Source organism: Arthrobacter sp. MYb214, from assembly GCF_002979865.1.
Lineage (GTDB): Bacteria > Actinomycetota > Actinomycetes > Actinomycetales > Micrococcaceae > Glutamicibacter.
Genome location: NZ_PCPZ01000004.1, coordinates 1 through 114,708 on the forward strand (window position 1 = coordinate 1; position 114,708 = coordinate 114,708).

Consider the following 114,708-nt stretch of genomic DNA (forward strand, 5'->3'; position numbering starts at 1 on the left):
TGAGTTCTCAAACAACAAACACTCTCGACACCACAACCACCAATCCTTCGATGACTGCTTCGCTCCGGAGCAACTTTTCCAACTTACCAGACTTCCTGATCCGATCAAAATCGGCGGAAAACCTTCAGTGAAAAGTGATTGGCTGCCGGGTGAACAATCGGTAGATTCCGTGTTGTTTCCGTTCCGGCAACAGATAAAAACTATACACAGGTTCTTGGGCACTTACAAATCGAGGGGCCGCGTTCTAGGTCACATTCATTTCGCTGTTCTAGTCTGGGCTCATGAGCGACCTGCAAAGACTCCTTGGATACCGTGAACCCATCTTCAATGCATCTATGGCTGGCGCGGCTGGCGGCGCCTTGGCTGCAGCTGTTTCCCACGCGGGAGGTGTAGGGATGATCGGTTCGCCTGCAACTCCCACAGCTGACTGGATTGAACAGCAAACGCAATTCGTTGAATCCCTGAGTACTCCATGGGGCGTCGGCTTCATGGCCTGGGCGTTGGAAACGGATCTCTCCCCGCTAGAGGCCTTCTTGGAGTTCGGGCCCTCGTTGGTGACCTTGAGCTTCGGCGATGTCACCCGGGCCGCGGCGGTAGCCCATGAGGCTGGAGTTCTGACCGCCATGCAGGTAGGCAATGCGGCAGATCTGGAACGCGCGATGGCTGATGACATCGACATCATCATTGCCCGTGGCGCAGAAGGTGGCGGACATGGCCGCAATGAAGCCGGAACTCTGCCGCTGCTGCAGCTGGCAACCGCCCAGCACCAGAAGCCTGTGGTGGCGGCCGGAGGCATCGGCACTGCGCGAGGTATCGCCGCGGTGCTGTCAGCTGGCGCGGAAGCTGCCTGGATCGGGACCCGTTTCCTCTCGGCAGCAGAGTCCAGCGGGCACGGGAACATGAAGAGCGCAGCACGCAATGCGGGCCTGGATGACACTATCTATACCCGCGCCTTCGATCTCGCCCAGCAATTGCCATGGGCGCCCGAGTTCGGCGGACGGGCGCTGCGCAATGAGTTCAGCGACAAGCACGCGGATCTTTCCAGCTGGGAGCCGAACGATGCGCTGCGCGAGCAGATGGATCAGGCCCGCTCCGAAGCGCTGACGGACATAGCCCCGGTCTATGCCGGTGAGGCAGTGCAGTTCGTTGGCGCCGAGCAGCCCGCCGCCGAAATCATGCAGGAGCTGTGCGGCTTCCGCCAGGTCCTCGGGCAGGCTGCTCGACGATTTGCCTAGATCGGCTGGTTGTCGATCAGACGGACGTTGCCCACCTTCGCCGCGACAAGGATCAAGCCCTCGCCGGTGAAGGGGGTGTCCTGGCAGTTGAATGCCAGTTCCTGCAGGGTATCCGGGTCAACGACGGCGAAGTAGTCCAGCTCCACCAGCGGGGCCATCTGGTACATGGCGATGGCATCCTCGATGTACAGCGGTTCATTGCGTGCCGCACGGTCGGCAACCAGCTGGATCGAACGGTGCAGCACCAAGGCTGCTTCCTTCTCTTCCTCGCTGAGCAATGCATTGCGGCTGGAAAGCGCCAGGCCTTTCGGGCTGCGCACGATCGGCACCGCACGCAGTTCTACCGGATAATCCAGGTCGGCAACCATGCGGCGGATCAGCATCAGCTGCTGGGCATCCTTCTGGCCGAAGTAGGCGCGGTATTCGCCCCGACGCGGGTCGGCCAAGTGCAGCAGCTTGGCAACTACGGCCAGCATGCCATCGAAGTGGCCTGGACGCGAGGCGCCTTCATACATTTCGCCCAGCGCGCCGGAACTCAACTTCACCAGCGGAAGGCCGGCATGGTAGATCTCGGAAGCGTCCGGGGCAAAGACAAGATCGACGCCGGCGGCCGCGGCCAGCTGCACATCAGCGTCGAGCTGGCGCGGATAGTTGGCGTAGTCGCTGGCATCGTTGAACTGCAGCTCATTGACGAATACGGAGATGACTACAAGTTCGTTTTCTTCGCGGGCGGCCTTGAACAGCGAAGCATGTCCGCGGTGCAGGGCTCCCATAGTGGGCACGAAGCCCAGCGATCCCGGGTTAGCTGCGGCAATAGCAGCCTTCAGCTCGGCACGGGTCTTTACAATCTTCGGGGTTTTCACCCTTCTATTCTAGAACTCGCAGAAGCTCTTCCAGCGTGCCTTGGGAGATCAGTCCGCGTTCTGCGGCGCGCAGCGCGGTAGCGCGCGAGAGGCTCCGATAGGAATTGTTGGTTTCCGCCGGGGCGTCGGCCAGCGCCTGCAGGTGCGCGGTGACCGTTCCGCTATCGCCTCGTGCTACCGGGCCGGTCAGTGCGCCCGCGCCGGAACGCAGGGCGTTATCCAGGCTCGCGTACATCAGGGCGCGCAGGGTATTGGATGGTTCTTCCACGCCGATCCGGCGCAGGATGTCCGCCGATTGCGCCGTGATGGTGTTCAGGTGGTTTGCCGCATGGGCCAGGGCCGCGTGGTAGCTGGCACGATCCTGCTCGGCGATCACCACCGGCTCCCCGCGCATTTCCACCACCAGCGCCTGGGCTACCGGGAGGATGGCCTCGTCCGCGGTGACCGCGAAGACGCAGTCGGTCAGGCGCTGGAGGTCCATGCTCATGCCGGTGAAGGTCATGGCCGGGTGGATTGCCAGTCCAAAGGCGCCAGCATCCAAGGCCGGTTGCAGGATCGAGGTGCCGTACCGCCCGGCGGTGTGCGCGATCAACTGCCCGGCGGCGATATGGCCGCCCGCTGCCAGTCCGGACACCAGTTCGCCGAGCACGTCGTCGGGTACCGCAAGGAGCACCAGTTCGCTGCGGCGCAGGATTTCTGCTGGGTCCAGCAGTTCCACGCCGGGCAGCAAGGCGTCGGCGCGATCGCGCGAATCCTCCGAGACGGCGTGGATTCCGGTGATCCGGTGTCCGCTGGCTGCCAGCGCCGCACCAAGCACGGTGCCTACCTTGCCGGCGGAGATGATGCCGATTCCCAAGCGTGGTGCGTCCACTTCTACCTTTCAACCAGGCGCCGGGTTTGCGCCCGAATAAATTCTGCTGCGGTGTCCGCATCAATTTGATGCAGGTACCCGATGATATTTCCGCCGGCACAGTGCAAGCGGACACCGGCCAGTTTACGTCCTTGCTCCCATGGTCCCTGGCCCCAGCTCATGCCCTGCACCCGGTTATGCGGCACGAAGCTGGCCTGCCGGGCCAGCCAGCCATACCGGGAAATCACCGTGGTGCCGGTGGCCAGGAACGCCTGGTGCTTCCATGCCCCGGGCGATAGCGGCTTGGCGCGTTCCGGGGAGCCGGTGAAACCGTGTTCGCATCCGGTGCTCACCGCGGTGGCCAGCACCTCGCGCTGGTTGGCGACGCCAAGATCCGGCAGCAGGATCCCCATGATCCGGGCGACCGACTCGAAGTCGCCCACCGGGAGCACCTGCAGGTTATCCGCGTCATCGCTCTTGGTGCCCAGCACGTTGACTTCCACCTTGTACCAGCCCAGCATCCGCCAGAAGAAGGGTGCCGTCACCGAAATGGCCTGGACGCGGCCGGCAGGAATGGAGTGCTGGCGGGTGTCAGCCAGTCCGTAGCTGATGCGCATGCCGGTGTCCGAGGCGCTGGCGGTGAAGTTCCAGCCCTGGTTCAGCTGCTTGTAGTAGAAGCTGCCGAAGGCCAAGGCCGCGGGGACCAGGGCCGCGATGATTCCGTCGACCCCGGCAAGCCAAAGCACCAGCATCGCCAGGCATGCGAGCACCCCGAACATCACCGGCAATTGCAGGAACATGGAGCCAATCAGGCGCCCAATGGGCACGTTGGCCATCAGCGGCAATGCGTCCGCGGCGGCCTGCGGCTGGGCTGCCGCGCGATCCGCCGCGTCGTGGGAGCCGCTTTCTTGGGCAGCGGCAGGTTCTTCGCCGCGGGCCCGCTCCAGGATGACCACGCGCAGCGCGTGGGCATCGGCCTTGCGCAGGAAGGAAAGGCGCAGCACCGACTCGGAGGAATCGGCCACGTCAAAGCGCAGTTCGGCGAGACCCAGCAGCCGGGCTACCAGTGGCTGGGCAATGTCTATGCCTTGCACCTTGTCGATGCGCGCCTGCTTCTGGCTGCGGAATAGCATCCCGGAATTCACGTACACGTGGGTGCTGGTGAGCTTATAGCGGGTGAAGTACCAGGAAAGGAAGTAGAAGATGAGCACCACGGCCAGTGCGATGCCGGCGCCCGCGACGGTCCACATCAACCTGGTGCCGGAGAAGCGCTCCGCCCAGGACAGGTCGTCGGTGTTCTGCCAGTAGATGTAGCCCAGGCCGATGATGGCCAGCCAGCCGTGGACGAACGGGCTGGCTGGATGCACCCGCTGCCATGGCTCGGCACTGTCTCCGGTGGCCAGTTCTTCGGCCTGGCTCATAGCATTTTCTCTTCGCCGGCGGCCACAAGCCGTTCGCGCAGGGCCTGCCCTTCGCGCTCGGGCAACCCGTAGACGTGCGCGGTGGCAGCGCTGCCGGCGGTGTTCAGCGTTAGCTGGCATAGCCCATAGCGGCGCTCCAGCGGCCCGCTGTTGACCTCGACGTATTGCATGCGGCCGTAGGGAATGACCACCTGCTTGCGCCACATCACCCCGGAGCGGACGATGAAGTCTTCTTCGCGTTCGAGATAGCCCAGTGCGGCGACCTGGCGGCGGATGATGCGCAATGCCGGCAACGCGATCGCCAGCACCAGCAGGACCGGGGAAAGCACCAGCCACAGCGGGATGCCGACGCCGGTGACTGCCAGCACGGCAGGGACCAGTGCCGCCAGCAGGAACAGGCCCCAGGTGATTGCCCAGGTGGTGAACTTGACCTTGGCGTAGTCCCGGTGGGCTGGGGTGAAGTTATTCGGTGACCACGGAGTCGCTGTTGCCATCGGTATCCTCTGGAGGTAGTTTGCACAGTTGCTGAACAATATACCCAATAATCACCATGAGGACACCAGCACCAGTCAGCACCAGGCCGCGGGTCAGGGTGGGGGTGATCCCAGTGGCCGCCCAGAGGGTGATGATGGCCGGAACATGCCAACCGGCAATCACCGCACCAGCATACGCCGAGGCCTGGGCCAGAACCAGGGTACGAGCTGCGGCGATCGGCTCGAAGTCCGATTTGCCCAGGGTGGAGCGCTTCACGCGGATCCCCAGGAACAGGATCACCGCGCAGACCGCGCCCAGCGAGTACAGGGCGGAGTAGTCCAGCACCGGCGCGTACCTGCCTGCCGCGGTGAGCAGGCGCAACGCGATCCAGCCGGCCACGGCCCCGAGCCCGGCGCACCAGAGCAGCCAGCGCAGCTTCAGCTTGGCCATAGCCGGATGATGTCCTTCGTATCGGCAGCTTCGGCGGCCAAACGGGAAACCAGTTGCCCGTTCAGCACCGCGTCCGGATCCATCCAGCTCCACGGGGCCAGCACGAAGCCGCGGATCGCGGCGCGCGGATGAGGCAGGGTCAGCCGCTCATCATCCAGGTTCAGCTGGTCGTAGGCGATCAGGTCCAGATCCAGCGTGCGCGCTTCCCAGCGCACTTCGCGGGTGCGGTGGTGCTTGGCTTCTATCCACTGGCACAGATCCAGCAGCTCATGCGGGGCCAGCCGGGTACGCACTTGGACGACCTGGTTGGTGTAATCGGGCTGTTCCGGCGGACCGCCTACCGGCTTGGTGATGGCCAGCGGGGAAACCTTGAGCAGCTCGACTTCTGCGCCGAGGTCCTGCACCGCGGCGGCCAGGGTAGCCTGCGGATCACCCAGGTTGGCGCCCAACGCGATGATCGCGGTGTGCTGCTTCTGGTGCCGCGTCAGCGAGATGGTGACATCGGTGAACGGTACCGGGATTGGAGCCTGCGGCTTGTGCACCACCACGTCGATGGTGAACACGCCCGGGTAGGCGGCGAGGATCGCCTCGGCGATTTCGCTGCCCAGCTTCTCGATCAGGTCCCACGGGCCGGCCTGGATCTGCTGGACTACCAGCTCGCTGACTTCGCCGTAGTGCACCGTGTCAAGAACATTGTCGCTGGCTGCCGCACGTGAGATATCCACGTGCAGCACCACGTCAATGATGAATTCCTGGCCGTCGCGCTTCTCATGGTCGAAAACGCCATGGTAGCCGGTGGCCGAAATTCCGTAGATGCTAATGCGATCCATAGGCCTGCACGACTTCAATGGCGTCGCGGTTGCCGGTGACATCGTGCACGCGCACTGCCCAGACCTTGTCGCGGGCGCCCAGCACGGTGGTCGCGGCGGTCGCGGAATCGCGTTCCATCGGCGCGCGGCTCTTGGAGCCTTCGGCCAGCAGTTCGCCCAGGAAGCGCTTGCGGCTGGTGCCGATCAGCACACGGTGGCCCAGCTCCTCGATGGCAGGGACGTTGGCCAGCAGCGCCCAGTTGTGCTGCGCATCCTTGGCGAAGCCCAGTCCCGGATCGATGATGATCTGCTCCGGGGCCACGCCCTTGGCGACGAATTCATCGCGCAGCATGCGCAATTCTGCGATGACCTCGGTGACCACGTCCTGGTAGTTCGCCTCGGAAACCATGTCCTGCGCGGTGCCGCGGCGGTGCATCAATACGTAGGGGACGCCGGTTTCCGCGATCAGCTCCGGCATGCCCGGCTCATAGGTCAGGCCGGAAACGTCGTTGATGAGGTGCGCGCCGGCGGCGATGGCCGCGCGGGCGGTGGAGACATGCATGGTGTCCACGGAGATCACCGCGCCGGCCTTCACCAGGGCTTCGATGACCGGGATGATGCGCTCGCGCTCCAGGGCAGGATCCACGTTCGTGGCGCCCGGGCGGGTGGATTCGCCGCCCACGTCGATGATGTCGGCACCCGAGTACAGCAGCTTCAGGCCCTGGTCGATCGCGGCATCGCCGGACAGGTACTTCCCGCCATCCGAGAAGGAGTCCTCGGTGACGTTCAGGATGCCCATGACCAGGGTGCGGCCGGTTGGCAGGTCGGCCATGGTCTTCTTGCTGGACTTGCGGATCACCGGCAATGGGCTGGTGTTCGGGCCGGTGCCCGGGATCGCTCCAAGCGACATGGGGGTTCCTACTTTCCGAGGATCAGGCTCATGGCTTCGGCACGGGTGGCGGTTTCCCGCAGCTGCCCGCGCACCGCACTGGTCACGGTCTTCGCGCCGGGCTTCTGCACCCCGCGCATGGACATGCACATGTGCTCGCATTCAACGACGACGATCGCACCGGAGGGGTTCAGGTGCTCCACGAGGGCATCGACGATCTGGGTGGTCAGGCGCTCCTGGACCTGCGGGCGGCGGGCGTACACCTCGACCAGCCGGGCCAGCTTGGACAGGCCGGTGACCTTGCCGCCCTTGCCCGGGATGTAGCCGATATGCGCCGAACCGTAGAAGGGCACCAGGTGGTGCTCGCAGGTCGAGTAGAACGGGATGTCCTTGACCAGCACCATCTCATCGTGCTCGATGTCGAAGGTGGTGGACAAGTGGTCTGCCGCTTTCTGGTGCAAGCCGGCGAAGAACTCCGCATAGGCCTTGGCCACCCGCTTCGGGGTGTCTACCAGGCCGTCGCGGTCGGGATCCTCGCCAATGGCTTCCAGGATCTCGCGCACGGCTGCCGCGATCCGCGGCTGATCAATCTCTTGTAGTTCACTCACGCTTCGATCCTAGTCGGTCGAGGAAGCTGCGCGCTCCTTGGGGCTTAATATCGGGCCCTCTTGGTGCACCGGACGGGCCTCGTTGCTCAGCCAGACTTCGCGCTTGTCGCGCTTTACCAGGTCGGAGAAGATCTCGGCGATCTCCTTCTGGTTCAGCGTCTCGCGCTCCAGCAGCGCCAGGGCCAGGCGGTCGAGCACATGGCGGTTGGCCATCAGCGCCTGGTAGGCGTCGTTGTGCGCCTGCTCGATCAGCTCGCGCACTTCCTGGTCCACCAGGTGGGCCATTTCGTCGGAGAAGTCGCGGGAGGCGGTGCCCATGCCCTGCTCGGCAGCCGAGCCGGCCAGGCGCACGGCGCCCACCTTCTCGCTCATGCCGTATTCGGTGACCATCTTGCGCGCGGTGGCGGTGGCCTTCTCGATGTCGTTGCTGGCACCGGTGGACGGATCGTGGAAGACGATCTCCTCGGCGACGCGCCCGCCCATGGCGTAGGCCATCTGGTCCAGCAGCTCGTTGCGGGTGACCGAGTACTTGTCGGATTCGGGAACCACCATGGTGTAGCCCAGCGCGCGGCCGCGCGGCAGGATGGTGATCTTGGTGACGGGTGCGGTCTGGTTCATGGCCGCTGCCACCAGCGCGTGGCCGCCCTCGTGGTAGGCGGTGACCTTGCGCTCGTGCTCGTCCATCAGGCGGGTGCGCTTCTGCGGGCCGGCCATGACGCGGTCGATGGCCTCGTCCAGGGCGCGGTCGTCGATCAGGTTCGCGTTGGAGCGGGCGGTGAGCAGCGCGGCCTCGTTGAGCACGTTGGCCAAGTCGGCGCCGGTGTAGCCCGGGGTCTTCTTCGCGACGGCGTTCAGGTCCACGGTGGCATCCATCGGCTTGCCCTTCACGTGCACGGCCAGGATCTGCTCGCGGCCCTTCAGATCCGGTGCCTCCACCGGGATCTGGCGGTCGAAGCGGCCCGGGCGCAGCAGCGCCGGGTCCAGCACGTCGGGGCGGTTGGTCGCGGCAATCAGGATGACGTTGGTGGTGGCGTCGAAGCCGTCCATCTCCACCAGCAGCTGGTTCAGGGTCTGCTCGCGCTCATCGTTGCCGCCGCCGATGCCGGCGCCGCGATGGCGGCCGACGGCGTCGATTTCGTCAACGAAGATGATCGCCGGGGAGTTGGTCTTTGCCTGCTCGAACAAGTCGCGAACGCGCGAGGCGCCCACGCCGACGAACATCTCCACGAAGTCCGAACCGGAGATCGAGTAGAACGGTACCGCCGCCTCGCCGGCTACGGCCTTGGCCAGCAGGGTCTTGCCGGTGCCCGGAGGGCCGTAGAGCAGCACGCCCTTGGGGATCTTCGCGCCCAGGGCCTGGAATTTGGCTGGTTCCTGAAGGAATTCCTTGATTTCGTGGAGTTCCTCCACGGCCTCGTCGGCGCCGGCGACATCCTTGAAGGTCACCTGCGGCATGTCCTTGGTGATCAGCTTCGCCTTGGACTTGCCGAACTGCATGACCTTGGAGCCGCCGCCTTGGGAGCGGGCGAGGATGAACCAGAAGATGCCGGCGATCAGCAGGAACGGGATGATGATCCCGAGCATCGACAGCAGCCAGTTGCTTTCCACCGGCTGGTCGGTGAACTTGCCCAGGTTGGCCTTGTTGATCTCATCGACCACCAGTTCGGCACGGGCGGTGGAGTAGTAGAAGCTCACCGAGGTGCCCTTGTCCACGCCATCGACCTTCAGCGAGTCGCGCAGCTTCAGATCCACGCGCTGGTCGCCGTCGAACATCTTCGCTTCGGTGACATTGCCGCTGGTGAGCTGGTGCAGGCCTACGGAAGTGTCCACCTTGGCCGAGTTATTGCCGAAGACCATCGGCAGGAACAACACCACGGCGACTACGCCGACCAGGACCCAAATGATCCAGCTGTTAAAAAGCTTCTTCGTTTTCATTGATCCGACAGGCCCCGCGCCTGGCGCATCCCCCTCACGCACTGCTCTGGCGTCCGGGTCACGCCACCTTCGATATTTCTCAACGCCCCATTGGCGAGAAAAGTTCCCTACTGGTAAATATGCGGGGCCAAGGTGCCCACGCAATCAAGGTTGCGGTACTTTTCCGCGAAGTCCAGGCCGTAGCCCACCACGAATTCGTTCGGGATGTCCATGCCGACGTACTTGACGTCGATTTCCACCTTGGCTGCTTCCGGCTTGCGCAGCAGGGTGCAGATTTCCACCGAGGCCGGGCCGCGGGATTCCAGGTTGGACTTCAGCCAGGACAAGGTCAGGCCGGAATCGATGATGTCCTCGACGATCAGCACGTGCTTGCCCATGAGGTCGGAATCCAGGTCCTTGAGGATGCGCACCACACCGGAGGACTGGGTACCCGAACCGTAGGAGGACACTGCCATCCAGTCCATGGTCAGGTGGGAGTTCAGTGCGCGAACCAGGTCAGCCATGATCATCACGGCGCCCTTGAGCACACCTACCACGAGGATGTCGCGGCCTTCGTAATCCTTGTCGATCTGCGCGGCAAGTTCTTCCACGCGGGCCTGGATTTCTTCCTTGGTGTACAGAACGTGCGCAAGATCGGCTTTGACTGCATTGGAATCCACGAGAATTCTCCTGATTCTAGAGGTGTGGTACTTACCTAGAGTGCCACATTTAGCGGAAGGTTGTTTAGCCGGTTGTGGTGAAAACGATCACCGATTGCCGCCGGAAGGCGCTGATCCTGCCATCCAGCTGCACAGGACCAGCTGATTTGGACTTGGGGACGCCGAGCCCGGCCAGCGCGCACAGCGCCGCCGTTCGCTCATGGCCCACATTCCTGGCCCCGGCTTCCATGGCGGCCAGGCGTAATACTCGCGAGCTGATGGCCACCGGCAGCTTGGCCAGGTCCGGGATCGCCAACCCGTGCTCGTCCTTGGCCGCTTGGGCCCATTCGTCGAGGGCTTGGGCGTCGGCGGCGGCCAGGCTGGCGGTGCGCGCCAGTGCTTCGGGAACATGCTCGCCAAGTTCCTCGCGCAAGAAGGGCAGGATCCTATGGCGGATGAGGTTGCGCTTGTACCCGGTGTCCGCGTTGCTCGGATCTTCCCAGTAGCCAAGCCCCGCCTGCCGGCAGATTTCCTCGGTTTGCGCCCGGGACAGTTCCAGCAGGGGGCGCCGGTAGGCTCCGCGCCGGGCAGGGATGCCGGCCAGCGAGCGGGTTCCCGATCCGCGCAGCAGCCCCAGCAGCACCTGCTCGGCCTGGTCGTCGCGGGTGTGGGCGAGCATCAATGCCTGCGCGTTGAACTGCTGCAAGGCTGCTTCAAAGGCCTGGTACCTGGCCGTGCGGGCCGAAGCCTCGTCATCCGAGGTCTCGACCTGGAGCACCGCCACCGGGTCCAATCCCAGCTCGCGGCATTGCCCGGCGGCTCGTTCGGCCGCCTGGGCGCTGCCGGGCTGCAGGCCGTGATCGATAACCACGGCGCCGAAGGAAGCGGGCAGCGTCGCCGCGGCAATGGCCAGGGCTAGCGAGTCGGCACCGCCGGAAACCCCGATCAGGTTCAGCCCGGGCGCGCTGCTGGCACTGATGGCGGCGCGGGCAAGGTGAAGGGCGCGGCTCATCGGGTGCGGGCCAGCCAGCGTTCCGGGTCATCGAGTTCCCCGGCGCTCGGGAACATCTCGCGGGCGGTGAAGATTTCGTTGAAGCCCTCGTAGCCGATCGCGTCGACGATATGCCGCACGAATTTTGCCCCGCGTTTGTACTGCAGCGCCTTGGCATCCAATCCCAGCAGCTTGCCCAGCAGGATCGCCAGGGCCGAACGGTTCTCGCCACGGGCTTCGAAGCGGCGGCGGATGGTCTTGATGCTGCGGATCGAGGTGACATCGTTCATCACGACCATGGCGTGGCCTTCGAGCACCGACATGATGCTGGTCAGTTCGCTGACCTCGGACTTCATGGATTTCAGGCGTTCACCCAGTTCGCCCATGGAGTGGGTGGTGCCGGCCAGCGGCTCGAAGGCCTCGGCCAGGGTCTGCTTCATGACCCCGGGGATCCAGGCAGCGTGCTCGAATTGCAGGCGGTGGGTCTGCTCGTGGGTGGCGATCCACAGGTAGAAGTCGCGGGCGTTCACATTCAGCTCGCCGCGGATCTGGGTGATGGTCGGGGCGTTGAGCAGCAGGCGCGGGCCGACGAATGGGTCGAACTGGCCCAGCACCCGGGTGCCCAGCACCGAGAGCACCGCGCCAAGTTCTGCGCCGGCAATCAAGGGGACCACACCGGGGACGTCCTGGCGCGCTGCCGGGAGCAGGGCCGCGAAATTCTGGCTGACGGCCTTGGCCCAGCCGGACCGGTCCACCACCAGGGTCTGCGAGGGCGCGGAAGCAGCCAGCTTGGAAACCTTCTCGGCCTCCACCAGGCCTTCGCCGGCGGCGATGCGCAGTTCCTCGATGATCCGTGCGGCATCCTGGGCCTGGATCCCCGGCCCGGCGGGCATCAGGGTTTTCGCGGCCTTGGCCGCCAGCTTCCAATCGACGAACTGGTTCATTTGCTGCTCCTGCGGCGTTCAGCTCCGGCAGCCACAGCCACGGATGGCGGTGACAGCAGAGTCAATGGTTGGCTTGTGGGGTGCGAGTGTTCCGTTGGGCTGATCGGCATAGATCGAGAAGGCGAGCAGGCGCCCGTCTTCGGTCATGGCCATGCCCGTCAGCGTGGCCACGCCGGTGAGCGAGCCGGTCTTGGCGCGGACCAGGCCAAGTGTTCCGGCACCGCCCAGGCGGTTCATCAAGGTGCCGTTGTAGCCGGCGACCGGCAGCGAGTAGACGACCTCGCGCAATTCCGGCTTCTTGCTGGTGGCGGCCGAGCGCAGTACCGCGGTCAGCGCCGCGGGCGAAATCCGGTTCCTGGCAGCCAGGCCGCTGGTGTCCACGAGCGTGTGTCCAGCAGCCCCATGGGCCTGGGCCACAGCAGCGACGGCGGCCCCTGCCTGTTCCCCGGGCATCTGGCGGTCCAGCGCCACCAGGCGGCCCATGGATTCGGCAATGTAGTTATCCGAAACCAGCAGCATGTGCTTGATGACATCGCGCAGCGGTGCGGACTTCACTTCGGTGATCTGCTCGCCCCCCGCATAGGGGCCGCGGCCACCCTCATCCACCTTGACCCGCTCGCCCAGGGCTTGGGCGAAGACCTTGCGGACCTGCCCGGCCGGGTCGGACTGGTAGGCGGTGCTGGTGCTTTCCCCGGCACGCCCGGCGTAGTGCGCAATCGGGTAGACCTGGCCAATGTTATTGGAGGTGAACAGCGACTTGTCCCAGGCGGGGTTGCTGTGCGCATCGCCGAACAGCGAGTCGTCCAGCCACAGCTTGACCTCGCTGATGCCGCGCTTTTCAAGTTCTTCGGCGGTCTGCTTGGCCAGGGTTGCCAGTCCTGCATAGCCCTTGGGGTGCGCCGGGTCCGATTCCCCGTCGCCCAGCAGCACATCTCCCCCGCCGCGCAGGATCAATGTGCCGCCATCGAGCAGCACGCTGGTGGACAGCTGGGTGTCGCCGCCGAGGGCATCGAGGGCCGCGATGGCGGTGACTACCTTCAGGCTGGAGGCCGGGGTGCCATTTATTTCGGAGTTCCTGTCATACAGGACTGTGCCCGTGGCCACGTCGACCACCTGGGCGTTGAAGGACGTCCGGTCGGGCTTGTCCGCCAGGATGCCATCCAGCTTCGCGGCGAGGATCCCGGGGTCCGGTTGCGCGGCGTTGGGGTCCAGGTCCCGCACGGCGACTGGGGATTTATCGGCCAGCTGCGCGCTGGCCGGGGTGTAGAAAGCCTCGGGCTCTCCGGTGAAGAATCGCGGGGCCAGCAGCATCGCGGCAATCACTGCAACCATGGCAACAATCGCCACCCCCAGCGTAATAGCGCGTCGGGCGGCAGTGTTCATATGGTTACATTCCTCTCGCAGTTTTATCCATCAGGCGCAATGGGGCGATACCCTTATTAGCGGATATCCCTAAGACTAGTTTAGGAGTGTGCTTTTCATGAGCCACGACGTGACCATCGAGATCCCCACCGGATCGCGCGTCAAGTACGAGATCGACCACGAGACCCACCGCCTGCGCCTGGATCGCGTGCTGTTCACCTCGATGCAGTACCCAACCCACTACGGCTACTTCGACGATACTCTGGGCGAAGATGGCGATCCATTGGACGCCATGGTCTTCATCCCGGGTGTTGACCTGATCCCAGGTGTTGTTGTCGAAGCACGCCCAATTGGCGTATTCAACATGACCGACGATGGCGGTGGCGATGCCAAGCTGCTGTGCGTTCCTGCCGACAAGCGCTTTGACCACATCAAGGAACTTGAAGACATCGACGAATGGCTGATCAAGGAGATCGAGCACTTCTTCACCCGCTACAAGGACCTGGAACCAGGCAAGTGGGTCAAGGCCGAGGGTTGGGAAGGCCGCGAGGCTGCCGAAGCCGAGCTGGCTCGCTCCATCGAGCGTTTCAAGGCCTAGCCACTAGGCTCAAGCCGAACATGGCGGCGACCCCCGAATCGGGGTCGCCGCCATTGCTTTTGCTGCCGGTTCACTGCCGGAGACCCGGACTTGCCCGGCGCTAGGCTTCAGGCAGCATTCCGCTGAGCACATCTTCCTGCGCGGAAACTTCCAGGGTCTGCACGTCCTTGAGTTTCCGCTCCACCGCACGGGTCCGGGTACCGGCATCGCGCACCGTGTTCTGCGCCGTGGCCAGCTGCTTGCCCAGCTTGTCCCAGACATCTCCGTACTTGCGGAACTCTTCCTTGGCCGCCGAGAGCACCTGCCACACCTCACTGCTGCGCTTCTCAATGGCCAGTGTCCGGAAACCCATTTGCAAGGAGTTCAGCAGGCTCATCAGGGTGGTCGGCCCCGTGACCAGCACCCGGTGCTCGGCCTGCAGCTTGCTGGCCAGCCCCGGGCTGCGCACAACCTCGGCGAACAGCCCCTCGGTGGGCAAGTACATGATGGCGAAGTCGGTGCTGTACGGCGGGGCGATGTACTTGCTGGAGATCAGCTTGGCCTGCTCAAGGATCGCCCGGTCCAGCGCCTTGCCCGCAGCGGCGATGACGGCCTTGTCGCCGTGCTCCTGGGCATCGAGCAGGCGCTCGTAGTCCTCTTGCGGCAGCTTGGAGTCGATTGGCAGATAGATCGTTCCGGCATCCCGCCCGGGCAGGATCACCGCGAACTCCACGACCTCGCGGCTGCCGGGCACGACCGCCACGTTCTGCTCGTACTGCTCTGCGGTGAGGATGTCTTCCAGCTGGCGCGAAAGCTGCACTTCGCCCCATGAACCACGGCTCTTCACGTTGGTGAGCACGCGTTTCAGCCCGCCGACATCCTGGGCCAGGCTCTGCATTTCCCCCAGCCCCTTCTGCACCATTTCCAGCCGCTTGCTGACCAGTTCAAAGGATTCGCCCAGCCGCTTCTCCAAGGTCCCCTGGAGCTTCTCGTCCACCGTCTCGCGCATCTTCTCGAGTTTGGCTTCATTGCCCGAGCGCAGTTTCTCCATTTCCTGCTGGAGCAGCCCCTGGACCTGCAGATGGCGGTTCGCATTGGCTTCTGCCATCGCGGTCAGCTTGGCGTCGATCTCGGTACGCACTTCGCCCATCCCCTGGCGCAGTTCGGTGCGCTGGGTCCCCAGTTCCTGCCGGAGCTCCGCATTAGCAGCACGCACCGAGTCCTGGATCTGGGTGCCATCAGAGCCGGATGTCCTGCGCACCAGCAGCAAGGCAATACATGCCGTTGCCAGAATATTCAGGATGACGAGTACAAAAACCGCGATTACCATGAGCACCTAACCAAGAACTGTCGAGCGGACCATTGCCTCAGTCCTATCAGCGGACACCGACAGTTTGGGCCCATAATGGGTCCATGCATATTTTGGTCACCGGTTTCGAGCCGTTCGGCAACGACGAATTCAATGCCAGCCAGGAAGCCGTTTCCAGCCTTCCCAGGCAGCTGGGCGAGCATCAGGTCCTCACCGCCATGCTTCCGGTGTCCTTCGCGGCCTCCGGCAAAGCACTCGAATCGCTCTTGGCGAAGCACCAGCCCGATGCGCTGATTTGCGTCGGCGAAGCCGGCGGCCGGAATGCAATCACGCCGGAGCGATGGGCTTTTAACGAAGATGATGCCCGCATCCCCGACAATGATGGCGCCCAGCCACGGTCAGCGGCCATCAAGGCGAATGCGCCGGGACGCTTGGATGCCACACTTGATCCAGCAGCGGCCGTCCGCGCCCTGCTCGCCGCAGGCTATGAGGCAAGGGTCTCCGAGGATGCCGGGCGTTTCGTGTGCAACCACACTGCGTATTTGGCGTATTCCCAACCGGTCCCGGCATTGTTCATCCATGTTCCCGCACTGCGCCCGCCAGGGGTTCAAGCCACGGTTGGTGCTGAAACCGACGCATCGGCCAGCCAACCTCGGCCCGGGGACCTGAGCCAGCTATCGTCGGCCCTGGGCATTGCGATACTGGGAAGCCTCGCCCCCGGTGGATAGACTGCTTTCATGGAAGCGGTAATGGCACTGGACGGCCTGGAAGTTGGCATTCTGGTGCTGTGGGCGCTGGGCACGCTCTTTGTGCTGGTGCAGTTCCTCCGCGAACGCTGTGTGCGCACCGCCATACCGCTGGCCCTAGCCATGCCTATTCCCCTGTTTGGCGCCGTCTACTCGGTGGCCCGCTTGACCGGGATCATGATGAAACGAAAGCCTGGATCCGATAATGAATAGCAGTCCCACCCGCTGGATGGTTCTTTTTTCGCTTGCCATCGGCTTTCTTTTCATCGGAGCTTTCGCCCTGGTTGTCTCGGGGCTCGCTGCACCATGGCTGGACTGGGACTAGGAATGTGACCATCTGATACTTGCGGGATTACTGCCGGGGTTCAGCGCAGGGCTAGCCTTGAAGCATCATGACCCTGCATAATCTCACTCCGCTCGATCAGCTGCGTGCCGGAAAGCTCCCCCTGCGTCTTGCAAATCTGTTCATCGGCCTCATGCTTTTTGCGCTGGCCATGGCACTGCTGATCCGCGCCCAGCTCGGCGTGGATCCGTGGGATGTGCTTCACCTGGGCCTGGCCAACTACATTCCGCTGTCGCTGGGAACGATAGTGATCATCGTCGGCGTCGTGGTGCTGCTGGCCTGGATTCCGCTCAAGCAGTGGCCAGGATTGGGCACCGTCGCCAATGTGCTGCTCATCGGGCTTGGCCTGGACTTCTTTCTCTGGCTCATCCCTGATGTCCACGGGTTGGGCTGGCAGATCCTGACCCTGGTTGGCGCCATCGCCGTCAATGGCCTTGGCGGCGCCCTGTACATCGGCTGCCATTTCGGCCCCGGCCCGCGCGACGGCCTGATGACCGGGCTGCATTTGCGCACCGGCAAATCGATCCGCCTGCTGCGCACCATTATCGAGGTGTGCGTGCTGGGGATCGGCTGGTTGCTCGGCGGTCCGGTGGGCGTGGGCACGGTGGCTTATGCGCTGCTGATTGGCCCCGCTACGCAGTTCTTCTTCAAGTACACGACCGTTGCGCTGCCCGCCCAGCAGGGCGCGCCCAGCAGCACCCTGTCCTAGTTCCTCCTGATCCCGCCAGCCGGCGGACCAGCATCAGGCTGGAGCAGCACCGTTAGCCGCCAAGTGCCGCACAGTGCGCGACAAACCCGGTTGCACACGCAATACTTGAATCATGTTTGTCGTTGCGCTCAGCCCCCGGCCCCGCTCGGTCACCGATGTTGCCGCCGCCAGCGAGCAGCTCTGGCACCAGCTGGAACAAGTCGACACCCACGCGCCGTTCACCGCGCTCAGCGGGCAGCTGCTGCTCGGAGTGCCCAGTGACCCCGATGCCGCCGTCGACGCGCTGCTGCGCGTGGCACGGCTGAACTTCTGCAATATCGGGCTGGGCATCGGCAGCCTGTACGAGCCGGTGCCCGTAGAGGCCGACCTGGTCGAGGGCAGGGCGGCGCGGCGCGCGCTCGGCGCGCTGGAGGCGGCCAGCCACCGCGGCGAAAGGGTCCCGATCTGCGTTTCCTCGGGCAATGACGAGATGGACGGCGAGCTCGAGGGCCTGCTGCGCATGCTCGGACAGTGGATCCGCACCCGCACCGAGGCCGAATGGTCCGTCGTTGACCTGTTGACTCCCGGTGTGCGCGGGCAGCAAAAAGCGGTCGCCGGGATCCTGGGAATCACTCCCCAGGCAGTATCTGCGGCGATCGTGCGTTCGGGCTACAACGACGAGCTGGGCGCGCGGGCAGCGATCGCCCGGCTGCTGGAATACACCGACCAGCTCTAGACTCTGGTGCTAGCTGCCCAGCAGCCCTTCCAGGACGATGGCCAGGCCATCCTGGTCAACGCCTTCAGTCACGGCGTCGGCCGCTGCCTTGACCTCATCCGGCGCTTGGCCCATGGCCACGCCATGTCCGGCCCACTGCAGCATTTCGACGTCATTGCGGCCATCGCCTACTGCCAGCGAGTCCTTCGAATCGAACTTCAGGATCGCCCGCAGCCGCTCCAGGCCGCTGGCCTTGGTGGTACCCTCGGCGGCAATATCCAGCCAAGCGGTCCAGCCCACCGAGTAGGTCACCCCGGAGAGCCCCAGGCTCTGCACGGCATGCCCGAATTCCTCGGCGGTGTTGTCGGTGGAGAAAACCACCACGCGCACGGCCTTGCTGTTGACCAGCTCGCCGAAATCAACGACCTTGCTCTCGGCGCCAAAGCTCATGTCGCCGAAGGTTTCGCTGGAAAGGAATTCGCCGCGCTCGTTTTCCAAGGCGTACTTGGCTTTGGGAAGCTGGTCGCGCAGCGCCTTGAGCGCTGTCGACGGGTCGAAGATCTCGCGGTGCAGGATCTCGACTTCATCCTGGCACACCTTTGCGAGCACGCCGCCGTTGCTGACCACGACATAGCCATGGTCGATGCCCAGTTCCGCCATGATGGGCAGGGCCGCACCCAAGGAGCGGCCGGTGGAGATGATTACCTCATGGCCCTGGGCCACTACAGCCCGCGCGGCATCGCGCACGCGCTGGCTCATTTCCCCCTGGTGGTTGACGATGGTGCCATCCACGTCAAGGCAAATCATCAATTTTTGCTTGGTCAGCCGGTCATCGTTGCCGAGCTTAGTCATAACAGTCATGGCTCAAGTTAACCACCACCGCGGGTTTTTGGCGATGACCCAAGGCACAGCGCCAAGTGAACAACCGGTTAAAAGCATTTGCCGGCTGCCCGCGAGGGGCAGCCGGCAAATGGCCGGTCATTGGCTACTTGAGTACTTCGAGTCCGCCAAGGTAAGGCTGCAGCGCCTTGGGCACGTTGACCGAACCGTCCGGGTTCTGGTGGTTTTCCAGAATCGCCACGAGCCAGCGGGTGGTCGCCAGGGTGCCGTTCAGCGTCGCCACCGAACGGGTCTTGCCGGCCTTGCCGTCGATGATCTCGCGTTCGCGGATATTCAGGCGGCGGGCCTGGAAGGTGGTGCAGTTCGAGGTCGAGGTCAGTTCGCGGAAGGTGCCCTGGGTAGGAACCCAGGCTTCGCAGTCGAACTTGCGCGCGGCGCTCATGCCCAAATCCCCGGCGGCGGTGTCGATCACGCGGTAGGGAAGTTCCATGCGCCCGAGCATGTCCTCTTCCATGGCCAGCAGCTTCTGGTGCTCTGCTTCGGCGTCCTCGACGCTGGCGTAGACGAACATCTCCAGCTTGTTGAACTGGTGCACGCGGATGATGCCGCGGGTGTCCTTGCCGGCCGAACCAGCCTCGCGGCGGTAGCAGGAGGACCAGCCGGCGTAGCGGATCGGGCCGTCGGCCAGATCCATGATCTCGTCCGCGTGGTAGCCGGCCAGGGCCACCTCCGAGGTGCCGACCAGGTACATGTTGTCGCGCTCGAGCTTGTAGATCTCGTCGTCGTGCTCGACATCGAAGCCGGTGCCCTGCATGGTTTCGGGGCGGACCAGGGTCGGGGTGATCATCGGGATGAAGTCGTGCGCCATGGCCACATCCAAGGCCATGTTCATCATCGCGATTTCCAGCCGGGCGCCGATGCCCTTGAGGAAGTAGAAGCGCGAGCCGGAAACCTTGGCGCCGCGTTCCATGTCGATGGCGTCCAGCTTCTCGGCGATCTGCAGGTGGTCCAGCGGCTCGAAGCCCTCGGCCTTGAAGTCGCGGGCGGTGCCCACGTGCTTGACGACGGTGAAGTCATCCTCGCCGCCGGCCGGGATGCCGTCGATGATCAGGTTGGGGATGGAACGCTGCAGTGCGGTGCACTTGGCGGAGGCCGCGTCGGACTCGGCCTGGGCGGACTTCACCGCGGCAGCGAGCTCCTTGACCTCGGCAAGCAGGGCGGCGCGCTCGTCGCCCTTGGCCTTGCCGACCTTCTTGGAGAACGCATTCTGCTCGGCACGCAGGCGCTCGTAGGTGGCGATGGTTTCACGACGTGCCGTGTCAGCTGCCAGCAGCTGGTCAATTAACGACTCGTCGGCACCGCGCGCGCGTTGCGAGGCACGGTACAAATCCGGATTTTCGGTGAGCATTTTCAGGTCGATCACATGTTAAGGGTAGCAATCATGAGTACGATGAGAGCATTATGCAGACAAATCGTGTGATCGTTTTCTCTGCCGTGGCTGCTGCAGCTGCCGCCGCGGCGACCAGTTGGTATTCGGTGCGCAAGCTTTCGAACTACAGCAAACCGCTGATCAAGCAGCCCGAAGCGGCTGAACAGGCAGCGGCTACCAAGGTGGCCCTGGTCATCAATCCTTCCAAGTCAGGTGCTGACGAAGCAAGGGAAGCCGTGGTCCGCGTCTGCGCTGAAGCGGGCCTGGAAGCACCGCTGGTCCTTGAAACGACCAAGGACAACGCCGGCCAGGATGCAGCCCGTGAAGCACTCGATGCGCAATGCGACACAATTATTGCCGCAGGTGGCGACGGAACCATCCGCGCCGTCGCGGAAGTGCTCGAAGGCACCGGCGCATCCCTGGGAATCCTGCCGCTGGGCACTGGCAACCTGCTGGCCCGCAACGTGGATATTCCGCTCGATGACCTGCACACCGCGGCGCTGGTGGCAGTGCGCGGGATGGTTCGCCGGATCGACGTCGGGCACATGAAGCTGCAGCTGCTGGACGGCAAGGAGGCGGATCATGCTTTCCTGGTCATCGCCGGCGTGGGCACCGACGCCGACCTGTTTGACGACACCAACGAAGAGCTGAAATCCAAGGTCGGCTGGCTGGCCTACTCGGAAGCCGGCCTGCGCCAGTTGCTGGGCCAGCGCAAGAAGGTCAGCTTCAAGCTCTCGGGCGACGAGAGCTGGCAGACCCGCAAGGTCCGTTCGGTGCTCTTCGCCAACTGCGGAAAGCTGCAGGGCCTGGATTTCGTGCCCGACGCCAAGATCGACGACGGCGTGCTCGACGCAGTGATCCTTTCTCCCCGCTCGGCCGCCGGCTGGACCTGGATCCTGCTCAAGACCGCATTCCGCGCCAAGAACAAGATTCCGGTGATGAGCTTCTACCAGACCTCTGGCGTGTCGCTGCGTTGCGATGAGCCGATGAATACCCAGATCGACGGGGACCCCACCGGCCAGGTCAACGAACTGCAGGTGTCCGTGAACCCGAGCGCCCTGCGCCTGCGCACCCCGTAGCGCATGCCGAAGGCCCGGCCGATTTCCCCTTGCGGGGAGCTAGGCCGGGCCTTCGAGCTGCCTGCTTAAAGCCGGTCGCGCAGCGACTGCACCCAGGCACGGGCTTCACTGAAGGCCGCATCTGAATTATGCGTATCCACGGCCGGCTCCAGGCCTTGGGCGGCTGGGTAGGAACCGAGGAAGCGCAGCTGCGGGGACAGCCGGTGCAGCCCCGACAAGGCGGCGGCAACGCGTTCCTCGGCCACGTGGCCTTCGATATCGACGGAGAAGAAGTACTCGCCCAGGCTCTTGCCGGTAGGACGCGATTCGATGCGCGAGAGGTTCACGCCGCGCGCGGTGAATTGCTCGAGGATTTCCATCAGCGCACCGGGACGGTCCTCGGGCAGCGGCAGGATCAGCGTTGACTTGTCCACGCCGGTAGGCTGCGGAATCCTTCCCGGACGAGTCACGAGGATGAAGCGGGTCACCGCGCCGATATTGTCCTCGACCCCGCTGGCCAGCACCTTCAGGCCGCGCTCTTGGGCTACCAGCGGAGAGCAGATCGCCGCATCATGCGGCGGTTCGTCCTCTTCGAGAGCCAGGGCGCCGGCTGCCGTGGAAGAAGCCGGGGTGAATGCGGCCCCGGGAATATTCGCTTCGGCCCATAAGCGGCACTGCGCCCAGGCATGCCCGTGGGTGGAGATCTGCCTGATCTGCTCCAGCGAGTCGATGCCGGGGCGTACCGCCAGCACGAAAGTGATCGGAATCAGGATTTCGGAAACAATCTGCAGGGCTTCGCCCTGCGCAATGGCGTCCAAGGTGGCCGAAACGCCGCCTTCTACCGAGTTCTCGATCGGGACCATCGCCGCGTCCGCGGTCCCCTCGCGCACCATGGTCAGCGCCACGTTGACGTTGGAGGCCGCGATCCGCTGCGCCTCGGTAGCCCCGGGAACCTGCAGCAGGGCCGACTCGGTGAAAGTGCCAGCAGGTCCCAGATAGGCATAGTTCATCGTACGGTTGGCTCCTGGCCGTTATCCGCTTCCATTGGCAAGCCCGCTTCGATCCACGCATCGGAACCGCCGGCGACGTTGAAGGCGGTGTAGCCCATCACGGTGAGCCATGATGCGGCCTGGGCCGAACGGCCACCGGTACGGCAGATGACGTAGGTGTCTACATCCGGGTCAAGCTCGGAAATCTTCTCTGGCAAGGAGCCAAGGGGAATATGGGTTGCTCCGGCAGCACGGCCTGCTTCCCATTCGAAGTCTTCGCGCACGTCAAGGATGAAGGCATCCTTCGGGACATCATTGACCGAAACAGTCTCAAAATCGCTCACGGCTAGCATTCCTCTCACATAGGGTGTTTGCTTATAAGACTAGTCATTTCCTGCGTCGAAAGCCGACATGTTTCCCTCAAGCGCCCTGAAATTGCGAGACGAGCTGGCCCGCGGCGAGCGTTCAAGCCGCGAGGTCACCGAGCACTACCTCAAGCGCATCGAAGAGCAAGCGGACCTTGGCGCTTTCGTCCACGTGGCAGAAAATGCGATGGAGGCCGCGGCAGCGGCGGACCAGGCGCATGCCCGTGGCGACATTGGCCGCTTGCATGGGCTCCCCACCGCGTTCAAGGACCTCAATGACGTGGCCGGGATGCCTACCACCTATGGCACTGCGGCGATGCCTGCGATGGTCGCTGAACGTGATCACTCCTTGGTGGCCAGGCTGCGCGCCGAGGGCGTGGTGGTCCTGGGCAAGACGCAGGTTCCGGAATTCGGGCTGAGCAGCTATTCAGAGAACCTCGTGGCGCCCCCATCACGCAATCCCTTTGATCCCACGCGCTCGTCGGGCGGTTCCTCTGGCGGGCAGGCCGCGGCGATTGCCGCCGGCATGATTCCGCTGGGTCCGGGCTCTGATGGCGGCGGTTCGGTTCGCATCCCCGCGGCCGCCTGCGGGCTGGTAGGCCTGAAGCCTTCTTTGGGCCGCGTTCCCAGCGACATCCTTGATGGCTACACCGATCCCATGGGCGCACCGAAGCTAGCGGTTAGCGGACCGTTGGCCCATGATGCCTTGGATGCGGCTTTGCTGCTTGACGCCATGCGCGGCAAGGACCACTATCTGCCGTTGCTGCAGGGAAGCTACCCCCAGCGCCTGGACGGGCTGAAGATTGGGTACAGCATCCATTCCCCGTTTGAACCGGTCTATGAAATTACCCTGGCGCAAGAAGCCCGGGCTTCATTTGCCCAGGGCCTTGAACGCCTTGGAGAACGGCATCGCGTCCAGCCGGCCAACCTGCACTACGCCACGGACTATCCGGAAACCTTCGCGGCGGTGTGGACCAATGGGCTGAAGGACGTTCCGGTCGCGGATGATTCGCTGCTCGGCGATTTGGCAAGGGATTTCCGCCGACGCGCCGCCGACCGCTCGCTGGAACAGAGCCTGCAGGCAGGTTCGAGGTTGAAGCAGATTGCGGCCGACTTCGTGCGCCAATGGTCCGCCTACGATGTCGTGGCCACCCCTGCCATGGCCTCGATCCCGCCGAAGATCGGGCACTATACACAATCCACAGCCGATGTGGATTATATGTTGCAGTGCCAGTACACCCCCTACACTTCCATGGTGAACGTCGCCTCAGTAGCGGCCATCACCGTTCCGGTAGGCCACTCCAACGAGGGGTTACCAATGAGTATTCAGCTGATTTCCCCGCGCTCGGACGAAGGACTGCTGCTCGCGCTGGCAGCCCAGATGCAGGTGTGACCTTTCCCATATAAGTAGGTACTCGGGTGGGCAAGGGCGAAAAATATTACGTATGTCTACTGCAACAACGAGCACCAAAGCTTCCGGAAAGACCTTCTTCGGTCACCCCGGTGCGCTCGCAAGCCTCTTCAGCGTGGAAATGTGGGAACGATTCTCCTTCTACGGCATGCAGGGCTTGCTGGCTTACTACATGTACTACTCGGTCACCGACGGCGGCCTGGGCATGGACCAGGGTCTGGCTCTGTCGCTGGTCGGCGCCTACGGCGGCGCTGTCTACCTGTCCACCATCCTGGGCGCGTGGCTCTCCGACCGCCTGTTCGGCTCGGAACGCGTCCTGTTCTTCTCGGCCATCGCGATCATGATCGGCCATATTGGCCTGGCGCTCCTGCCCGGCTATGCCGGACTGGTTATCGGCCTGATCTTCGTTGCCGTCGGTTCCGGCGGCCTGAAGGCCAACGCTGTAGCCCTGGTGGGCTCCCTGTACTCCAAGGAAGATCCGCGCATCGATGCCGGCTTCTCCCTGTTCTACATGGGCGTGAACATCGGCGGGCTGCTCGGCCCACTGCTCACCGGTTGGCTGCAGGTCCAGTACGGCTTCCACATCGGCTTTGCCGCTGCCGCGGTCGGCATGGCTATCGGCCTGGGGATCTATGCCCTTGGACGCAAGAAGCTGCCGGACTCCGGCCGCATCCCAAGCAACCCACTGCCTGCCTCTGAGCGCAACCGCTATGTGGTCATCTTCGCTGCCGTGATCGTTTTGATCATTGCCGCTTTCGCATCCAAGATCGTGACTCCGGAGAATCTGGCAAGCACCATCGCCTACGTGGTGATCGCCGCTTCGATCATCTACTTCGCGTTGATCCTGCGCAGCAAGAAGGTTGACGCCACCGAGCGCAAGCAAGTCTGGGCATTCATTCCGTTCTACATCGGTTCGGCTGCCTTCTGGGCCCTGTTCCAGCAGCAGTTCACCTTCATTGCCGCTTACTCGGATCAGCGCCTGGACCGCCACCTGGGCAGCTGGGAAATGCCACCGAGCTGGGTTACCTCGATCAACCCGGTCTTCATCATCATCTTCGCCGGTATCTTCGCCGCATTGTGGACCAAACTGGGCAAGCGCCAGCCACGCACATCAATGAAGTTCGGCCTGGCACTGGTGGTTGTGGGTGCGGCCTTCTTGCTGTTCATCCCGCTGGAATCCTTCGTGAAGACCCCGCTGCTGGCGCTGGTCGGCATCCTGCTGCTGTGCACCTTTGCCGAGCTGCTGCTCTCGCCAGTGGGCCAGGCAATTGCCACCAAGCTGGCTCCGGCCGCCTTCGGCACCCAGATGATCGCCTTGTTCTTCCTGTCGGTTTCGCTGGGCACCACCCTGTCGGGTGTGCTGGCCGGCTACTACACCGAGGGCAACGAGATCCCGTACTTCATCGCCATGGGCGGCACCGCTGTTGTCCTGGGTATTGCCATGATGGCAGCTACCCCGGCCTTGAAGAAGCTGATGGGCCCGATCCTCTAAGCGTTCGAGCATGCGAAAAGCGGTTGGTTCATTTGAACCAACCGCTTTTTTCATGCCCGGGGATTATCGAAGAAGCCCTTGTGAGAAGGTCACGTTGTCGTAATACGAGTCGTAGCCGAACCCGGTTGACAATGCCCAGAAGAACCAGATGGCTACCGCATAAATGACTATGGCTAGTGCCAATCCAATCCATGAGGTAATTAGCCCGGCCAGGCTCAGGCCCCGGGAGCTGGGTTCACGCCGGTAGGCCAGGTGCCCGGTAATGACTCCGGCCAGCGGAACAAGGATAATGACAGTGAAGCCTAGCAACGACAAGATGCCAAGCACCAGGGAAGCCACCGAGAGGCCGGCGGATTCAGGCGGTCGTTGGTAGGGGTTCTGCGGATACTGGTAGTAGCTCATTTGCCTACCATTCTTCTACGAAACTGCGATAAGCGCATCAATCTGAAAGGCAATCTGTGGCACACCTCCGAGCTGGCCAGCCAGCCCAAGAATCAGACCTGATCAATTTGCAGGAGGTACTCGATGCCTACAGCACCCTGGTTCCTTCCAGCGGCAACCCCGACCAGGCCGTCATTTTCGGCACCTCGGGACATCGCGGAAGCTCCCTGAACACCACCTTCAATGAAATGCATATCGCTGCGATCACCCAGGCCGTGGTCGACTACCGCAACGGTGCGGGGATCACCGGCCCGATGTACGTGGGCAAGGACAGCCACGCACTCTCCGCGCCCGCATACCGCACCGCCCTTGAAGTTTTGGCAGGCAACGGCGTCACCGTGCTCGCCGATGACGGACTGACTCCCACTCCAGCGGTCAGCCACGCAATCCTGGTACATAACGCTAGCGGCGGCGAACAGGCCGATGGCCTGATCATCACCCCATCGCACAACCCGCCAACCGACGGCGGCATCAAGTACAACCCGCCGCATGGCGGACCGGCAGAATCCGGAATCACCGGACCCATCGCTGCACGGGCCAACGAATTGCTGGCCAGCGGAGCGGTCAAGCGCGGCGAGCCGAATGCCCGGCCCTTCGACTTCCGCGAACTGTACATCGCCAATTTGGCTGAAGTCATCGACTTCAAGGCCATCGCCGAGTCCGGCATTTCCATTGGCGCAGATCCGCTGGGCGGGGCTTCGGTGCACTACTGGGGCGAACTCGGCCGGCGATACGGCCTGAACCTCGAAGTGGTCAACGAGTCCGTGGATCCGCGCTTCGGCTTCATGACCTTGGACAAGGACGGGAAGATCCGCATGGATTGCTCCTCCGCCCATGCAATGGCCTCCCTCGTGGCCAATCGCGAGAAGTACGACATCGCGACCGGCAACGATGCCGATGCTGACCGCCACGGCATTGTCACCCCGGATGCCGGCCTGATGAATCCGAACCATTTCCTGGCCGTGGCCATCGACTACCTGCTCACCCACCGTCCGCAGTGGCCGGCTGATGCCCAGATCGGCAAGACCCTGGTCTCCTCGGTGCTCATCGACAAGGTGGTGGCTTCCCACGGCCGGACCCTGCGCGAGGTACCGGTGGGCTTCAAGTACTTCGTTGAACCGCTGGCTTCCGGCAGGGTCGCTTTTTGCGGCGAGGAATCGGCCGGCGCGAGCTTCTTGGACTTCTCCGGCAAGGCGTTCAGCACCGACAAGGACGGCCTGATGCTGGCCCTGCTGGCCAGCGAGATCCGCGCAGTAACCGGCAAGAGCCCCAGCCAGCTGCATACCGAACTGGTAGAGCGCCACGGCCCCAGCTTCTACGACCGCTTTGACGCGCCCGCAAATCGCGAGCAGAAGGCCGTACTGGGCAAGCTGGACCCATCGATGGTCACCGCTACCGAACTGGCATCGGATCCGATTACCGCCAAGGCCACGCAAGCGGCCGGCTTCCCCATTGGCGGCTTGAAGGTTTCCAGCGAGCACGCATGGTTTGCCGCGCGCCCATCGGGCACAGAAGACATCTACAAGATCTATGCAGAATCAACAAAATCACCCGAGCATCTGCAGCAGGTGCTGGCTGAAGCTCGGGTGATTGTTGATGCTGCGCTAGCTGGCTAGTTCAGCTTCGCGGTCCATGGATCGATGGCCACGGCTGGCTGCTTGCGGGTAGCCAGCCAGTGGCCCAGCCAGAGCAGCAGGAAGATCGGCAGGCCGATGTAGCTCGAAGCCATCTGCAGCAAGTTTCCATCCACGATCGCCTGGTAGTTCTGGCCGACGATCACCACGATCAGGATCACGAAAGCCAGGATCGGTCCCAGCGGGAACAGTGGCGCCTTGTACGGCAGGTTCGCGAGATCCTGCCCGCTGGCAATATATGCCTTGCGGAACTTGTAGTGGCACACCGCGATACCCACCCAGGCAATGAAGCCGGAGAGACCTGAAACGTTCAGCAACCAGGTATATGCCGAACCCTGGCCGACAATCGCGGTAAGGAAGCCGAAAAGGCCTACCGAGGCGGTTAGCAGCATTGCCGGCATGGGCACGCCGCGCTTGTTCAAGCGGGCGAAGATCTTTGGAGCCTTGCCGTCCAACGCCATCGAATAAAGCATGCGCGCAGAGGCATATAGACCGGAGTTGCCTGCGGAGAGGATGGCTGACAGGATCACCGCATTCATCAGGGCCGCGGCGAATGCTACGCCCGCACGCTCGAAGACCAGGGTGAATGGCGAGGTGGTGATATCCGATGCCTCCGAAGACAGCAGCGATGGATCCATATACGGGATCAGCATGCCAATGACGAAGATCGCGCCGATGTAGAAGAGCATGATGCGCCAGAAGATCGCCTTGATGGCGCGTGGGATATCGCGCTGGGGGTTCTCGGCTTCGCCGGCGGCCACACCGATCAGTTCGGTTCCCTGGAAGGAGAAGCCGGCAATCATGAAGACCGAGACGATGGACAACCAGCCGCCAACAAATGGCGCTTCGCCATCGGTCCAATTACTGAAGCCCGGGGTGGAATCACCCAGGATGCCGAAGATCATCGCGACACCGCAGATCAAGAAGACCACCACGGTGATGACCTTGATCGCGGCCAACCAGTATTCGCCCTCGCCAAAGGCCTTGGCGGACAGCGCGTTCAAGCCGGTGAGCAGCACCAGGAAGATGGCCGCCCAGATCCACCCCGGGGCATCAGGGAACCAGTAGGACATGATGATGCCGGCGGCTACCAGCTCGGCAGCCACGGTGATGGCCCAGTTGAACCAGTAGTTCCAGCCGATTGCGAAGCCGAAGTGGCGGTTCACGAAGACCGTTGCGTAGGTCTGGAAGGAACCAGCGACCGGAAGGCGGGCGCTCATTTCTCCCAACGACTGCATCAGGAGCAGCACCATCATGCCGATCAGCGCGTAGGCCACCAGCGAACCGCCTGGGCCAGCTTGGGCAATGGTGCCGCCGGACGCGACGAATAGTCCGGTACCAATCGAGCCGCCAATGGCAATCATCTGCATATGGCGAGCTTTGAGGCCACGCTTCAGACCGTCCTGGGACGGTGCGGGCTCAGTCATGCGTTACATCTCCTGATGCTTGAAAATTTCCAACCTATCCATCCAAGCACCCTGACAAGCCATAACGCTATGAACCGCGCTACAGTAAGCGATCAATAATCTTTCGCTTAGCCCATGAATACGGAGGATATATTGCGCTCAAGGTGTCAACTACGGTCGTTTTGTTGAGTTCCGAGCGCATCTGCGAAAGCCGTTCGAATCCATGCTTGCCGTGGTAGGCCCCCATTCCACTCGGTCCGACGCCACCAAAAGGCAGGGTTGGAACGATCATCTGGGCCAACGGAGCATTGTGCACTATGGAGCCGGCTCGCACCCGATCAGAGAAAATCGACTGCAGGCGCGGACTTTCGCTCATCAGGTAAGCGGCCAGCGGTGATGGCCGCCGGGCAATGAATTCGAGGGCTTCCTCGAAGGTTTCCACCTCGATCACCGGCAGGATAGGACCGAAAATCTCTTCGGTCATCAAACTTCCCTCGAGGTCCACATTGCGCATGATGCTCGGAGCGATGCGCAAGGTATCCTCGTCGTATTCGCCGCCGAAAACCACCTCGCCCTGCTCGAACATCGACAACAGCCGGTCAAAGTGCTTGCGGCTGACGATGCGGCCAAAGTCCGGATGGGTCAGCGGCTCCTTGCCGTAGAAGCTGGTGATGGCCTGGCCCAGGCGCCTGATGAGCTCAGACGAGTCGCCAACACTCAATACGTAATCCGGGGCCACACAGGTCTGGCCGGCATTCATGAATTTGGCGTAGGCCAAGCGCTTTGCGGAAGCCAACGAATCGTTTTCCACCACGGCCGGCGACTTTCCGCCCAGTTCCAAGGTGGTTGGTGTCAGATGCTTCGCAGCCGCTGCAGCCACGATCTTGGCCACGCGTTCACCGCCGGTGTAGAAAATATGATCCCAGCGGGCGCCGAGCAACTCCGTGGAGGTATCCACCCCGCCTTCAACTACCGCGTAGACACGTTCGTCGAGGTAGACCGGGAGGAACTTGGCCAAGGCGCCTGAGGTCGCAGGAGCCAGTTCCGATGGCTTGATCACCGCCGCGTTGCCGGCAGCAATGGCCGCGACCAGCGGTGCGAGCACCAGCTGAACCGGATAGTTCCAGGCGCCGATAATCAGCACGACCCCCAGCGGGCGCGGCTCAACCTTGGCAATGGCTGGTTGCAAAGCCAGCGGTACCTTGACGCTGGTGGAATCCATCCATTCAACGAGGTGGCGCTGGGCGAAATCTATTTCTGCCCGCACCACGTCGATTTCGGAGAATTTGGCTTCGGTGGCACTCTTGCCCAAGTCCTCGGCCAAGGCCTGGACGAAGTCTTCCAGATGCTCTTCGAGCATCTTCTCCAGGGCCTTGAGCTGCTGCAGGCGGAAGCGTCGCGGATGCGTGATCCGCGTGTCCGCAGAACGCCGCAAATGGCTCAGAACTGTTGCTATGCGCGATGGATGCTCGTCCACCGGAGGTGCGGAATCACCGACCGGTTCGGGCAACGGAGTGGAAGTAAACAGACCCATGATTTGAGCGTACGTCACTGGGACTATTTTTCATCGTTTAATTCGCCGGAGGATTCAATATGTATCAAATAGTTGATACATTGATTTCCATGAACCAGTTCTCGGCGAGCGCCATATCCATCGCTTTCGTTGCCGCAATCATCTGCGTTTGGTTGCGTTCGGTGGCGCACAGGCGTGGAACACCAGCTATCGACCGGGCCCGATCCCACTCGTTCTGGTGCGCATTGATCGCATTCTTTGCTTCAACCTCATGGGATTTGTCCGAGACCTGGCGCGTTTCAATGACCGAGCCCAATTCAGGTTCGGCTCTCGCTGAAGCACTCACTCCGGGGATCTGGGTTCTTCTGGTTTACCTCATCGGCTTGTTCACTTGGCCCAAGGAACTCCAGCCAGTGCGCACCGCTTCATTAGAGGCCCGCAGCCTGACAACTCCATTTCCCAAGGCCCTAGGGGCTTTCGTTGGGCTTTTGCTGCTGATCGCGGTCGGCTCCCTGTGGCCGGCGTCCAAAGTCGAAGGGCTCGTTGGCGTTCCGGCCTCGGAATTCACGACCTTTGATTTTGACGGCATCTATTCATACACGTCGGAGGGTCCGTATGATGGGCGGTTGCCGGGCACACAGATGCTCCCGGTATTCATCGTGGCCCTGGCAGGGATCATCGTGGCCGCGGCTGTGATTACCGTAGTTATCCTGAAAAGACCTGCCTTGGCCGGCATCTCGGTCGAAGACAACCAAGCGTTGCGCACGGTCTGGCTCAACCGCTTGATGCGCAATATCGGCATCGTCTTGCTGGCCTTCACTTTGTCGGTGGTCAATTACTCGCAGGCTAATTCGCCGGATGGACAGTACGAGTTCGTTAGCTATGGCGCCCTTGCGGTGGCCCTCACGTTGCTCTTCTGGGGACCGCGCTCTACATTCTCAGCTCAATCCACCACCAGGGAACGGACCGCCTTCTCGCGTTTGCGTGATCAACTATTCACCTTGCAATACGTAACTGCAGCACTCACCTTGCTCAGCGTTGCAATCGGCTGGTCATTCTTGCCGCTGGATGACGAGCTCCAGATGCCTACCAATGAGCGAACTACGTGGATCTTAATGATCTTTGCCGGTGCGGCTTTGAGCTATGCCGTTCTCAATGCGCTTTATCTCAGCTACGTCAGCACGGTGGCCCGGCAGGCGTCTGCAGCACCCAAGTACCACGCGCCCCTGCCCTTGTGGTCCTACATCGCCGCTGGCTTGCTGTTTGCCACCAGCACCTATTTTCTGCTCGATCCGCCGCTGGACTATTTGTGGGGCTTCGTGCCTCCAGGCAAGACAATGGTTGCAGGCTTGATCCTGCTGTTGCTGGCAACCCATCTTGGATTCGTCTGGTTCTCCCGCCGGGCAATTATTCCCTGGGCTGTCTCGTCGGCCGAAGAAATCTGGTACCGCAAGGTCCTGGAACTGCGTTCAATGCGTGTTAACACCAGTGCAGTGGTAGCCATGCTGCTCATTGGCTACGGATTCCCGGCCGGGCTGGGACTCTTTGCATTGCTCATCTTCGTTGTCCCAGCAGTCATTTTCCTAGAGCGCCCCGGTAGCGCCTTCGTGCGGGAACATCAGCCGGCAGCTACTTCATGAGCACGCAGATCAGTGTTGACCTCCAAGCAGCTACCCCGCCCTATGAGCAGATCCGCTCGCAGATTGCTTCACTGATCTCCTTGGGAGATCTGCCCTCGGGGAGCAAGCTGCCTACTGTGCGTGCGCTGGCCACGGACCTCGGCGTCGCTGCCGGTACAGTGGCGCGCGCCTACAAGGAGCTGGAAGCCGAAGAGCTGATCACCTCCCGGCGCCGTGCCGGCACAGTAGTCAACGAGCGGCCGCAGCCGGTGGATACCAGTGAAGATCTCCTGGCCGCCGTGGATCACCTCTGGGCGCTGGCGGCCGCGCAGAAGGTGGATGCGGCCACGCTCAAGGCCTTGGTGGCGCGGCGCGAGCGTAAGTAACTTGTCCTCGGAACCGGTTGTGCGTACGCTCTATGGCAGTGACACGGGGTGTCGGATCAACCGACTGAGATAAGACCCGTAGAACCTGATCTAGTTCACGCTAGCGGAGGGATGTCGCATGGCTTTGCATGCAGTTGCCCAAAAATACCGGCAACAATCACCTTTGGTTTTTTGCCTGACCAATACCGTCGTATCCAATTTCACCGCCAATGTCTTGCTGGCATCCGGGGCTTCCCCGGCCATGACGGATCTGCCCGGAGAGGCCGGCCCATTCGCGCAGGCAGCTTCAGCCGTATTGGTGAATTTGGGAACTCCAAGCACTGAACAGCTGACCGCCATGGAAGAAGCTGTGCAGTCGGCGAGCGCTGCAGGCACCCCCTGGGTCCTGGATCCAGTGGCAGTGGGAGCGCTTCTGGTGCGCACGGAGTTTGCCCGGCGCATTGTCCGGCAACGCCCGACCCTGATTCGCGGCAACGCCTCGGAAATCCTGGCCCTGGCCGGCCGGCAATCTGCTTCGCGCGGTGTCGATGCCTTGGATGAGGTTTCTGCCGCCTTGGCGGCGGGACGCGAACTGGCCACGGAACACGACTGCGTAGTGGCCATTTCCGGCCAGGCTGACGCCATCATCGACGCCACGCGTACCGTCTTGGTGCATACCAACGGAATTGGCTTGACCCGGATGACAGGTGGCGGCTGCGCCTTGGGCGCGGTCTGCGCCGGGATGGTTGCGGTCCACGATGACCCGTTCGAGGCCACCATCGCAGCCCACGGTTTCTATGGCCTGGCCGCGGAAAAGGCCCTGGCTGGCAGCTCCGGTCCGGGCAGCTTCGCAGTTGCCTTCCTTGATGCGCTGTCGGCTGCCGATCCCGGGGAACTGAAGACTTTGAAGTACGAGGAATTGAACCATGCATAATTACGGCGCTTATCTAGTAGCCAACACTGCCAGCTGCACCCCACGCAGCACCCTGGAAGTTATCGAGGGCGCCGTCGCCGGAGGGATCGGGTGGATCCAGCTGCGCGCCAAGGATGAAAGCGCCCGGGAATTCTTCGAGCTGGCCTGCGCGGCTGCCAAGCTCACCGAGGGCAAAGCCCAGTTGCTGATCAATGACCGCATTGACGTCTACCTCGCGTCACGGGCTGCTGGCGCAGCAGTGAACGGCATCCATATCGGGCAAAAAGATGTGCCGGTACAGCTGGCTCGCCAGATCATCGGCGAGGGCATCATCGGCTTGAGTGCTTCCAGCGATGAGCAATTGGCCCAGGCGAACAAGGACGCCTCGGTGATCGACTACCTCGGTGTAGGAGCCATCCGCGCCACTCCGACGAAAAAAGACCATCCTGCTCCCCTGGGGCTGGACGGCTTTGCGCGAGCCGCTGCCTTGGCCAAGCTGCCCTGCGTAGCGATCGGCGCAATTACCCAAGACGATGCCGCCGCGATCCGCACCGGCGGCGGCGCAGGCCTGGCCGTGGTCCGCGCCATCTGCAACGCCGAAGATCCGCAACTTGCCAGCGCGCAGCTGGTCGCAGCCTGGGAGGCCTCGAAATGAACATCCTATCCATCGCAGGCTCCGATCCTTCCGGCGGCGCCGGAATCCAAGCGGATCTGAAGGCCATTGCCGCCAACGGCGGCTACGGAATGTGCGTGATCACCGCTTTGACTGCGCAAAACACCCATGGGGTATCCGGAGTTCAGGCGATCAGCGGCGATTTCGTCCTCGCGCAGCTCGAAGCCGTGAGTACAGATATCCGCATCGATGCGATCAAGATCGGGATGCTGGCCAACGCCGAGGTGATCCGCGCAGTCACCAGCTGGCTGGAAACTGTTGACGCCCCCGTCGTGCTGGACCCGGTCATGGTGGCGACCAGCGGGGATCGCCTGCTCGACGACGAATCGGCCCTTGATTCACTGCTGGATCGCGCCACGGTGATTACCCCGAACCTGCTGGAGCTGGCCAGCTTGCTGCGCGAGCCTGTGGCCCCTTCCTGGGACGAAGCCCTGCGCCAGGCCCAGCGGCTGGCTGCCAAGCACGGCACGCTGGTGCTGGCCAAGGGCGGGCACCTGGCCGGGGCGGATTGCCCCGATGCCCTGGTGTCGGCGGGCGGGGTGCAGCTGGAGCTGCACGGACCGCGCCATGCCACCAGGAACACCCACGGCACCGGCTGCACCCTTTCCAGCACTCTGGCTACCCGCTTCGCTGCCACTGGAGATTGGATCGCCGCGTTGGAGCAGTCCAAGTCCTACCTCTCCAAGGCCATCGCAGCGGCCGACCAATTGCAGGTGGGCAGCGGCCACGGCCCGGTCAACCACTTCATCGACTTCTTCGGCACGGCAGATCCCATGGGCGACTGGTGGCAGAAGATCCAGCCGATCCGCGAGGAAATCGACCAGCTGGATTTCATCACCCGGCTATCCGAGGGCACCTTGGACCGGGATGACTTCCACTACTACATCGCCCAGGATGCGCTGTATCTGCTGCGTTACGCCAAGGTGCTTTCGCTGGCCAGCTCGATGGCGCCGGATCTCGGTGCCCAGCGTTTCTGGTCGCGTGGCGCCAACGGCATCCTCGATGGCGAGCTGCAGCTGCACGGCAGCTACCTGGATGAGTTCGCTGATACGCCCAGCGCCACCACGCTGAACTACACCAACCACCTGGCCGCCAGCCAGGAGAGCTACGGGGAGCTGATTGCCGCGATCCTGCCTTGCTACTGGCTGTACCAGGACATCGGCAAGCGGCTGGCGGCAGCCAACCATGCCGAGCATCCTTATCGGCAATGGCTGGAAACCTATGCATCCGAGGAATTCGACTCCGCCACCGAGCAGGCCATCGAAATGGTCCGCCAGGCGTTCGAGCAGGCAGATCCGCAGCTGCGGGCCCGCATGGAGGCCGCTTTCATCCGCTCCGCGGAACATGAGCGCTCTTTCTTCGCGCAGGCGCACGAGAACCGAGTAGACTTCTCTACGGCCTAAAACCCGCAGGGCCCGGGAAGAGGAATCATGAGTTGGAGCATTCACGGCAACGGCAGGACCATCACCCCAGGTGAGGTAGTTGCCCCGGATGAGCGGCTGCATTGGCCGCAGACCGTTTCCATCGGAGCCCAGCACATCCTGGCGATGTTCGGCGCCAGCATCCTGGTGCCAACCATCACCGGCTTCCCGGTCACCACGACCTTGCTGTTCACCGGCCTGGCCACCGTCATCTTCTTGCTGATGACCAGGAACAAGGTGCCCAGCTACCTCGGCTCGTCCTTTGCGATGATTGCCCCGGTCCTCTCGACCACCCAGTCGCACAGCATGTCCGGCGCGCTGGGCGGCATCGTGATGACCGGGGCCTTGCTGTTCGTTGTCGGGCTGATCGTGCAGAAGACCGGCACCGGCTGGATCCACGCCCTGATGCCGCCGGTGGTCATGGGCACCATCGTGGCGCTCATCGGCCTGAATTTGGCCAGCGCAACGCTGGTTCCCATGACCGAGTTCCCGCTGACCACTTTCCTCACGGTGATCTTTACCGTGGTCGCGACCGTTGCGTTCAAGGGCCTGCTGGGCCGGTTGTCGATCCTCATGGGACTTCTTTGCGGCTACCTTGTTGCGCTGGCCCAGGGGCAGGTGAGCTTCAAGGCGGTTGCTGCCGCAGAGTGGATCGGACTGCCAGAATTCCACACCCCGACCTTCCACTTCGACACTGCGCTGATGTTCCTGCCTGCGGTGTTCGTGCTGATCGCCGAGAACATCGGCCATGTGCGCACCGTGGGCGTGATGACCAATCGCGACCTGTCGAAGTTCAACGGCCGTGCGCTGATGGCCGATGGCGCTGCCAGCGTGCTCGCCGGTTTCGGCGGCGGTTCGGCCACGACCACCTATGCCGAGAACATCGGCGTGATGGCCGCTTCGCGCGTGTACTCGACCGCGGCCTATTGGATCGCTGCGATTGTGGCCGTGGCCCTGGCCTTCCTGCCAAAGTTCGGCGCATTGATCGGCACCATTCCAGAAGGCGTGATCGGCGGCTTGGGCATCGTGCTCTACGGCATGATCGGCATCGTCGGCGCGCGCCTGTGGATCGAGGCGAAGGTGGATTTCGGCAACCCGATCAACTTGATGACCGCCGGCACCGGCCTGATTATCGCCATTGCGGTGACCAAGGAAATCGCTTTCGGCCAGCTCCAGCTGGGCGGCATCGCCCTGGGCTCGATCGCCACCTTGGTGGTCTTCCACCTGATGAGTATCGTCGCCAAGATGCGCGGCAACGATTTGGCGGACTCGCAGAAGCCTGCGGATAGCTAGCAAATAAATTCCCCGCAGGCCGGCATCGCGATAACTCGCAATGCCGGCCTGCTTTTTTGCCAAGAATTCGGGAGCTGGCCAGTCATGAACCGGCGACGCGCACTGGGCCTCCCCCGGTCTTGAAGTAAGGACTCCTTCCAATTTGTGATCGATCTCCCATAAAAAATCGGGAAATCGGGATTCTGCGGCTCTCGAATCCGATAGCATGGCTCATTGTGACTGCGACTACATCAGACGGAAAACTCTCCGCGCGACTCATCTTCATCGCCCTCGGGGCGGCATTGGGTGGGTTCGTTTTCGGATATGACTCATCAATCGTTAACGGCACCGTGGACGCTGTCGAGCACGAATTCGGGCTCAACGCGGTAACCATCGGATTCACCGTTTCCTGCGCCCTGCTCGGCGCAGCACTGGGAGCTTGGATAGCGGGTGTGGTCTCCGAACGCGTGGGACGCGTGCGCACCATGCTCTTCGCCTCCATCCTCCTGGCAGCATCAGCCATCGGCTGCGGCCTGTGCTTCGGCGTAACCGACCTGATCATCTGGCGCATTGTCGGCGGCATCGGCGTGGGCTTCGCCTCGGTGATCGCCCCTGCCTACATTGCCGAGGTCTCCCCGGCCGCGCATCGCGGACGCCTGGGCACCATGCAGCAGATGGCCATCGTGCTGGGCATCTTCGTGGCCTTCCTGGTCAGCGCGCTGCTGGTCTTCGTCATGGGCTCGGCGGATGCCGTCGGCTTGTTCGGCCTGACGGCCTGGCGCTGGATGTACCTGTCGCTGCTGGTTCCAGCAGTGCTCTACGGCCTGCTCTCGCTGCGCCTGCCCGAATCTCCCCGCTACCTGGTCGAGCGCGGCCGCTTCGTTGAAGCAGCTACCGTGCTGACCCGCGATATGGGCATGAACGCCGGCACGGATACCGAAAAGAAGATCGAAGAGATCCGCTCCACCGTGCACATCGAGCGCCGCCAGGTCTTCAAGGACCTGCTGGGCCGCTTCGGCTTCCACCCGCTGGTGTGGGTCGGCATCCTGCTCTCGGTCTTCCAGCAGTTCGTCGGCATCAACGTGATCTTCTACTACTCCACGACGCTGTGGAAGTCCGTCGGCTTTGCCGAATCGGATTCCTTCACGATTTCGCTGATCACCTCGGCGACCAACGTGCTGGCAACGATCGTGGCGGTGCTTCTGATCGACGTGCTGGGACGCAAGCTGCTGCTCACCATCGGCTCAGCCATCATGACCGTGTCGCTGGGCATGATGGCGGTAGCGTTCGCGCAGTCGGTCACCATCGACGGCGCCGTGTCGCTGCCGGGCAGCTGGGGCATCGTCGCCCTGGTCTCGGCCAACCTGTTCGTGGTCGGCTTCGGCGCCACCTGGGGTCCGGCCGTATGGGTATTGCTCGGCGAGATCTTCCCGAACTCGATCCGCGCCATGGCACTCGGAGTGGCAGCCTCGGCGCAGTGGATCGCCAACTTCGCCGTTTCCACCACCTTCCCGGCCCTCGCCGAGGCAGGCTTGGCATTGGCCTACGGCATCTACGCATTCTTCGCGCTGCTTTCCCTGATCTTCGTGATCTTCCTGGTCAAGGAAACCAAGGGGCGCCAACTCGAGGAGATGACCCTCTAGGCACCACCCGCAGGGCATTGCGGATTGCGCAAAGGAGGCAGGAACCAAGATGGTTCCTGCCTCCTTTTGCGTGCCCGGATGCTTACCAGGCCTTGTTGGGCACATCCACTCCTACGTCGCTTTGCAGCGAGAGCACATGCTCCAAGCTTGGCCGCCCTTCCAGCGTCGGGCCCTGGCCGGCGAGCGCCACGCTGACTGTCTGCCCCGGCTGCAGATCGACCTGCTGGCCGCGCACCCAGATCGGACGGGAGAAGGCTCCGTGCAGGGTGAAATCAATGGCTTCAGCCCGCAAGCCCACGGAAATCCTCATACCCCGCCACCCGAGGTTGAAGCGCAGGGCCCGCCATTTCTCCGGGAGCCGCGGATCAAAGCGCAGCTGGTCGTCATCGTCGCGCAGCCCCGCGAAGCCGTAGATCAGCGCCGACCAGACGCCACCGGTCGATGCCACATGCACGCCGTCAGCGGTATTGCCATGCAGGTTTTCCAGATCCACGTTCAGCGCGTGCTCGAAATACTCCCAGGCAAGATCGCGGTAGCCCACCTCGGCTGCGAGAATCGACTGCACTGTCGCCGACAGTGTCGAGTCGCCCGTAGTCAGCGGGTCATAGTAGTTGAAATCCGCAAGTTTCTGCTCGGCGGTGAAATCGCTGGAACGCAGCCACAAAGCCAGCACCGCGTCGGCTTGCTTGATGACCTGGAAGCGGTAGATCACCAGCGGATGGTAGTGCAGCAGCAACGGCCGCTTATCCGCACCGGTATTGGCCAGGTCCCAGACTTCGCGGTTCAAGAAATGCTCGTCCTGGGGGTGGATTCCGACCGTTTCGGAATACGGGATGTGCATGCAATCAGCGGCCTTGAGCCACAGGGCGATCTCCTCGTTTTCCAATGAGTGCCTGCTGGCCAGTTGCGCGAACTCGCGCGGATGCTCTTGGGCCATTTCGGCCAGCAGCTGGGCGCTGCGGCGCAAATTGAAGCGCGCCATGACATTGGTGTAGAGGTTGTCGTTGACTACCGCGGTGTACTCATCGGGCCCGGTGACCCCATGGATATGGAAGCGCTCATTGCCCTGCTCGCCACGCCAGAACCCCAGCGAGGCCCACATGCGCGCAGTTCCCACGAGGATTTCGGCGCCGCCGGCCAGCAGGAACTCGTCATCCTCCATGACCCCGAGGTACCGGTTGAGCGAATACACCACGTCGGCATTGATATGGTACTGCGCAGTGCCAGCCGGATAATAGGCGCTGGCTTCCTCGCCGTTAATCGTGCGCCACGGGAAGAGCAGGCCTTCCTCATTCATGATCAGCGCCCGCCGGGTCGCTGCAGGAATCATCGAGACCCGGGCGCGGAGCGTGTTGCGCGCCCACTGCTGGTTCGTATAGGTCAAGAACGGCATCACATAGATTTCGGTATCCCAGAAATAGTGCCCGGAATAGCCGTTGCCGCTCACGCCCTTGGCGCTGATGCCCAGGCCGTCGGCACGTCCGGCAGCTTGGGCGAGCTGGAACAGGTTCCAGCGGATCTTGCGCTGCAGCTCGGGCTCATCGCTCTCCACCACCACATCGCTGCGGTCCCAGTAGTCGGCCATGAAACGGCGCTGGGTGCGGAAGTGCTCGTCAATCCCCAACGGCACCAGGTGCTCCAAGGCCCGCGCAGAACGCAAGAGCATCTCCTGGGCAGGATGGCGCCGCGAGGAGTGGTAGACCGCGTACTTGGAGACGCGCACGCCTTGCCCGGCTTCCAGCCTGGCGCTGATCACTTCATCGGCGCGGTCATCGTCCACCTGGCGGACCACGGACAGCTCCGCCTGCGCTCCGCCAGTGGTGGCCACCTCGTGCTCCACCATTGCTGCTACCGACATCCCGGATCCGAAGACCTGGTACGAGATGCCCAGCCGCGCGCCATCGCGGTGGGTGCCCGCCGGATGCAGCGGGTTGGCCCTGGCTTCCTCGCTCTTGCGCGGATCGGCAGGAACCCCGGCATCGGTTTCCTCCGGGGAAGCCACCTTCCGGCTGGAACGGTACCCGATGACCGAAGACTGGATCAGCACCTGCGCCGGAGCATCGAGCAGGCGCACGTGCACGTCCTGCAGCGCCACGTGGCGATCCGTGAAGGAAATCATTGAGCGGGCAGTGACGGCTACCCGGTGCCCCTCGGCAGTTCGCCACAGGGTGTGCGCGGTCAGCGTCCCGTCAAGGAAATCCAGGCGCAGCTCATCACGCAGCATCTCCGTGCGGCCGACTTCCAGGGCTTCGTCATTGATGAACACGCGCATGGTCCGGAAATCCGGGGCGCTGATCATGGTCTGTCCGGTTTCGGCCAGCCCGAAGGCGCTCTCGGCATGGCGGATTTCCCAGGTCTCATGCAGCCCGTTGATGAATGTGCCGCCTCCTTGGTCCCCCAGACCCAGTTGCGCAGCCCGTGCACCCAGAAAACCGTTGCCCAGAGAGAAAACGGTGTCTTCGGCGCCATCGCTGTCTCGCTGGTTCCCGCGCCACAGCGACCAGGAGTCCTCTTCCCAGGCCTTGGCTGCTTGCTCGGAGACCAGTTCGGAAAGGTCATGAACCACAAAATGGGCCCCTGCATCCAGCAAGGCGGCCTCATTGCCTTCGCGGGCCACGCCGATGACGCCGAAGCCCCCGGCACGCGCTGCCCTCACCCCGCTGGTGGCATCCTCGATGACGGCGCATTCTTCCGGACGCCAACCCAGATCGGCGGCGGCAGCCAGGAACGTGTCCGGGGCTGGTTTGCCCGCCAGCCGGCGCGCAGCAGCTTCCTGGCCGCTCATCACCAATGGGAAGTGCTCGGCCAGTCCTGCGGCAGCCAGTACCACGCGGGCATTGCGCGAGGAGGACACCACCGCGACGTCCAGCCCGGCATCCAGCACCTGTTGCAGGTAGGCCACGGAGCCAGCATAGGGGTCGATCCCGTCGCGCTGCAGCACTTGGGTGAACTTTTCGTTCTTCATATTGCCCAGCGCGCAGATGCTGCCCTCCCCCGGCAGATCGCTTTCATCCCCGCGGGGCAAGCTGATGCCGCGGGATTCGAGGGTGGCCACCACCGCGTCATAACGCGGACGGCCGTCAAGCAGGTTGAAATAGTCCTCGGCAGTGTATGGGGCCACGCCCGGGTGCTTGTCGAAAAAGGTGGTGAAAAGTTCTTCCCACGCCTTGCGATGCAGCAACGCGGTAGGAGTGATCACGCCATCCAGATCAAAGAGGACGGCCTTGTAATCACGATGTCGGTACTCAGGACGAAAAGCGTTCACAATCGAAATCCTTCGAAAGAGGAGCGAATTACTGGCCGTAGTCCTTACCGTAGCAACTGAACGCGCTTGCTTCGACATACTACGATAAGAATGTGGCTCAGTGGATAGATGTATGGAATAGCGAAGACTGGCGTGAGGCAACCGCCGAGTGGATCGATGCTGCGTGCGAGGCATATGGCATTCAGCGCACCGCAGGACCGGATTTTTGGCCCGCAGATTTGCACCAGATCCAGGCGGCGGTTCAGACCGGTGCCGCAGATCTGATCTTCAGCGCCAACGCTCCGGGGCTGGCTTCGGAACCAGCGACCACGGTCGCTGCCGGCCAGCTGCTGCCCGATCGCGTGGTGATGCCACTGGCTATCGACCGGATCGCCGGCTACATGCTCAGCCCGGATTTCGGGCACACCCTGGCGGATCTGGGCGATTCGGTGGAGAACTGGGAGCTGGCCATGGCCTCGCTCGGTTCCTTTCAGGTCGCACTGATGGGCCACGAGGAAGAATTCTTTGATTCCGGGGTCACCGTGGTGGACCCGCAGTTCCTGCCCGAGCAGTACGAGCAGGCGCTGATGATGCATGTGTCCCTGGACCCGGCGCACCCGCTGTACCTGGATGGATCCATGGCGGACAAGATGGTTTCGCATCTCGATGAGTTGAGGAGGGCCACCGCTGCCCTTCATGCCGGTGCGGTGCCGTTGAGCATCGAGCACGGCAACTTCGATCTGTCGCAGGTGGTGGTTCCTGCCGAGGCCGGAGACCACGGCCGCATCCTGAATCTGTCCTCCGCGCACTGGGCTCACCCCTTCTCATCCCTGAACACGCCGCTGGCCGCCATGTGCGAAGCGTGGGATTGCGATACCGGTGATGAGCGCGTGATGAAGGTGCTTTTCGCGTACCTGGACCAGTTCTCTGCCTACGGCTCAGCAGATGAGCTGTACGACCTGATTAATCCAGCCTGCCTAGTTGCGCCGCTGTCGCAGCACGAGACCTGGTTGCGCCTGCTCCTGGATGCCAGCGACGAGCAACTGCAGGAGCACGCCGAGACCGTTTTGGGAACCCTGGATATCTCCTAGGGCCGCAGTTCAAGAGCCCAGAACCCTGGCCAGCAAGGCCGCGTCATCGCTCATGATGGCGTCGGCCTTGCGCTCCATCAGCAGCCGCATGGTCGGCTCGTCGTTGATGACCCAGACATGCACCTGGGCGCCGGCTCGGTGGACCGCCTTGATGAATCGACGGGTCGCTACCGGCAGCATGCCCTGGTTCAGCGGCACCTGGACCGCCCAGAAGCCTGCCAGCAGCCGCTTGGGAACCCAGCCCAGCAGGTGGGCGCACAGCCAGATGGCGACAATTTCCCGTTGACCCGGCGAGCGCCGTATCGGAGCGGAAAGCAGGTGGCCGACCGCGGCGCTGCGTGCCGTGGAGAAGGACGCGAGGGCAATTTGCCGATGGGCTTTCCTGCGCTCGATGAGCTCGGCCAGCGGGCCGATCACGTGCTCGTCCTTGACGTCCAGGTTCAGTGTGGCGTGCGGGAACGCGTCGAGCAGTTCATCAAGCGTGCACAGCGGTTCCCCGCCGGCCCGCACCGTTGCCAGCTGCTCGTCGGTGAAGTCGTTGAAATTCCCGCTCGCGTCGGCTACCCGGTCCAGGCTCTGGTCATGGAACAGGTAGACCGTGCCGTCGGCGGAGGCGTGCACATCCGACTCCAGATGGGTGATGCCCAGGTCTGCGGCGCGCTGGAAGGCTGCCAGCGTGTTTTCCTCGTTGCCCGTGCGTACGCCGCGGTGCGAAAAGGCGTAGGTCATTTCAGCAGGCCTTCAATGACCTGGGCTACCCCGTCATCGGCCAGCGAGGGTGCACGGAAGCGGGCGGAGGCCAGCGCCATGGGGTGTCCGGAGGACATCGCGTAGCCGTGGCCGGCGTATTCGAGCATTTCGATGTCGTTGGGCATGTCGCCGAAGGCCATCACTTCAGCTGCGGCAATTCCCAGGCGCTGGCAGTATTCATGCAGCGTGGTGGCCTTGTGGATATCCACATGCGCCATTTCCAATAGGGAAACGTCGAAGGCGGAGTGGGTCACCGATACCAGTTCTGCCAGCTGCGGCTCAACCGAGGAATAGAACTTGTCTATCGGCAGGTGCTGGGAGCGGGCAAGGAATTTCACGATGCCCTCGGAATCAATTGACTCGCTAGTCAGATCCAGGACTGCCTGCACCCCGAAGTTGTGGTGGCGGTCGGCAAAGCCTTCACCCAGGTGCAGCCCCTTGGTGGTCTCGGCAGCGAAGGACGCGCGCGGTTCCAGCTCCAGGATGATTTCGCTCGCCCGCCGCGCGGTAGCCGCGCTGAGCGTGCGCGACCAGATCACTTCGTCTTGTTCCAGGTCGTAGAGCACCGCGCCATTGGAGCAGATGACCGTGCCCATCCCGCCGAAGGCTTCAATGATCGGGCTCAGCCAGCGGAAGGGGCGTCCGGTGACAAAGACGATCTGGATGCCAGCGTCGCGGGCTTGGATGAAGGCACGTTGGGTGCGTTCGGAGATGGTGCCGTCCTTGGCGACAATGGTGCCGTCGAGGTCCGAGGCGATCAGCTTGATCATCTACAGCTCCTGGCGGCGTGGCGGGTTCGCCCCGGCACGCTGCACGGTCACCGCGGCGGCCATGGCCGCGAATTCCAGGGCTCGCGAAAGCTCCGCAATCTGCAGCTGGTTCAGCTTTTCGCGGTTGGCCGCGCCAATCAGGCCATGTTCGGCCAGCCAGCACAGCAGCGCGGCGGTGAAGGTATCGCCGGCACCCACGGTATCGGTGACTTCCACCGACGGCGCAGTGAATTCGGAGTCGCCGGCGCGAACGACGCCCCAGGACCCGCGCGAGCCTGCGGTGGACACCACGATCGCCGGACCCATGTCCAGCCAGGCACGGGCCGAGTCCTGGACCGAGCGCATCGGGTACAGCCACTTCAGGTCGATGCCGGAGACCCGCACCACGTCGGCCTGGCCGACGAATCGCTCGACCTCGGCCACGGTCTGCGAATGGTTGGTGACCAGCGACGGGCGCAGGTTCGGGTCGTAGCTGATGGTGGCATGGGTGCGCGCGGCCGAAAGCAGCGGCAGCAGTTCTCCGGGGCTGAACAGGGTGGCGATGGAGCCGGTGTGCACCAGCTCGGCATCCTGGGCCAGCTCCGGCCCGATGGTCGGCATCTGCCAGTAGGCGTTGAACGCGAAGGCCGCGCCGCCGGCCGGGTCGAGAATGCCATGGGCAATGACGGTGGCCTGGTCATCGGCTCCGCCCAGGTATGCCACGTTGTTGTCCTTGAGGTAATCCTCGATCTTGCGGCCCTTGTCATCGGCGCCCCAGCGGGAAATCAAGGTTCCCGGGTACCCCAGGCGGGAGAGCGCAACCGCGACGTTCAACGGGCTGCCGCCAACGAACTCCTGGGCTGGGGCAATGCCGGAGGCCAGGACGTCAACGAGGGCCTCGCCGATCACGGTCGGGTTCATGCTGCTCCTTCAGTAATGCAGTGGGGACAGGGCACGCACGCAGGCAGCCCATTGGCTGCTGTGCGGATCGATCCAGGTGTAGTGGTCTCCCGCGAACAGCGAGAAGCTGTGCTCCTGTCCGAGCGCAGCCGCTTTCTGGGCTGCGATACGGGCAATTCTTACCGGAACATCGCCATCGTCCCGTCCATGAAAGATTACGACACGGGCATGCATTGGCCATAATTCCACCGGATTGCAGGCGCCCAATGGCGCGCCTGCGAGCATCTCGTCCACCGCGCTGCCGCTGAGCTTCAGGCGCTGCGCCGTTTCAAGGTCCAGGACCCCGGCCTGGCTGATCACCTGGGAGACCCGTGCATCATGGGCGGCCAACACGCAGGCCAATTGCGCTCCGGCTGAATGGCCGATCAGCGTGATCGGCCCTTCTTCCTTGACCAGGCCCAGCGCGAGCCGGGCATCGGCCAGCATTTTCGCCGCGCTGCCCGGCCCACGCCGGTATTCGAGGTTGTAGGCAGGGATCCCGCGGGCGGCAAGATCCTCTGCCAGGGGCACGCCAAGGCCAGAGGTGTACTTTTCACGCCAGTATCCGCCGTGGATGATCATCACCGCTCCGCGAGCGGTGGTGCGTTCCGGCTCGTAGAACTGGACCTGCTGGTCCGGGTGCGCCCCGTAGTGCATGGTCGGCGCCCCGGCTAGTTGCCCGGGAAGACCGCGGCGCGCTTTTCGACGAAGGCGGCACGGCCTTCCACCGAGTCGGCGGTTCCGAAGGCCTGCTGGAAGGACTGTGCTTCAACCAGCAGGGCGTCATGGGTGTTCAGCGCGTCCATGTCCACCATCGCGGCCTTGGCATTGCCAACGGCCGTCGGTGCCACCTTCGCGATCTCCTCGATGGTGGCCACGGCCTGGTCAATCAGTTCCCCGGCCGGGACAACGCGGTTGGCCAGGCCAATGCGCAATGCTTCCTCGGACTTGATGCGGCGGCCGGTGAAAACCAATTCACGGGCCATCGCGTTGCCGACACGTCGCGGCAGGCGCACCATGCCGCCAAAGCCGGGCACCAGCCCGAGGTTGACCTCCGGCTGCCCAAAGCTGGCCGTCTCGGAAGCGTAGATGAAATCGCAAGCCAGGGCGAGTTCGCAGCCGCCGCCCAGGGCGAAGCCGTTGACTGCGGCGATCACTGGAACCTGCAGCTTCTCCAGGCGTTCGGTGACCGCGTGCATCTGGCGCCCGTAGGCCAGCGCCGCCGCCGGGTCCATTTCGCGCAGCTGCACGATATTGGCGCCGGCGACAAAGGACTTCTCGCCGGCACCGGTGAGGATCACGCCGCGGTATTCATAGCCGGTGGCCTCGAACCAGTCCAGGAAGGCTTCAAGGTCGTTGACGACCTCTTTTGCCAACGCGTTCAGCGACTTCGGCTGGTTGACGGTCAGGATGAGGGCCGAGCCCTGGGTGCTCAGGCTGAGGGTATCGAATTGCTTCATACCCCTAACTCTCTCACGTAACGCGCGTCACGTATTGGATTGTCAGCGGTGCTTGCGTGGCTTTGCCTTGGCACCCTGTGGCTTCTTGGATGAGCTCTTGGCCTGCTGTTTTGCCTTGGCTTGGGCTTTCGCCTTGGCCTTCTTCTGCTCATTGACGCGCTTGGCCTTCTGCTCCTGGTTGCGCACCGAAGTCTGGCGCGATGAGCTGGCGGTACGTCCGCGCACAATGCCGATGAATTCTTCGAGCAAGGCGGTGTCTTCGGTGGCGGTAGGCCAGGCGATGCCCACCTGGGTTGGCGAACCGCCTTCAATGAAGCGCACCACCACGTCCTTGCGGGCGAAGAGCCGGGCAATGGACTGCGTGGTGCGCAGCACCTGGGCTCCGGAAGCGACAACTTCCATCGCTACCGGAATGCCGCCCACGGATTCCGGGTAGTCGGCCAAGTCGAGTTGCGGGAAGGACTCTACGGTCTCCAGCGGAACGGATTCTTCGAAGTACTCCACGTCGTGGTCTTTGCCCGCGCAGACCACTTCGAGTTCCTCGTAAAGCGGGATGACGTGGCGCGTTGCGTCCTTGGGCGAGTCGCCTCGATAGCGCACGAATACTGCGTCAGCCTCGCCATTGGCCAGCAGATCCAGGATTTCCCCCTCATCCAGGCGCCAGGCTTTCAGCTCGATGGCAGGATAGCGTTCCTGGAAGCGGTCCATCCATTTGCCGGGGGTGACGCCGGTTGCGTAGGCGATTCGAAGTTTCTGCACGGGTTAAGCCTACGCTCTGCCGGGTTAAATGGCGCAGGCGGGCACCGGTGAACCGGTGCCCGCCTGCGTCCGCGCAAGCCGGGGAGGCCTACTTGTCGGTCTTGACGACCAGAACGTCGCATGGTGCCGAGTGGGCCACCGAGGAAGCTACCGAACCGAGCACGCGGCCCAGGCCCTTCATGCCCACGTTGCCGACAACGATCATCGAAGCCTTGCGGTCCTCGGCGTCGGAGATCAGCACGTCACCTGGCTTGCCGTGGCCGGCAGCAGCGGTGATCTTGACGCCTGGCACAGCGTTCTTCACGTCGTTGGCTACGCGCTGGGCGAGCTTGCGGGCCTGCTCTGCGTCATCCAGGATCCAGGTATCGGAACCGATGGAAACGACCTCGGTGTTATCCGAAGCGTGAGCGGTGATGACCACTAGGTCAGCGTCGAGCTTGACGGCGAGTTCTGCAGCGCGGCGGGCTGCGCGCTGTGCGGTTTCGGAACCGTCTACGCCTACGATGATGGTTTCAGACATATTGTTCTCCTTATATGAGTGATGCATTAAGTGATGGGTAACACTTTATGGCCTTCAGGCCACTTTAGCCTGCAAAAAGTCCACGGCGCGCTGCCATGCGATGGCAGCCTGTTCGGGATCGTAGTTGCCGGCAGGGTTCTCGTCGTTGTGGAATGCGTGATCGGCGTCGTAGTAGAAGTACTGGACTTCCGCGCCTGATTCCTGGCGAATCTGCTCTTCCTGAGCCTTCGCCTGAGCCGGCGAGTACATCTGGTCCAGGTTCGCGTAGTGGCCCTGGATGGCCGCGCGGACTCCGGAAAAATCGTTGGGCACACCCTGGCCGACGCCATAGAAAGGCACGGCCGCGGCAATTTTCCCGCCTTGCTGGGCAGCCATCTGCAGCACGAAACCGCCACCCATGCAGAAGCCGATGACGCCCAGCTTCTCGCTGGTGACGTGCTCATTGGCCAGCAGGTAGTCCACGGCACCGCTCAATAGCTGGGCCCCGGCGGCTTCCGGGAGCTGGGACATCATCTGCCCGGCTTCTTCACCGTCGTGGGTGATCCAGCCTCCATAGAGGTCCGGAGCCAGAGCCACGAAGCCCTGCGCGGCCAGCCGGTCGGCAACGTCGCGGATATGGTCGGTCAGACCCCACCATTCCTGGATCACGATGACCCCAGGGCCCTTGCCGGACTCCGGCAAGGCGAGATAGCCATGCGCTTGCGCGCCTGAAGAAGGGAAAGTCACGTTCTGGTGCGGGGTTTTGTCCGCCATGGTGCCTCCTGCTCTGCGTGTGCCTCCAGTTTATGCAGGTCTGGACGCCATTGGCATTGACCTGCCCCACATTGCGCCAAAGTTGTTCTATTTTCCGAGCGTGACCTCGCCGATACGTTCCAGCGCATCGACCACCAGATTCCAGAAGCCTTCGTGATCCAGGTCCACCGCCACGGAAGTATTGCAGTCGGCGGAAGCCGGCGCGCGGAAGTCCGTGACGGTCATCCCCAAGGTCAGCTCGCCACGCAGCTCAACGCTGACCGGGGCCTTGACAGTGCGCACGATATCCGGGTCGATCACGTAGGCCACGGCGCATGGGTCATGCACCGGCGGTGCATCGAAGCCCTGGTGGTCTCGGTAGGCCCGGGCGAAGAAGTCCATCAGCTCGCGCACGAAGGTCGATGGGCCGGTGCCGATCTTCTCGATGCGTTCAACCACCTCGGAGGTGGCCAACGCCTGGTGGGTCAGGTCCAATCCGACCATCACCACCGGCCAGGCCTCGTTGAAGACGATGTGCGCAGCTTCAGGATCGATCTTGATATTGAATTCTGCCACCGCCGACCAGTTGCCGGTGTGGTAGCCGCCGCCCATCAGCACCACTTCGCGCACGCGTTCAACGATGCGCGGTTCCTTCCGGGCCGCCAAGGCGATATTGGTCAATGCGCCGGTGGGCACCAAGGTGATTTCACCGGGTTCATGGCTCATCACCAGGTCGATGATGACGTCCACGGCGTGGCGCCCATCGAGTTCGATGCCCGGCTCCGGCTGGGCCGGCCCGTCCATCCCGGAATCCCCGTGGACGTCTCCCGCGGTTTCCACTTCGCGCACCAGCGGACGGGCGCAGCCGGCCGCGAAGGGAATGCCGGTAATGCCGGCGATGGTACCCACGGCCAGCGCGTTGGCAGTGACCTTATCCAGGGTCTGGTTGCCGGCCACGGTGGTCACGGCCAGCAGGTCGATCTTGGGATTGCCATGGGCAAGAATCATTGCCACGGCGTCATCATGACCCGGGTCGCAGTCCAAAATGATCTTGCGCGGGGCATTGCTGTCCTGGGTCATGGCTTCTTCCTTCGCTCTGCCAGCTGGCGGCCGGTAGCTAAGTCGTGGGGGCGGATAGGCATCCTTTGATAATTCTTTCGCGTCCCCATGCTATCGTCAAGCGCTTAACGCAAAGCTGTCGCGTGTCACAACTCCGACTACGATGGAGCCATGAAGAATGGTGAGAAGTCCGGCAACTCGCGCGCTCCACGCCGCGTGACCGCAGCGATGGTAGCCGAACACGCCGGCGTTTCCACCGCAACGGTCTCTCTTGTTGCCAACGGGAAGTCGGCGGGCCGGGTCTCGGCCGCGAATGAGCAGCGCGTGCGTGAATCAATTCGCGAACTGGGCTACTTCGTCGACAGCATCGGCAGCTCGCTGGCCAAGGGCGTCAGTTCGCTGGTGGTCCTGGTGGCCCCGGATATCTCCAACCCCTTCTTTGCCAAGGTGATCGCTGGCGTGCGCTCGGTATTGGCTAGCGACTACCAGCTCCTGCTCTCGGTCACGGATGCCGGCGTCTCCCCCAGCGCCAGCGAAACGAGGAAGATCATGGGCCTCCGTCCGGCCGGGCTGCTGGTCCATGCCCCAAGCCAGGATTTCCTCGAGGAAATTTCGAGCAACCTCCCGCTGGTGGCCCTGGATGCCCCGGGCATCGATCCATCGATTCCTGCCGTGAATATGGACGTCGCCCAGGGAGCGCGGGAAGTCGTAGCCCATTTCGCTGCACAGGGACACACCAAGGCCGCCTACCTGGATGCCAGCACCGGCACCGAGACCCTGGCAGTGCGCCGCGAGGCCTTCCTGGCGGCGGCAAGGGAGTACGGCATCGAAGTGCTGCCATCTTCTGTTGCCAGCTCGATGATCGACGTCACTGAGGCTTCAGCAGCCTTTGGCCAGCATTGGCCCAAGTGGCATGAATCGGGCGTGACCGCACTGGGCTGCGCAACCGATAACCACGCTTTCGGCGTGCTGCATGCTTCGCGCCTGCTTGGTATCCGCATTCCGCAGCAGCTTGCGGTGGCCGGATTCGACGACCTTCCCTACTCGGCGACGTCCAGCCCTTCCATCACTTCCGTGCAGCTCAACGCCCAGGAAGGCGGGCGCCAGGCCGCATTGAAGCTGCGCGCGCTGCTCGATGGAAAAACCCCTGACCCACTGCAGACAATGCTGCCCAGTTCGTTGATTGTCCGCGGATCGACGCTGGGCAACAAAGGAGACTAGCCGGTGAACATGCATAAATGGCCTGCCAAGGTCACTGCCGCCATCGCCCTGCTGATTGCTTTGGGCCTGATCGTCATGTCCAGCGGAGTGCTGGGCCTCATTACCGGCCCGGCAACCCCACCGGGCACCGGCATCGAATCCGCCGCGCGCAGCTGGGTGCTACTGGATTAGCTTTCCGCTCTTCGAAACTTCGGGATCGGTGCATGAGGACAAATCAAAGCAGCACGGCCGGCGCTTGCCATCACGCAGCTTGGAAATACTGGCCTCCACTCGGCGTTCGCGCGTGGAAGGGTTCTTGGTCGCACCGATCCAGCGTACCCATTCCCAGCGGGCCATGGCAGTGAGCCCTGCCCACATCTCATCCAGATCCCCAGCCTCGCCCAGGGCACTGGCCAGGTCTTGCGGAATCCCTGTTTCCGGCCAGGTTCTAGCGACCCGGGCGGTCAATTCCACTTGATCCCCCGCCTCGGCCAACAGCTGGGGCGCGCCCTGTCCATCGAGGGCCAACCAGTGGCCTCGGCGCCCGTCGGGATCTATTACGACCACGTGGCCTTCATGCGCCTGGAGAAGTTCCACCGCAACCTGTCCGCGGCTTGGCAACTTGTCGCTGGATTCCTGGTCGAGCCTGATTATCTTCCGATCGTTGACCAGATCTGCAGTTCCATTTAGTTCGAATATCTCATTGGATACCGCCATGGGAATTCCCCTTCTCCGTTGTCCAAGGGCAGTCTATGGCACGGCGGCATTGCGCTTCCACGTGGCTAGACTGCTGTTATGACCCAACCTCCGCTGCTCGTTAGTTCCTGCCTGGCCGGCATCCCTTGCCGCTACAACGGCAAGGCGAAGGCAAACCCTGCCATCGTCGAGGCCGTGGCACGAGGAGAAGCCGTTGCGGCCTGCGCTGAGGAATTGGGCGAGCTCCCTACTCCGCGTCCGCCAGCGGAGATTGTCGGTGGCGATGGCCACGACGTGCTGGAAGGCCGGGCCTGCGTGATCGACATCACCGGCGAGGACATCAGCGGGCAGTTCATAGCTGGTGCCCAGAAGGTTTCGGATCTAGTCCAGCACCAGAGAATCACCGAGGCGATCCTGCAGGATCGCAGCCCCTCGTGCGGCTGCGGCACCATCTACGATGGCTCGCACACCGGAAAACTCGTTGCAGGCGATGGCGTACTGGCCGCCCTGCTCAAGCGCTGGGGCGTCAATGTCAGCGCGCCACCGGCAAACTGACACACCCTGCAAGATAACGATTCAGTTGCTCTTTTAAACAAAAAAATAACCCTCGATCCGAAGATCAAGGGTTATTTTCCATTTGTGCGCGAGGGGGGACTTGAACCCCCACGACCTTGCGATCACTGGCACCTGAAGCCAGCGCGTCTACCAATTCCGCCACTCGCGCATATTCTGTTTTCGTTGCCATCGTTCTTTGCAACAAGAAATAGCTTACACACTCATTTTCCGTTCACCTAATCGAAACCCTGATTTGTGGTTAGGGACACATGGGAAACCTTTTTGGGGCATTTATCGTTGATATTGACGCACTTGAGCCGCTCAAGGATTTTTCGGCATTTGCACAGCTGAAAACAGTAAGATCGAATATGAAGTTCTGTGTTCACAGCTTGGACGGCGTGAATGCAGGCTCGCAATAACCAGCCATGGACCCTAAGGAAGGAGCACGAATAATGGGCTTTCTCGACAATGTCGAACGCGGCTTAGAGAAGGTCGTCACTAGCTTCTTTCGTGGCACCAGCACCGCAGATCTCAAGCCAGTCGAACTGACTACCGCGCTACGCAATGACATGGACCGCGGAATCATGCCAATCAGCGAGGGCCGCAGCCTTGCAGCCAATGACTTCGTTGTCTCGCTGAGCACCAAGGACTACAACACCGCGCAGGGTTGGGGGCGGGGCGTCGTCAACGAAATGGCAAAGGTCACCGCTGAGCATGCGGCAGCCCAGGACTACTCGATCCACGGCGACATCACGATCCATTTTGTTTCCAAGGACGATTTCAAGCCCGGAGAAATGGAGATTGCCAGCTCGGTCAAGGAGTCCAGCTCGCGCCCAGCAGCCTCGGCTCCGGTAAAAGAGCGAGCAGCAGCGCCCGCAGCGCCATCCGCCACCCCGCCGACAACCGCACAGCCACGTCCATCGGTCCGTCCGATTGCAGAGATCCCCAAGAAGCCCATGCAGAAGCAGGCAATTCTTGAGGTCGCTGGACAGCGCTACGCCCTGCATCACCACTCCATCGTGCTGGGCCGTTCGGCCAGCACCGATATTCCCGTGGATGATTCCGGCGTTTCCCGCCAGCATGTGCGCGTCGAAACCCGTGGCAAAACCAGTTTCGTCGTCACCGATCTGGGTTCAACCAATGGAACCTACGTGGACGGCAAGAAGATTTCGGAAGAAACCCGTATATTTGACGGTTCGATCATTACTATCGGACAGACAAAAATCGTCTTTCGGCTGATTACCTCGAACAACGGAGGCCGCGCGTGAACGACCTGGTTCTAAGCTTGTTCCGATTGGGCTTTTTGGTCCTCATCTGGCTGCTCGTATTAAGCGTTGTCGGATCGATGCGCCGCGACTTGGCCATCGGATCGCGGGCACGCACCGGCAAGCCCAGCGCTCGGGAACTGAAGAAGAATCCAGAGCTGGCGGAACCAGAAGTGCCTGCGCGCAAGGCCGCCACGTCATTGGAAGTTGTTGAGGGCCCACTGGCCGGCAGCAGCATTCCCCTCCGCGGCCAACCGATCATGTTCGGGCGAGCTCAGGATGCCACCGTCGTTCTCGATGATGACTACGCTTCGGGACGCCATGCCCGCCTGTTCCCGCAGGGATCGCGCTGGTTCATTGAAGATCTCGGCTCAACTAACGGCACCTTCGTGGGTGACAACCAGCTCTCACGCGCCCAGGCAGTGGAGCCCGGCCAGCGAATCCGCATCGGAAAGACTGTCCTGGAATTGAAGCCCTAGCCTATGGCCCTCAAACTAAAATTTGCTGCGAAATCCGACGTGGGGCGGGTTCGCAAGAAGAATGACGACTCCGCCTACGCCGGCGCGTACCTCGCGGTGCTTGCCGATGGCATGGGCGGACACGTCGGCGGTGACGTGGCGTCAGCCTCCACCGTACTTGATTTGGTGCATCTGGACCACGATGGCACCGCAGATCCGCAAAATGCCCTGCCGGATGAGATCCAGGCCGCCAATTTGGTGCTGAATGAACTCGTTGGCGCCAACCCGAAGCTTTCGGGGATGGGTACCACCGTCACTTCCTTGCTGCTCTCGGGAAGTACCCTGCACATGGCGCACATCGGCGACTCCCGCGCCTACCGCTTGAAGCACGGGGTCTTCGAGCAGATCAGCAAGGACCATACCTTCGTGCAGCGGCTGGTCGACGAAGGCCGCATCAAGCCGGCCGAGGCCGAGGTCCACCCGCATAAGAACGTGCTCTTGCGCGTGCTGGGCGACTCGGATGCCTCCCCGGAACTCGATGTCGACCAATTCGAGGCAGAACCCGGCGAACGCTGGATGCTGTGCTCTGACGGACTCACCGACGCGGTGCCGGTTCCGGTAATCGAGCAGATCATCCGCACTACCGCCGATATGGATGAAGCGGTCAACGACCTGGTTGCCATCACCTTGAAGAATGGTGCGCCGGATAACGTCACCGTGGTGATGTTCGAGGTTGTCGAAAACGCTGTCGTCGAAGGCGAAGCGCCCGCCGAACCAGAACCCGCACCGGATACCGGCCAGCTCACCATTGCCGCCGAAGGCGATGTCGAAGCCAGCGCTTCGCTGCTCCGCCATGAGATTTCCCAGCGTCCCCACCTGCTGGTGGGCGCCGCCCAGCTTGCGACGCAAACCGGCCAGATCCCGGTGGTGACCCAGCACACCGGCGAACGCCGTGCAGCTGCCTTGCTGACCCACCGTTCCCCGGCGGCCGGCGAGGTGCTGGATCCACTGGATGCTCCGGTGCAGCAGCGCCGTTGGATGATGCCGATCCTGCTGACCTTGACGGCTTTCTTCGTCATTGCCCTGGGCGTCTGGGGCTACATGTGGACCCAGACCCAGTACTTTGTTGGCACTGTCGATGGAAAGGTCGCAATCTACAAGGGCGTTCCCCAGGAGCTCGGACCGATTTCGCTCTCCGAGGTCGACACAGTCAGCAAGGTGCCGCTCGAAGCCCTGCCGGAGTATTCACGCCACCGCGTTGAATCGACCATCTCGGCAGAGAACCAGCAGCATGCCCAGATGATCATCCAGGAACTCCTGGTCACCGCGAAGCAGAACTGCCCGGTCACCGTTCCCGGATCCTCGGATTCCGCCAACCAGCTCGAACTGCCCGCCTACTGCCAGGAGATAATGCAATGACCGAAGTGCAAACCGCACCGGTGCCTCGGCGCAATCTCGAGCTGCTGCTGGTGCTGCTGGCCCTCTGCGTGGGCGGTGCCGCGTTCTATCTGGTGGGCAGCTCCACCGAGGATGTCGACAACACCGACTTCTACGTGCAGATGGGCATCCTGGCGGCACTATCCCTGACGGTTCATGTGCTGCTGCGCATCTTCGCCAAATATGCCGATCCAGTAATACTTCCGATTACGATTGCGTTGAATTCCCTTGGCTTAGCCATGATTCACCGCATTGACCTGGCTAAAGGAACGTCCCAGTCGGCGCGCCAGCTGCTCTGGACTGCCATTGCCATCGTCATTGCTTCGGTCGTTCTCTGGGCAATCAAGGACCACCGCCTGCTGCGTCGGTTTACCTATATCGCCCTGCTGCTATCGGTCGTATTGCTCCTGCTTCCGTTGATTCCCAAACTGGGTGTCACGATCAACGGTGCCCGCATTTGGATCCGCATGGGCATGTTCTCGCTGCAGCCAGGCGAACTCGCGAAGATCACCTTGTCGATCTTCTTCGCCGGTTATCTCTCGTCGAACCGCGACTTGATCCTGATGGCTGGCCGCAAGTTCGGACCGCTGCAGCTGCCCCGCCTGCGGGATATGGCTCCGATGGTTATCGCTTGGCTGCTCTCCATCGGCGTGCTCGTGGTGCAGCGAGACCTCGGTTCCGCGATCCTCTTCTTCGGCCTGTTCATCGTGATGATCTACGTGGCAACCGCGCGTATTTCCTGGGTGCTCATCGGTGCCTTGATGGTTGTCGCCGGCGGCATCGTCGCGGGCCTGACCATGGGCCACGTGACCCGCCGCCTGGACGTCTGGCTCAACGCCTTTGACCCTGCGATCTACCAGGCCAAGGGTGGCAGCATGCAGATCGTAGAAGGCTTATTCGGCATGGCTGACGGCGGCTTGTTCGGCACCGGCCTGGGCGCGGGTTCCCCCTACCGTGTTCCGCTGGCCAACTCCGACATGATCATTGCCTCCTTCGGCGAAGAAATTGGCCTGATCGGCGTGGCCGCGATCATCCTGCTCTACATGCTGCTGGTCTCCCGTGGCTTGCGGGCCGCCTTGGGCTCGGCCGATACCTTCGGCAAGCTACTGGCTGCAGGCCTGTCCTTCACCCTGGGCCTGCAATGCATCGTGATCATCGGAGGCGTCACCCGGCTGATCCCGCTGACCGGCCTGGCAACGCCATTTATGGCCGCCGGCGGCTCATCGCTGCTGGCGAACTGGATCATCATCGCGTTGCTGCTCCTGATCTCCCACAACTCGCGCCGCCCGAAGACTGGCGGCGTAGGACCAACCGATGAATTTGCAAGTGCCAGCACGGCCCTTACCTCCAGCACCAAGGCGGTGACGAAAAAGTGAATCATGCAATCAAGCGCGTTTGGGTTGCGCTAACCGTCCTGTTCGTCATCTGCCTGGGTGGACTGAGCTACATCCAGTTCTTCGACGCCAAGCCGCTCTCGGAGAATGCGCTGAACAAGCGCGAACTCTACCGCGAGTTCGACCTGCCCCGCGGCGCGATCCTGGTCGACGGCAAGCCGATTGCCGAATCCGTTCCGACCGATGATGGCCAGTTCGAATTCCAGCGTGTTTACCACGACGCGAAAACCTACGCCCACCTGACTGGCTACTATTCGCTCGCGAATGGCACCACCCAGCTCGAATCGCAGCTGAACGACTGGCTGACCGGCACGAGCTCGGATCTGCTCTTCGACCGCTTGTCGGCCATGTTCACCGGTACCCGTTCCGAAGGCGCCTCGGTTGAGCTGACCATTGACGGGCAGTTGCAGAAGACTGCCTTCGAAGCGATTCCTGACGACTTGAAGGCCACGATCATCGTGACCAATCCGAAGACCGGCGACATCCTGGCGATGGCTTCCAAGCCAAGCTACAACACCAACCTGCTGGCGGTGCACTCGACCTCCCAGGCGGCCCAGAACCTGAAGGACATCAGCAACACCGACGGCTTGAGCCCCTACCGGAACCCGGCCATCAGCAACCCGGTGACCCCAGGTTCCTCGTTCAAGATCCTCAGCACCGTTGCGGCCCTGGAATCGGGCAAGTTCGATATGGAAACCCCCATCGACAATCCGGTGTCGGTGAATTATCCGCATTCGACCGCTAAGATGAACAACTTCAATGAGGGCATCTGCGCGCGGGATACCCGGGCAAGGCTCGAGTTCATCTTTGCCCAGAGCTGCAACACCCCGTTCATGGAAATCAGCCAGACCGTCGGCAAGGATGCCTTCACCGAGGTTGCCGAGCGCTTCGGCTACGGGCAGCAGCTGAGCATCCCGCAGAATGTTGTTCCAAGCGAGTTCCCTTCTGCTGAGGCCAATGAAGCGCAGATGGCGCAGATGGCAATCGGCGAATGGGAAAACAAGGCTACTCCGCTGCAGATGAACATGGCCGCCATGGCCATCGCCAATGACGGCGTGATCATGAAGCCGAATTTGATCGGCAAGGTCATCGCGCCGGATCTTCGAGTGATCGAGGACCCGAAGCCGGAGAAGTTCTCCACGGCCACCACCCCGGAAGTTGCCGAACAGCTCACCGAGCTGATGGAAGGCCCGGTTGTGAGCGGTACGGCCATGAATGCCCGCGTTCCCGGCGTGGATTTCCGAGCCAAGACCGGCACCTCGCAGCGACCGTCAGAGAACGGAGTCCGCATGGTGAACTCCTGGATGACCGGTTTCGCACCGGCCGATGATCCGCAGGTTGCCATCACGGTCAATATTCAAGACGTAGATTACAACACCGGCCACAACACGGCAGGTGCACTTATGAAGACGATGTTAGAGGCGGTGTTCAACAAGTGAGGCCAGTAACCGGCACCACCTTGGGCGGTCGTTACAAGCTGACCGACCGCATTGCGATCGGTGGCATGGGCGAAGTTTGGAAGGCACGAGACCAGGTCCTAGGACGTCTGGTAGCGATCAAGATCCTCAAAGAGGAATACACCGATAATGAGAGCTTCCTGACGCGTTTCCGCGTGGAAGCACGCCACACCGCGCTGCTGAACCACCCTGGTATCGCTGGCGTCTTCGACTACGGCGAGGAACAGGGCTCCGCCTATCTGGTGATGGAACTGGTTCCCGGCCCGCCGCTGTCCACCATTATCGAGCGCGAGCGCAAGCTCGACGTGGACCGTACACTCTCGCTGATCGCGCAGACCGCCCGCGCGCTGGCAGCAGCCCACGAGCACGGCCTGGTGCACCGCGATGTGAAGCCGGGTAACATCCTGGTGATGCCTTCGGGCGTCGTGAAGATCACCGACTTCGGCATTGCCCGGCTTGCTGACCAGGTTCCGCTGACCGCCACCGGGCAGGTAATGGGAACCGCCCAGTACTTGGCCCCGGAACAGGCCACCGGGCAGATCGCCACCGGCAGCTCTGACATCTACGCCTTGGGCGTGATCGGCTACGAGTGCCTGGCAGGACGCCGCCCGTTCACCGGCGAATCGCAGATCGCCATCGCCCTCGCACAGGTCAACGATGCTCCCCCGGCGCTGCCGGACACCATCCCGGCACCGGTACGCCAGCTGATCATGTCGATGCTGGCCAAGAACCCGTCGGATCGCCCGAAGGACGCAACGGCGCTGGCGAAGGCCGCCGATGCACTGCGCTCCGGTGATACCAATACCGCGACCTTGGCCGTTCCCGGCATGCTGGCCACCGGTATCGCCACCGACGCAACCCAAGTGGTCAACATGGGTAACGACGCCACCCAGGTGGTGCCGCGTGCTGATTCCGCGCCGACGATGACCAATGCGATGCCGACCGTGGTGGAACCTGCCGGCGCTACCAGCGGTTTCTCCGGGTCCAGTGCCGCAGCCGGCGGATTCGATGACGAGGACGTGGATACCCAGGATCCGGCTGGCGAGGCCGGGGCCAAACGCAGCCCTTGGCTGGTCCCGCTGATCGTGATCATCGCGCTGGCCGCCGTGATTGCCTTGCTGGCGTGGCTGATCCCTGCCATGAGCAGCGACAAGGACAATCAGCCGACGGCTTCGGTCACGCAGAGCACCGATGTTTCCCAATCCCCTTCTCCGACCGAGGAATCCACCGATCCTTCGGAAGAAACCACCGAAGCATCGGAGACCTCCGAGTCCTCTTCCCCGACCCCGAGTGAAACCGTGACCTACGTAGAGGTTCCGGCCTCGCTGGTGGGCCAGGATATCGACACCGTGACGGCAGAGCTTGAGGGCAAGGGCCTGGTCGTTGACGCGACCCCGCAGGAAACCAATGAGTACGACCCACGCGAAGTCATTTCGCTGAACCCGACCGGCAGCGTCGAAAAGGGCGAAACCATTTCGATTACCTACGCCATGGCTCCCGAAACCGTTGGCGTTCCTTCGGTAACCGGCATGGGCTACGAAGCTGCGCAGAAGCGCATCCAGGACGCTGGGCTGGCCGTGGCCAAGGGCGAGGAACGCCATGACTCTTCGGTCGCTGGCACGGTGCTTGCGCAGGACGTTCCAGCCGGCAGCGAAGTAGAGCCGGGCACCACGGTGACCCTGGATATTTCCATGGGCCCAGAAGAACCCGAAGCATCCGAGTCCGCTACCCCGTCGGCATCTGAATCCCCAGAAGCTGCAGAGCCGGACCAAAGCGAAGCGCCATGAGTGAAGTCGAAGCCTTGCCCCCCGGCTTGCCACGGTTGATCAACGATCGCTACGAGATCGAATCGCTGGTAGGCCGCGGCGGCATGGCGGATGTCTATCTTGCCACCGACCATGTGCTTTCGCGCAAGGTCGCGGTCAAGGTGCTGCGCCCGGATACCGCAAGCAACCCCATGGTGGTCAATCGATTCCGCCGTGAAGCCAAGGCCGTCGCGGGCCTGAGCCATCCGAATATCGTTGCCGTCTACGACACCGGCGAGCTGCCTGCTACCGATCATAGCCGTGAGCGCTTGCCCTTCATGGTCATGGAATACGTGACCGGCCGGACTCTGAAGCAGGTGATCGCTTCGGGCGATGTCGACGCTTCCTTCGCTGTGCACGTCACCCGCGGCGTATGCAATGCCCTGGATCATTCGCACAATAACAATGTCGTCCACCGCGACATCAAGCCGGCCAACGTGATGGTGACCGATGCCGGCCACGTGAAGCTGATGGACTTCGGCATAGCCCGTGCCTTGGACACATCGGCGACAATGACGCAGACCGCCGCTGTGGTGGGAACCGCCCAGTACTTCTCTCCTGAGCAGGCACGCGGCGAACAGGTCGATTTCCGTTCGGATATCTACTCTGTTGGCTGCCTGTTCTACGAGCTGATGACCCAGCGCCCCCCGTTCACCGGTGATTCGCCGGTTTCGGTCGCGTACCAGCACGTTGGCGAGATTCCGTCAGCGCCCAGCGAGGTCAAGCACGACGTTGACCCGATCTTCGACCCGATCGTTTCCAAGGTTCTGTCCAAGGAACGCGATGACCGTTTCCAGAGCGCAGGCGCTTTCGCGGCTGCGTTGGAAGATGCACTGAACGGCATTGAATTCCATGATGACGAACCGGCACCATCAACCTACACCTTGCCGATATACGGCATGCACGGCGAGACTGAAACCGGGTTCATCGCGCAGTCAGCGCCAGGCACCAGCCAGCACCCGGTCTTCGTCGAAGATGAGGCTCCCGAGGCCCCTGCACGGCACAAGTCCAACCGCGGCCTGATCATCCTGCTGACCATCATTGCCCTGATCGCTGTGGGTATCGCCAGTTTCCTGGTGATCCGCTCGATCCAGGCCGAGGCTGAAAAGCGTGCCCCAGTTGCTGTGCCCAAGGTCCTGGAGATGTCCGAAGACGACGCACGTGAATTGCTGCGCGATTCCACCTTCCAGGTGCGTGTAGAGCGGGAATTCAGTGATGAAGTAGAGCAGGGCAAGGCGACCCGAACCGACCCGGCAGAAGGGTCCATGGTTTCCAAGGAATCCACGGTTGCGCTGTTCATTTCCGATGGTTCGGAACAGCGCACGATTCCCAAGGATCTGGCGAACCAGTCCGAGACGGCTGCCCGCGATGCCCTGCGTGAAGCTGGCCTCGAAGTGGGTGAAGTCAGCCGGGAGAACTCTGCAACCATTCCAACCGACTGGGTTATTGGCACCAGCCCGGAGCTGGGCTCCAAGGTGAAGGCCGGCAGCGAAGTCGACCTGATCCTTTCTACCGGCATGGTGACCGTTCCGGTCGTTACCGAGATGAGCCGTGAGGAAGCTGAAGAGAAGCTCTCTGCGGACGACATCGGGTTGGAAGTTCAGTTCGATGAGGTGGCAACCGACGACTACCCTGAGGGAACCTTGTTCAAGCAGTCCCCCGAGGCCTCCGAGGACGTGGCTCAGGGAAGCCTGGTGAAGATTTCTGTGGCCAAGGCTCCGCCGGCACCAGAACCAAGTGAAGAACCATCGCCCAGCGAGACCGAATCTCCAGATTCAGAAGAATCCGATGATCCGTCCGACAGTGCTTCGCCTACCAGTGACGCTCCGGCTCCTTCCAATGGGAACGGCCCGCCAGATCGGACTAACCCGCCACGGGAAAACGGGCGCGACCGATAGGCTGCTAGGCTACTCTCCGCTGAAGAGCGGGCTCAGGGTCGTGGCCTTCTTGGCTGCCCCCTGAAGTCCTACGAATTCCAGCCAATTGCCCAGCATCTGGTATCCCTGCTCGGTCAGCACCGACTCTGGGTGGTACTGCAGGCCCCATAGTGGTGCTTCCCGGTGCGCCAGCCCCATGATGACTCCCCCGGCGGTAGCAGCGATGATTTCAAGCTCAGCAGGGATGCTCTCGCGTACGGCTGCCAGGGAGTGGTAGCGCGTTGCGGTGAAGGGGTTGGCTACCTGGTTGAAGACCGGGTGGTTTTCGTGGCTCACCAGCGAGGTCTTGCCGTGCATTAGTTCTTCGGCGTGCGTGACCGTGCCGCCATAGGCTTCAGCGAGCGCCTGATGCCCAAGGCAGACACCGAGCATTGGCTTGCGCTGCTGCCCGCACCACTTGATCAGATCGATGCTGACACCCGCTCCTGCAGGCTCGCCCGGGCCCGGGGAGATCAGCACACCGTCGTATTCCGCAGCCAACTTAGTTGCTTCCCCAACGCTCAAATCGTCGTTGCGGTATACGGTGGTTTCCGCGCCCAGCTCCTGCAGGTAACCCACGAGGGTGTACACAAAGCTGTCGTAGTTATCGATCACGAGGATCCTGGTGCTGCTCACGGGGTGCTCTGGCCAATCGTTGAATCGGTGAATGGGCTGATGTACTGGTTCAGCCATGGGAAAACGTACATCATCAGTAATAGCACGATCGCGGCAATGAGAATCAATGCTTCAAAAATACGAAGCCACAAAGGGCCGGGCAGATTTCTAAATATCCAGGCGTACATCTCTTCTCCTAGCTCGTTGCGTCGATGACCATGTCACGGATTTCCTTCGGCGGACCTGCATCCAGTGGACGCCAATCGGTGAGTTCCGAATACGCGATCATGCGTTGCTGGGTCGAGTACTTCGGATGGCAGGTGGTCATGGTCAAGATGGACTTCGTTGGTTCCACTCCCCACTGGTGCGGGGTAGGCAACAGGACATCGCCATTGGATGGAGCCACAATCTCGGTGGCGTACCAGGTGTAGGTGTAATACCCCTGTGCAGTCTGCAGATAGATCTTGTCGCCGTCTTGCAGCTTGTCAATATCCCAGAAGACCTGGCCATGGGTCTGGCGGTGGGCCGCTACGGCGAAGTTGCCCAGCTCCCCCGGTTGCTGCGTGGTCGGGTAATAGCCAATGCCGAGGTTATCGATCACGTGGTCTTCCACTCCGTAGGTCACCGGGTGGTGCGATCCGCTAGCGCCAAAGCGCGGGAAATACATGATCCCGAAAGTTTCTCCGGGAGCCAATTCCGTGACCGGAGCCGGACCGTAGTCCTTCTCCTCTTCCTCCTCGTTGCCTTCCGGCACCACGACCTCGCCAAGTTCTTGCACGAGGTTTGCGGTGACTTCCTTCTGGGCCTGGGCCGAGTCGATATTCGTCCACCACAGTTCCCACACCACGTAGAGCATCAGCAAGATGCCAAGGGTGATCAGCAGTTCGCCAAAGAATCCGGCAATACGGTTTCCTGCCGACGGTCGTCGGTGCTGCATGCGACGTCCCTGCGCAGTGGCTGATCGGTTCACGGCGGTCTGGCTCCTTAAGGGAAAGAAATGCGCGAAATAGGTCAACTAAGATGGGTCGATACTGGCCAAAACCCAGAGTTCCAGCGGGTAACGGCTAGTATGGAAGCTACGTAGGAATGCACTAAGCAGTTCTCAGCATTCTTGCACCCAAGCCTACCGGGAAGACCTGAAGGTCACCCACATTTACTACATTAAGCAGATGAAGCCGAGGGAGCATTCGAGTGCCGGAGTCAAAGCCACGACGCAAGAAGAATTCACAGCCGCAGGAGACGCGCCAGAGCGCCCATGCCATCGATAAGCCGATGCCGGGCTGGTACAAGCCAGTCATGTTCGGACTGATGCTTCTGGGCTTGCTGTGGATCATCGTTTATTACGTTTCGCAGACCCTGTACCCGATTCCGAATATCGGCGGTTGGAACATCGTTGTCGGCTTCGGTATTGCGATGGTCGGCTTTTTCATGACAACGGGCTGGAAATAGCCGTATCGCCGGCCCCCTGCTGAGGGGGCCGGCGAAGTTGTTTAATGGCGGCTTTTGATATTAGTGGCTGACGGCTTTCAAGCCGATGATGCAACCAACCAATCCGAGAATGAAGACCATCTTCAGTACGCTGAAGGCTTCCTGTCCGGTGGCCATCGAGTAAATGACGGCAAGCGAGGCTCCGATGCCTACCCAGATGGCATATGCAGTGCCGACGGGAATTTCCTTCATGGCGTAGGCCAGTCCACCCATGGACACAACCAGCGCCGCGAAGAAGACGATGGTCGGAACGAGTTTGGAGAACCCCTCGCTCATGCCAAGAGCGATGGCCCATACCGCTTCGAATAGTCCGGAAACGATCAAAATTACCCAATGCATGCCAGATACTTTCTGGCCGTCTTGTCGCGCTCCGGGTACGGCTCCCTCGTCCGGGTCCAAGCAATGATTGCTGGTGACCACCTCAGGCTAGCAAATGCAGGCCTTGCTGTCTCGCGGCTGTGACCAAAATGCCACCTATCCTCGCGAGGATCTGCGAGTCCACAGCCCAGCGCTGAAAATACAGTGGCACATCGATAAACCATTGCTCGTTGAGTACCTGCAGCCCGCTGGCTTTCTGCAGCTGCGTTTCTGGAATCATCCCCCACCCCATCCCCGCTTCTATGGCCGCAACGAACTGCATGGAATCTGGAACATGGTGGACTTGGCCTTCCGGTCGCGCTTTAGCCCCGGCAACCCGCTGGAGCATCTCATGCTGCAAGGGATCCTCACGATCGAAGACCACCATCGGAGTGCGAATGAGCTCTTCCACGGCCCCAGTAGGTACATGGCGTTGGACCACCGAAGCTTGCGCGGCTGCGCGATAGCGCAGTGCACCCAGTTTGTCACTGATGCAACCCTGGATATTCTCCTCCGCATTGGTGACCACGGCGCTGACGCGACCGGTTCGAAGTAGCTCCAGTCCCCTGTTTTCATCGGTACGCACTATTTCACAGGAGAGGTCTTCGAACTTCGCGAGCTCGTAGAATACCGGACCGAACCAAGTGGAGAGCGAATCCGCGTTGACTCCAATGGCGATCGGGATCGGATTTTCGGAGGCTATCTCTTTGGAGAACTCTGCACTGAGCAGCGTCATCTGTCGCGCATAGCGCAGAACTTTCAGTCCATGCTCGGTAGGCCTAACCGGGCGACTGCGGACGAGCAGGACTGCGCCCAGGCGGTTCTCCAAGGCCTTGATGCGCTGGCTGACGGCCGAAGCGGTCACTCCCAGATCAATCGAGGCATCATCGAAGCTTCCCGCATCAACTACCGTAAGCAGGGTTTCGAGGTGTTCCACATCCATGTTCACATTAGGAACTCTAATCTAGAATCAGAAACTTAAGTTCGACGCAGATCAGCTAATCTCTTACAGTTTCTACATGCTCTCTGGATCCTTGTTCTTCGGCTTTACCACTGGCCTGTCCCTCATCGTCGCCATCGGTGCGCAAAATGCGTTTGTGCTGCGCCAGGGAATCAGGAAAGAGCATGTTTTCATCACCGCTTTGGTGTGCTCATTATCAGATGCGATCCTGATTGCCGCCGGAGCCAGCGGCATGGGAGCGCTTGTCGACCGAGCGCCCTGGATATTGGTGATTGCGCGAATAGGCGGTTTCATCTTCCTGGCAAGCTACGCGATTTTCGCTTTCCGCCGAGCACTGAAGCCCGAGGCGCTGAAAGTCTCAGGGCTCCCCGGTGCAACAACAGCCGTCTCGATCATCGGAACGACGTTGGCCCTCACCTGGCTGAATCCACATGTCTATATCGACACGGTACTGCTTCTTGGTTCAATTGCTACTTCCCAAGCCGCAGGCGCACCCTATTTCGCCACTGGTGCGATCATTGCCAGCTTCACTTGGTTCTTCGCACTTGCCTACGCCGCACGTTTCCTTGCCCCGCTCTTTGCCAACCCCAAGGCGTGGCAGGTACTTGATGTACTTATCGGAATCGTCATGCTCATCTTTGCCAGCATGCTGATCCTGCCAGTTCTCACCAAGTAATCCACAGGCAAACACGCTTATCCACAGTGACTGTGAACAACTTTTATAAACAGTTGTTCACAAAGTTATCCACAGCTGGGGAGAACTTGGGTAGAGTTCACGATTTTTCGGATAAAGTACAGGTCAACGGGGATATTGGAAACTGAAATGACATGCTTGTAAGTTATTAACACTGTGGATTCCGGCTGTGGATAAGGCGTGATTCCGCTTATTGAACCGTGATTCTCATGATTCGTTTAAACTTTCGAACCCGAAGTTATTAACAGTCGGTGGATTCGTATATGCACTATCTACAGGGGTTGTTAAAAAGTTATCCACAACTGGGGACAAGGTTGTGAGTATTGGGTACTCCAAGGCGAATATCCCTGATATCACGGGGTCTTGGGGCTGTTAATAACCACTAGGCCTCGAGAGTTACACGCTTGTAAGTTATTAACAGTGTGGATAAGCAGTGTGGATAACTGCATTGCTTCTTTCGAACTATCCCAAGGGCCACTTCACTGCTTCCGTGGAGAGGTAAAGGGCTGCCAGCAACGCAATCGACAAGGCCGTGAGTAAAAGTATCTGGTTACGCGCACGCTGTGGATTACTTCGCGGGATCAGCACAATGCAGCAGGCTGCGAGGATACCCAATATCGCTCCGCCCAGATGCCCCTGCCACGAAATACTGGGAATAACGAAGCCGAGAACGACATTCAGCGCCAGGATAATTCCCATGGAGCGAAGTGCCTGCTTGTTGGAACGGAACACTACGAAAGTTGCGAGGAACAAGCCTGCCAGTGCGCCCGAAGCGCCGAGCGTGGCGCTGATCGGGTTGCTCAGCAGGAGAACGCCTAGTGAACCGCCAAAAGCGCTGAGCAGGTATAGCCAGGTGAAGCGCAGCCGTCCCATCCTTGGTTCGAGCATGGTGCCGAAGATGTAGACGCCGTACATGTTCATGGCAAGGTGCAAGAAGGAGCTCGTGGAGTGGGCAAAGGCGCTGGTGATCAGGCGCCATGGCTCATAGGCGGCCAGAGCCGGCGCAAGTACAAGCTGATTGGTGAATCCAGGGATGATCCACTGCAGCAGATACACCAGCACGTTCAGGCCGATGAAAGTGTAGGTGATAACAGGAGCACCGGATCGAGCCCGGCCACCGAATTGGGTCTTCTGCCGCGGCAGGTTCTTATTGGCTTGCGCGACGCAGTCTACGCATTGCACACCTACAGGCGCAGAGACCTGGCACTGCGGGCAGACCGGACGTCCGCACCGGTGGCATGAAACATAGGACACCGTCTGCGAGTGTCGATAGCACGTCGGAGTTGCTTGGCCCTCTGGGAAAACCTGTCCAAAGGACATCAGTACCTGCCTTGAGTTGGGGGAGAAGGATTAAATACTCGAGGCCCCGACAATGCCGCTAGGGAATCGTCAGAGCCTCGGGTTGGTGCGCCTGTGTTGTTACAGGGTCTCGATGTCGACCGAGTTGATAACGACGTCTTCCAGTGGCTTGTCACGGCCATCGGTAGCAACGGCGTTCAGCGCGTCAACGATCTTGCGCGAGTCAGCGTCAAGGACTTCACCGAAGATGGTGTGCTTGCCCTGCAGCCAGGTGGTAGGAACGGTGGTGATGAAGAACTGCGAACCGTTGGTTCCACGGCCCATGCGGATGCCCGCGTTGGCCATGGCCAGCTTGTAAGGCTCGTTGAAGTTCAGTTCTGGGTGGATCTCATCATCGAACTGGTAGCCTGGGCCGCCGAAGCCCTGGCCCAGTGGGTCGCCACCCTGAATCATGAAATCAGAAATGATGCGGTGGAAGATGGTTCCGCTGTACAGCGGGGTGTTGGTCTTCTTGTCACCGGATTCTGGGTGTACCCACTCCTGCTCACCGGTCGAGAGGCCAACGAAGTTCTTTACGGTCTTTGGTGCGTGGTTGCCGAAGAGATCGACAACGATATCGCCCAAAGTAGTGTGAATCGTGGCTTTATGAGTTGCGTTTGCGGTCATGCCTTCATTCTTCCATGATCTATGCTCGACCCGCTAAATACTGACGTACGCGTTGAGAGAAAATTTGGACCATTCTTAGGTTGCTTGTCCGATACTGCTGGCCACTGGGCATAGAACTGCCTAGTCTTGAACTGTCGGTTAGCGTGAATTTTTTCGGATCGGGAGCAATGCATGAGCAAGAAGAGCAAAGCAGGAAAAGTACTAGCCGTTGGCTTGATTGCGGGACTTGTCGCAGTGCTGGTAGCTGTGTGGAAGGCCTCGAAACCAATTGAGGATCCATGGGAAAACGAACCACTTCCTGCACAACCGCACGAGCCTGTTGAATCGCGTGAAGCCAGCGTGGAAGAAATCCGCGAAATCCTCGAAGATGACAAATAAAGCCGTCTAGGCTGCTTTTGGTTGGGCTTGCCCTCGAATCACGAGGGCAAGCCCAACAAGTATCACGGCCAACCCGGCATAGGTAGCGATAGGAACTACCTGCCCCAAGAACATTGCCGCTAGGATTGCCGCGCCAGGAATCTCGAGCAGAATCAGCGTCGAGACCGTGAGCGGACCGAGCACGCTGAGCAAATGATTCATGGCGGTATGGCCAAAGATCTGCGCGCAAAGCGTCAGCAGAATGATCGCCATCCATCCTCGGGCGTCGAAACCCCAAATCGGCGTTCCAGTCAGGAAACACAGGATTAGCAGCACTGCGGCGGTAATGGCATAGCAGCTCGAGGCATACGTTGTAGTTCCCAAGGTCCTGCGAGCCACGGATCCGGCCAGCGTGTACACAGCGGCCAAGACGCCACCGGCTAGTGCCAAGAGGTCGCCAATGATGGCATCACGTCCCAGCCCCATGTCGAATCCCGTGATGATGATTGCACCAAGCAGCGCAATGCCCATGCCAAGGAAAACCTGCGTTCGATATTTGGTTCCGCGAAGAACCTGGTAAATCGCGATCCAGACACCTTGGATGCACACCAGTGCCGTTCCAGCAGCCACGCTGGTTAGTCGCATCGAATACATGAAGCACACGAAATGCAGTGCGAGAGCTACACCTGCTACCCCGGTGAAGAACCATTCTCGCCCGGTCATCTGCAGATAAGCTTTGGAGTTCTTTCGCAGTGCCGGTGCGCTGAGCGCGGCCGCCGCAGCTCCATTGCGCCAAAAGGCCATGGAGAGAACCGGGACACCAGGGAAGGCGGCAATAATGGGGCCAGATGCCGAAATCCCGAGAATTCCGACCAAGGCAAGCAAGATGGTCACCAACCAAGGTTACAGTTTCCCAGCGCATGGGCTTCATTCGAACTTGGAACGTGCCGGATCCGGCGAATACTTGGACAGATCAAGATATTCTTATGATGGAATACTTTTATCCGTGCCCGCACTCTCGAGCTATTTAGCGTCTTTTCTCCGCCAATAAGCTGCGATCAATGCGCCGGACAAGTTATGCCAAACAGAGAATACGGCACCTGGCAGAGCGGCTTCAGGCGAGAAGTATTGCTTCGCTAGCCCACCGGCGAGGCCTGAATTCTGCATGCCGACTTCGATGGCGATTGTTCGCCGGGAAGCTTCGGGAACGCGCAACAGGACACCCATGGCATACCCCAAAGCCAGGCCCAGGGCATTATGCAAAATGACCGCAACCAGGACCAGCAGGCCAGCAGTCAAAATCGTCTGTGCACTGCCCGCGACGATGACCGTCACCACGAAGGTGATGGCTAGTACCGACAGCCATGGCAGCACACCACCGATCTTCGCCACGAACTGGTTGAACAGCATGCGCAGGACGATGCCTAGGACCACAGGGATCAGTACGATCTTGATGACGCTGACGGCCATGGATCCAGCATCGACCGGCATGTACTGGCCAGCCAGCCACAAGGCCAGCGCCGGGGTCAGCAGCGGTGCGAGCAAGGTCGACACGGACGTCATGGCAACGGACAGGGCGACATTGCCTCGAGCCAGGTAGGAAACCACATTCGATGCCGTGCCTCCTGGTGCGCAGCCAACCAGGATCAGGCCGGCGGCCAAGGCAGGTTCAAGCTGCAGCAGCGTGGCGACCAGCCAGCCCATGGATGGCATCAGGATGAACTGCGCTGCGACACCGCCGAGCACCGGCAACGGGTTCTTGAACACCAGGGCGAAGTCTGGCAAGGTCAGCGTCAGCCCCATGCAGAACATGATCACCATCAGGAGGGGATTTATCCATCCGGAAAACCCCACGAACGCTTGGGGAACGAACATTCCGCACAGTCCGCCCAGCAAAATCAGCACAGGGAAGAGCAGTACCGCGATGCGGGAGTCTTTTTCGTTCTTGTTGGCATTCGCCGCCGCGGCGGAAGGGCTGGACTGTTCATAGGGCACCTAGGTATTTTGCCACTAAAGAGTTGCGGCCACAACGAGACAACTGAAGTTAATCCACTACCCTTGTCATATTCACTTGCGTGTAATTGACGAAAAGCATGCTGAAGATGTGAAGGTAGCAATCGTCGCTGAATCGTTCCTTCCCCATTTCAATGGGGTCACCAACTCAATCCTCAAGACGCTGGATCACCTCAGGCAGACTGGCCAGGAGGCCGTGGTCATTACCCCTGCAGGCTCGCTGGCAGGGGAGCTGTCGGGCCATGGCGTGCCAAAGCTCTATCAGGGCTTCAAGATCCTCACAGTTCCGTCGATGCCTTTGGCAAGCTATCCCGAGGTTCGGGTCGCTGCCACCAGTGTGGCGCGCCTGCGCAAGATGCTGGCTCGAGAGCGCGTCGACGTAGTTCATCTGGCTAGCCCGTTCATCCTTGGATGGCAGGCTCTGCGCGCTGCACAGGAACTCGAATTGCCCACCGTGGCGCTGTATCAGACCGAGGTTCCCAGCTACGCGGCACGCTACAAAATGCCGTGGCTGACGCAGAGGCTCTGGGAGCACGTCAGAGCGATCCACACGGGTGCGGACCTCACTCTGGTTCCAAGCACGTTTTCCTACCACCAGCTCGAATCTCTGGGCGTTCCGCGGCTTGCCATTTCAGGCAGGGGAGTAGATACAGCGCAGTTCACGCCAAGACGGCGAAGCGAGCAGTTCAGGCAGGCGGTTGCCCCGAATGACGAGGTAGTCATTGGCTACGTCGGCCGGCTGGCAGCAGAGAAGCAGGTCGCGGACCTGCAGGCCCTGGCGAGTCTTGAGAATACTCGGCTGGTGATCGTCGGTTCCGGCCCACTCGAGGACGAACTGCGCAGCCTTTTGCCCAACGCCCACTTCACCGGTTTCCTTTCCGGGGAACGCTTGGCCGAGGTCATGGCTTCGATGGACATCTTTGTGCATCCTGGCGCCTCAGAGACCTTTTGCCAGACTATTCAGGAAGCCATGGCCTGTGGTGTGCCTGTCGTGGCCGTAGGCCGTGGGGGACCGCTGGATCTGGTGGATTCCTCGCGCACGGGCTGGCTCTATCAGCCAGGAAACCTTAGTGAGCTGCGCAGTCGGGTCAGCGACTTGGCCTATGACGATGCGAAACGGCTGGCTTTTGCCAGCGCTGCGCTTAGCAGTGTCCAGGATCGGTCCTGGCACAGCATTGGCGAGCAGCTTATTGGACACTATGAGCATGTCCGGATGGCCCGGATCCGGCACTAGCGAAATAGAATTTTCTTCTGGATACGCAAAAGGCGGAAAGTTTTCACTTTCCGCCTTTTGGCAAATGTGGAGCCTAGGAGAATCGAACTCCTGACATTCTGCTTGCAAAGCAGACGCTCTACCAACTGAGCTAAGGCCCCGTATTCAATTTTGAAGTTTCCACTCCAAGATCAATCCAACCGGATCAATCAAAAAGAATTAGCGGAAAGTTTTCACTTTCCGCCACTTTCTTTTGTGGAGCCTAGGAGAATCGAACTCCTGACATTCTGCTTGCAAAGCAGACGCTCTACCAACTGAGCTAAGGCCCCAAAAGCTTTAGGAAACTTTATCGGCTACCTGATGCCAGGTTTCCTTCGTTTCCGACGAAGCCTTCGCTTTCTTGACCAAGACTACTGCAGCAGCCGCGATCGATGCGAGAACCAGGAACTTTTTCATTACTCCCTCTTTCTCTCCAGCAAGGTTTCCGTGGGCGTACCAAGACTTGAACTTGGGACCTCTTCGTTATCAGCGAAGCGCTCTAACCGCCTGAGCTATACGCCCTTGCTTTTGTTTTTGTTCCCTTCGGAACGAAATAAAACTTTACCGGTGTTCTCCCAAAGATACAAATCGAGCCCGGGTGTCATGCATCACAGCATGAATCCCGGGCTCGACTTGGGGTGTTCCTAGTCGTCGGTGAGGGTCACTCCGGCTCCGCCGACCAGTGAAGCAGCAATGTTGTACAGCACCGCGCCAAGCATGGAGACCACGGAAATTACCACTACGTTCACCACTGCGATGATCGTCGCGTAGGAAGCCACCTGGCCCAGCGACATGGTGTCGCGCAGGTCGAAGTTGCCGTCGGCGCCAATGGCCTCGCGCATCAGCTGGTTGAACGCATCAAAGGTTCCGGTCAGATCCAAGACAGCCCAGATGCCCACGGCGGCAACCACGGTGATCACACCGAAAGCTACCGAGAGCAGGAAGGCCAGCTTCAGAACCGAGAAGGGCTCCACCTTGGAAACCAGCAGGCGGGCCTTGCGGACCTTCGCCTTGGGCGCTGGACGAACCAGGCGATCCTGGCCATTGGCCGGACGCTGCTGGCTGGTTGGGCGCTGCGGCGCTCCTGTCGGGCGCTGGCCCGCTGGACGTGCCTGGCCTGCTGCTGGTCGTGCGCCGGCGCTAGCCGGACGGGCGCCAGTACCGGTCGGAGCTGGACGCTTTACCTGGGTAGGTCGCGGCGCTGCGCTCTTCGGGGCACCGCCGCTGGGGCGTGGCGTCGAGGGCGTGCTCATGCGTTACCTCCGTTAGTGTTGTCATCATTTTCCGCGCCGGATTCGTTTTCTGGCACAGCCGATGACTCATCGATCGTGTTTTCTGCGTCCAACGTTACGGCATCTTCCTCCAAGTTCTCTTCGAGCTCAGTCTCAGAGTTCTTGGCAACCGCAAGGATCCGGTCCTTCTTGTCCGGCTTGGCGAAGATGACGCCCATCGTGTCGCGGCCCTTGGAAGGAACCTGCGAAACGGCCGAGCGGACCACCTTGCCCGAGCCCATCACCACCAAGACCTCATCGGTCTCGTCGACGATCAGCGCGCCAACCAGCTCACCGCGTTCCTCGTTGAGCTTGGCCACCTTAATGCCCAAACCACCGCGGGATTGCACACGGTATTCCTCGACGGTGGTGCGCTTGGCGTAGCCCTCGTTGGTCACGGTGAAGACATAGGAGCCTTCGCGGACCACATCGGCTGCCAGCAGTTCATCGTCTTCGCGGAACTTCATACCGGTCACGCCCGAGGTTGCACGGCCCATGGGGCGCAGCGCGGTATCGGTGGCGGTGAAGCGGACCGACTGGCCCTTGCGTGAGACGAGCATCACGTCATCGGATTCGCTGACCAGCTGCGCGGAGACCAGTTCATCGTCCTCGCGCAGGTTGATCGCGATCACGCCGGCGGTGCGGTTGGTGTCGTAATCCTCCAGGCGGGTCTTCTTGACCAAGCCGTTGCGGGTAGCCAGCATCAGGTAGGCCGCATCCTGGTAGGTGCGCAGGTCCAGCACCTGGGCAATGTGCTCGTCCGGCTGGAAGGCCATCACGTTGGCTACGTGCTGGCCCTTGGCATCGCGGCCGGCCTCGGCCAGCTCGTAGCACTTGGTGCGGTAAACCCGGCCGTGGTTGGTGAAGAACAGCAGCCAGTTGTGGGTCGAGGTGACGAAGAAGTGCTCCACCACGTCGTCCCCGCGCAGGTTCGCGCCCTTGATGCCCTTGCCGCCACGTGCCTGCGAACGGTAGTTGTCGATGCGGGTGCGCTTGACGTAGCCGCCGCGGGTGATGGTGACGACCATTTCCTCTTCGGGAATCAGGTCTTCGACGCTCATGTCGCCGTCGTAGCCCATCAGCACCTTGGTACGGCGCTCGTCCCCGTGCTTGTCGACGATTTCCTGCAGTTCTTCGGAGACGATCTGGCGCTGGCGTGCCGGATCGGCGATGATCGCCTGGAATTCGGCGATCATGCGCTCGAGCTCGGCATGGCGATCCTGGATCTTCTGGCGCTCGAGGGCGGCCAGGCGGCGCAGCTGCATGTCGAGGATGGCGCGGGACTGCGCCTCGTCGATGTCCAGCAGCTCCATCAGCCCGTCGCGCGCCGCCTCGGTGGTAGCCGAGCGGCGAATCAGGGCGATGACCTCGTCCAGGGCATCCAGGGCCTTGAGCAGGCCGCGCAGGATGTGGGCTTCTTCCTCGGCCTTCTTCAGGCGGTATTCAGTACGGCGGACGATCACTTCGATCTGGTGGGTGACCCAGTGGCGGATGAATCCATCCAGCGGCAGGGTGCGCGGCACCCCGTCGACGATCGCGAGCATGTTGGCCGAGAAGTTGGACTGCAGCTCGGTGTGCTTGTACAGGTTGTTCAGCACTACCTTGGCCACGGCATCGCGCTTGAGCACGATGACCAGGCGCTGGCCGGTGCGGCCCGAGGTCTCGTCGCGCATGTCGGCGATGCCGGCGATCTTGCCGTCGCGGACCAGTTCGGCGATCTTCACCGCGAGGTTATCCGGGTTGGCCATGTACGGCAGTTCGGTGACCACCAGGCAGGTGCGTCCCTGGATTTCCTCCACGTTGACCACTGCGCGCATGGTGATCGAGCCGCGGCCGGTGCGGTAGGCATCGGCGATGCCCTTGGTGCCCAGGATCATGGCGCCGGATGGGAAGTCCGGGCCCTTCACGCGCAGCATCAGCTCGGCGAGCAGCTCCTCGCGCGAAACTTCCGGGTTCTTCAAGTACCACTGCACGCCCTCGGCGACTTCGCGCAGGTTGTGCGGCGGGATGTTGGTGGCCATGCCCACGGCGATGCCGGAGGAGCCGTTGACCAAAAGGTTGGGGAAACGCGCCGGAAGAACCGTTGGTTCCTGGTTCTTGCCGTCGTAGTTGTCCTGGAAATCAACGGTGTTCTCGTTGATGTCGCGGACCATTTCCATGGCCAGCGGGGCCATCTTGGTTTCGGTGTAACGCTGGGCGGCGGCGCCGTCGTTGCCCGGGGAGCCGAAGTTGCCCTGGCCCAGGGCCAGCGGGTAGCGCATGACCCAGTCCTGGATCAGGCGGACCAGCGCATCGTAGATCGCGGTGTCGCCGTGCGGGTGGTACTGGCCCATGACTTCGCCGACCACGCGGGCGCACTTGTTGTACGAGCGCTCAGGGCGGTAGCCGCCGTCGTACATTGCGTACAGCACGCGGCGGTGCACCGGCTTCAGGCCATCGCGCACATCCGGCAGCGCGCGGCCGACAATAACGGCCATGGCGTAGTCGAGGTACGAACGCTGCATTTCGGTCTGCAGGTCGATCTGGTCGATGCGACCGCCTTCTGGGACCGGCTCGATGATCTCGCCGTCCATTGGTGCGTTCTCAGGGGTTTGCTCGTCGCTCAATTTCTTCCCTTACAAGTCAAAAAAGTCTTCGGTGGATATCTGTGGTGGCGGCGGCCGGCTAGATATCCAGGAAGCGCACGTCCTTGGCGTTCTGCTGGATGAAGTTACGGCGGGACTCGACGTCCTCGCCCATCAGCACGGAGAACACCTCGTCCGCGGCGGCCGCGTCATCCATGGTGACCTGGCGCAGCGTACGGTGCTCCGGATCCATGGTGGTGTCCCACAGTTCCGAGTAGTCCATCTCGCCCAGGCCCTTGTAGCGCTGGATGCCGTTGTCCTTGGGCAGGCGCTTGTTGGCGGCCTGGCCGGCAAGCAGCTCCTGGTCGCGTTCCTTGTCGGTGAACACGTAGTCATGCGGCGCATTGGACCACTTGATGCGGTACAGCGGCGGGGCTGCCAGGTAGACGTAGCCGTGCTCGATCAGCGGGCGCATGAAGCGGAAGATCAAGGTCAGCAGCAGCGTGGTGATGTGCTGGCCGTCCACGTCGGCATCGGCCATCAGCACGATCTTGTGGTAGCGCAGCTTGGCCATGTCGAACTCTTCGCCGATGCCGGTGCCGAAGGCGGTGATCATCGCCTGCACTTCGGCATTGCCCAGCGCGCGGTCCAGGCGGGCACGTTCCACGTTCAGGATCTTGCCGCGCAGCGGCAGGATGGCCTGGGTGTGCGGGTCGCGTCCGCGCTTGGCGGAGCCGCCTGCGGAGTCGCCCTCCACGATGAACACTTCGCACTCGGCAGGGTTCTTCGAGGAGCAGTCCGAGAGCTTGCCCGGCATGCCGAAGGATTCCATCGGCGACTTGCGGCGGGCGTTGTCGCGGGCCTTGCGGGCGGCCATGCGGGCCTGCGAAGCCAGTTGGGCCTTGCGGATGATGTCGCGGGCCACGTTCGGGTTGCGCTCGAACCAGTCGCCCAGTTCCTCGTTGACCACGCCCTGGACGAAGCCTCGGGCCATCGAGTTGCCCAGCTTGGTCTTGGTCTGGCCCTCGAACTGGGGCTCGGAGAGCTTGACCGAAATCACGGCGGTCAACCCTTCGCGGGCGTCCTCGCCGGTGAGGTTGTCGTCCTTTTCGCGCAGGATCTTGTTATCGCGTGCGTAGCGGTTGAGCAGGCCGGTCAGGGCCGCGCGGAAGCCCTCTTCGTGGGTGCCGCCTTCATGGGTGTTGATGGTGTTCGCGTAGGTGTGCACGGATTCGGCGTAGGCGCTGGTCCACTGCATCGCGATTTCCAGGCTGATGCCGCGGGCAGCATCTTCGGATTCGAAGGCGATGACCTCGTCGTGGACCAGTTCGATCTTCTTGGCGGCGTTCAGGTGCTTGACGTAGTCCAGCAGGCCGTCCTTGTACAGGTAGTCCACCGTGCGCGGCTTGACTACCTGGTTCTCGATTTCCTCCTCGACCTCGGCCTCGGGCTCTTCGTTGTCCTGCACTCGCTCATCGGTGAGGGTGATGCGCAGGCCCTTGTTCAGGAAGGCCATCTGCTGGAAACGGGCGCGAAGCGTCTCGAAATCGAATTCGGTGGTCTCGAAGATTTCCGGATCCGGGTAGAAGGTCTGGCTGGTGCCGGTCAGCTCGGTTTCTTCGCCCTTGGTCAGCTCCTGGACGGTGTGGCCGCCGTTGCCGAAGCCGATGCGCCACGCATGGCCCTGGCGGCGCACGATGGTGTCGACCTTCTCGGACAGGGCGTTCACCACGGAGATGCCCACACCGTGCAGGCCGCCGGAGACCGCGTAGCCGCCGCCGCCGAACTTGCCGCCTGCGTGCAGGATGGTCATGACAACCTCTACGGTTGGCTTGCCCTCGGTTGGGTGGATGTCTACTGGGATGCCGCGGCCGTTATCTTCACAGCGCACGCCGCCATCGGCCTGCAGCGTGACGTTGATGGTGTCGCAGTAGCCAGCCAGCGCCTCATCGACGGAGTTGTCGACGACTTCGTAGACCAAGTGGTGCAGGCCTCGAGGGCCGGTGGAACCGATGTACATGCCCGGGCGTTTGCGTACCGCTTCGAGTCCTTCGAGGACGGTAATATCCTGGGCGCCGTAAGTGTGTTCGACTTTGGAAGTCATCGATTCCGCGGGGGCTTGGCTTTCAGCCGGTTCCTGCGGTGAAGCATTTTCGGTAGACACGGGTGCTACGAACTCCTCGGATTTGGCGCGCGATTGCCCGCTGCAATGGATTCAGCGCGTCAGGCAATCATGGTCTGGAGGGACACCGCCGCCGGGCAAGCCCGCAGCGGAGTCATTTCACTACCTCTAATTCTACCGCGTAGACCAAAATAAACGGTGACTTTGAGGCCTAAATCGCCCACCAAAAGCTGCTAATTGACGTTCTGAGGCAGTTGGGGCGATCAAGTGTGGGGGGATCCACCCTCCGGGTCCGTGAGTGCGCCATATGCCGTGCCAGCAATTTCTACCCGTATGTGTCGCGTGGACCCCGGCCGGCCACCGAACGCATGCCATGGCGCCAGGAGGGAGCATTAGGCCCGAGCACCTTGATCACGGTGACGATCCCGGGACCCAACTCGGCATCGAATTTCTTCAGAATATCGTGGCTGAGCAGGCGCATTTGCGCAGCTCTCGCTGTTGTATCGCAGCGCATCACCACCACCGTGTCTTCAAAGGATTCCGGCTTGCAGTGCTTCGCGTTCTCCACGCCAATGATGTCGGGCCAGCGGCCGAGTACCGATCCGACCGCGACCTGGGTGTTCCAGCCGCGGGACTTGGACAAGCGGGAGACTACTTCGCCGATGGCGCGCGGATCGCGGATCGCCCCCTCGGCGGATTCCGGCTTTTCAGCGGCGAATCCGCGGCGGGCGGCTTTTCGCTTGCGCACTTTGTCCATGCGCGCCGCATCTATGCGCTTCTCGCCACGTTCTTCGGCGAGCTTCCGCATGCGGTTGAGCAGTGCTTTGGCCGCATCGATCTCTGGATCGAAGCGGTGTTCATCCCGTTCTGATGGCTCATGCATCGACAACCTGGCCAGGGGAGACCTGGAAGAAATGTCCCTTCAGTGCTTCTGGAACATCTTCGACAACGGCGGCGGTCACCAGAACCTGCTCGGCTCCGGCAACGATATGCGCCAAACGATCACGACGGGTGGTGTCCAGTTCGGCAAAGACATCATCAAGGATCAGGATGGGTCCGGAACCTGGGCGCGGATCGTCATCGCCGAAAACACGGTAGGCGGCAAGGCGCAGGGCCAGGGCAAAGGACCAGGTTTCCCCGTGCGAGGCATAGCCCTTGGCAGGGGTCGGTCCCAGGATCAGGGTCAGATCGTCCCGGTGCGGTCCAAAGAGCGAAATTCCGCGGTCGACTTCCCGACTGCGATTAACTTCAATGGCGTTCAGCAGCAGTTCCTGGATTTCTTCTTGGTCCAAGGATTCAAGGTCCTCTGCCGGAAGGCTGTTTTCATCGAGTTCGCCCTCGAGCGAGGACCGGTAGACGGCGCGCGCTTCCTTCGCGCCATCGGCCAAATCCGCGTAGGCGGCCTGCATGTACGGGCGAATCAAGGCCAGGACGTCAAGGCGTCCGCGGATCAATCGAGCGCCCGTCAAGGCCAACTGCAGATCCCAGGCCTTGAGGGTGTTTTCCTGCGAGGTGCTCAGCTTGGACTTGCCGCGGATGGATTTGAGCAGGGCATTGCGTTGCTTCACGATGCGGTCGTAGTCGTTCTTGGTGCCGGCTTCTACCGGGCGCAGGGCTACCAGGAGCTCGTCCAAGAACTTGCGGCGGTTGGACGGGTCGCCCTTGATCAGCGCCATGTCCTCCGGGGCGAAGAGCACGGTGCGCACCATGCCCAGGATCTCCCGAGCGCGAACCGGGTTGGCCCGGTTGATGCGGGCACGATTGATCTTGCCACTGGTGATTTCGACCTCGATCACTGTGGTTTGCGGGCCGAGATGCACGGTGCCGCGGATCAGCGCGCGCTCAGAACCGAAATGCAGCAAAGGGGCGTCATTGCTCACGCGATGCGAAGAGAGATTGGCCAAATAGCCAACGGACTCAACGATATTGGTTTTGCCGACGCCGTTGGGGCCGATCAGAACGTTGATCCCAGGGGCCAGGTGCACGTCGGCCTGCGCATACGAGCGGAAGCCCGTGAGTGAAAGCTGCGAGATATACACCGAGGTCCTGACAGAAAGAAGGTGGTGGATGGCTAAAGCCATCCACCACGAAATTGGCTTAGTTCGAGTTGGGCAACCGAACCGGCATCACGAGGTAGCGATACTGGTCCTGGTCATCCTCATCCAGCTTCTTCTGGCCGGTCAGCATGGCCGGCTTGGGCGCACTGGTGAAGGAGAAGCGCACGAAATCGGTATTGAAGGAGTTCAGGCCTTCGGACAAGAAGGTCGGGTTGAAGGCAACGACGATGTCTTCGCCGCGAAGAGACGCAACAATAGCTTCTTCAGCCTGCGCGTCTTCGCCGGTGCCAGCATCCAAGGTCAGCTGGCCATCGGTAAAAGCCATGCGAACTGGGGTATTGCGTTCGGCAACCACCGATACACGACGAACAGCTTCCATCAGCTCGCTGGTGCGAACGGTGGCATGGATTGGGGTGTCGCTTGGGAACAGCGAGCGGATCTTCGGGTATTCGCCATTGATCAGCAGCGAAGTGGTCCGGCGGTTGGAGCTTTCGAAGCCAACCATTTCTCCGTTCTCGCTCATTGCAAGCTTCAGCTCGCCAGAGCTCGAGAGAGTCTTGGCAACTTCGTTGAGGGTCTTGGCTTTGATCAGGAAGGAGGTCGAGATTTCTGCCTGGTTCGGAGTCCAATTGAGTTCACGCAGAGCCAGACGGTAGCGGTCCGTGGCCAAGAATGTGATCAGGTCATTTTCAATTTCAACCTTGATGCCGGTGAGAACTGGCAAGGTGTCGTCCTTGGACGCCGCAACGATAACCTGCGATACAGCTTCGGAGAATGCTTGGCCATCGATAGTGCCGGCGATAGCTGGAAGTTCAGGCAGGGTTGGGTATTCATCAACTGGCATGGTGGCCAGGTGGAATCGTGAACGGCCACAGGTCAGCGAGATCTTCGAGCCTTCGGTCTCCAAGGTGACCGTCGAGTTAGGCAGCGATCGGGTGATCTCAGCCAAGAGCTTGCCGGAAACCAAGATCGAACCCTGCTCAGAAATGTCCGCGGGAATCTCAATATGCGAGGAAATCTCATAGTCGAATCCCTCGAGCCGAACCAGGCCTTCATGGGTGGTGATGAGAATGCCAGCCAAAACAGGTGATGGTGGTCGCTGTGCCAGGGACCGGGCAGTCCAGGATACGGCGTCTGCCAATACATCCTTTTCAACGCTGAACTTCACGAAAAATCCGCCTTTCGGAACCCATAAGTCTTAAGTCAGGCCAAGAAGGTTGTTCCCTCGCCAAGTTCTTAAGCATAGAGCAGGTAATTGCACGTTTTATCCATCTAATCTTGCCACGCCCTGATAGCGCAACGTCTGCTCAATGAACGAAGTGTGGACGATGCAACAAAAAATTGTTCTGCACAGGATTTGGCTCGAGGGTGTGGAGTGGACTCGTTATTTGGATGATTAAGAGTTTAAAGGAGAAGTGTTAATAACCCTTGTGGATACTGTGGATAAGGCCTGTAACCCCAGACCCGCCCACGATTGTGCATGTGAACAATCTGTGGTTGAACATGAGACTCAGTTCCATCATCCTGTTGATACTCAGTTCCATGATTTTTAACGTCCACATGGTTTGCGCACTTATCCGCAGGTCGTCACCAAATCATCCACAGTCTTATCCACACCTGTGATTTCTCGCTGCTAGTGCTCCCGCTGGCTCTGCTTAATCCGGTTGGTTAGCTCGGTGACCTGATTAAAGATCGCTCGGCGCTCGGCCATGAGCTCACGGATCTTACGATCCGCGTGAATCACGGTGGTGTGGTCGCGGCCGCCAAGTTCTGCACCAATCTTCGGCAGCGACATGTCGGTAAGCTCACGCAGCAAGTACATGGCGATCTGGCGCGCGGTGACCAAAGTACGAGTTCGCGACTTGCTGTTCAGCTCATCAATACTCAGTCCGAAGTACTCTGCGGTCTGCTTGATGATGGTCGACGGCGTGATTTCCTGGGCCCCGTCTTCGCTGATCAAGTCCTTGAGCACGGTTTCGGCCAATGCAAGGTCCACGGGCTGGTTATTCAGCGACGCGAAAGCGGTGACACGGATCAAAGCACCTTCGAGTTCCCGGATATTCGTGGAAATACGCGAAGCAATGTACTCCATGACATCACTTGGAGCTGAAAGATTTTCAGCGTCGGCCTTCTTACGCAAAATCGCAATACGCGTCTCCAGCTCTGGTGGCTGAATATCGGTCAGCAGGCCCCACTCGAAGCGCGAACGCATGCGGTCTTCGAATCCCTGCAGCTGCTTGGGAGGCAGATCAGAGGTGATGACAACCTGCTTGTTGTGGTTGTGCAGCGCATTGAAGGTATGGAAGAACTCTTCCTGGGTAGCGTCCTTGTTGGCCAAGAACTGAATGTCGTCAATGAGCAGAATGTCGACATTGCGGTAAGTCTGCTTGAAACTTGCGCCCTCGTCGTCGCGGATCGAGTTGATGAAATCATTGGTGAACTCTTCGGAGTTCACGTAGCGCACGCGGATGCCCTTGTAGAGATGGCGTGCGTAGTGGCCAATGGCATGCAGCAAGTGAGTCTTGCCCAGACCTGAATCACCATAGATGAACAGCGGGTTGTAGGCCTTGGCCGGCGCTTCGGCAACAGCAACGGCTGCGGCGTGGGCAAAGCGGTTCGATGAGCCGATCACGAAGGTGTCGAAAATGTACTTCGGGTTCAGCCGGCCGAACTCCTGCGAATTCGATGGGGGAGTTGGCTGCGGTGCTGGCTGGGGGCGCGGACCAGGAGTCTCAACGACTGCTGGAGCTGACGGCGCGGCGGCTTTGGCTTCAGGCTCATCTTCTTCGAGCTCATCCGAGAGCGAGAGATCAACGCTGACGGCGCAACGGATCTCGTCCTGGAAGACTTCTCGCAGTGCTTCATCCAGCGGCTCGCGCAGCTGAGTCTGCAGAATATCGCGGGTGAGGTCATTGGGTACCGCAACTAAGAGCGTCGTACCGATTAGTCCCTGAGGTTTAGCCAGCGATACGAAGGCACGGTAACGCGCCTTGACGCGATCATCATCCTCGATCTTCCGGATGACTTGGCGCCAAGAGCTACCAATGCTATTGGTTTCGTCGCTGCTCACTAAGGGCGCCCCGCTTCCGTTTAAATGCAATCTTGGTCACAAGAATCCTGTTTCCAGGCTTCTGAAACGTCGTTTTCTGGACCACGTCTGCATTGATTCTATCCATCATCCACACAGTTATGCACAGCTCCGTGCAAAAACCGGGTGTTATTACTGTGGAAAACGGGTTTTCCCTTGAAATCAAGCGTTTTTCGCTGCGAGATGACTAGCTGTTTTGCGGAAAACTGTGAATTTTCTTTCGTTATGCACAGCCTTAATCCACAAGTCTGGGGTAGATTATTCACAGGCCGACTCTCGAAGTAGGGAGCATGGGCAGAACTCGTGCGCCAATTTGACCTTGCGCGCATAGTTTTCTATTGTTATTCAGTCCTATGCGCATCTTTTTGCGACTTGCTCATTTTTGGAAGAGCCCGCGAAAAAAGCGCATTTTATAAAAAGCACGAGCGTCATCCTGTTGTTATCCAGCTAGCTAGTAACGGGTAGTACGCATCATCTAAAACGTTTTGGAGTGTCACCGTGAGCAAGCGGACTTTTCAGCCTAACAACCGTCGTCGTTCGAAGAAGCATGGCTTCCGCCTTCGTATGCGTACCCGTGCAGGTCGTGCCATCCTTTCGGCACGTCGCGGCAAGGGTCGCACCGAGCTGTCCGCATAAATTTGCGAAACAGCTCTTGGCAGCATGACTTCAACGAGCTCAGCTAAAGAGCAACCCGAAGCCGATGTTGCCTAAGAATCAGCGACTGCGCCTAGCGCAAGACCTTACAGCCACTGTACGTTCCGGCGTCCGAAGCGGACGCCGGAACGTCGTGCTATATGCACGGCACCGAGAAACCGAAGAGTTCCTTGGTGACAGGTTTGGATTCATTGTTTCCAAGGCTGTAGGTATTGCCGTTAAAAGGAATCTCACCAAACGACGAATGCGGGAAATCGCCCACGAGCTGCGGCGCGTGGACGGCGACGTCGATTTCGTCTTCCGTGCACTTCCTGGCGCCGCCGAACTCTCTTGGGAAGAACTCAACTCCCAGGTCAATTCAGCCTTCTCCGCTGTTTTGCGCAAGATTGAGGCGCGCTGATGCGTAAGGACTTAGCTCCGCGTACCGGTTTGCTGTGGTTCATCATCGATATCCCACGCAACATCGTTATCGGGCTGCTCAAGACTTACCGAAAACTCATCTCGCCACTATATGGCGATGTATGCCGATACTTTCCTAGCTGTTCTGCCTATGGGCTCGAAGCAGTGACTCAGCACGGCGTTGTCAAAGGCGCCGGATTGACCACTTGGCGGATTCTCCGATGCAATCCGTGGTCCCACGGAGGCGTCGACCACGTTCCTGAGGGACCGAGGATTTGGCCAGAAGGCAAACTGCCGAGGATCATAGTTCTGAATCATCCTGTGATTCCCGACGATGAAGACGCCGCGGAAAGCGGCCGCAAGGAGCTCGACCACTGATGAACAACTTCCTAGACACGATACTGACTCCGTTTACGTACGTAGTCTCGTGGGTTCTGTGGGCATTCCACGAACTGTTCACCGCGATTGGAATGAACGGGGATTCGGGTGTTACCTGGACCTTGTCGATCATCTTCCTCGTGCTGCTGATCCGTACTTTGCTGATCCCAGTGTTCGTCAAGCAGATCAAGTCCCAGCGCGCGATGCAGGCACTGCAGCCTGATCTGCGCAAGCTGCAGGCCAAGTACAAGGGCAAGACCGACCAGATGTCGCGCCAGGCTATGGTTCAGGAGCAGCAGGCGCTGTTCAAGAAGCATAAGACCAACCCGCTGTCTTCCTGCTTGCCCCTGCTCGTGCAGATGCCTTTCTTCTTCGCGCTGTTCCGCGTTCTGAACGAAGCCTCCCGCGCCAGCGATGATGGACGTTCGATCGGCGCTCTGTCCGCTGAGCACATCCGCAGCTTCGACAATTCCTCGATCCTGGGCGCTCCGCTGTCCGAGACCTTCTTGGGCACCATCAATTCCGGTGCCATCAACTGGGCAGTGATCATCGTTGCGGTGGTCATGATCCTTGCAATGACCGCATCGCAGTTCTTCACCCAGCGACAGCTGATGACCAAGAACATGAGCAAGGAGGCCCTCGAGGGCCCGTTCATGCAGCAGCAGAAGATGATGCTGTACATCCTGCCCCTGGTCTTCGGTATCGGTGGTATCAACTTCCCAATCGGTGTGCTGATTTACTGGACCGCTTCGAACCTGTGGACCCTGGGCCAGCAGTTCTGGGTTATCCGAAACAACCCGACCCCTGGTTCGGAAGCAGAGCGCGAACTTAACGCTCGCCGCGCCGCCAAGGGCCTGCCTCCAGTAGGCGTGAAGAAGGAAGACGCTGATGCCGCTGCCGCCGCCGCGGCAGAGCAGCAGGCCAAGGGCCAGCGTGAACAGCCGCAGCGCAAGAACCGTCGAAAGAAGAAGTAGCCATGACTGCAACTGAGAACATCGACGCACCAGAACTGGAAAACCAGATCGAAGACGACCAGGAAGTTCTGGACGAGGGCGACGTCGCCGCCGACTACCTCGAAGAGCTTCTGGACATTGCAGATCTGGACGGCGATATCGACATCGAGATCCGCGGTGGCCGCACCTACATCTCGATCCTTGCCGAGGACGCAGACGCCTCGTTGGAGAGCCTCGTAGGCAAGGATGGAGAAGTCCTCGATGCCCTCCAGGAACTCACCCGGCTGGCAGTGCTCACTGCTACCGGTGAACGTTCGCGCTTGATCCTGGATATTGCCGACTACCGCGCAGAGCGCGCAGAACTGCTCCGCAAGATCGCTGAAGATGCTATTGCGTCGGTACGCGAAACCGGCGAGAAGACCCACTTGGATCCAATGAGCGCCTACGAGCGCAAGCTCGTGCACGACGTGATCGCCGATGCAGGACTGCACTCGGAATCCGAGGGTGAATCGACCCGACGCCATATCGTTATTTCGGTACTGGACAGCTAAGAACCATCACGCGAGAGCGTGCTGATCGACCTAAGGACCAACGACCATGACTGAGGACCTCAGCCTTACTGCAGAAGAGACCCTGGCTGCCGAGAAGATCTTCGGTGACCGCCTGGATCTTGCCAAGCGCTATGTGGAGCATCTGGCGACCTCGGGCATTGAGCGCGGGCTTCTTGGCCCACGGGAAGTACCCCGTCTGTGGTCCCGTCACGTGCTCAACTGCGCCGTGATCGAAGAGGTCATGGAGAAGGACGCCGAGGTAGCCGACGTAGGCTCCGGTGCTGGCCTTCCAGGGCTCTGCTTGGCAATTGCCCGCGCGGACCTCAAATTGACGCTTATTGAGCCTCTGGAGCGCCGCTGCATCTGGCTCTCCGAGGTTATCGATGATCTGGGTCTGGACAACGTCACCGTGATGCGTGGCCGTGCAGAGCAGATGGTCGACGTCGTCAACGCACGCTATGTCACGGCCCGTGCCGTATCTGCTCTGACCAACTTGGCTGGACTGACTATTCCATTGCTACACGGACAGGGCGAGCTCATCGCCATCAAGGGCCGCTCCGCTGTCGAAGAGATCGCTAAGGCTACCAAGGCGATCCGCAAGCTTGGCGGCAGGGAAACCGAAGTGCTCACTGTGGGCGAAAGCATCCTTGCAGAGCCAACCACGGTGGTTCGCATCAAGGTTGGCTAAGGTTGACGCGATAGTCTGTTAAATAGTTATAGAAGCGAAATGGCTTTCATCCTCATAGTTTTCGAGGATGAAGCCATTTCGCAATCTGCATGACTTGTTTTGAATGTTTCACGTGAAACATTATCGGTGCACGCCATGAGCATTAGGTGCATCAATTCACGAGGAGGAGTTTTACCTTTGTCTAAGACTAAGGATTCATCGGATAGCGCGTTTGATTTCAACGACTCGTCCTCGCCTTTGGCTACTCAGATAGCTAGTGAACATCGTCGTCGCGAAGCTTTGGAGGCCCGCAAGGTGCCAATGCCTGAGAAGACCCGCTATTTCACCATTTCCAACCAGAAGGGTGGCGTAGGCAAGACGACGACCACGGTCAACCTTGCCGCCGCCCTGGCCAAGGGCGGGCTAAACGTCCTGGTCATTGATATCGACCCGCAGGGCAACGCTTCTACCGCGCTGGGCATTGAACACCACGCTGAAGTAGACAGCATTTATGACGTGTTAATCAATGATCTTCCATTGGCTGACGTAGTAGCCACATGCCCAGACTTGCCAACCCTGCAGGTCGCTCCTGCAACCATTCACCTGGCAGGCGCTGAAATCGAGTTGGTTTCATTAGTAGCCCGCGAACAGCGCCTGCAGCGCGCCCTGGATGACTACGCGCGTACCCGCCAGCGCAAGGGGCTGCCTCGCCTGGACTACGTCTTCATCGACTGCCCGCCAAGCCTAGGCCTGCTGACCGTTAACGCCTTCGTTGCCGCTCGTGAAGTTCTCATCCCAATCCAGTGCGAGTACTATGCGCTCGAGGGCCTGAGTCAGCTACTGAAGAACATTGAAATGATCCAGAAGCATTTGAACTCCAAGCTGACGGTTTCGACGATACTGCTGACCATGTACGACGGTCGCACGAATTTGGCCGCGCAGGTCGCCAACGAAGTCCGTGAGCACTTCCCAGAGCAGGTGCTCAAGGCCGTCATCCCTCGTTCGGTACGAATCTCTGAAGCGCCGAGCTACCAGCAGACCGTCATTACTTATGATCCAAATTCGACTGGTGCATTGTCGTACTCCGAAGCAGCCGTAGAGATGGCTGAACGAGGCGCGTAAGACCTTATAAATACGTTTCACGCTGGAAAAGATCATCCCCTTAGATTTTCGTTTGTTTTTCCAGATCTATCTGATGCGGATGCGAGATTCGTACGGTGAGAGCCACGGCTGACGCACTGTGCGCATCCCCGGTTCAAAGCCAAAAAACAGTAGACTAGTCTCGGGCTGAAATTTCGGATGAAAGGGCGTGCGAAGAACATGGCAGATAAGAAGCGGGGATTGGGCAGGGGACTGGGTGCCCTTATTTCCAGCTCACCGGCGACGGCGGCTCCTGAAGAAAACCAGAATGTTTCACGTGAAACAGCTCCTGTAGAACCGGCCGCGGAACCGTCGAAGTCGCGCGCCACACGTCCTGTCGATATGTTCTTCGAACCGGGACGCAAGTCCTCGGCACCTAAGGCGCCAACCACTCCCGCAAAGCCGGCAAAGCGCGCTCGCGCAACTATGCCTGGCTTGAATACAACTCTTGGGGGAAAGAATACCTCTGCACCTCAGGAAGACGCACCAGCTGAGAAACCAGCAACTAAGAAGACCGAGCCGCAACCTGTAAAATCAGACTCTCCCGATCTTGTCGAAGTTCCTGGCGCACAGTTCGCTGAACTCGACGTCCAGCTGATTCACCCAAATCGCAAGCAGCCGCGTACCAACTTCGATCAGGAGCACATGGATGAACTCATCCATTCGATCCGCGAAATTGGATTGCTTCAACCTATCGTGGTCCGCCCTTCCCGCGAGAAAGATGACGCTCCGTATGAGCTGGTCATGGGTGAACGCCGTTGGCGCGCGACACAGGCGGCTGGCCTAGCGACTATCCCGGCCATTATCCGCGACACGCATGACACCGATCTGTTGCGCGACGCCTTGCTCGAGAACCTGCATCGGTCACAACTGAATCCACTGGAAGAGGCCGCTGCTTATCAGCAGCTTCTAGAAGAGTTCAATTGCACCCAGGAAGTGCTTTCAGAACGAATCGGACGATCCCGTTCGCAGATTTCCAATACGATTCGCTTGATGAAACTACCTCCACTCGTTCAGCGTCGTGTTGCGGCTGGCGTTCTTTCTGCCGGTCATGCGCGCGCGTTGCTAGGACTGTCGAACAACGAAGTCATCGAGCAGCTGGCTCAGCGAATCATCAATGAGGGCTTGTCCGTGCGCGCGACCGAAGAAGCAGTGGCACTGAGTGACGACAAGCCACGAAAGCCAGCAAAGAAGGCGCGAGAGACCCAGCGCAATGAACGCCTGGACTTCCTGGCAACTTCGCTCGCGGACCGCTTGGACACTAACGTCAAGATTCAGCTTGGCAGCCGCAAGGGCAAAGTCAGCATCGAGTTCGCTTCGGTGGATGATCTGAACCGCATCATGCAGGTTATTGATCCGACTATGAACTCGTAATTTCATGAACTGGCGCATGTTTCACGTGAAACATGCGCCTTTCTTGTATCTAGAGCCTGTGTTTCACGTGGAACAAATACTCCATGCGAGGTTACTGCCAACCAAGTATGAGGGCGGCACATGGAGATGAGTCGTTGGTGGGTAGGAAACCGCTGCTGTCCATAAACGGATACTTAGGTGTGCCCGCATAGCTTTCGCATCAAATGGATCATGAACCACAGCAAGCATAAAACTGATTGTTGGCATCCGTCGTTGGCTTATCAAAGAGGGAACGTACACGCCGATGGCATGAGCACGAAGTAGCCACGACGCTGTCCAGAAATGTAGAAAAAGCAGGACACACCGTACCAGGTTCGGGATTGGCACCGCATCGCTGAGCCGAGCCCATCACCTCGCTTCGTAACCATTCTCCGATGCCTGCTCCTGAGGATCAGCGAGCCATTCAGTTTAGGTCACCGAAATGCCTCCACTTAATGAATTCTACGGAGAACGGGAAGAGGATAGAACGCATGATTCGAGCCGCCTGGCTGCGGGAACTACCCCAGCGGATACGGATTTGGGCAGCCAGTATTCTGCTTGGTAGGACATCCGGGGCGATAGGTGCCGCATTTGGTGCACAGTATTCCGGCTACCTTCCAGTGCGAAGGAGAACACAAGGTGCGATCAGTAGAGACACTGATGGTTTTCGCGGTCTATCCCTGCCTGGCTCTACTCCATCTAATGCGCAGTGGCATGTGTCAGCCATGCTTCTTAGATTGTTCGAGGACTGATGTGCAAGGGAGCCAGGATGCTGTCCGCAACTGAGCACAACTCCGAAAACATTGGACCGAGAAGCTGTATCGGGCGATTCCAAGGGTACGTTTCATCGTTCTTGCTTAGGGCAGATAGGCAACGGCGTTGAGCAAGGACTGCATACAGCATGTTCTGGAACAGCAAGATCAGATAGTCAGGCATACCGTGATGACTCTCTGAGCAGCAAGGTGGGCGTGTAGCGACGCCACGAGAGCGGGGAGTCGGGTAGGGGAGAGGAAGGCTCGCACGAAGGCCGTGAAGGGCCAAGGAAGGCCGCTATGGACTTATGGCAGGACCAACCGGGGGCAAGTTCGGAGGGGTGCCAACGCTAACTGAATGCTAACCATTGAACGACTTTTGAATATTCACCCCACCTGATCCATTCAACAGACATTCTGAGGGTAGGATCAATGTGGAACAGTACGCAGAGATCCGTCGACTGCATTGAGCAGAAGGCGTGCCAATAACGGCGATCTCGCGGCGACTTGGCATCCCACGTAACACCGTATGCTCAGCATTGGCAGTCACCGAGTCTGCAAATGACCTGTAGACGAAGCGTGGTTCCATCGCTGACGCTTTCGAACCAGAAACCCGCAGGCTGGTCTGCGAGTATCCGCGCATGCCGGCGACGGCCATCGACGAACGAATCGAATGAACGAATTCCATCTCCACGTTGAAGAACCGGGTCGCACTGATATGTCCGGAATACACGAACGTGGGCCCTGCGGACCGGTTGGTCCACGAATCAGGGCAAGCCGCGCAAGTGGATCTGTGGTTCCCCAAGCTACGGACACCTGTCGGATCCGACCAGGCTCTGATGCTGCCGGAGCTGATGATGAGGCTGTCGCATTTGAGGGTGTTCAAAGCGCTGATGATTCCTAGTTGGCAATGCCCGGATCTGAGCGTTGGGATGTGGAGCTAGAACGACGATGATGACGCGGTCCTCAAGAGCAGAATCTGGGACCGTGAATCCGCGATTCGGAAGCAAAAGGAAAGACACGGAAGCCAATTCAGTGCTTGCCGAGCCGCTGGCTAGCAGGACCATTCTGGCTCCACCGAGAGATTCTGAGTTCAAAGAGCAAACCGAATGCAACCAGTTGCTTGAATCCTCTTTCCTTCAGAATCTCAGCAAACAGCTCGACGGGTGTCTACCGAAAGCCAATGTACACCGTTCAGCCCGATCCAGGTCCGGAGCATCGACCGGTCGCCGTAGGCTCTAGGCACAATGATCATCTCGCCTTCGATGCCATCAGTACCGGGCTCAGCCATCGGGCACGATGGAGAAGGACCTATAGCATGAGTCTGGGCCGCAATAATTATTTGGTGCATCCTTCAGACATTGGCCGGATTGTTGATTCCACGGTGACCATGGATAGAGGGTCTGCGGCCAGTTGGTGGTGGCTGATCCTCCGCGGTGCTGGACAAGCTGAATATTGGACTTTTCGAGAGCCGCCAATATTGCGGTTCTGAGCCACCCAGTATTCTGTCCGCGCGCGCCGGTGGTTGCGTCTTGCTGCTGGATGAGTGGCTTTTGGATCCTCCAGCCGGCGGGTTGCTGAGAATCATCTTCGAGCTCATAGGGTGGCGGTATGACGCTGCATCCACCATTTTCTGTACGCAGTACAAGCAATCGGATTGGCGTGCCCGGCTGGACGCTGGTGCGTTGGCCGACGCGATCATGGATCATGTCGTGCACGATACGATTTGGGTTGAGACCGGTGGGCTCAACATGTGTGAGGTGTACTCTCGGCCGGAGCATTAGCCACGGGGCGTTGATTCGATGGAATCCTCGTTCAGGACTGCCTGCCGGACTGATGATCCGGCAGGTGGCTCTAAGGGAGACTATTGGGTGGATCTGAACCACAATAACGACTGGCCCAGAAGCGCAATATTGGGTGGCTCTCAAACCACCGAATATTCACAAGCACCAGATGATTACCGATCCGGCACATGTGCAGATTACTGCGTTGTGCGTTGAGCAAGATCCGACGCACAACCGTTATTTGGCCACGACCACGGCCGCGTGGTCGCGTCACGCTAGGTATCGGCCGGCAATAGAATCCCTTGCCTAGACATCCACGACTTTCATGATGACCAGTAATGCGTACTTCGGAAGAAACGATTGAGCAGTTGGCGAGAGCCATGAAAATGCCATCAATCTGTCGGACGTGCAAGTAGCATGTTGATCCAGCACATGATGAGGGATGGACTCGTGAAGCCTGCCGGGCCAGGACGGCGATCATCCCGACAGCTATGCTCGTGACCTGTAGAGGACCGCCATGGGCGGTGAATACTAACTCGCGTATTGCGCTGGGTGTCAAAGCCTGCCGGCAGTGGTATCCAATGCTCTTCGATGAACAGCTCTGGCTGCGCGTAAAGGTTGGTGGCGGCGCATCACGGAGGGAAATCGACTCATGAGTTGCCGCGTCTTATGCAATACAAACTGTTGATCATCGTCAAGGTGGATTACGTTCCATTCGGTGCTGCGGCCGTTGATGCAGCTGATCGTTATTAACAGAAGTCGGTGCTAACCAGGTCCAATCCGCCGATTGTCCGCTGGGGTGAGGCCAATGGTGCCGAGGTTGATGCCTCGGCGAATACTGATTGCTCGGTTCACCCTGAGGAGAGGCTGTCTTCGCCTAACCATCCATATCGGGCGAAGAACCGTCCGGTTTGCTGACCAATGCCGAGCTGGCGTAGGGAGAATTGGACGGTACAGGTCCGATTCCGTTTGACGATAAGAAGGCGATCTTCAGTTGGCGTTGCGGGCATGACCGGAACTTCTTATGTCGAATGCGCCATGCCGTGCGATGGGGGAGTGGTACTAGCCCTTCCCGAAGCCATTACGCGCACCTTGAGCCAGGGCACGCTGATGAGAATCAACGACTCCATTAAGATTCCTGACGCAGGTGTGGGATTAACATTGGTGCGCACCCTTGCCGAACCGACATCCAGATCTCTAGAAATCCGAGTTCGAGCTGTCATGAAATCGTGTCACCGTCTCTCGAATTTCTTGAATCGGCGACTGCGACTGGTGGGGGGGGCGGAACCGCAACATGGACACTGAAAGCAGCTGCCTTGAAGCAACGTTTCACGTGAAACATGATCCAGACCGCCCTTCGAACCTGCTGACGTCTGCGAAGCGAAACGTGTTTCACGTGAAACACTAACTAGGCCGCCCTTTGATTGTCCTGAATTCAACGATGCGCTTGGTGTTTCACGTGAAACAACCAGAACGACCTGAAAGCACATGCAGGTTTGACGTTGCACAGAATGGAGCGGCCACGCACGACCTGGGCACCCCGCCCCCGAGATGAATAGCTAATGATGCTATACCCACTACCCGCAGGCTGACAGCCTCTGCTGAGATGAGGCATAAGAAGCTTGCTGAATACATGCGTAGGCCTGTACGAGCGCCGGAGAGGACCTGTCTGGCCGGTGCCTACGTGAGAGGACAGTGATCAGCCTGCGGCTTGCGGCGCGGACATGAGGAAGTTCGTTCCAGCGCCAAAAACCCGGCGAGCACGCACGGCGTGCAGGAAAGTAATAGCGTCGCGAGATGCCGAGGGATAACTTGACCCTTGGTCCCATACGCGCGGAAGGTGAAGCCTGGATACGATCGTCCAACCACTTCAACGCCAGCAGCTGACAGGAGGAAATGACGCCAAGGCCCTAGGGAGGGGTCGAGGCAACAGATGGCCAGAAAGCCTTAGGAGTGCTTATGAGGCCGCAGAAGCGCGTCCTAGGCGGATGTATGGGTCTCCGGGAGCCCTGTCGGGCATGAGCGGCCCGGCAGCGCTCCAGATCCCGCTCATGAGCAAGGTGAGCGAAGGGAAATCCAGAAGGATCACAACCTTCAATCCAAGAGAGTAGGAGGATTAGCGGTGAAATAGGTTCACTAGAGTCTCCGCAAACCCGGCTCAACCCGCTCCTGCTTTTGTCCCGGTTCGAAGGAACTATTCACTAGAAAAAAGCCCCAAGGTAACTAGCGCGGGAATTCGGACCAAGCTGTCCATGCACCAGCCGCGCAATAGGTAGGCATGATGCCGTGGAGTGCGAAGCCCCAGGTGCCGAAGCCCGTAGTAGCGATCAACCTAAATTTCTCAGGGTTGGAGAACTGGGCGAAGACCTCCATTAATTGAAAGGCAAGAGAACCTGAAGGAGGGAAGCGTGTGAATGAAAGAACTTATATGTGGGGTTAGTACTGGCCCTCGGGGAAACCGACTTCCCGAAAGATAGGTAGCGCGCTGTTCAGAGTTAGTTGATTGCACTAGGACCTAGTGCAGAATCGCAATGACCTGATCAGAGAGAAACCCCTCCGATCACTAGCAGATTGGAGATTCAGGCCTTCTCTTCGCGAGTCGACAGTAGGGCAACGAGCATGAGTCTAAGGCCTTTGTCCCTGATGCAGGTTCTACCGGCAAGCTTCGCCCCGATGGGTATGAACAGCTATTCAGCGATGATGTGGCTCGTTCGCTCCACGGCAATCGACCTCAGATTCATTCAATCTTCGACAGGTCGCACCTCATCATTACCCAGCGGCCCATGTGACAGTTGCGCAGTGGGTGATGACGTATCGGCACGAAACATGGTTTGGGCCGCAGCAACTGACTTACGACAACAACTCACAAGCCGAAAGATTCTGTTCTGCTTACTGCGTGCCAGTTTAGCCAGAGAACGTCCTCAGGAACTCGTTGCTGAACCGTTCGGACTTTGGAAGAGATAGCGTCATGGATTCTGACGATTGACGGCGAAACAGTAGGCTCAGTGAGCAACCAGTGGATACGCGGAAGGGGAGAGCTCCGCTAATTCCCTGGAACTCCGTTAGCCCTGGCAGTTCTCACTGCGCGTTGAACCCTCCCCAATAATCAAGACCAAGAGATGCTGTTCCAGCTAAAGACGCCCATGAAAACTGAGTGTCGCGGCGACACGGGGATGCGGCAGTCGGCATGGCCTGGATTATCCATGGACAGAATTTGACGCAATTTCGACCGGAAGCGGATAGTCCCATGAGTAATTGGTTTTGGCTTTCTCTCAGAAAGCACATCCGCTCAGCTAGCATGTACGGCGTATCCGGATGCGTTTCCGCGGCCCTTCACAGTACAGTCTGGAATTGTGGGCCGAAGTTGAAGGGCTAGAAATACGGAGATTGCGGATCGCTGAATTTTGCATAGGACATCAAGATTCAGAATTCGGGAACCTGTCTAGGTGGCCAGAGAAACGATCAAATGCGAACCCGAACTTGCCGGGTCCATTGCTGAGCATGAAATGCGCATCTTGGCTGACGGGTGCCAAAGAACGGTGCAAAGCGTCATAGAACAGAGCCAGAATCATAAAAACAAATATTTTGGCTTGGATATTCGCAACAGCATGTCAAAAGGGCCTTCAGATGAAGAACCGGCTCAACCTGAGCTGGGGTAAGGGTCGGAAACGGCCAGAAAACGAAAGCAAGTGAACTTCTCGCGGCGCCACGGTTAAATAAGAAGTGGGGACCAACCTTGCGGTTGATCCCCACTTCAATCATGTTCTTGGCTTACAGGTATTCTGCGAAGTCCTTTTCGATGACAGCCTTCGGCTTGGCACCGATGGAAGTAGCGACATGCTCGCCGCCCTTGAAGACGTATACGGCTGGGATGCTGGTGATGCCGTACTTCGCGGCAATGCCCTGGTTCTCATCGACGTTGACCTTCACGACGTCGACCTTCGCAGCGTGCTCTTCTGCGATCTGATCCAGGATTGGACCGAGCTGGCGGCAAGGGCCGCACCATTCAGCCCAGAAATCGACGATCACTGGCTTGTCGGCATCCAGGACATCGGCCTGGAAGGTTGCTTCAGTTACTGCTTTTGCGTTGCTCATGAGAGACAACCCCTTTCTGAGAAAACTATTAGGCGGTAGCGAGGGTTTCGGAAACGTTGGCCAGGTAGTGCTCCACGTCCTGGGCCGCGGCGCAGCCCGAGCCGGCCGCGGTAATGGCCTGGCGGTAGGTGGAATCGATGACGTCGCCGGCGGCGAAGACACCTGGCAGCGAGGTCTTGGATGTGCGGCCTTCAACGGCGATGGTGCCCTCGGAAGTCAGCTGCAGCTGGTCCTTGACCAGATCCACGCGTGGGTCGTTGCCGATGGCCACGAAGATACCGGTGACATCCACGGTGGATTCTTCGCCGCTGGTGCGGTTCTTCACGACCAAGCCTTCGACCTTATCGGCACCGTTGATGCCGATGACTTCGGAGTCCCAGATGAATTCGATCTTCTCGTGGGCCAGGGCGCGGTCGGCCATGATCTTCGAAGCGCGCAGCTCGTTGCGGCGGTGCACGACGATGACCTTGGAGGCGAACTTGGTCAGGAACAGTGCTTCTTCCATGGCGGAGTCGCCACCGCCGATCACGGCGATTCTCTGGTCGCGGAAGAAGAACCCGTCGCAAGTGGCGCACCAGGAGACGCCATGGCCAGAGAGGCGCTTTTCGTCCTGCAGGCCCAGCTCGCGGTAGGCGGAGCCGGTGGAGACGATGACAGCACGAGCACGGTAGATGGTGCCGTCAGCCAGGGACAGCGTCTTGATTTCGCCTTCGAGGTTCATTTCGGTGACGTCATCGAAGAGGATCTCGGCGCCGAAGCGTTCGGCTTGCTTCTGCATGTTGTCCATCAGGTCTGGGCCCATGATGCCCTCGGGGAAGCCGGGGAAGTTCTCCACGTCGGTGGTGTTCATCAGTTCGCCGCCGGCAGTGACTGAGCCGGCGATGACTAGTGGGTTCAGATTCGCACGGGCGGTGTAAACCGCGGCGGTGTAACCGGCCGGACCGGAGCCGACAATGATGACGTCGCGGATTTCGTCGTTCTGTGCTGAAGTCACGGGGGTAGAACCCTTTCGTTCTAATAATGCGAGGTGGATAGCAAGGTCTAACCTCACTATCCACCTCAACGCATTGCTTTCGTAAAAAATTCCGCTTCTATTACTTGGCGGAGAATTCACCGATCTGGAGACCGAATGGACGTGAATCATTGCCGCCGGATGCCTTGCGAGGCAGGTCGGTGATGTCCAGGAACACGTGGGTTCCTTCCATGTAGTCCTTGTCGTCGTCCTTGGCAGTTACCGATACCGAAGGACCGGAGAATGAACCCTTGGCTACCGACTTGGCATCGCCCAGGTCTTCGGATTCGCCGACGAGGATTTCGTAGTTGCCGCCGGTGCCGTTCAGGCCCTCGAGATTGACCTCGGAGATCTTGGACTTCTCGTCCAGTTCCAGGATGAAGACCATGTTGGAAGCGAAGCCGCCGAAATCAGCGGTGGTGTACGAGTACGTTGAGTAGGTGCTCGAGGCGTTGCCGTCGATCATCTGGCCCAGCTTGCCATCGGTTTCGGAGTTCAGCTGCTGATTGCCGGGAACCAGGCGGGATACGTCGTCGATCTTCGGAGCAGGCAAGGCGTCCTCGGTTGAGTCCTTTTCTTTCTCGGTCTCGGATGGCTTTTCCGGGGACTCCACGGCAGTTGGCTGCTCGCCATCGGCGGTGGTGTTCTTGTCCCCACCAAGGAAGTTGAAAGCGAACACGACTGCAACAATCAGCACGATGAGCAAGACGGCGCCAACCAGCAGGCGAGTTCCCTTGGAACCGCCTTCTTCCTCTTCCTCTTCGCCGACCTGGGGGTCCTGGGCAGGAGCATTCTTGGCAGCTGCGGGGAAGGTCGAGGCTTTCGGGGCAGCGGCAGCGGCGGCACCCGCAGCGGCGCCTGCGCCGGCTACGGCTCCAGCTGCTGCAGCCTTCTTCTTTGCCGGCTTCTCATCTTCCTCGGCAGGCTTCTGGGTAGGCTTGGCCGGCGTCTTGCCCTTGGACTGCGCAGCGGCAGCCAGGGCCGCAGTTGCGGTGACATTAGGCTCGTCTTCGTCTTCCAGGCGGGACACCTTCGGCTTGTCTTCGGCCGCTGGCTTTTCAGCTGGCGCAACCGGGGTAGCCATGGTGGCGGGAACCTGCTCATTAGGCGCAGTCTGGTCGAACTGTTCTTCTTCAGGCTGTTCCTGGTTCTTCTTGCCGAACCGGTTCTTCAGTCCTGCGAAGCCACCAGCCAAGGCGGAACCGATCTTGCCCTGCTGCTCTGGTTCGTCTTCGTACTGCAGCTGGTCGTAGTACTCGTTGTCGTCTTCGTAGGTCTCAGGGACGGCCTGGCGGGACTCGCCGAAGATCTCGGTGCCCAGGGTGTCGGTGAAGAACGGCTCAACATATGGAGCGTCGTCGGTTTCCAATACCAGGTCCAGCAGGTCCGAGGAACGCGCGGTGTTGGCGACGAGGTAGGTCTGGTTGGCATCGGTGATGCCCAGATCCAGCACCTGAACGTTCGAAGCGCGCTCGCCCATGGCGATTTCGCGTGCGCTCGTTGCCAGCTGCGATGAATTCTCCACGGAAGCCACCATGATGCTGACCGAGCGGTTCAGTACCTGGTCTACGCCACCGAGTACCAAGTCTCCTTCAGCTGATGAAAGGACACTCTCGGTTACTTGGTAGCGACCGCTGAGGACAGAGCCGACATCGATTGGCTGCGACACGTGCATCTCCAAGGGATTGATTTTGGTTCGGTGGCGGTCCACGGACCACCACCTGCCATGTTACCGGTCAGATCAAGCTATTTGGTGCCTATTTGCCCAGAATCACTAGCAAGTTTCAGCGGACCATCAGCGATTGAGTCCCGGGATTCTGCGAAGGATCGGACCCAGGAACGACTGGAGCTCCGGGACCTTGGTTTTGTACAGCAAGCCAATGAAGACGATGCCCATCACCAGCGCGACAATAGCCACCGAAACCAGGGCGCTGAATACGGAGTCGTAGGCGAATCCGAAGTTGAATCCACCCAGCAACCAGAGCGCGATGCATCCAATGATGGAGGAGAGCGTAGCCATCCAACCGACTCGAATGTAGGTGTCGATGACAGAGGAAACACCGTAGTTGCCGTAGCGGCGCTTGATCAGATAGTGGGTGCCGATGCAGGTCAGCACGTTGGTCAAGCCGTAGATGAAGGCAATGGCGGCGGCGATATGCAGCGGATCGACCACGGCTGCAGCGGCGAACGCCAAGATCAATCCGAGCCCGGCGGTGGCCGACTGGATCAGCATCGGGGTGCGGGTATCCTCCTCTGCGTAGAAGACACGCAGCATGAAGAACTGCAAGGACTTGAACGGCAGCCCAAGCGCGGTGAGCACCAGCAGCTGCCCGAGAGCGCCCGCGGCCTGCGCAGCATTCTCGGAGTTGCCGGCAAAGAGCCTGCCTAGCGGTCCGGCCAGCACGATGAAGACCAGCGTGCAGAACACGATAGGGATTGCGGTGGAGCGCATGCCCTGATTGAGCAGCTTGCCAACATCCTTGCGGCGGTTCTCGGTGAAAGCCCGAGCGAAGTCGTTGAACAGCACGGTGGCGACGGTCAGCGCGAACAGGGAGTGCGGCAGCACGGTGATCAACTGCGAGGTGTTCAACGCGTACTCGCCGGCTACCGAGGCGGCCTGTTCGGGAGGCAGCTGCGCTCGAGCCGCGGTAGCTCCGGACACGATCTTGGAGTACACCAGCGAGGAGAGATTGCCGATCACCATGGCCGCCAGGGTCCAGATCGCCAGCTTGCCCACGTGGCGCAGTCCCATGCCGCGCCATTGGAAGTCCAGTGTCAGTTTCAGCCCGGTCTTCTTCAGTGGCCAGAACAGCGCCACCGACTGCAATACGATACCCAAGGTGGCACCGCCAGCCAGCCACATGGTCTTGACGCCGCTCCAATCCTGCATCGGGTCGCCCGAAGAGTAGGCGCCGAAAGTCAGGATGAAAGCGCCAATGACGATCAGCTGGATGATGTTGTTGACCGCAGGAGCCCACATGAATGCGGCAAAGCGGCCATTCGCGTTCAGCACCTGGCCCAGCACTGCGTAGAGCCCATAGAAGAAGATCTGCGGCAGCGACCAGTAGGCAAAGGCCGTTCCCAACGCGATCATGGGCTCGGTCCAGTTATTGGTGAGCACTGTGATCAATGGCCTGGCGCAGAGCGTGAGGATCAGAGTCAGGATACCCATGCCCACGACGGTCAGCGTCACCAATTTCGACGTGTACGCGGCGCCGCGGTCCTTCGCCTTGGAGGCCTTGATCAGCTGCGGGATCAGCACGACGTTGAAAATGCCGCCGGCCAGCAGCATGTAGATGATAGTCGGGATGATATTGGCTTTTTCAAAGATGTCAGCCACCGAGGTGACCGAACCAATGGCCATCGCCAGCAAGGCCGTGCGCACGAAGCCCAGCAAGCGGGAGACCATCGTGCCGGAGGCCATCAGGGCATAGATCCTGGAGCGCGAGCCAACAGGCTGAGCTGCCTGCTGCGGGGGAGGTCCGGCGACTACGTCCATGGCTCCGGTGTGTAGCTGATCGGAGCCCGCAGATGGATTAGGAACCTGAGACATGCTTTGTAAGGACCTCGCGTGCCAGATCAGCGATCCGGCGCTCATTAGGGAAGGACAGGCGCTTGCCCAGGGAACCGATGGGGACCCAGGCAACATCGACGGCTTCATGATCGGGATCATTCTCGATCGTCAGATGCCCGCCGGTAGCTTCCAGCAGGAAATGGTGCACGGTCTTGTGCACACGGTAATTCGTCACGGTGAACCAGTAGTCGACCGAACCCAGCGGGGCGAGGATGCGTCCGGCAATGCCGGTCTCTTCCTCGATTTCGCGGATAGCCGCTTCCTCATTGGTTTCCACGCCCTCCGGGTGGCCCTTGGGCAGGCACCATTCCAGCCGTCCGCCACGGTTGTACCGGGCAATGATGGCCACTGGGAAGGTGGGGTCGTTGAAGTCGATCACGATGCCGCCGGAAGAGACTTCTTCCACGGTCGGCAGGCTCGTGTGACCGCCAGTTGCCTGCGCGCGAGCCATTGACGCAGTCAATGGGGTGCGCTTTGGGGCAGACGGGATCGGTCGGTTCATGGAACCACTCTATCGAGAAAGTACCGTTCGCCGCCTGATCGACGTGGACAAGTAAGTTATCTCGCAGGCAAATCCGTCGGAATTTCAAGCATTCTTCCGGGATTTCTGGCACGCTTAAGTAACTATGCATGCACTTCCCTCGCCTGACGCACTGCGTCAAATCCTGCCCTCGGTTATTTTCGACTTGGCCGACCGTTTTGTTCGGGCGGGCCATGAATTGTCGCTGGTAGGTGGGCCGGTTCGGGATCTGTACTTGGGACGCGTATCCCCGGACCTCGATTTCACCACCAGCGCTCGCCCGGAAGAAACCATCAAGGTGATTTCCGGCTGGGCCGATAACGTTTGGGATGTGGGACGCGAGTTTGGAACTATTGCCTTCAAGAAGGGCGAACACACGCTAGAGGTCACGACCTACCGCGCTGATGCCTATGACAAGGAGTCGCGCAAGCCGATCGTTGCCTTCGGTGATAACCTGCACGACGATCTCTTCCGTCGGGACTTCACCATGAACTCGATGGCTCTGCGCTTGCCGCAGCTCGAGCTGGTGGATCCTTTCGACGGCGTAAGCTCGCTGGAAGACGGGTCCATCCGCACCCCTGGTGCACCTGATATCTCCTTCTCTGACGATCCGCTGCGCATGATGCGTGCTGCCCGTTTTGCTTCGCAGCTGAAGATCGAAGTCAGTCCAGAGGTGCGCGAAGCCATGAGCGGAATGACCGATCGGATCGACATCATTTCCTCCGAGCGGGTTCGCGATGAACTGGTCAAGCTGATCAACGGTGCAGACCCGCGCGCGGGAATCGACCTTCTGGTGGAAACTGGCCTGGCCGATAAGGTGCTGCCCGAAGTCTCGGCACTGCGTCTGGAAATTGACGAGCACCACCGGCACAAGGATGTCTACCAGCATTCGCTGACCGTGCTGGAACAAGCCATGGCGTTGGAAACCGACGAAGAGGGACCTGTTCCCGGCCCGAACTTCGTGTTGCGCTTCGCGGCGCTGATGCACGATATCGGAAAGCCGGCGACCCGCAAATTTGAACCAAGCGGCGCGGTATCCTTCCGCCACCATGACATGGTGGGTTCGAAGCTCGTCAAGGCGCGTATGCGCGCCCTGCGTTTCGACAAGGACACCACCAAGTCCGTAGCCCGACTGGTCGAGTTGCACATGCGCTTCTATGGCTACGGCGAGGCCGGCTGGACCGACTCGGCGGTGCGCCGTTACGTCACCGATGCTGGAGACCTGCTCGAGCACCTGCACCGCCTGACCCGTTCGGATGTCACCACCCGCAATCGCAAGAAGGCCGACCGCCTAGCTTTTGCCTACGACGACCTCGAGGCGCGCATCGCGCAGATCGCCGAGCAAGAAGAGCTCCAGTCAATCCGCCCGGATCTTGACGGCGAGCAGATCATGCACCTGTTGGGAATCAAGCCGAGCAAGGTCGTTGGCCGCGCATACAAGTTCCTCTTGGAACTGCGTTTGGACGAAGGCCCGCTGGGCGCGGAAGTCGCCACTGAGCGCTTGCGCGCCTGGTGGAAAGAACAGCCTGAAGCCCAGGAATCGGCTACCGAGGGGTAACCTCTGACCTGAACACCAAGGGAAAAGCACCTGAAATCCGCATGGATTCGGGTGCTTTTGCCGTCCCCGGGAAAGTGCTTAAAGTTTCTGCGCAAATTTGTAGCGCATCGGGGATAATCCATGTATGCTGAATACTGTGATTGGGAAGTCTCAATGAGACTTGCGGATCGAGAAAACTTTTCAAAGAGGCCCCATGGCATCCATGGCCGGCCGAGAGCAGATTTTAGGAGGTGGCGAAATGATTAATACCAATTGGTACACAGAGACTCATCGCGGAGCGCGATTTATTGGCGGCTCTCCCATGTCTCGTCTGTGCAAGCTCATTTCCCCAACCTCCGGACAAGCGGATTCCTAACTCACGGTAAATCCCGCATAAGTTCCTGAGGTTGCAGGTCAGTAATCGACTCTCACCCTTAGGAACTTTTTTCATGCCTAGTCCACTGTTCTCCTCATCCGCTCAACGGGCAGTTCGCACCTCGGAATTAATCTTCGCAGGACCAGAAAGCCTGAAAGCTCGCGCCATTTCAACTACGCGCCAAGATCTTCCCTCCCCTTCTACTTTGACCGAAGGGAGGGACAGCAAATGAAAAAGCGTCAAGACAAGCGCAAGTTCACCAACCTTGATAGCACCGAGTTCAACCGCCGCATGCGTCAGCGTGAGCTGAAGAACCACGTGCCACCAGAAATGTACCTTCGAATTCGCTAAGGCCGGCAACGCCATTACCGTTGCCCGCTAACAAGAATCCGAGGTACCCATGATGAACTCGCAAGGCATCGCCAAGAGGCCCGCCGGCCTGCAAGCCGGCGGGCTTCTCCGCATCCAGAGCACTGTCGAATACAGCAATGGCCAGGACCGAACGGTCCTGGCCATTGCCTTTCCGCTAACGCGGAGGGCTAGCGCTCGATGTCGCCGCGAATGAAGGCTTCCACCTTGTTGCGCGCGGTCTCATCGTCGTACTGCTCTGGTGGCGACTTCATGAAGTAGCTCGAAGCCGACAGGATCGGACCGCCGATGCCGCGGTCCAGGGCGATCTTCGCTGCGCGTACGGCATCGATGATCACGCCGGCCGAGTTTGGCGAGTCCCAAACTTCCAGTTTGTATTCCAGGTTGACCGGAGCATCGCCGAAGTTGCGGCCCTCGAGGCGGACGAAAGCCCACTTGCGGTCATCAAGCCATGCAACGTAGTCGCTTGGGCCGATGTGCACGTCGTCTTCGCCCAAGGCGGCGGAGGTGTTCGAGGTGACTGCCTGGGTCTTGGAGATCTTCTTGGACTCCAGGCGATCGCGCTCGAGCATGTTCTTGAAGTCCATGTTGCCGCCAACGTTCAGCTGGTAGGTGCGGTCCAGGACAACGCCGCGGTCTTCGAACAACTTGGCCATCACGCGGTGGGTTATGGTTGCGCCGATCTGGCTCTTGATGTCGTCGCCAACGATTGGCACACCGGCGTCAGTGAACTTCTGCGCCCACTCTGGGGTGCCGGCGATGAATACTGGCAGGGCATTGACGAATGCAACGCCTGCGTCGATGGCGCACTGCGCGTAGAACTTGGCGGCCTGCTCGGAACCAACTGGCAGGTAGCAAACCAGGACATCGACTTCGTTGTCCTTCAGGGACTGGACGATGTCAACTGGCTCGGCTGCAGACTCTTCGATGGTCTCGCGGTAGTACTTGCCCAGGCCATCCAAGGTGTGGCCGCGCTGAACGGTCACTCCGGTGGTTGGAACGTCGGCAATCTTGATGGTGTTGTTCTCGCTGGCCAAGATGGCTTCCGAGAGGTCGAGCCCGACCTTCTTGGCGTCGACATCGAAGGCGGCAACGAACTGAACGTCGCCCACGTGGTACTGGCCGAACTGCACATGCATGAGACCTGGAACCGTGGAATCAGCATCGGCGTTTCGGTAGTACTCAACACCTTGGATAAGGGAAGTGGCGCAGTTGCCTACGCCTACGATGGCAACGCGAATCGGGTTCGCCGACACATGAACTCCTTATTGAAATGTATAAAACCTTTGGGCAATAGGGCGCGCAAAAGCGCATTGCGCAAATTGACCCACAATGATCTTAAGTCTTAATGGAGTGCAAACATTCCCAATCGTGCCCGGTATCACCGAATAACTATCGGGGCGGCCTCTCTGGGCTAGCGAAACCGAGGTGATTACTGCACTGTCTCAGCGCAGCTGCACCAATAGCAGGTAAAGCACCTAAGGATTGGATACTACTGACAATGACGATCAATTCAGGCATTAAAGTGACTTCATGGGCTAAGACCTAGTTGGTCATGACCATGAGTTGGCGCCATTTTTGCGTGCTAGCCCGAACTGGTGCCGCAACTTCACCAAAACCCTGACTAGCGGTGCAGGCAACGTTGTTCTGAGGCGGTGGCGCAATGGCTGGCGGCGAATATGCGCCAGCATTTCCGGATCAGTGTGCAGCTTTCCAGCTCGAGCTCGCTGCGCGAGAATCTCTAGGGACTGAACGAAACTGTGGTCCACCCTGTGGAAGTAGTTTTCCCGCAACCAGGCTTTGGTAGGTTCACCGAAGCTCAAGCCGGCGACGTCATCCAAGGTGCCGATGACGCCGGAGGCAACAAAGACCGTATTGATCATCTGCGCGCTGACGCCGAAGTCGGAAAGGACCAGCGTTGGCAACCCGCGATCAATGGATTCCAAGGCAGCAGTCGAAGACACTGTTACCAAGGCGCTGCCATCGGCCAATGCTTCACTCATCGATCCGGTATCGAAGCGAAGCCGCGACTCGGGCCCGATCCGCCGTTCGGACTGCAACTTCTCGAACAGCGAATCGTACGGGAACGCCTCGAGATGCGTTTGGGGCTCACCGGCCTTGGCGCGGAGCTTGACGATCACCTCAAGTTCGGGATTCATCTTGCTAGCCTGCTCGAGAGCCAGCAGGATCGACTCGCGTTCGCTCTCTTGGGCAGGTACCTTCGCTTGCGGCGCGAACACCAAGCGTTCGACCACCTGCTTTTGCGCTGGCGGGAATCCTGCCGAGTGCAAGAACGGGAGCTTGCTGACCATGATGGTCGGCTGGTGCCCTACCTGGCCTTCGATCATGAATGAGAAATCACGGGCTTCGGCATGCGAATGGCAAATGAACGCATCGCCGGCTCGACGATAGTTCCACCCCTTCTGCGTGGCGGGGAATGCCACGCCAGGCAGGGCGGAAATCAGTGCGGTGCACCGGCCATCAGTCGGCTCGGTGCGAAGCATGCGAGAGTAGATCTCGGCAACTACCGGCCCGGTGGCCGAAGCGAAAACAATGTCTTCATCTACGGTGTCGGCTTCTAATTGGGATACGGAAATCACCTGCAGGATATCCGGATCCAGATCCGTGCCTTCAAAGGCGGCTGCGATCTGGTCGGCGGTCGGCATCACCGGGGTCCGCGCCAAATACACCTTGCGATCCCATGCGGGACCTAGGCGGTTCAGGAAGCTCGTTGCCAGCTTCAGATAGGAATCCGAGTCGGCGATGGCAAGTATTGATGGCTTCATCGGCTGATTCACACCTTCAATGAACTGGATAGGTGCTCGCGCAACTCGGATGGGGTACCAGGGGTCCACCAGCTGTCAATCACGGCTTGCGGATAGAGGCAGCGGGCATCAGGACCCAGCAGCAGGCGCAGGGATGGAATCACCGTGGAAGGCAAGGCGCGGATCTCCTGGCCTGGTCGCAGGACACGCAAACGCATTTCAATGGGAACGGTGTGCTCCTTGAGCACCACCTGATCAATCCTCGAGATCTTCTCCAGCAATTCGGGAGTTTCACGGCGATGCGGGAAGTACGCAACCGGGCCTTCGGAAGCGATCTGCTCAATCCAGCGCAGATACGGCTGCTCAAAAATCAGCTCATCAGCCACCATCGCCGAACCGATCAGCAAGGTAGGTTCGGTGAACTGCTCGGCTACCGGCTGGGTAGCGAGCCATTCAAACTTGTGCTGCGCGAATTTGATCCCCAGATCAGCCATCTTCTGACGGGATGCCGGGTCGACATACAGCGCTGAAACGATCAGCAGGCGATCTTCACGGGCCAGCTGGCGCAAGCGATGCCAAGTCGCCAACCCCATGGCCACGCGTGCTGCGGAATTCCTGGTCCGGGCGCGCACCAACGGGGTGGGCTCATCGGAAATGAGCTGCTTGATCAGGGCCAGCGTAGCCATGCCGTCATCGATGATCACGATTTCCTTGGCCCGTACGCCTGCCAGCAGCGTGCGCTGGATCTTGCCCGAGTAGGCGTCGCCGGTGACATACCGATCGGCAGGGCCCTTGGGCTGCGGAGGCTTACGCGCGGCCGGTTCAAAATGAACCCCTGCAGGGGCATGGTTCAGCATTGCCTGCGTCGTGGCTTCCAGGGGCATTCCCTGACGGGGGATGATCCGGATGTCCGTGCCCAGCAGCCCCGCTGCATGCGTTTCTACCGCCGAAAGCAGCTGCAGTGGCGACTCCACCCAAACGTGCGCGGTGCCGAAACGCGGGCGTGGCACCTCGTGGGTGTCATGTTGAGTCAGTTTCATCATGGTGAGGGTCATTTTGCCAGTCGGCTCAGGGATTTGGAAAGCGTGTCCAGCTGCTTGGAACCATTGCGCAGCACACGGCGCGAGGCCCCGCGGACTCTGGAAGGCAGCGAGCGGCGCGAGCTGATGTGCGCCCAGCGTGGAGGCAGCTCCAGCCTGGTGATGCGCCGGCGCTTGAAATGAGCCGAGAACTCCGGGTAGTGCGCGGACAAGAAGGACTCGGCCTGCTCGCGCAGGTGAGGCAGCTGCGCGGCCTGCATGCAGTAGGCCACGGCAGCCAGCAGTTCGGTGAGGCGGTCGCCGCCGCCATCGTGCGCCGGAACCGCCACGTCCTGGACGAACAAGGCATGAATGATGGACAACGGGATGCGGTTGGAATTCTCGTATGGAGCCAGCGCCTGGAGCAGTCTGCCGGTGCCCACTGCGTAGACCTCGGTATCCAGGATGTACTTGGCGGTGGCCAAGCCTGTGGAGAAGCAGGAGATCACCACGGCTGGACGTACCGCCGCGATGACGGTTTCCGCCAGATGATCGGTGCCGACCAACCGGAAATCCAGCCCCATGTCCCTGGCGGCTGCAGACAAGCGTGCCGCTGAGGTGGCGCTGGCCGATGGGTGCGCCTTGAACAGGACGGTGGAAATTTCCCGGCGGGCCACCTCGTTGAGCATTTCCAGATGCAGCTCGAATTCTTCCTCGGCATCCATCAGGCCCAAGGAACCCAGGTACTGGCCGAGGATCAGCGCACTGCCGGTTGGCAGATCGAATTCTGCCCCCTGGGCCAGTTCGCCGAAGATTGCAGCCAGGCCGCCGGTGGCCAAGACCTCGCGCCGCGGCTCGAGCTCTGCGAGCAGGTGAGGCTGCAGTCCTGGAACCAAGTCCACATGGATGGTGCCCATGACGCGCTGGCGAAGCGGCATTGGCAATCGATTACGGGTTGGGCCATAGGACATCAAGCCGTCGGAGTGGATCCACAGCTGGGCATCAAAGAAAATACGCGCCAGCGCACGCGCCGGATTGACCTGGATGGATTCCAGAACCAAGGTCAAGGGTTCATTGCCCAGATCCCAAGCGCTGCGCAGGAGGCGTTCGAAAATATGCAGCTCGTCCTCACGCGGGTTGAACTGTGCCGGGCGACGCGGGGAGGTCAGCGCAGCGAAATCCACCACGCGGTCAAAGCGGGCGGCAAGCTGCTCGAAGCCCGGGACTTCATCCAACGCAGTAGTCAGTTCCGGAACCTGCGAGCCGTTAGCCAAGACGAGAATTCGTTCATCTGCCTCGGGGAGCAGTCCTGCATCGGCCATCGCGGCCAGAGAAGCAAGCTGGAAATAGCTGCTGGCTTCAATCAGTGCGATCACTTGGCGGCCCCGATCTGACCTGGCTGGAGGAAGGAGAGAATATGGCGGCGGCGGGCAACGTCCATCTCGAGGGCAACCTGGCGGGCCATCGGCGCATCAATAGTGGTGAATACCTGGCGCAGTTTCTGCTTCATTTCCAAGCGGACTTCCGGCGGGTAGTTCTTCGCGCGCTTCTCGTGGTGGCACACGATGGCGAAGAACTGCCGCATCGCCTTGGGCAGGTGGCGATCCGCGTCCGGGTGCAAGCGCACCTCGGTGAGGATCTGCGAGTAGGCCGGAATGAAGCCGAGCTGACGGTGGTCGAAGACCTGGGTCAGCGAGCCGGGCAGGCCGCGGCGGTAGAACACCCCGGGGGAGGAAACGACGGAATAGCGCTCGGTGTTCAGATGCAGCTTCCATAGCCAGAGGCGGTCTTCGGCGCTGTGCAACTGCGCGTCGAAGTACATCAGTTCGCGGGCGCGCATCAGGTCGGTGCGGTACATGCCCGCCCACACGAAGGCGTAGTCCACCATGGACGGCGAATCGATAGGTTCAATGTCATCGGCCGGGTTCAGCGGCATGCCGCGCAACGCCTGCGGGGCGCGGTGGATGACGCGATTGGTGCCGGTGACACGCACATGATCGCAACGCACGAAATCCACGTGCAGTTCGGTCAATGATTCCGCCAGGGCTTCCAAATGCTCGGGGGAGTACCAGTCGTCGGGGTCGAGGAAGGTGAAGTATTCGCCGGTGACCTGTTCCAACCCGGCATTGCGGGCGGCAGAAACTCCGGCATTCTCAGGCAGCGAGATCAGGTTCAGGCCAGGCAATTGGTCTTGGTAGCTGCGAACCAGGGCAGCAGTCTGGTCATCGGAAGCGTCATCAACCACGAGCACTTCCAGCTCCCAGCGTCCCAGCTTCTGCCGGACCAGCGATGACAAGGCATCGCAAATATATGCTTCTTGGTTATAGGCGGGGATAACCACGGAAATGCGCCCGGGGATCAAACTCATCTGTGCTTCAAGGCCTTCCTCATGCAGACAAAAATAAACGGCGGTTGGACCCGTCGGTGAGTCCAACCGCCGGATACGTTGGCGTGCTTAGGCGTCGACGCGGCGCAGGCGCGAGAGCGGTGCCAGCTCGCCTGGGAAGACCTTCTTCACGCCGTCACCCATGGCCTGCTCCAGGATGCGGATGTCGCGGATCAGCGACTCGAAGCCCTTTGGCTCCAGCGACGAGGCCTGGTCCGAACCCCACATGGTGCGGTCCAAGGTGATGTGGCGCTCGACGGTCACTGCGCCCAGGGCAACAGCAGCCAGCGAGATCTGCAGGCCGCGCTCGTGGCCCGAGTAGCCCACTGGGACCTGGTAGCGGTCGCGCAGGGTCTCGATCATGCGCAGGTTGGCCTCTTCAGGAGGCAGCGGGTAGGTGGAGGTAGCGTGCATCATGACCAGGTTCGAGGTACCCAGGGTCTCGACGGCCTTGTCGATCTGCTCGATGGTGGACATGCCGGTGGACAGGATGATCGGCTTGCCGGTCTGCGCCAGGGCCTTGAGCAGCTCGATGTCGGTGACCGATGCGGAGGCGACCTTGTGGGTGACTGCACCCTGCTCTTCCATGAATTCGACCGATGGAACATCCCATGGCGAGGCGAAGGCGTGCAGGCCCTTGGAAGCTGCGTAGGAGATGAGCTCCTTGTACTGCGCCTGGTCGAACTCGACGCGGTAGCGGTAGTCCAGGTAGGTCATGTCGCCCCATGGGGTGGAGCGGATCTTGTCGCGCATGTCCATCGGGGTGGAGATGTCCGGGGTGCGCTTCTGGAACTTCACTGCGTTGGCACCGGCTTCAGCAGAGATATCGATCAGCTGCTTGGCGATCTCGATGTCGCCGTTGTGGTTGATGCCGATCTCGCCGATGACGTAGACCTGCTGGCCTGCGCCAACCTGGACGTCGCCGATAGCAACAGGCTTGATGTCAGTAGTCATGGAAGTCATGGGTATTGCCTTTCAGTGGGTGAAACTTGGAGAACTCTTGGTAGCGGTGCGTGCGGCGAGAACCAGTTCGGCTAGTTCCCGTACCGCTCCGTGCCCGCCCTTGCGGGTCAGTTTGTACCGTGCTGCCCGGTGCACATCTTCCTGGGCATCGGCCACGGTGATCGGCCAGCCGACCAATGCCATCGCGCCCAGATCGTTGATGTCGTTGCCCACGTAGGCAACACGAGCCGGATTGATGGATTCGTCAGCCAGCCAGCGGGCCAGGTATTCGGCCTTGTTGTCGATTCCGTGGGCCACTTCGACGTTCAGCTTGGCGGCGCGGGCGGCGACAACAGGGTTGATTTCCTTGGAGAGAATAAGGAACTTCACTCCGGCAGCCCGCAACCGGGCCACTCCCATTCCATCGGAGCGGGAGACGCGCACGGTTTCGGTTCCGTGCTCATCGACATACGCGGTGTCCGGGGTATGCACCCCGTCGAAATCCGTGATGACCGCGTCGACTTCGATCGGTTCCCGGGTGGCCGGAACGGCCAGCCCAGCGAGCAGCAGGTCTGCCTCGGTATCGATGTCGATGCCGTGCTCTGCTGGAACTTCGTGAACCCGGACCTTTCCGAAGAAACGGTGCCCTGCCTCGCGGAATCCCCGGGTATCCATCACGTAGAAGGCCCCGGTTTCGCGGAAGCGCGGTTCGCGATCCTGGCGACGCGGACGGTGCAGCTTGTCGTGGCCTACGGCGACCGCTTCGCCCTGCGGATCCAGGCCCCAATGGAAACCGTGGTCCGCTACAGCTGCGAAGCTGACGTCGGCGCGTTTCGAAGAAACCGCCGCAATGGCTGCGTCCAGATCCTCCGGATCGATGAACGGGCTGGTGCACTGGATGAACACGGTGATCTCTGGCTGAGATTCCGCATTCGCTAGCGCGTGGAGCAGAACTGACTCGCTGCTGGCCGTGTCGCCGGCGATATCTGCCGGTCGATCGATGACTCGCGCCCCGTAGCGAAGCGCTTCGGCCTTGATCTGCTCATGGTCGGTACTGACCACGACGTCGCTGACTGCCGCCGCGGATCTGGCTGATTCGATTGCGCGGCCCAGCAGCGATTTGCCGCCGATCTCACGCAGGTTCTTAAGCCGGATGCCCTTGGATCCTCCCCTGGCGGGGATGATCGCCATGGCATTTGGCTGGTTGGTTTTGCTCACGAGTAAGACGCTATGGGCACAAGTTAACTAAGAGGGGGCATCCGGGTTAACGCACGGTGAAGTGCCGGTGTAATCACCTGTTTGTTTGCTGAATGCGAGGTCAGCAAGCGTTTTACGTACCAGTAGGCGAATCCGGAAGAGGGATTTCGAGCCCTCGGAACCGCATAAAAGATCAAAGCGACTAATGAAACATGAGTGTGCAAGGCGGAGCTTAGGCACAGAACATTTAGGCTGGAGGGTATGCACGAGCCAAACCAGTCACAGCCCACGCGTGGCCCCCTGCGGATTACCGTGCCATCACGCGCTGACGGGTTCCTTCGACAGTTCACCGCAATGATCGGTGGCCGCCTGGGACGACACAGCGATCCAGGCCGAGTCGATCCAGGATTCTTCAGCGTGGAACGAGTCATTATCCTGATGACCACCGTGGGCGCCTTGCTGATGCTCCTTGCCAAGAACCCCTGCCGGGTCAACGGGTGGACTGGCAACAACCCGTACGCCTATGCGTGCTACAGCGACTGGGTTCCGCTGTTCTCCGCCCGCGGCTTCGCCGAGAACCCCTGGGCGCCATTCAGCGCGACCGCCCAGTTCGAGTACCCGGTACTGATGAGCACGGTGGCCTCGGCCGTTGCCTCGATCATCCCCACGGGGATCGAAAACCGTTCGCTGCTGTACTTCGACATCAACCTGCTGCTCGTTGCGATCCTGTGGATGGTCACCGTGATCGCCACCCTGCGGATGACCGGGCGCCGCCCGTGGGATGCCGCAATGGTGGCTATTGCCCCGGGCATCATCCTGGCCGGCAGCATCAACTGGGACATGTGGGCTGTGGCCTTGCTGGCCCTGGGCATGCTGGCATTCGCACGAAAGCACACCGTCCTTGCCGGGGTGCTGATCGGCTTAGGTGCCGCGATGAAGATCTATCCGTTCTTCATCCTCGGCGCGGTGCTGATATTGGCCATTCGCACCGGCAGGCTCAAGACCTTCTGGGTGACTGGCGGAACCGCCGCGGCGACATGGGCACTGGTGAACCTTCCCTATGCGCTGGCGTTCCCCGACTCGTTCATGCACTTCTTCAACTTCTCTTCTGAACGCGGGGCAGGCTTCTCCAGCTTCTGGCACGCATGGAATGTCATCGCCGATAACAGGGGAGGGGTCCCGCTCTTTGAAGCCGAACAGATTTCCCGTTACGGCCTGGTCCTCTTCTTCCTGTGCTGCGTGGGCGTCGCAGTGCTGGGCTTGACTGCTAAACGCACCCCGCGCCTGGCCTCCATGGCCTTCTTGATCATTGCTTCCTTTGTCATGGTCAATAAGGTGTATTCACCACAGTTCATCGTCTGGCTGATTCCGCTGTTCGCCCTCGCCTTGCCGCGCTGGCGCGAATTCGTTGTCTGGATGCTCGTGGAAATCGCGCACTTCTACGCTGTTTGGTTCTACCTTGATTCCCTCTCTGCGGAAGAAGCGCAGAAGGCCTTCCCTGAGACCGGTTATGCGGTGCTGGTGCTGGCGCATATGGTGATGCTGGGATACCTGATGTTCTTGGTGGCACGTTCAATTCTTGATCCACGCCACGACCCGATTCGTGCCGTGGGCCAGGATGATCCTTTGGCCGGCCCATTCGCCGGACTGGAGGACCGCTGGACCCTGCGCGGGCTGCTGCCTCAATCCAAGAAAACGAATGAAGTGGCGGGAAATAAATCATGAGCGATGTTGCCGTTGTCGGTGCGGGACCCAATGGGCTAGCAGCCGCAGCAGTTGCTGCCCGTGCTGGATTAAGCGTCACGGTATATGAAGCCAACGACACCATCGGCGGGGCCGCCAGAACGCAGCCGCTGAATGGTTCTGCAGCGAAATTCGATTTGGGCAGCGCAGTGCATCCGATGGCCATGCAATCCCAAGCCATGCATGAACTGGGCGTCCACGACAAGGTGGAGTTCATCGTCCCCGAGCTGTCCTTCGCCCATGTGCTGGATCGCCGGACTGCCTACGCGTACAAGGATCTGGAACGCACCGGGCAGGAACTTGGAGGCGCGGACGGCGAGATGTACACCCGGCTCCTGGGCCCGCTGGTCAAGCAGATTGACGGGGTCAGCCAGACACTGCTCAATCCTCTGCTGAGGGTTCCCTCGAACCCCGCAGCGTTGGCGACCTTTGCCGTGAGCACGGTGGCGGGCATGGCCGTCAAGGAACTCTTTTCTGGAAAGTTTGAACGCGCCGCCGCGCTCTACGCAGGCTGTTCCGCCCACGTTGCGGGAGGCTCTCGCGGACCGGCCAATGCCGGGGCAGGACTGTTCCTTGCAGCAACAGCGCACGGCAAGGGATGGGCCATCCCGCGTGGAGGTTCCCAAGCCATCAGCGACGCCTTGGCCGAAGAAGCGATGGCTCATGGAGCAAAAATCCTTACCGGCACCCGCGTCAACCATGTTGATGAGCTTTCTGCGCAGAGCATCCTCTTCGATACCTCCGCCGAAAACGCTGCCAAGCTTTCAACAGGACACCTGCCTGAACGGCTCTCGCACGCGTTGAGCAGCATCCGGCGCTCGCCGGGAAGCTGCCTGGTGCACTACGTCCTTTCGGCACCGGTTCCATGGCGCGACGAGACTCTGGGCAAGGCCGGCACCGTGCACCTGGGCGGCACCGCGGCGCAGGTCGGGAAGGCCGAACGCGCCGCAGTGCGCGGGGGAGCGGCGAAGCCGTTCATGATTGTTGCCCAGCCCTCGCAATTTGATGATTCGCGGGCACCGCAGGGCCAGCACGTCATCTGGGCCTACTGCCACGTGCCACTGGATTCTCCGGTAGACATGAGCCGGGAACTGAAGGAAATGATTGAACAGGCAGCCCCTGGTTTCAGCGAGACAATCATTGAATCCCATGTTGTCACCGCCCAGGACTTGGAAGTGCAGAACTCGGCACTGGTCGGTGGCGATCTTTCCGGGGGAACCATGGACCTGCTGGGCAGCATCAAGCGGCCTCGGATCTCGGCCGACCCGTGGTACCTGCAGTCCAAAGGACTGTACTTGGTATCCTCGGCTGCGCCTCCGGGGCCGTCGGTGCATGGCATGGGCGGATTCCTCGGAGCGCAATCGATGCTCAAACGGGAATACGGAATCGCAAACTGGAAATCGGTGAACTGAGAGGCAATGGAATCAGTGCTCGCGCAGCTCGTTGGCTGGGTCTTCCTGGCAGCACTCTGGTGGCTGTTTATCCGGCAATACCGCAAGGACCCACGCCGCTTGGGTCTGGCTGCACTTCTCTTGCCGCTGGTGTTCTTCACCATTTCGGCGGTCGTCGACCTGTTGACCAGTGTGATCCCCGGGTTTGGGTTCCTCTTCTCCATAGTGCTGGTGCTGACCCCGCTGATGGTCGTTGTCTTCGGTGCCGCGCTGATCTACAACGGGATCCTGATGTGCCGGCGCGAAGGAGCCAAACCTGCGAATCTGCTGTCATTGGCAGCCGGGCTATCCGTCTTTGTCCTGCCAGTCATTGCGGTGCTGCTGATTCGCATCGAATCCTGGTGGACCTATTCGCTGGCTTTCGTCCTGTTCATGGCCTCCGTCTTCACGGCGAGCTTGTTCGCCATGCTGTTGCTGTACGCATGGGTGCA

108 protein-coding genes, 4 tRNA genes and 2 riboswitches (1 of these 114 only partly in view) are annotated in these 114,708 nt (G+C 60.6%); of the genes, 47 read left to right on the top strand and 65 right to left on the bottom strand.

All coding sequences use genetic code 11. From position 1 onward, the window contains the following. The first annotated feature begins 281 nt into the window (after window positions 1-281). Complete coding sequence (locus tag CQ012_RS10825; RefSeq protein ID WP_105662165.1) at window positions 282-1,235, top strand: NAD(P)H-dependent flavin oxidoreductase; 954 nt, start codon at window positions 282-284, stop codon at window positions 1,233-1,235. On the opposite strand, the gene panC is transcribed toward CQ012_RS10825, so the two are convergent. From panC to dacB, 13 genes are all read right to left on the bottom strand, one after another. Then, complete coding sequence (panC, locus tag CQ012_RS10830) at window positions 1,232-2,098, bottom strand: pantoate--beta-alanine ligase (RefSeq protein WP_105662166.1); 867 nt, start codon at window positions 2,096-2,098, stop codon at window positions 1,232-1,234. The two genes, CQ012_RS10825 and panC, sit on opposite strands and share 4 nt — an antisense overlap. Window positions 2,099-2,102: 4 nt before the next feature. Then, complete coding sequence (locus tag CQ012_RS10835) at window positions 2,103-2,969, bottom strand: Rossmann-like and DUF2520 domain-containing protein (protein WP_105662167.1); 867 nt, start codon at window positions 2,967-2,969, stop codon at window positions 2,103-2,105. 2 nt (window positions 2,970-2,971) lie between these two features. Then, on the bottom strand, window positions 2,972-4,369 hold the full coding sequence (locus tag CQ012_RS10840) for a PH domain-containing protein (protein ID WP_181148927.1): 1,398 nt from the start codon (window positions 4,367-4,369) through the stop codon (window positions 2,972-2,974). Then, on the bottom strand, window positions 4,366-4,863 hold the full coding sequence (locus CQ012_RS10845; RefSeq protein WP_105658624.1) for a PH domain-containing protein: 498 nt from the start codon (window positions 4,861-4,863) through the stop codon (window positions 4,366-4,368). Before CQ012_RS10845 ends, CQ012_RS10840 begins: the two co-directional genes overlap by 4 nt. Continuing rightward, window positions 4,832-5,293: a DUF3180 domain-containing protein gene (locus tag CQ012_RS10850; protein ID WP_105658625.1), complete on the bottom strand. Its 462-nt coding sequence runs from the start codon at window positions 5,291-5,293 to the stop codon at window positions 4,832-4,834. Before CQ012_RS10850 ends, CQ012_RS10845 begins: the two co-directional genes overlap by 32 nt. Further along, complete coding sequence (gene folK / locus CQ012_RS10855) at window positions 5,281-6,123, bottom strand: 2-amino-4-hydroxy-6-hydroxymethyldihydropteridine diphosphokinase (RefSeq protein ID WP_166650737.1); 843 nt, start codon at window positions 6,121-6,123, stop codon at window positions 5,281-5,283. Before folK ends, CQ012_RS10850 begins: the two co-directional genes overlap by 13 nt. Further along, window positions 6,110-7,012 (bottom strand): dihydropteroate synthase, encoded by a 903-nt coding sequence (gene folP, locus CQ012_RS10860; RefSeq protein ID WP_105662168.1) that lies wholly within the window; start codon window positions 7,010-7,012, stop codon window positions 6,110-6,112. Before folP ends, folK begins: the two co-directional genes overlap by 14 nt. A gap of 8 nt (window positions 7,013-7,020) precedes the next feature. Continuing rightward, on the bottom strand, window positions 7,021-7,599 hold the full coding sequence (folE, locus tag CQ012_RS10865; RefSeq protein ID WP_286134348.1) for a GTP cyclohydrolase I FolE: 579 nt from the start codon (window positions 7,597-7,599) through the stop codon (window positions 7,021-7,023). Between the two features lie 9 nt (window positions 7,600-7,608). After that, window positions 7,609-9,534: an ATP-dependent zinc metalloprotease FtsH gene (gene ftsH, locus CQ012_RS10870; protein WP_105658628.1), complete on the bottom strand. Its 1,926-nt coding sequence runs from the start codon at window positions 9,532-9,534 to the stop codon at window positions 7,609-7,611. 107 nt (window positions 9,535-9,641) lie between these two features. Continuing rightward, complete coding sequence (gene hpt / locus CQ012_RS10875; protein WP_105658629.1) at window positions 9,642-10,193, bottom strand: hypoxanthine phosphoribosyltransferase; 552 nt, start codon at window positions 10,191-10,193, stop codon at window positions 9,642-9,644. Between the two features lie 64 nt (window positions 10,194-10,257). Continuing rightward, window positions 10,258-11,184: a tRNA lysidine(34) synthetase TilS gene (gene tilS / locus CQ012_RS10880; protein ID WP_286134349.1), complete on the bottom strand. Its 927-nt coding sequence runs from the start codon at window positions 11,182-11,184 to the stop codon at window positions 10,258-10,260. After that, window positions 11,181-12,107 carry a zinc-dependent metalloprotease gene (locus CQ012_RS10885; protein ID WP_105662169.1) on the bottom strand — a complete coding sequence of 309 codons (927 nt, stop codon included), beginning with the start codon at window positions 12,105-12,107 and terminating at the stop codon, window positions 11,181-11,183. The genes tilS and CQ012_RS10885 overlap by 4 nt, the downstream gene beginning before the upstream one ends. Window positions 12,108-12,125: 18 nt before the next feature. After that, a complete protein-coding gene (gene dacB, locus CQ012_RS10890) occupies window positions 12,126-13,490 on the bottom strand; it encodes a D-alanyl-D-alanine carboxypeptidase/D-alanyl-D-alanine endopeptidase (RefSeq protein ID WP_105662170.1) in 1,365 nt (454 codons plus the stop codon). Between the two features lie 97 nt (window positions 13,491-13,587). Here dacB and CQ012_RS10895 point away from each other — a divergent pair, with 97 nt between their 5' ends. Continuing rightward, entirely contained in the window at window positions 13,588-14,067 is a 480-nt protein-coding gene (locus CQ012_RS10895; RefSeq protein ID WP_105658632.1) for an inorganic diphosphatase, read from the top strand. A 100-nt stretch (window positions 14,068-14,167) separates the two neighbouring features. On the opposite strand, the gene CQ012_RS10900 is transcribed toward CQ012_RS10895, so the two are convergent. Then, entirely contained in the window at window positions 14,168-15,376 is a 1,209-nt protein-coding gene (locus tag CQ012_RS10900) for a DNA recombination protein RmuC (protein ID WP_105662171.1), read from the bottom strand. An 83-nt stretch (window positions 15,377-15,459) separates the two neighbouring features. Here CQ012_RS10900 and CQ012_RS10905 point away from each other — a divergent pair, with 83 nt between their 5' ends. The 4 genes from CQ012_RS10905 to CQ012_RS10920 all read left to right on the top strand — a co-directional run bounded on the left by CQ012_RS10905 (window position 15,460) and on the right by CQ012_RS10920 (window position 17,868). After that, window positions 15,460-16,083, top strand: coding sequence for a pyroglutamyl-peptidase I (locus CQ012_RS10905; RefSeq protein ID WP_105662172.1), 624 nt, complete (start codon window positions 15,460-15,462; stop codon window positions 16,081-16,083). Between the two features lie 9 nt (window positions 16,084-16,092). Further along, entirely contained in the window at window positions 16,093-16,314 is a 222-nt protein-coding gene (locus tag CQ012_RS10910) for a hypothetical protein (protein ID WP_133833724.1), read from the top strand. 179 nt (window positions 16,315-16,493) lie between these two features. Then, window positions 16,494-17,153, top strand: coding sequence for a membrane protein YczE (gene yczE, locus CQ012_RS10915; RefSeq protein WP_105658636.1), 660 nt, complete (start codon window positions 16,494-16,496; stop codon window positions 17,151-17,153). 112 nt (window positions 17,154-17,265) lie between these two features. Then, window positions 17,266-17,868 carry a hypothetical protein gene (locus CQ012_RS10920; RefSeq protein ID WP_105662174.1) on the top strand — a complete coding sequence of 201 codons (603 nt, stop codon included), beginning with the start codon at window positions 17,266-17,268 and terminating at the stop codon, window positions 17,866-17,868. A gap of 9 nt (window positions 17,869-17,877) precedes the next feature. Here the strand turns inward: CQ012_RS10920 and CQ012_RS10925 are convergent, their stop codons facing one another. Together CQ012_RS10925 and serS are read right to left on the bottom strand one after the other, a co-directional pair. Further along, the gene (locus CQ012_RS10925; protein ID WP_105662175.1) at window positions 17,878-18,708 is read right to left on the bottom strand and encodes an HAD family hydrolase; all 831 of its coding nucleotides are present in this window, start codon (window positions 18,706-18,708) and stop codon (window positions 17,878-17,880) included. A gap of 124 nt (window positions 18,709-18,832) precedes the next feature. Continuing rightward, on the bottom strand, window positions 18,833-20,110 hold the full coding sequence (gene serS, locus CQ012_RS10930; RefSeq protein ID WP_105658639.1) for a serine--tRNA ligase: 1,278 nt from the start codon (window positions 20,108-20,110) through the stop codon (window positions 18,833-18,835). Between the two features lie 38 nt (window positions 20,111-20,148). Here serS and CQ012_RS10935 point away from each other — a divergent pair, with 38 nt between their 5' ends. Continuing rightward, window positions 20,149-21,195 (top strand): diacylglycerol/lipid kinase family protein, encoded by a 1,047-nt coding sequence (locus CQ012_RS10935; RefSeq protein ID WP_105662176.1) that lies wholly within the window; start codon window positions 20,149-20,151, stop codon window positions 21,193-21,195. A 65-nt stretch (window positions 21,196-21,260) separates the two neighbouring features. Here CQ012_RS10935 and pheA read toward each other — a convergent pair whose 3' ends face one another. Next, window positions 21,261-22,184, bottom strand: a complete 924-nt coding sequence (gene pheA, locus CQ012_RS10940; RefSeq protein ID WP_105662177.1) for a prephenate dehydratase — start codon at window positions 22,182-22,184, stop codon at window positions 21,261-21,263. Continuing rightward, window positions 22,181-22,507 (bottom strand): rhodanese-like domain-containing protein, encoded by a 327-nt coding sequence (locus CQ012_RS10945; protein WP_105658642.1) that lies wholly within the window; start codon window positions 22,505-22,507, stop codon window positions 22,181-22,183. The genes pheA and CQ012_RS10945 overlap by 4 nt, the downstream gene beginning before the upstream one ends. 67 nt (window positions 22,508-22,574) lie before the next feature. Between CQ012_RS10945 and CQ012_RS10950 the strand changes: the two genes are divergently transcribed. Continuing rightward, on the top strand, window positions 22,575-23,921 hold the full coding sequence (locus tag CQ012_RS10950) for an amidase (protein ID WP_105658643.1): 1,347 nt from the start codon (window positions 22,575-22,577) through the stop codon (window positions 23,919-23,921). Between the two features lie 52 nt (window positions 23,922-23,973). Continuing rightward, on the top strand, window positions 23,974-25,431 hold the full coding sequence (locus tag CQ012_RS10955; protein WP_105658644.1) for a peptide MFS transporter: 1,458 nt from the start codon (window positions 23,974-23,976) through the stop codon (window positions 25,429-25,431). Window positions 25,432-25,494: 63 nt separating this feature from the next. Here CQ012_RS10955 and CQ012_RS10960 read toward each other — a convergent pair whose 3' ends face one another. Continuing rightward, complete coding sequence (locus CQ012_RS10960; RefSeq protein WP_105658645.1) at window positions 25,495-25,833, bottom strand: DUF4190 domain-containing protein; 339 nt, start codon at window positions 25,831-25,833, stop codon at window positions 25,495-25,497. Between the two features lie 56 nt (window positions 25,834-25,889). On the opposite strand from CQ012_RS10960, the gene pgm reads away from it, so the two are divergent. Beyond that, window positions 25,890-27,488: a phosphoglucomutase (alpha-D-glucose-1,6-bisphosphate-dependent) gene (gene pgm, locus CQ012_RS10965; RefSeq protein ID WP_105662178.1), complete on the top strand. Its 1,599-nt coding sequence runs from the start codon at window positions 25,890-25,892 to the stop codon at window positions 27,486-27,488. Here pgm and CQ012_RS10970 read toward each other — a convergent pair. Together CQ012_RS10970 and CQ012_RS10975 are read right to left on the bottom strand one after the other, a co-directional pair. Next, the gene (locus tag CQ012_RS10970; protein WP_105662179.1) at window positions 27,485-28,933 is read right to left on the bottom strand and encodes an amino acid permease; all 1,449 of its coding nucleotides are present in this window, start codon (window positions 28,931-28,933) and stop codon (window positions 27,485-27,487) included. The two genes, pgm and CQ012_RS10970, sit on opposite strands and share 4 nt — an antisense overlap. A gap of 79 nt (window positions 28,934-29,012) precedes the next feature. Beyond that, on the bottom strand, window positions 29,013-30,446 hold the full coding sequence (locus tag CQ012_RS10975) for an aldehyde dehydrogenase family protein (protein ID WP_105662180.1): 1,434 nt from the start codon (window positions 30,444-30,446) through the stop codon (window positions 29,013-29,015). An 89-nt stretch (window positions 30,447-30,535) separates the two neighbouring features. Here CQ012_RS10975 and CQ012_RS10985 point away from each other — a divergent pair, with 89 nt between their 5' ends. The 7 genes from CQ012_RS10985 (at window position 30,536) to CQ012_RS11015 (ending at window position 38,331) form a co-directional block, all read left to right on the top strand. Continuing rightward, a complete protein-coding gene (locus tag CQ012_RS10985) occupies window positions 30,536-32,065 on the top strand; it encodes a hypothetical protein (RefSeq protein ID WP_146112956.1) in 1,530 nt (509 codons plus the stop codon). Next, a complete protein-coding gene (locus tag CQ012_RS10990) occupies window positions 32,062-32,430 on the top strand; it encodes a GntR family transcriptional regulator (protein WP_105658650.1) in 369 nt (122 codons plus the stop codon). Before CQ012_RS10985 ends, CQ012_RS10990 begins: the two co-directional genes overlap by 4 nt. A 34-nt stretch (window positions 32,431-32,464) precedes the next feature. Beyond that, a riboswitch (TPP riboswitch) is annotated at window positions 32,465-32,559 on the top strand. Next, window positions 32,549-33,343 carry a hydroxyethylthiazole kinase gene (gene thiM / locus CQ012_RS10995; RefSeq protein ID WP_105662182.1) on the top strand — a complete coding sequence of 265 codons (795 nt, stop codon included), beginning with the start codon at window positions 32,549-32,551 and terminating at the stop codon, window positions 33,341-33,343. Its footprint overlaps the riboswitch before it by 11 nt. After that, entirely contained in the window at window positions 33,336-33,977 is a 642-nt protein-coding gene (gene thiE / locus CQ012_RS11000; protein ID WP_105662183.1) for a thiamine phosphate synthase, read from the top strand. Before thiM ends, thiE begins: the two co-directional genes overlap by 8 nt. Beyond that, on the top strand, window positions 33,974-35,398 hold the full coding sequence (thiD, locus tag CQ012_RS11005) for a bifunctional hydroxymethylpyrimidine kinase/phosphomethylpyrimidine kinase (protein WP_105662184.1): 1,425 nt from the start codon (window positions 33,974-33,976) through the stop codon (window positions 35,396-35,398). Before thiE ends, thiD begins: the two co-directional genes overlap by 4 nt. Before the next feature lie 27 nt (window positions 35,399-35,425). Further along, the gene (locus CQ012_RS11010; protein ID WP_105658654.1) at window positions 35,426-36,709 is read left to right on the top strand and encodes a uracil-xanthine permease family protein; all 1,284 of its coding nucleotides are present in this window, start codon (window positions 35,426-35,428) and stop codon (window positions 36,707-36,709) included. A 215-nt stretch (window positions 36,710-36,924) separates the two neighbouring features. Beyond that, window positions 36,925-38,331 (top strand): sugar porter family MFS transporter, encoded by a 1,407-nt coding sequence (locus CQ012_RS11015; protein ID WP_105662185.1) that lies wholly within the window; start codon window positions 36,925-36,927, stop codon window positions 38,329-38,331. Between the two features lie 82 nt (window positions 38,332-38,413). Here CQ012_RS11015 and CQ012_RS11020 read toward each other — a convergent pair whose 3' ends face one another. Continuing rightward, window positions 38,414-41,596 carry an HAD-IA family hydrolase gene (locus CQ012_RS11020; protein WP_105662186.1) on the bottom strand — a complete coding sequence of 1,061 codons (3,183 nt, stop codon included), beginning with the start codon at window positions 41,594-41,596 and terminating at the stop codon, window positions 38,414-38,416. Between the two features lie 92 nt (window positions 41,597-41,688). Here CQ012_RS11020 and CQ012_RS11025 point away from each other — a divergent pair, with 92 nt between their 5' ends. Beyond that, window positions 41,689-42,666, top strand: a complete 978-nt coding sequence (locus tag CQ012_RS11025) for a hypothetical protein (RefSeq protein WP_105658657.1) — start codon at window positions 41,689-41,691, stop codon at window positions 42,664-42,666. A gap of 9 nt (window positions 42,667-42,675) precedes the next feature. Here the strand turns inward: CQ012_RS11025 and CQ012_RS11030 are convergent, their stop codons facing one another. The 9 genes from CQ012_RS11030 to uriH form a co-directional block, all read right to left on the bottom strand. Further along, complete coding sequence (locus CQ012_RS11030) at window positions 42,676-43,395, bottom strand: glycerophosphodiester phosphodiesterase family protein (RefSeq protein WP_105662187.1); 720 nt, start codon at window positions 43,393-43,395, stop codon at window positions 42,676-42,678. After that, window positions 43,392-44,186: an HAD family hydrolase gene (locus tag CQ012_RS11035; RefSeq protein WP_105662188.1), complete on the bottom strand. Its 795-nt coding sequence runs from the start codon at window positions 44,184-44,186 to the stop codon at window positions 43,392-43,394. Before CQ012_RS11035 ends, CQ012_RS11030 begins: the two co-directional genes overlap by 4 nt. Beyond that, on the bottom strand, window positions 44,187-45,086 hold the full coding sequence (locus CQ012_RS11040; protein ID WP_105662189.1) for a PfkB family carbohydrate kinase: 900 nt from the start codon (window positions 45,084-45,086) through the stop codon (window positions 44,187-44,189). It lies immediately after the preceding gene. 9 nt (window positions 45,087-45,095) lie between these two features. Then, entirely contained in the window at window positions 45,096-45,761 is a 666-nt protein-coding gene (locus CQ012_RS11045) for an alpha/beta hydrolase (RefSeq protein WP_105658661.1), read from the bottom strand. A 14-nt stretch (window positions 45,762-45,775) separates the two neighbouring features. Continuing rightward, complete coding sequence (locus tag CQ012_RS11050; protein ID WP_105662190.1) at window positions 45,776-46,564, bottom strand: enoyl-CoA hydratase/isomerase family protein; 789 nt, start codon at window positions 46,562-46,564, stop codon at window positions 45,776-45,778. A gap of 42 nt (window positions 46,565-46,606) precedes the next feature. Next, the gene (locus tag CQ012_RS11055) at window positions 46,607-47,323 is read right to left on the bottom strand and encodes a LysR family transcriptional regulator substrate-binding protein (RefSeq protein ID WP_105662191.1); all 717 of its coding nucleotides are present in this window, start codon (window positions 47,321-47,323) and stop codon (window positions 46,607-46,609) included. An 88-nt stretch (window positions 47,324-47,411) separates the two neighbouring features. Beyond that, window positions 47,412-47,843 carry a universal stress protein gene (locus CQ012_RS11060; protein ID WP_038992696.1) on the bottom strand — a complete coding sequence of 144 codons (432 nt, stop codon included), beginning with the start codon at window positions 47,841-47,843 and terminating at the stop codon, window positions 47,412-47,414. Between the two features lie 54 nt (window positions 47,844-47,897). Then, a complete protein-coding gene (locus CQ012_RS11065; protein WP_105658664.1) occupies window positions 47,898-48,596 on the bottom strand; it encodes a dienelactone hydrolase family protein in 699 nt (232 codons plus the stop codon). A gap of 87 nt (window positions 48,597-48,683) precedes the next feature. Further along, window positions 48,684-49,655: a uridine-preferring nucleoside hydrolase UriH gene (gene uriH, locus CQ012_RS11070; protein WP_105662192.1), complete on the bottom strand. Its 972-nt coding sequence runs from the start codon at window positions 49,653-49,655 to the stop codon at window positions 48,684-48,686. Window positions 49,656-49,805: 150 nt separating this feature from the next. On the opposite strand from uriH, the gene CQ012_RS11075 reads away from it, so the two are divergent. Both CQ012_RS11075 and CQ012_RS17615 read left to right on the top strand, forming a co-directional pair. Continuing rightward, window positions 49,806-50,855 (top strand): LacI family DNA-binding transcriptional regulator, encoded by a 1,050-nt coding sequence (locus CQ012_RS11075; protein ID WP_105662193.1) that lies wholly within the window; start codon window positions 49,806-49,808, stop codon window positions 50,853-50,855. Between the two features lie 3 nt (window positions 50,856-50,858). After that, window positions 50,859-51,026 carry a hypothetical protein gene (locus CQ012_RS17615; protein WP_166650740.1) on the top strand — a complete coding sequence of 56 codons (168 nt, stop codon included), beginning with the start codon at window positions 50,859-50,861 and terminating at the stop codon, window positions 51,024-51,026. On the opposite strand, the gene CQ012_RS11080 is transcribed toward CQ012_RS17615, so the two are convergent. Then, entirely contained in the window at window positions 51,015-51,551 is a 537-nt protein-coding gene (locus tag CQ012_RS11080) for a YdeI/OmpD-associated family protein (RefSeq protein ID WP_105658667.1), read from the bottom strand. The genes CQ012_RS17615 and CQ012_RS11080 overlap by 12 nt on opposite strands. Before the next feature lie 78 nt (window positions 51,552-51,629). Here CQ012_RS11080 and CQ012_RS11085 point away from each other — a divergent pair, with 78 nt between their 5' ends. Then, complete coding sequence (locus CQ012_RS11085; RefSeq protein WP_105662194.1) at window positions 51,630-52,085, top strand: 2-thiouracil desulfurase family protein; 456 nt, start codon at window positions 51,630-51,632, stop codon at window positions 52,083-52,085. A gap of 85 nt (window positions 52,086-52,170) precedes the next feature. On the opposite strand, the gene CQ012_RS11090 is transcribed toward CQ012_RS11085, so the two are convergent. Then, window positions 52,171-52,254, bottom strand: a tRNA-Leu gene (locus CQ012_RS11090). Window positions 52,255-52,537: 283 nt separating this feature from the next. Here CQ012_RS11090 and CQ012_RS11095 point away from each other — a divergent pair. Genes CQ012_RS11095 through pknB form a run of 7 tightly spaced genes read left to right on the top strand, consistent with a single transcriptional unit; the run spans window position 52,538 to window position 61,799 of the window. After that, entirely contained in the window at window positions 52,538-53,353 is an 816-nt protein-coding gene (locus CQ012_RS11095; RefSeq protein ID WP_181149063.1) for an FHA domain-containing protein, read from the top strand. Next, on the top strand, window positions 53,350-53,829 hold the full coding sequence (locus CQ012_RS11100) for an FHA domain-containing protein FhaB/FipA (protein WP_105658670.1): 480 nt from the start codon (window positions 53,350-53,352) through the stop codon (window positions 53,827-53,829). Before CQ012_RS11095 ends, CQ012_RS11100 begins: the two co-directional genes overlap by 4 nt. Window positions 53,830-53,832: 3 nt before the next feature. Then, the gene (locus tag CQ012_RS11105) at window positions 53,833-55,227 is read left to right on the top strand and encodes a PP2C family protein-serine/threonine phosphatase (protein ID WP_105658671.1); all 1,395 of its coding nucleotides are present in this window, start codon (window positions 53,833-53,835) and stop codon (window positions 55,225-55,227) included. After that, window positions 55,224-56,621 carry an FtsW/RodA/SpoVE family cell cycle protein gene (locus CQ012_RS11110; protein WP_105658672.1) on the top strand — a complete coding sequence of 466 codons (1,398 nt, stop codon included), beginning with the start codon at window positions 55,224-55,226 and terminating at the stop codon, window positions 56,619-56,621. Before CQ012_RS11105 ends, CQ012_RS11110 begins: the two co-directional genes overlap by 4 nt. Continuing rightward, window positions 56,618-58,078: a peptidoglycan D,D-transpeptidase FtsI family protein gene (locus CQ012_RS11115; RefSeq protein ID WP_105662196.1), complete on the top strand. Its 1,461-nt coding sequence runs from the start codon at window positions 56,618-56,620 to the stop codon at window positions 58,076-58,078. Before CQ012_RS11110 ends, CQ012_RS11115 begins: the two co-directional genes overlap by 4 nt. Further along, entirely contained in the window at window positions 58,075-59,883 is a 1,809-nt protein-coding gene (locus CQ012_RS11120; RefSeq protein WP_105662197.1) for a protein kinase domain-containing protein, read from the top strand. Before CQ012_RS11115 ends, CQ012_RS11120 begins: the two co-directional genes overlap by 4 nt. Beyond that, window positions 59,880-61,799 (top strand): Stk1 family PASTA domain-containing Ser/Thr kinase, encoded by a 1,920-nt coding sequence (gene pknB / locus CQ012_RS11125; protein ID WP_105662198.1) that lies wholly within the window; start codon window positions 59,880-59,882, stop codon window positions 61,797-61,799. The genes CQ012_RS11120 and pknB overlap by 4 nt, the downstream gene beginning before the upstream one ends. A 9-nt stretch (window positions 61,800-61,808) precedes the next feature. Here pknB and CQ012_RS11130 read toward each other — a convergent pair whose 3' ends face one another. The 3 genes from CQ012_RS11130 to CQ012_RS11135 are packed head-to-tail and all read right to left on the bottom strand — an operon-like array spanning window position 61,809 to window position 63,402. Further along, window positions 61,809-62,453 (bottom strand): anthranilate synthase component II, encoded by a 645-nt coding sequence (locus tag CQ012_RS11130; RefSeq protein WP_105658676.1) that lies wholly within the window; start codon window positions 62,451-62,453, stop codon window positions 61,809-61,811. After that, window positions 62,450-62,620, bottom strand: a complete 171-nt coding sequence (locus CQ012_RS17620; RefSeq protein ID WP_013347422.1) for a hypothetical protein — start codon at window positions 62,618-62,620, stop codon at window positions 62,450-62,452. Before CQ012_RS17620 ends, CQ012_RS11130 begins: the two co-directional genes overlap by 4 nt. Before the next feature lie 8 nt (window positions 62,621-62,628). After that, window positions 62,629-63,402, bottom strand: coding sequence for a class E sortase (locus CQ012_RS11135; RefSeq protein WP_105658677.1), 774 nt, complete (start codon window positions 63,400-63,402; stop codon window positions 62,629-62,631). Window positions 63,403-63,623: 221 nt separating this feature from the next. Here CQ012_RS11135 and CQ012_RS11140 point away from each other — a divergent pair, with 221 nt between their 5' ends. Further along, entirely contained in the window at window positions 63,624-63,881 is a 258-nt protein-coding gene (locus CQ012_RS11140; protein WP_105658678.1) for a cell division protein CrgA, read from the top strand. A 60-nt stretch (window positions 63,882-63,941) separates the two neighbouring features. Here CQ012_RS11140 and CQ012_RS11145 read toward each other — a convergent pair whose 3' ends face one another. Next, window positions 63,942-64,259 carry a DMT family transporter gene (locus tag CQ012_RS11145; RefSeq protein WP_105658679.1) on the bottom strand — a complete coding sequence of 106 codons (318 nt, stop codon included), beginning with the start codon at window positions 64,257-64,259 and terminating at the stop codon, window positions 63,942-63,944. A gap of 11 nt (window positions 64,260-64,270) precedes the next feature. Further along, window positions 64,271-64,336, bottom strand: a riboswitch (guanidine-III (ykkC-III) riboswitch). Between the two features lie 5 nt (window positions 64,337-64,341). Continuing rightward, a complete protein-coding gene (locus CQ012_RS11150; RefSeq protein ID WP_105662199.1) occupies window positions 64,342-65,220 on the bottom strand; it encodes an ArgP/LysG family DNA-binding transcriptional regulator in 879 nt (292 codons plus the stop codon). 76 nt (window positions 65,221-65,296) lie between these two features. On the opposite strand from CQ012_RS11150, the gene CQ012_RS11155 reads away from it, so the two are divergent. Beyond that, complete coding sequence (locus CQ012_RS11155) at window positions 65,297-65,914, top strand: LysE/ArgO family amino acid transporter (RefSeq protein WP_105658681.1); 618 nt, start codon at window positions 65,297-65,299, stop codon at window positions 65,912-65,914. A 480-nt stretch (window positions 65,915-66,394) separates the two neighbouring features. Here the strand turns inward: CQ012_RS11155 and CQ012_RS11160 are convergent, their stop codons facing one another. Next, on the bottom strand, window positions 66,395-67,114 hold the full coding sequence (locus CQ012_RS11160) for a rhomboid family intramembrane serine protease (protein WP_166650743.1): 720 nt from the start codon (window positions 67,112-67,114) through the stop codon (window positions 66,395-66,397). A gap of 237 nt (window positions 67,115-67,351) precedes the next feature. Continuing rightward, window positions 67,352-67,897, bottom strand: a complete 546-nt coding sequence (locus tag CQ012_RS11165; RefSeq protein ID WP_105658683.1) for a peptidylprolyl isomerase — start codon at window positions 67,895-67,897, stop codon at window positions 67,352-67,354. Between the two features lie 171 nt (window positions 67,898-68,068). Here CQ012_RS11165 and CQ012_RS11170 point away from each other — a divergent pair, with 171 nt between their 5' ends. After that, the gene (locus CQ012_RS11170; protein ID WP_105658684.1) at window positions 68,069-68,275 is read left to right on the top strand and encodes a hypothetical protein; all 207 of its coding nucleotides are present in this window, start codon (window positions 68,069-68,071) and stop codon (window positions 68,273-68,275) included. Window positions 68,276-68,281: 6 nt separating this feature from the next. Here CQ012_RS11170 and CQ012_RS11175 read toward each other — a convergent pair whose 3' ends face one another. After that, window positions 68,282-69,148 (bottom strand): DMT family transporter, encoded by an 867-nt coding sequence (locus CQ012_RS11175; RefSeq protein WP_105658702.1) that lies wholly within the window; start codon window positions 69,146-69,148, stop codon window positions 68,282-68,284. A 129-nt stretch (window positions 69,149-69,277) separates the two neighbouring features. After that, on the bottom strand, window positions 69,278-70,249 hold the full coding sequence (locus CQ012_RS11180) for a bile acid:sodium symporter family protein (protein ID WP_105658685.1): 972 nt from the start codon (window positions 70,247-70,249) through the stop codon (window positions 69,278-69,280). Window positions 70,250-70,358: 109 nt separating this feature from the next. On the opposite strand from CQ012_RS11180, the gene CQ012_RS11185 reads away from it, so the two are divergent. Further along, window positions 70,359-71,501 carry a glycosyltransferase family 4 protein gene (locus CQ012_RS11185; protein WP_286134352.1) on the top strand — a complete coding sequence of 381 codons (1,143 nt, stop codon included), beginning with the start codon at window positions 70,359-70,361 and terminating at the stop codon, window positions 71,499-71,501. Window positions 71,502-71,568: 67 nt separating this feature from the next. On the opposite strand, the gene CQ012_RS11190 is transcribed toward CQ012_RS11185, so the two are convergent. From CQ012_RS11190 to dnaA, 11 genes are all read right to left on the bottom strand, one after another. Further along, a tRNA-Ala gene (locus tag CQ012_RS11190) sits at window positions 71,569-71,641 on the bottom strand. A 95-nt stretch (window positions 71,642-71,736) separates the two neighbouring features. Then, window positions 71,737-71,809, bottom strand: a tRNA-Ala gene (locus CQ012_RS11195). 7 nt (window positions 71,810-71,816) lie between these two features. Next, complete coding sequence (locus CQ012_RS18005; protein WP_219844366.1) at window positions 71,817-71,936, bottom strand: DLW-39 family protein; 120 nt, start codon at window positions 71,934-71,936, stop codon at window positions 71,817-71,819. Between the two features lie 31 nt (window positions 71,937-71,967). Next, a tRNA-Ile gene (locus tag CQ012_RS11200) sits at window positions 71,968-72,041 on the bottom strand. A gap of 122 nt (window positions 72,042-72,163) precedes the next feature. Continuing rightward, the gene (locus CQ012_RS11205; protein ID WP_105658687.1) at window positions 72,164-72,772 is read right to left on the bottom strand and encodes a DUF3566 domain-containing protein; all 609 of its coding nucleotides are present in this window, start codon (window positions 72,770-72,772) and stop codon (window positions 72,164-72,166) included. Beyond that, window positions 72,769-75,396: a DNA gyrase subunit A gene (gene gyrA, locus CQ012_RS11210; protein ID WP_105658688.1), complete on the bottom strand. Its 2,628-nt coding sequence runs from the start codon at window positions 75,394-75,396 to the stop codon at window positions 72,769-72,771. Before gyrA ends, CQ012_RS11205 begins: the two co-directional genes overlap by 4 nt. A gap of 58 nt (window positions 75,397-75,454) precedes the next feature. Beyond that, window positions 75,455-77,458: a DNA topoisomerase (ATP-hydrolyzing) subunit B gene (gene gyrB / locus CQ012_RS11215; RefSeq protein WP_219844139.1), complete on the bottom strand. Its 2,004-nt coding sequence runs from the start codon at window positions 77,456-77,458 to the stop codon at window positions 75,455-75,457. Window positions 77,459-77,801: 343 nt separating this feature from the next. After that, the gene (locus CQ012_RS11220; RefSeq protein WP_105658690.1) at window positions 77,802-78,359 is read right to left on the bottom strand and encodes a DciA family protein; all 558 of its coding nucleotides are present in this window, start codon (window positions 78,357-78,359) and stop codon (window positions 77,802-77,804) included. Further along, window positions 78,352-79,515: a DNA replication/repair protein RecF gene (recF, locus tag CQ012_RS11225; RefSeq protein ID WP_105662200.1), complete on the bottom strand. Its 1,164-nt coding sequence runs from the start codon at window positions 79,513-79,515 to the stop codon at window positions 78,352-78,354. The genes CQ012_RS11220 and recF overlap by 8 nt, the downstream gene beginning before the upstream one ends. A 58-nt stretch (window positions 79,516-79,573) precedes the next feature. After that, the gene (gene dnaN / locus CQ012_RS11230; RefSeq protein ID WP_105658692.1) at window positions 79,574-80,701 is read right to left on the bottom strand and encodes a DNA polymerase III subunit beta; all 1,128 of its coding nucleotides are present in this window, start codon (window positions 80,699-80,701) and stop codon (window positions 79,574-79,576) included. Window positions 80,702-81,166: 465 nt separating this feature from the next. Beyond that, the gene (gene dnaA, locus CQ012_RS11235) at window positions 81,167-82,603 is read right to left on the bottom strand and encodes a chromosomal replication initiator protein DnaA (RefSeq protein WP_105658693.1); all 1,437 of its coding nucleotides are present in this window, start codon (window positions 82,601-82,603) and stop codon (window positions 81,167-81,169) included. 516 nt (window positions 82,604-83,119) lie between these two features. Here dnaA and rpmH point away from each other — a divergent pair. The 10 genes from rpmH (at window position 83,120) to CQ012_RS17455 (ending at window position 94,950) form a co-directional block, all read left to right on the top strand. Then, on the top strand, window positions 83,120-83,257 hold the full coding sequence (gene rpmH, locus CQ012_RS11240) for a 50S ribosomal protein L34 (RefSeq protein ID WP_075972541.1): 138 nt from the start codon (window positions 83,120-83,122) through the stop codon (window positions 83,255-83,257). Between the two features lie 64 nt (window positions 83,258-83,321). Beyond that, entirely contained in the window at window positions 83,322-83,675 is a 354-nt protein-coding gene (gene rnpA / locus CQ012_RS11245) for a ribonuclease P protein component (RefSeq protein ID WP_105658694.1), read from the top strand. Further along, a complete protein-coding gene (gene yidD, locus CQ012_RS11250) occupies window positions 83,675-84,052 on the top strand; it encodes a membrane protein insertion efficiency factor YidD (protein WP_105662201.1) in 378 nt (125 codons plus the stop codon). Before rnpA ends, yidD begins: the two co-directional genes overlap by 1 nt. Continuing rightward, the gene (gene yidC / locus CQ012_RS11255) at window positions 84,052-85,026 is read left to right on the top strand and encodes a membrane protein insertase YidC (RefSeq protein WP_105658696.1); all 975 of its coding nucleotides are present in this window, start codon (window positions 84,052-84,054) and stop codon (window positions 85,024-85,026) included. The genes yidD and yidC overlap by 1 nt, the downstream gene beginning before the upstream one ends. Before the next feature lie 2 nt (window positions 85,027-85,028). Continuing rightward, window positions 85,029-85,556, top strand: coding sequence for a Jag family protein (locus CQ012_RS11260; protein WP_105662202.1), 528 nt, complete (start codon window positions 85,029-85,031; stop codon window positions 85,554-85,556). 46 nt (window positions 85,557-85,602) lie between these two features. Then, the gene (gene rsmG, locus CQ012_RS11265; RefSeq protein WP_105662203.1) at window positions 85,603-86,244 is read left to right on the top strand and encodes a 16S rRNA (guanine(527)-N(7))-methyltransferase RsmG; all 642 of its coding nucleotides are present in this window, start codon (window positions 85,603-85,605) and stop codon (window positions 86,242-86,244) included. Between the two features lie 177 nt (window positions 86,245-86,421). Further along, window positions 86,422-87,345 (top strand): ParA family protein, encoded by a 924-nt coding sequence (locus tag CQ012_RS11270; RefSeq protein ID WP_105658699.1) that lies wholly within the window; start codon window positions 86,422-86,424, stop codon window positions 87,343-87,345. Window positions 87,346-87,543: 198 nt separating this feature from the next. Beyond that, window positions 87,544-88,737, top strand: a complete 1,194-nt coding sequence (locus CQ012_RS11275) for a ParB/RepB/Spo0J family partition protein (protein WP_105662367.1) — start codon at window positions 87,544-87,546, stop codon at window positions 88,735-88,737. 2,206 nt (window positions 88,738-90,943) lie between these two features. Beyond that, a complete protein-coding gene (locus CQ012_RS11285) occupies window positions 90,944-91,291 on the top strand; it encodes an ATP-binding protein (RefSeq protein WP_105662205.1) in 348 nt (115 codons plus the stop codon). A 3,446-nt stretch (window positions 91,292-94,737) separates the two neighbouring features. Next, complete coding sequence (locus CQ012_RS17455; protein WP_146112958.1) at window positions 94,738-94,950, top strand: hypothetical protein; 213 nt, start codon at window positions 94,738-94,740, stop codon at window positions 94,948-94,950. 112 nt (window positions 94,951-95,062) lie between these two features. On the opposite strand, the gene trxA is transcribed toward CQ012_RS17455, so the two are convergent. From trxA to CQ012_RS11310, 5 genes are all read right to left on the bottom strand, one after another. Continuing rightward, window positions 95,063-95,386 carry a thioredoxin gene (trxA, locus tag CQ012_RS11290; RefSeq protein ID WP_105662206.1) on the bottom strand — a complete coding sequence of 108 codons (324 nt, stop codon included), beginning with the start codon at window positions 95,384-95,386 and terminating at the stop codon, window positions 95,063-95,065. A gap of 28 nt (window positions 95,387-95,414) precedes the next feature. Beyond that, on the bottom strand, window positions 95,415-96,380 hold the full coding sequence (trxB, locus tag CQ012_RS11295) for a thioredoxin-disulfide reductase (protein ID WP_105656612.1): 966 nt from the start codon (window positions 96,378-96,380) through the stop codon (window positions 95,415-95,417). Window positions 96,381-96,480: 100 nt separating this feature from the next. After that, window positions 96,481-98,067, bottom strand: a complete 1,587-nt coding sequence (locus tag CQ012_RS11300; protein WP_146112231.1) for a hypothetical protein — start codon at window positions 98,065-98,067, stop codon at window positions 96,481-96,483. A gap of 126 nt (window positions 98,068-98,193) precedes the next feature. After that, complete coding sequence (gene murJ, locus CQ012_RS11305) at window positions 98,194-99,897, bottom strand: murein biosynthesis integral membrane protein MurJ (protein WP_286134650.1); 1,704 nt, start codon at window positions 99,895-99,897, stop codon at window positions 98,194-98,196. A gap of 37 nt (window positions 99,898-99,934) precedes the next feature. Then, window positions 99,935-100,474 carry an NUDIX domain-containing protein gene (locus CQ012_RS11310; protein WP_105656609.1) on the bottom strand — a complete coding sequence of 180 codons (540 nt, stop codon included), beginning with the start codon at window positions 100,472-100,474 and terminating at the stop codon, window positions 99,935-99,937. A gap of 124 nt (window positions 100,475-100,598) precedes the next feature. On the opposite strand from CQ012_RS11310, the gene CQ012_RS11315 reads away from it, so the two are divergent. Together CQ012_RS11315 and CQ012_RS17895 are read left to right on the top strand one after the other, a co-directional pair. Then, window positions 100,599-102,050, top strand: a complete 1,452-nt coding sequence (locus tag CQ012_RS11315; RefSeq protein ID WP_105662208.1) for a CCA tRNA nucleotidyltransferase — start codon at window positions 100,599-100,601, stop codon at window positions 102,048-102,050. A gap of 583 nt (window positions 102,051-102,633) precedes the next feature. Next, entirely contained in the window at window positions 102,634-102,756 is a 123-nt protein-coding gene (locus tag CQ012_RS17895) for a hypothetical protein (protein ID WP_255209577.1), read from the top strand. 188 nt (window positions 102,757-102,944) lie between these two features. Here CQ012_RS17895 and CQ012_RS11320 read toward each other — a convergent pair whose 3' ends face one another. The 7 genes from CQ012_RS11320 to CQ012_RS11350 all read right to left on the bottom strand — a co-directional run bounded on the left by CQ012_RS11320 (window position 102,945) and on the right by CQ012_RS11350 (window position 111,104). Then, complete coding sequence (locus CQ012_RS11320; RefSeq protein WP_105656607.1) at window positions 102,945-104,030, bottom strand: inositol-3-phosphate synthase; 1,086 nt, start codon at window positions 104,028-104,030, stop codon at window positions 102,945-102,947. 297 nt (window positions 104,031-104,327) lie between these two features. After that, window positions 104,328-105,560, bottom strand: a complete 1,233-nt coding sequence (locus CQ012_RS11325) for a DUF6716 putative glycosyltransferase (RefSeq protein WP_286134086.1) — start codon at window positions 105,558-105,560, stop codon at window positions 104,328-104,330. Window positions 105,561-105,568: 8 nt separating this feature from the next. Next, window positions 105,569-106,594 carry a hypothetical protein gene (locus tag CQ012_RS11330; RefSeq protein ID WP_105662209.1) on the bottom strand — a complete coding sequence of 342 codons (1,026 nt, stop codon included), beginning with the start codon at window positions 106,592-106,594 and terminating at the stop codon, window positions 105,569-105,571. After that, entirely contained in the window at window positions 106,591-107,934 is a 1,344-nt protein-coding gene (locus CQ012_RS11335; RefSeq protein ID WP_105662210.1) for a polysialyltransferase family glycosyltransferase, read from the bottom strand. The genes CQ012_RS11330 and CQ012_RS11335 overlap by 4 nt, the downstream gene beginning before the upstream one ends. After that, entirely contained in the window at window positions 107,931-108,926 is a 996-nt protein-coding gene (locus CQ012_RS11340; RefSeq protein WP_105656603.1) for a glycosyltransferase family 2 protein, read from the bottom strand. Before CQ012_RS11340 ends, CQ012_RS11335 begins: the two co-directional genes overlap by 4 nt. A gap of 87 nt (window positions 108,927-109,013) precedes the next feature. Further along, window positions 109,014-109,907 (bottom strand): N-acetylneuraminate synthase family protein, encoded by an 894-nt coding sequence (locus tag CQ012_RS11345; protein WP_105656602.1) that lies wholly within the window; start codon window positions 109,905-109,907, stop codon window positions 109,014-109,016. A gap of 12 nt (window positions 109,908-109,919) precedes the next feature. Then, window positions 109,920-111,104 (bottom strand): acylneuraminate cytidylyltransferase, encoded by a 1,185-nt coding sequence (locus CQ012_RS11350; RefSeq protein WP_105656601.1) that lies wholly within the window; start codon window positions 111,102-111,104, stop codon window positions 109,920-109,922. Between the two features lie 396 nt (window positions 111,105-111,500). Here CQ012_RS11350 and CQ012_RS11355 point away from each other — a divergent pair, with 396 nt between their 5' ends. The 3 genes in view from CQ012_RS11355 to CQ012_RS11365 are tightly spaced (at most 6 nt apart) and all read left to right on the top strand, a layout consistent with a single transcriptional unit that may run on beyond the window. After that, window positions 111,501-112,808, top strand: coding sequence for a glycosyltransferase family 87 protein (locus CQ012_RS11355; protein ID WP_286134651.1), 1,308 nt, complete (start codon window positions 111,501-111,503; stop codon window positions 112,806-112,808). Continuing rightward, complete coding sequence (locus tag CQ012_RS11360) at window positions 112,805-114,238, top strand: phytoene desaturase family protein (protein WP_105656599.1); 1,434 nt, start codon at window positions 112,805-112,807, stop codon at window positions 114,236-114,238. The genes CQ012_RS11355 and CQ012_RS11360 overlap by 4 nt, the downstream gene beginning before the upstream one ends. Window positions 114,239-114,244: 6 nt before the next feature. Further along, window positions 114,245-114,708 carry the 5' portion of a YdcF family protein gene (locus tag CQ012_RS11365; protein ID WP_105656598.1) on the top strand. The gene runs 562 nt beyond the window's last position, so 464 of the gene's 1,026 nt are visible here — the first part of the coding sequence; its start codon is at window positions 114,245-114,247; its stop codon lies beyond the right edge, outside the window.

What these genes read in the sequence shown, in the direction of transcription:
- CQ012_RS11275 (WP_105662367.1), top strand. Translation starts at nt 87,544, where the DNA reads ATGGCAGATAAGAAGCGGGGATTGGGCAGGGGACTGGGTGCCCTTATT.
- rnpA (WP_105658694.1), top strand. Translation starts at nt 83,322, where the DNA reads ATGTTGCCTAAGAATCAGCGACTGCGCCTAGCGCAAGACCTTACAGCC.
- CQ012_RS11205 (WP_105658687.1), bottom strand. Translation starts at nt 72,772, where the DNA reads ATGAGCACGCCCTCGACGCCACGCCCCAGCGGCGGTGCCCCGAAGAGC.
- folP (WP_105662168.1), bottom strand. Translation starts at nt 7,012, where the DNA reads ATGTCGCTTGGAGCGATCCCGGGCACCGGCCCGAACACCAGCCCATTG.
- CQ012_RS10970 (WP_105662179.1), bottom strand. Translation starts at nt 28,933, where the DNA reads ATGACTGAGCCCGCACCGTCCCAGGACGGTCTGAAGCGTGGCCTCAAA.
- CQ012_RS11010 (WP_105658654.1), top strand. Translation starts at nt 35,426, where the DNA reads ATGAGTTGGAGCATTCACGGCAACGGCAGGACCATCACCCCAGGTGAG.
- CQ012_RS11045 (WP_105658661.1), bottom strand. Translation starts at nt 45,761, where the DNA reads ATGCACTACGGGGCGCACCCGGACCAGCAGGTCCAGTTCTACGAGCCG.
- CQ012_RS11345 (WP_105656602.1), bottom strand. Translation starts at nt 109,907, where the DNA reads ATGACTTCCATGACTACTGACATCAAGCCTGTTGCTATCGGCGACGTC.
- CQ012_RS10925 (WP_105662175.1), bottom strand. Translation starts at nt 18,708, where the DNA reads ATGACTGTTATGACTAAGCTCGGCAACGATGACCGGCTGACCAAGCAA.
- CQ012_RS11155 (WP_105658681.1), top strand. Translation starts at nt 65,297, where the DNA reads ATGCTCTCTGGATCCTTGTTCTTCGGCTTTACCACTGGCCTGTCCCTC.
- yidC (WP_105658696.1), top strand. Translation starts at nt 84,052, where the DNA reads ATGAACAACTTCCTAGACACGATACTGACTCCGTTTACGTACGTAGTC.
- CQ012_RS11340 (WP_105656603.1), bottom strand. Translation starts at nt 108,926, where the DNA reads ATGAGTTTGATCCCCGGGCGCATTTCCGTGGTTATCCCCGCCTATAAC.
- thiM (WP_105662182.1), top strand. Translation starts at nt 32,549, where the DNA reads ATGGCTTTGCATGCAGTTGCCCAAAAATACCGGCAACAATCACCTTTG.
- CQ012_RS11060 (WP_038992696.1), bottom strand. Translation starts at nt 47,843, where the DNA reads ATGTCTGAAACCATCATCGTAGGCGTAGACGGTTCCGAAACCGCACAG.
- CQ012_RS11310 (WP_105656609.1), bottom strand. Translation starts at nt 100,474, where the DNA reads ATGAACCGACCGATCCCGTCTGCCCCAAAGCGCACCCCATTGACTGCG.
- CQ012_RS10905 (WP_105662172.1), top strand. Translation starts at nt 15,460, where the DNA reads ATGCATATTTTGGTCACCGGTTTCGAGCCGTTCGGCAACGACGAATTC.
- CQ012_RS10960 (WP_105658645.1), bottom strand. Translation starts at nt 25,833, where the DNA reads ATGAGCTACTACCAGTATCCGCAGAACCCCTACCAACGACCGCCTGAA.
- pheA (WP_105662177.1), bottom strand. Translation starts at nt 22,184, where the DNA reads ATGAACTATGCCTATCTGGGACCTGCTGGCACTTTCACCGAGTCGGCC.
- CQ012_RS10955 (WP_105658644.1), top strand. Translation starts at nt 23,974, where the DNA reads ATGTCTACTGCAACAACGAGCACCAAAGCTTCCGGAAAGACCTTCTTC.
- CQ012_RS10985 (WP_146112956.1), top strand. Translation starts at nt 30,536, where the DNA reads ATGAACCAGTTCTCGGCGAGCGCCATATCCATCGCTTTCGTTGCCGCA.
- yidD (WP_105662201.1), top strand. Translation starts at nt 83,675, where the DNA reads ATGCGTAAGGACTTAGCTCCGCGTACCGGTTTGCTGTGGTTCATCATC.
- pknB (WP_105662198.1), top strand. Translation starts at nt 59,880, where the DNA reads ATGAGTGAAGTCGAAGCCTTGCCCCCCGGCTTGCCACGGTTGATCAAC.
- CQ012_RS10840 (WP_181148927.1), bottom strand. Translation starts at nt 4,369, where the DNA reads ATGAGCCAGGCCGAAGAACTGGCCACCGGAGACAGTGCCGAGCCATGG.
- CQ012_RS10935 (WP_105662176.1), top strand. Translation starts at nt 20,149, where the DNA reads ATGCAGACAAATCGTGTGATCGTTTTCTCTGCCGTGGCTGCTGCAGCT.
- CQ012_RS17620 (WP_013347422.1), bottom strand. Translation starts at nt 62,620, where the DNA reads ATGTACGCCTGGATATTTAGAAATCTGCCCGGCCCTTTGTGGCTTCGT.
- CQ012_RS17895 (WP_255209577.1), top strand. Translation starts at nt 102,634, where the DNA reads ATGAAAAAGCGTCAAGACAAGCGCAAGTTCACCAACCTTGATAGCACC.
- CQ012_RS10910 (WP_133833724.1), top strand. Translation starts at nt 16,093, where the DNA reads ATGGAAGCGGTAATGGCACTGGACGGCCTGGAAGTTGGCATTCTGGTG.
- CQ012_RS10990 (WP_105658650.1), top strand. Translation starts at nt 32,062, where the DNA reads ATGAGCACGCAGATCAGTGTTGACCTCCAAGCAGCTACCCCGCCCTAT.
- CQ012_RS11325 (WP_286134086.1), bottom strand. Translation starts at nt 105,560, where the DNA reads ATGAAGCCATCAATACTTGCCATCGCCGACTCGGATTCCTATCTGAAG.
- CQ012_RS11065 (WP_105658664.1), bottom strand. Translation starts at nt 48,596, where the DNA reads ATGGCGGACAAAACCCCGCACCAGAACGTGACTTTCCCTTCTTCAGGC.
- tilS (WP_286134349.1), bottom strand. Translation starts at nt 11,184, where the DNA reads ATGAGCCGCGCCCTTCACCTTGCCCGCGCCGCCATCAGTGCCAGCAGC.
- dacB (WP_105662170.1), bottom strand. Translation starts at nt 13,490, where the DNA reads ATGAACACTGCCGCCCGACGCGCTATTACGCTGGGGGTGGCGATTGTT.
- rsmG (WP_105662203.1), top strand. Translation starts at nt 85,603, where the DNA reads ATGACTGAGGACCTCAGCCTTACTGCAGAAGAGACCCTGGCTGCCGAG.
- CQ012_RS10850 (WP_105658625.1), bottom strand. Translation starts at nt 5,293, where the DNA reads ATGGCCAAGCTGAAGCTGCGCTGGCTGCTCTGGTGCGCCGGGCTCGGG.
- trxA (WP_105662206.1), bottom strand. Translation starts at nt 95,386, where the DNA reads ATGAGCAACGCAAAAGCAGTAACTGAAGCAACCTTCCAGGCCGATGTC.
- CQ012_RS11315 (WP_105662208.1), top strand. Translation starts at nt 100,599, where the DNA reads ATGCATGCACTTCCCTCGCCTGACGCACTGCGTCAAATCCTGCCCTCG.
- CQ012_RS11360 (WP_105656599.1), top strand. Translation starts at nt 112,805, where the DNA reads ATGAGCGATGTTGCCGTTGTCGGTGCGGGACCCAATGGGCTAGCAGCC.
- CQ012_RS11150 (WP_105662199.1), bottom strand. Translation starts at nt 65,220, where the DNA reads ATGGATGTGGAACACCTCGAAACCCTGCTTACGGTAGTTGATGCGGGA.
- CQ012_RS11145 (WP_105658679.1), bottom strand. Translation starts at nt 64,259, where the DNA reads ATGCATTGGGTAATTTTGATCGTTTCCGGACTATTCGAAGCGGTATGG.
- CQ012_RS11080 (WP_105658667.1), bottom strand. Translation starts at nt 51,551, where the DNA reads ATGGCGGTATCCAATGAGATATTCGAACTAAATGGAACTGCAGATCTG.
- CQ012_RS10895 (WP_105658632.1), top strand. Translation starts at nt 13,588, where the DNA reads ATGAGCCACGACGTGACCATCGAGATCCCCACCGGATCGCGCGTCAAG.
- CQ012_RS11085 (WP_105662194.1), top strand. Translation starts at nt 51,630, where the DNA reads ATGACCCAACCTCCGCTGCTCGTTAGTTCCTGCCTGGCCGGCATCCCT.
- thiE (WP_105662183.1), top strand. Translation starts at nt 33,336, where the DNA reads ATGCATAATTACGGCGCTTATCTAGTAGCCAACACTGCCAGCTGCACC.
- CQ012_RS11220 (WP_105658690.1), bottom strand. Translation starts at nt 78,359, where the DNA reads ATGCATGAGCCATCAGAACGGGATGAACACCGCTTCGATCCAGAGATC.
- CQ012_RS10845 (WP_105658624.1), bottom strand. Translation starts at nt 4,863, where the DNA reads ATGGCAACAGCGACTCCGTGGTCACCGAATAACTTCACCCCAGCCCAC.
- CQ012_RS11040 (WP_105662189.1), bottom strand. Translation starts at nt 45,086, where the DNA reads ATGAACCCGACCGTGATCGGCGAGGCCCTCGTTGACGTCCTGGCCTCC.
- CQ012_RS10950 (WP_105658643.1), top strand. Translation starts at nt 22,575, where the DNA reads ATGTTTCCCTCAAGCGCCCTGAAATTGCGAGACGAGCTGGCCCGCGGC.
- CQ012_RS11075 (WP_105662193.1), top strand. Translation starts at nt 49,806, where the DNA reads ATGAAGAATGGTGAGAAGTCCGGCAACTCGCGCGCTCCACGCCGCGTG.
- CQ012_RS10825 (WP_105662165.1), top strand. Translation starts at nt 282, where the DNA reads ATGAGCGACCTGCAAAGACTCCTTGGATACCGTGAACCCATCTTCAAT.
- CQ012_RS11110 (WP_105658672.1), top strand. Translation starts at nt 55,224, where the DNA reads ATGACCGAAGTGCAAACCGCACCGGTGCCTCGGCGCAATCTCGAGCTG.
- yczE (WP_105658636.1), top strand. Translation starts at nt 16,494, where the DNA reads ATGACCCTGCATAATCTCACTCCGCTCGATCAGCTGCGTGCCGGAAAG.
- CQ012_RS11050 (WP_105662190.1), bottom strand. Translation starts at nt 46,564, where the DNA reads ATGAAGCAATTCGATACCCTCAGCCTGAGCACCCAGGGCTCGGCCCTC.
- ftsH (WP_105658628.1), bottom strand. Translation starts at nt 9,534, where the DNA reads ATGAAAACGAAGAAGCTTTTTAACAGCTGGATCATTTGGGTCCTGGTC.
- CQ012_RS11095 (WP_181149063.1), top strand. Translation starts at nt 52,538, where the DNA reads ATGGGCTTTCTCGACAATGTCGAACGCGGCTTAGAGAAGGTCGTCACT.
- CQ012_RS10920 (WP_105662174.1), top strand. Translation starts at nt 17,266, where the DNA reads ATGTTTGTCGTTGCGCTCAGCCCCCGGCCCCGCTCGGTCACCGATGTT.
- CQ012_RS10900 (WP_105662171.1), bottom strand. Translation starts at nt 15,376, where the DNA reads ATGGTAATCGCGGTTTTTGTACTCGTCATCCTGAATATTCTGGCAACG.
- folK (WP_166650737.1), bottom strand. Translation starts at nt 6,123, where the DNA reads ATGGATCGCATTAGCATCTACGGAATTTCGGCCACCGGCTACCATGGC.
- CQ012_RS10885 (WP_105662169.1), bottom strand. Translation starts at nt 12,107, where the DNA reads ATGAACCAGTTCGTCGATTGGAAGCTGGCGGCCAAGGCCGCGAAAACC.
- murJ (WP_286134650.1), bottom strand. Translation starts at nt 99,897, where the DNA reads ATGGACGTAGTCGCCGGACCTCCCCCGCAGCAGGCAGCTCAGCCTGTT.
- CQ012_RS11105 (WP_105658671.1), top strand. Translation starts at nt 53,833, where the DNA reads ATGGCCCTCAAACTAAAATTTGCTGCGAAATCCGACGTGGGGCGGGTT.
- CQ012_RS11030 (WP_105662187.1), bottom strand. Translation starts at nt 43,395, where the DNA reads ATGACCTACGCCTTTTCGCACCGCGGCGTACGCACGGGCAACGAGGAA.
- thiD (WP_105662184.1), top strand. Translation starts at nt 33,974, where the DNA reads ATGAACATCCTATCCATCGCAGGCTCCGATCCTTCCGGCGGCGCCGGA.
- CQ012_RS11035 (WP_105662188.1), bottom strand. Translation starts at nt 44,186, where the DNA reads ATGATCAAGCTGATCGCCTCGGACCTCGACGGCACCATTGTCGCCAAG.
- CQ012_RS11170 (WP_105658684.1), top strand. Translation starts at nt 68,069, where the DNA reads ATGAGCAAGAAGAGCAAAGCAGGAAAAGTACTAGCCGTTGGCTTGATT.
- uriH (WP_105662192.1), bottom strand. Translation starts at nt 49,655, where the DNA reads ATGACCCAGGACAGCAATGCCCCGCGCAAGATCATTTTGGACTGCGAC.
- gyrB (WP_219844139.1), bottom strand. Translation starts at nt 77,458, where the DNA reads ATGACTTCCAAAGTCGAACACACTTACGGCGCCCAGGATATTACCGTC.
- CQ012_RS10975 (WP_105662180.1), bottom strand. Translation starts at nt 30,446, where the DNA reads ATGGGTCTGTTTACTTCCACTCCGTTGCCCGAACCGGTCGGTGATTCC.
- CQ012_RS11330 (WP_105662209.1), bottom strand. Translation starts at nt 106,594, where the DNA reads ATGACCCTCACCATGATGAAACTGACTCAACATGACACCCACGAGGTG.
- CQ012_RS11260 (WP_105662202.1), top strand. Translation starts at nt 85,029, where the DNA reads ATGACTGCAACTGAGAACATCGACGCACCAGAACTGGAAAACCAGATC.
- CQ012_RS11165 (WP_105658683.1), bottom strand. Translation starts at nt 67,897, where the DNA reads ATGACCGCAAACGCAACTCATAAAGCCACGATTCACACTACTTTGGGC.
- CQ012_RS18005 (WP_219844366.1), bottom strand. Translation starts at nt 71,936, where the DNA reads ATGAAAAAGTTCCTGGTTCTCGCATCGATCGCGGCTGCTGCAGTAGTC.